111 protein-coding genes, 2 tRNA genes, 1 other RNA gene and 2 pseudogenes (2 of these 116 cut by a window edge) are annotated in these 114,348 nt (G+C 68.2%); 74 read left to right on the top strand and 42 right to left on the bottom strand.

Annotated features, from left to right (window positions below; translation table 11 throughout):
* Both CPY97_RS12230 and CPY97_RS12225 read left to right on the top strand, forming a co-directional pair.
* On the top strand, positions 1–189 hold the end of the coding sequence (locus tag CPY97_RS12230; protein ID WP_096423069.1) for a sodium/glutamate symporter. Its footprint begins 1,032 nt before the window's first position; 189 of the gene's 1,221 nt are visible here — the last part of the coding sequence; its start codon lies beyond the left edge, outside the window; it ends in the stop codon at positions 187–189.
* A gap of 44 nt (positions 190–233) precedes the next feature.
* Entirely contained in the window at positions 234–683 is a 450-nt protein-coding gene (locus CPY97_RS12225) for a hypothetical protein (protein ID WP_096423673.1), read from the top strand.
* Positions 684–787: 104 nt separating this feature from the next.
* Here the strand turns inward: CPY97_RS12225 and CPY97_RS12220 are convergent, their stop codons facing one another.
* Together CPY97_RS12220 and CPY97_RS12215 are read right to left on the bottom strand one after the other, a co-directional pair.
* Positions 788–1,870 carry an AI-2E family transporter gene (locus CPY97_RS12220; RefSeq protein WP_231923952.1) on the bottom strand — a complete coding sequence of 361 codons (1,083 nt, stop codon included), beginning with the start codon at positions 1,868–1,870 and terminating at the stop codon, positions 788–790.
* Positions 1,871–1,911: 41 nt separating this feature from the next.
* Positions 1,912–1,999 (bottom strand) — tRNA-Ser (locus CPY97_RS12215).
* 74 nt (positions 2,000–2,073) lie between these two features.
* Between CPY97_RS12215 and ffs the strand changes: the two genes are divergently transcribed.
* From ffs to CPY97_RS12185, 5 genes are all read left to right on the top strand, one after another.
* An RNA gene (ffs, locus tag CPY97_RS12210) (signal recognition particle sRNA small type) lies at positions 2,074–2,170 on the top strand.
* A gap of 122 nt (positions 2,171–2,292) precedes the next feature.
* Positions 2,293–3,537: an IS701 family transposase gene (locus CPY97_RS12205; RefSeq protein WP_150129172.1), complete on the top strand. Its 1,245-nt coding sequence runs from the start codon at positions 2,293–2,295 to the stop codon at positions 3,535–3,537.
* 138 nt (positions 3,538–3,675) lie between these two features.
* The gene (pta, locus tag CPY97_RS12200) at positions 3,676–5,952 is read left to right on the top strand and encodes a phosphate acetyltransferase (RefSeq protein WP_096423068.1); all 2,277 of its coding nucleotides are present in this window, start codon (positions 3,676–3,678) and stop codon (positions 5,950–5,952) included.
* Positions 5,949–7,076 carry an acetate/propionate family kinase gene (locus CPY97_RS12195; protein ID WP_096423067.1) on the top strand — a complete coding sequence of 376 codons (1,128 nt, stop codon included), beginning with the start codon at positions 5,949–5,951 and terminating at the stop codon, positions 7,074–7,076. The genes pta and CPY97_RS12195 overlap by 4 nt, the downstream gene beginning before the upstream one ends.
* A 727-nt stretch (positions 7,077–7,803) precedes the next feature.
* Entirely contained in the window at positions 7,804–8,538 is a 735-nt protein-coding gene (locus CPY97_RS12185; RefSeq protein WP_096423065.1) for a hypothetical protein, read from the top strand.
* Positions 8,539–8,562: 24 nt separating this feature from the next.
* Here the strand turns inward: CPY97_RS12185 and CPY97_RS12180 are convergent, their stop codons facing one another.
* Both CPY97_RS12180 and CPY97_RS12175 read right to left on the bottom strand, forming a co-directional pair.
* Positions 8,563–9,210, bottom strand: a complete 648-nt coding sequence (locus CPY97_RS12180; protein ID WP_096423064.1) for an NAD(P)H-binding protein — start codon at positions 9,208–9,210, stop codon at positions 8,563–8,565.
* 101 nt (positions 9,211–9,311) lie between these two features.
* Positions 9,312–9,659, bottom strand: a complete 348-nt coding sequence (locus tag CPY97_RS12175) for a histone-like nucleoid-structuring protein Lsr2 (protein WP_096423063.1) — start codon at positions 9,657–9,659, stop codon at positions 9,312–9,314.
* Between the two features lie 66 nt (positions 9,660–9,725).
* Here CPY97_RS12175 and CPY97_RS12170 point away from each other — a divergent pair, with 66 nt between their 5' ends.
* Positions 9,726–10,100 carry an ATP-binding cassette domain-containing protein gene (locus CPY97_RS12170; RefSeq protein ID WP_096423062.1) on the top strand — a complete coding sequence of 125 codons (375 nt, stop codon included), beginning with the start codon at positions 9,726–9,728 and terminating at the stop codon, positions 10,098–10,100.
* Positions 10,101–10,165: 65 nt separating this feature from the next.
* On the opposite strand, the gene CPY97_RS12165 is transcribed toward CPY97_RS12170, so the two are convergent.
* A complete protein-coding gene (locus tag CPY97_RS12165; RefSeq protein WP_331716210.1) occupies positions 10,166–10,894 on the bottom strand; it encodes an SDR family oxidoreductase in 729 nt (242 codons plus the stop codon).
* Positions 10,895–11,039: 145 nt separating this feature from the next.
* On the opposite strand from CPY97_RS12165, the pseudogene CPY97_RS13905 reads away from it, so the two are divergent.
* Together CPY97_RS13905 and CPY97_RS13820 are read left to right on the top strand one after the other, a co-directional pair.
* Positions 11,040–11,420 (top strand): annotated as a pseudogene (locus CPY97_RS13905) (aldo/keto reductase); the annotation flags it as partial.
* 23 nt (positions 11,421–11,443) lie between these two features.
* Positions 11,444–12,004 (top strand): aldo/keto reductase, encoded by a 561-nt coding sequence (locus tag CPY97_RS13820; protein WP_419866126.1) that lies wholly within the window; start codon positions 11,444–11,446, stop codon positions 12,002–12,004.
* Here CPY97_RS13820 and CPY97_RS12150 read toward each other — a convergent pair.
* Positions 11,955–13,178, bottom strand: a complete 1,224-nt coding sequence (locus CPY97_RS12150) for an IS256 family transposase (protein ID WP_096420889.1) — start codon at positions 13,176–13,178, stop codon at positions 11,955–11,957. The two genes, CPY97_RS13820 and CPY97_RS12150, sit on opposite strands and share 50 nt — an antisense overlap.
* A gap of 286 nt (positions 13,179–13,464) precedes the next feature.
* Between CPY97_RS12150 and CPY97_RS12145 the strand changes: the two genes are divergently transcribed.
* From CPY97_RS12145 to CPY97_RS12135, 3 genes are read left to right on the top strand one after another with little or no spacing between them, the layout of a single operon-like run.
* Positions 13,465–15,228 (top strand): aldehyde ferredoxin oxidoreductase C-terminal domain-containing protein, encoded by a 1,764-nt coding sequence (locus tag CPY97_RS12145; RefSeq protein ID WP_161494130.1) that lies wholly within the window; start codon positions 13,465–13,467, stop codon positions 15,226–15,228.
* Positions 15,225–16,139: an NAD(P)-dependent oxidoreductase gene (locus CPY97_RS12140; protein ID WP_197702231.1), complete on the top strand. Its 915-nt coding sequence runs from the start codon at positions 15,225–15,227 to the stop codon at positions 16,137–16,139. Before CPY97_RS12145 ends, CPY97_RS12140 begins: the two co-directional genes overlap by 4 nt.
* 18 nt (positions 16,140–16,157) lie before the next feature.
* Entirely contained in the window at positions 16,158–17,018 is an 861-nt protein-coding gene (locus CPY97_RS12135; protein ID WP_096423057.1) for an amidohydrolase family protein, read from the top strand.
* Between the two features lie 17 nt (positions 17,019–17,035).
* On the opposite strand, the gene CPY97_RS12130 is transcribed toward CPY97_RS12135, so the two are convergent.
* The gene (locus CPY97_RS12130; RefSeq protein ID WP_096423056.1) at positions 17,036–17,881 is read right to left on the bottom strand and encodes a fumarylacetoacetate hydrolase family protein; all 846 of its coding nucleotides are present in this window, start codon (positions 17,879–17,881) and stop codon (positions 17,036–17,038) included.
* 92 nt (positions 17,882–17,973) lie between these two features.
* Here CPY97_RS12130 and CPY97_RS12125 point away from each other — a divergent pair, with 92 nt between their 5' ends.
* On the top strand, positions 17,974–19,701 hold the full coding sequence (locus tag CPY97_RS12125) for an IlvD/Edd family dehydratase (protein ID WP_096423055.1): 1,728 nt from the start codon (positions 17,974–17,976) through the stop codon (positions 19,699–19,701).
* A gap of 62 nt (positions 19,702–19,763) precedes the next feature.
* Here the strand turns inward: CPY97_RS12125 and CPY97_RS12120 are convergent, their stop codons facing one another.
* Complete coding sequence (locus CPY97_RS12120) at positions 19,764–20,828, bottom strand: Ldh family oxidoreductase (RefSeq protein WP_096423054.1); 1,065 nt, start codon at positions 20,826–20,828, stop codon at positions 19,764–19,766.
* A 251-nt stretch (positions 20,829–21,079) separates the two neighbouring features.
* Here CPY97_RS12120 and CPY97_RS12115 point away from each other — a divergent pair, with 251 nt between their 5' ends.
* The 15 genes from CPY97_RS12115 (at position 21,080) to CPY97_RS12050 (ending at position 35,068) form a co-directional block, all read left to right on the top strand.
* Positions 21,080–22,291, top strand: coding sequence for a fumarylacetoacetate hydrolase family protein (locus CPY97_RS12115; RefSeq protein ID WP_231923950.1), 1,212 nt, complete (start codon positions 21,080–21,082; stop codon positions 22,289–22,291).
* A complete protein-coding gene (locus CPY97_RS12110) occupies positions 22,278–23,006 on the top strand; it encodes a GntR family transcriptional regulator (RefSeq protein WP_096423053.1) in 729 nt (242 codons plus the stop codon). The genes CPY97_RS12115 and CPY97_RS12110 overlap by 14 nt, the downstream gene beginning before the upstream one ends.
* A gap of 25 nt (positions 23,007–23,031) precedes the next feature.
* Positions 23,032–24,138, top strand: a complete 1,107-nt coding sequence (locus CPY97_RS12105) for an Ldh family oxidoreductase (RefSeq protein ID WP_231923949.1) — start codon at positions 23,032–23,034, stop codon at positions 24,136–24,138.
* Positions 24,135–25,145: a DctP family TRAP transporter solute-binding subunit gene (locus tag CPY97_RS12100; protein WP_096423052.1), complete on the top strand. Its 1,011-nt coding sequence runs from the start codon at positions 24,135–24,137 to the stop codon at positions 25,143–25,145. The genes CPY97_RS12105 and CPY97_RS12100 overlap by 4 nt, the downstream gene beginning before the upstream one ends.
* A gap of 89 nt (positions 25,146–25,234) precedes the next feature.
* Positions 25,235–25,693 (top strand): TRAP transporter small permease, encoded by a 459-nt coding sequence (locus CPY97_RS12095; protein WP_161494129.1) that lies wholly within the window; start codon positions 25,235–25,237, stop codon positions 25,691–25,693.
* Positions 25,693–26,970 carry a TRAP transporter large permease gene (locus CPY97_RS12090; protein WP_096423050.1) on the top strand — a complete coding sequence of 426 codons (1,278 nt, stop codon included), beginning with the start codon at positions 25,693–25,695 and terminating at the stop codon, positions 26,968–26,970. Before CPY97_RS12095 ends, CPY97_RS12090 begins: the two co-directional genes overlap by 1 nt.
* Before the next feature lie 22 nt (positions 26,971–26,992).
* Positions 26,993–28,336, top strand: coding sequence for an enolase C-terminal domain-like protein (locus CPY97_RS12085; protein ID WP_096423049.1), 1,344 nt, complete (start codon positions 26,993–26,995; stop codon positions 28,334–28,336).
* A 31-nt stretch (positions 28,337–28,367) separates the two neighbouring features.
* Positions 28,368–29,858, top strand: a complete 1,491-nt coding sequence (locus CPY97_RS12080) for an aldehyde dehydrogenase (NADP(+)) (RefSeq protein ID WP_331716209.1) — start codon at positions 28,368–28,370, stop codon at positions 29,856–29,858.
* Positions 29,859–29,928: 70 nt separating this feature from the next.
* Positions 29,929–30,951 (top strand): zinc-dependent alcohol dehydrogenase, encoded by a 1,023-nt coding sequence (locus CPY97_RS12075; RefSeq protein WP_173826890.1) that lies wholly within the window; start codon positions 29,929–29,931, stop codon positions 30,949–30,951.
* A complete protein-coding gene (locus CPY97_RS12070; protein ID WP_096423046.1) occupies positions 30,948–31,703 on the top strand; it encodes an SDR family oxidoreductase in 756 nt (251 codons plus the stop codon). The genes CPY97_RS12075 and CPY97_RS12070 overlap by 4 nt, the downstream gene beginning before the upstream one ends.
* Complete coding sequence (locus CPY97_RS12065) at positions 31,700–32,311, top strand: bifunctional 4-hydroxy-2-oxoglutarate aldolase/2-dehydro-3-deoxy-phosphogluconate aldolase (protein ID WP_096423045.1); 612 nt, start codon at positions 31,700–31,702, stop codon at positions 32,309–32,311. Before CPY97_RS12070 ends, CPY97_RS12065 begins: the two co-directional genes overlap by 4 nt.
* Positions 32,308–33,264, top strand: a complete 957-nt coding sequence (locus tag CPY97_RS12060; protein ID WP_096423044.1) for a sugar kinase — start codon at positions 32,308–32,310, stop codon at positions 33,262–33,264. The genes CPY97_RS12065 and CPY97_RS12060 overlap by 4 nt, the downstream gene beginning before the upstream one ends.
* Before the next feature lie 174 nt (positions 33,265–33,438).
* Positions 33,439–34,182, top strand: a complete 744-nt coding sequence (locus CPY97_RS12055; protein WP_096423043.1) for a GntR family transcriptional regulator — start codon at positions 33,439–33,441, stop codon at positions 34,180–34,182.
* Between the two features lie 18 nt (positions 34,183–34,200).
* Positions 34,201–34,611 carry a hypothetical protein gene (locus CPY97_RS13485; RefSeq protein WP_161494128.1) on the top strand — a complete coding sequence of 137 codons (411 nt, stop codon included), beginning with the start codon at positions 34,201–34,203 and terminating at the stop codon, positions 34,609–34,611.
* Positions 34,589–35,068: a TIM barrel protein gene (locus CPY97_RS12050; RefSeq protein ID WP_231923948.1), complete on the top strand. Its 480-nt coding sequence runs from the start codon at positions 34,589–34,591 to the stop codon at positions 35,066–35,068. Before CPY97_RS13485 ends, CPY97_RS12050 begins: the two co-directional genes overlap by 23 nt.
* A gap of 228 nt (positions 35,069–35,296) precedes the next feature.
* Here CPY97_RS12050 and CPY97_RS12045 read toward each other — a convergent pair.
* The 5 genes and pseudogenes from CPY97_RS12045 to CPY97_RS12025 all read right to left on the bottom strand — a co-directional run.
* Positions 35,297–35,809 (bottom strand): annotated as a pseudogene (locus CPY97_RS12045) (NAD(P)-binding oxidoreductase); the annotation flags it as partial.
* A gap of 39 nt (positions 35,810–35,848) precedes the next feature.
* Complete coding sequence (locus CPY97_RS12040; protein WP_231923925.1) at positions 35,849–37,180, bottom strand: ISL3 family transposase; 1,332 nt, start codon at positions 37,178–37,180, stop codon at positions 35,849–35,851.
* A gap of 79 nt (positions 37,181–37,259) precedes the next feature.
* Complete coding sequence (locus CPY97_RS12035; protein ID WP_197702230.1) at positions 37,260–37,430, bottom strand: hypothetical protein; 171 nt, start codon at positions 37,428–37,430, stop codon at positions 37,260–37,262.
* 101 nt (positions 37,431–37,531) lie between these two features.
* The gene (locus CPY97_RS12030; RefSeq protein WP_096423040.1) at positions 37,532–37,879 is read right to left on the bottom strand and encodes a histone-like nucleoid-structuring protein Lsr2; all 348 of its coding nucleotides are present in this window, start codon (positions 37,877–37,879) and stop codon (positions 37,532–37,534) included.
* 161 nt (positions 37,880–38,040) lie between these two features.
* The gene (locus CPY97_RS12025) at positions 38,041–39,234 is read right to left on the bottom strand and encodes an ATP-binding protein (RefSeq protein WP_096423039.1); all 1,194 of its coding nucleotides are present in this window, start codon (positions 39,232–39,234) and stop codon (positions 38,041–38,043) included.
* Between the two features lie 109 nt (positions 39,235–39,343).
* Here CPY97_RS12025 and galE point away from each other — a divergent pair, with 109 nt between their 5' ends.
* From galE to istB, 11 genes are all read left to right on the top strand, one after another.
* A complete protein-coding gene (gene galE, locus CPY97_RS12020) occupies positions 39,344–40,327 on the top strand; it encodes a UDP-glucose 4-epimerase GalE (protein WP_096423038.1) in 984 nt (327 codons plus the stop codon).
* Positions 40,328–40,412: 85 nt separating this feature from the next.
* Positions 40,413–40,688, top strand: coding sequence for a type II toxin-antitoxin system prevent-host-death family antitoxin (locus CPY97_RS12015; RefSeq protein WP_096423037.1), 276 nt, complete (start codon positions 40,413–40,415; stop codon positions 40,686–40,688).
* Positions 40,675–41,409 carry a hypothetical protein gene (locus tag CPY97_RS12010; RefSeq protein WP_096423036.1) on the top strand — a complete coding sequence of 245 codons (735 nt, stop codon included), beginning with the start codon at positions 40,675–40,677 and terminating at the stop codon, positions 41,407–41,409. The genes CPY97_RS12015 and CPY97_RS12010 overlap by 14 nt, the downstream gene beginning before the upstream one ends.
* A gap of 65 nt (positions 41,410–41,474) precedes the next feature.
* Complete coding sequence (locus CPY97_RS12005; protein WP_096423035.1) at positions 41,475–43,577, top strand: DNA polymerase III subunit gamma and tau; 2,103 nt, start codon at positions 41,475–41,477, stop codon at positions 43,575–43,577.
* Between the two features lie 3 nt (positions 43,578–43,580).
* The gene (gene recR, locus CPY97_RS12000) at positions 43,581–44,180 is read left to right on the top strand and encodes a recombination mediator RecR (protein WP_096423034.1); all 600 of its coding nucleotides are present in this window, start codon (positions 43,581–43,583) and stop codon (positions 44,178–44,180) included.
* Between the two features lie 145 nt (positions 44,181–44,325).
* Positions 44,326–45,591, top strand: a complete 1,266-nt coding sequence (locus tag CPY97_RS11995; protein ID WP_096423033.1) for an aspartate kinase — start codon at positions 44,326–44,328, stop codon at positions 45,589–45,591.
* The gene (locus CPY97_RS11990; RefSeq protein WP_096423032.1) at positions 45,588–46,643 is read left to right on the top strand and encodes an aspartate-semialdehyde dehydrogenase; all 1,056 of its coding nucleotides are present in this window, start codon (positions 45,588–45,590) and stop codon (positions 46,641–46,643) included. The genes CPY97_RS11995 and CPY97_RS11990 overlap by 4 nt, the downstream gene beginning before the upstream one ends.
* Before the next feature lie 79 nt (positions 46,644–46,722).
* Positions 46,723–47,367: an SGNH/GDSL hydrolase family protein gene (locus CPY97_RS11985; RefSeq protein ID WP_231924098.1), complete on the top strand. Its 645-nt coding sequence runs from the start codon at positions 46,723–46,725 to the stop codon at positions 47,365–47,367.
* A gap of 71 nt (positions 47,368–47,438) precedes the next feature.
* Positions 47,439–48,251, top strand: a complete 813-nt coding sequence (locus CPY97_RS11980) for an SGNH/GDSL hydrolase family protein (protein ID WP_096423030.1) — start codon at positions 47,439–47,441, stop codon at positions 48,249–48,251.
* A gap of 330 nt (positions 48,252–48,581) precedes the next feature.
* Positions 48,582–49,910 (top strand): IS21 family transposase, encoded by a 1,329-nt coding sequence (gene istA, locus CPY97_RS11975; RefSeq protein WP_096420762.1) that lies wholly within the window; start codon positions 48,582–48,584, stop codon positions 49,908–49,910.
* Positions 49,907–50,722 carry an IS21-like element helper ATPase IstB gene (gene istB / locus CPY97_RS11970; protein ID WP_096420763.1) on the top strand — a complete coding sequence of 272 codons (816 nt, stop codon included), beginning with the start codon at positions 49,907–49,909 and terminating at the stop codon, positions 50,720–50,722. The genes istA and istB overlap by 4 nt, the downstream gene beginning before the upstream one ends.
* A 503-nt stretch (positions 50,723–51,225) precedes the next feature.
* On the opposite strand, the gene CPY97_RS11965 is transcribed toward istB, so the two are convergent.
* Positions 51,226–52,005, bottom strand: coding sequence for a sulfite exporter TauE/SafE family protein (locus CPY97_RS11965; RefSeq protein WP_096423029.1), 780 nt, complete (start codon positions 52,003–52,005; stop codon positions 51,226–51,228).
* Positions 52,006–52,063: 58 nt separating this feature from the next.
* Between CPY97_RS11965 and CPY97_RS11960 the strand changes: the two genes are divergently transcribed.
* Positions 52,064–53,539 carry a malate:quinone oxidoreductase gene (locus CPY97_RS11960; protein WP_096423028.1) on the top strand — a complete coding sequence of 492 codons (1,476 nt, stop codon included), beginning with the start codon at positions 52,064–52,066 and terminating at the stop codon, positions 53,537–53,539.
* Positions 53,540–53,589: 50 nt separating this feature from the next.
* Positions 53,590–54,129 (top strand): hypothetical protein, encoded by a 540-nt coding sequence (locus tag CPY97_RS11955; RefSeq protein ID WP_096423027.1) that lies wholly within the window; start codon positions 53,590–53,592, stop codon positions 54,127–54,129.
* On the opposite strand, the gene galK is transcribed toward CPY97_RS11955, so the two are convergent.
* Both galK and galT read right to left on the bottom strand, forming a co-directional pair.
* Positions 54,126–55,376 carry a galactokinase gene (gene galK / locus CPY97_RS11950; RefSeq protein ID WP_096423026.1) on the bottom strand — a complete coding sequence of 417 codons (1,251 nt, stop codon included), beginning with the start codon at positions 55,374–55,376 and terminating at the stop codon, positions 54,126–54,128. The genes CPY97_RS11955 and galK overlap by 4 nt on opposite strands.
* Entirely contained in the window at positions 55,373–56,518 is a 1,146-nt protein-coding gene (galT, locus tag CPY97_RS11945) for a galactose-1-phosphate uridylyltransferase (protein ID WP_231923947.1), read from the bottom strand. The genes galK and galT overlap by 4 nt, the downstream gene beginning before the upstream one ends.
* Positions 56,519–56,598: 80 nt before the next feature.
* Between galT and CPY97_RS11940 the strand changes: the two genes are divergently transcribed.
* The 3 genes from CPY97_RS11940 (at position 56,599) to CPY97_RS11930 (ending at position 58,927) form a co-directional block, all read left to right on the top strand.
* Complete coding sequence (locus CPY97_RS11940; protein WP_231923946.1) at positions 56,599–57,417, top strand: DeoR/GlpR family DNA-binding transcription regulator; 819 nt, start codon at positions 56,599–56,601, stop codon at positions 57,415–57,417.
* A 4-nt stretch (positions 57,418–57,421) separates the two neighbouring features.
* Entirely contained in the window at positions 57,422–58,378 is a 957-nt protein-coding gene (locus CPY97_RS11935) for an aldose 1-epimerase family protein (RefSeq protein ID WP_197702229.1), read from the top strand.
* A gap of 153 nt (positions 58,379–58,531) precedes the next feature.
* Positions 58,532–58,927, top strand: a complete 396-nt coding sequence (locus tag CPY97_RS11930) for a hypothetical protein (RefSeq protein ID WP_096423023.1) — start codon at positions 58,532–58,534, stop codon at positions 58,925–58,927.
* 38 nt (positions 58,928–58,965) lie between these two features.
* On the opposite strand, the gene CPY97_RS11925 is transcribed toward CPY97_RS11930, so the two are convergent.
* The 3 genes from CPY97_RS11925 to CPY97_RS11915 are packed head-to-tail and all read right to left on the bottom strand — an operon-like array spanning position 58,966 to position 62,125.
* Positions 58,966–60,507, bottom strand: coding sequence for a tripartite tricarboxylate transporter permease (locus CPY97_RS11925; protein WP_096423022.1), 1,542 nt, complete (start codon positions 60,505–60,507; stop codon positions 58,966–58,968).
* Positions 60,495–61,145, bottom strand: coding sequence for a tripartite tricarboxylate transporter TctB family protein (locus tag CPY97_RS11920; RefSeq protein ID WP_096423021.1), 651 nt, complete (start codon positions 61,143–61,145; stop codon positions 60,495–60,497). The genes CPY97_RS11925 and CPY97_RS11920 overlap by 13 nt, the downstream gene beginning before the upstream one ends.
* The gene (locus tag CPY97_RS11915) at positions 61,142–62,125 is read right to left on the bottom strand and encodes a Bug family tripartite tricarboxylate transporter substrate binding protein (RefSeq protein ID WP_096423020.1); all 984 of its coding nucleotides are present in this window, start codon (positions 62,123–62,125) and stop codon (positions 61,142–61,144) included. Before CPY97_RS11915 ends, CPY97_RS11920 begins: the two co-directional genes overlap by 4 nt.
* 124 nt (positions 62,126–62,249) lie before the next feature.
* On the opposite strand from CPY97_RS11915, the gene CPY97_RS11910 reads away from it, so the two are divergent.
* From CPY97_RS11910 to CPY97_RS11885, 6 genes are all read left to right on the top strand, one after another.
* Positions 62,250–63,518: an ATP-binding protein gene (locus CPY97_RS11910; RefSeq protein ID WP_096423019.1), complete on the top strand. Its 1,269-nt coding sequence runs from the start codon at positions 62,250–62,252 to the stop codon at positions 63,516–63,518.
* Positions 63,515–64,273, top strand: coding sequence for a response regulator (locus tag CPY97_RS11905; RefSeq protein ID WP_096423018.1), 759 nt, complete (start codon positions 63,515–63,517; stop codon positions 64,271–64,273). The genes CPY97_RS11910 and CPY97_RS11905 overlap by 4 nt, the downstream gene beginning before the upstream one ends.
* A gap of 72 nt (positions 64,274–64,345) precedes the next feature.
* Positions 64,346–65,137, top strand: a complete 792-nt coding sequence (locus tag CPY97_RS11900; RefSeq protein WP_096423017.1) for a DeoR/GlpR family DNA-binding transcription regulator — start codon at positions 64,346–64,348, stop codon at positions 65,135–65,137.
* A complete protein-coding gene (locus CPY97_RS11895; protein WP_096423015.1) occupies positions 65,134–66,165 on the top strand; it encodes a 1-phosphofructokinase family hexose kinase in 1,032 nt (343 codons plus the stop codon). Before CPY97_RS11900 ends, CPY97_RS11895 begins: the two co-directional genes overlap by 4 nt.
* A 53-nt stretch (positions 66,166–66,218) precedes the next feature.
* Positions 66,219–68,318 (top strand): PTS fructose transporter subunit IIABC, encoded by a 2,100-nt coding sequence (locus tag CPY97_RS11890; protein WP_096423013.1) that lies wholly within the window; start codon positions 66,219–66,221, stop codon positions 68,316–68,318.
* An 81-nt stretch (positions 68,319–68,399) separates the two neighbouring features.
* Positions 68,400–68,669, top strand: coding sequence for an HPr family phosphocarrier protein (locus CPY97_RS11885; protein ID WP_096423011.1), 270 nt, complete (start codon positions 68,400–68,402; stop codon positions 68,667–68,669).
* 18 nt (positions 68,670–68,687) lie between these two features.
* On the opposite strand, the gene CPY97_RS11880 is transcribed toward CPY97_RS11885, so the two are convergent.
* Positions 68,688–68,763 (bottom strand) — tRNA-Lys (locus CPY97_RS11880).
* Positions 68,764–68,817: 54 nt separating this feature from the next.
* Between CPY97_RS11880 and CPY97_RS11875 the strand changes: the two genes are divergently transcribed.
* The 5 genes from CPY97_RS11875 to CPY97_RS11855 all read left to right on the top strand — a co-directional run bounded on the left by CPY97_RS11875 (position 68,818) and on the right by CPY97_RS11855 (position 73,198).
* Complete coding sequence (locus CPY97_RS11875; protein WP_096423009.1) at positions 68,818–69,468, top strand: DNA-directed RNA polymerase subunit beta; 651 nt, start codon at positions 68,818–68,820, stop codon at positions 69,466–69,468.
* Positions 69,469–70,194: 726 nt separating this feature from the next.
* Positions 70,195–70,728 (top strand): cupredoxin domain-containing protein, encoded by a 534-nt coding sequence (locus tag CPY97_RS11870; protein ID WP_096423007.1) that lies wholly within the window; start codon positions 70,195–70,197, stop codon positions 70,726–70,728.
* A gap of 77 nt (positions 70,729–70,805) precedes the next feature.
* A complete protein-coding gene (locus CPY97_RS11865) occupies positions 70,806–71,495 on the top strand; it encodes a hypothetical protein (protein WP_096423005.1) in 690 nt (229 codons plus the stop codon).
* 258 nt (positions 71,496–71,753) lie between these two features.
* Entirely contained in the window at positions 71,754–72,347 is a 594-nt protein-coding gene (gene sigK / locus CPY97_RS11860) for an ECF RNA polymerase sigma factor SigK (protein ID WP_419866108.1), read from the top strand.
* A complete protein-coding gene (locus tag CPY97_RS11855) occupies positions 72,344–73,198 on the top strand; it encodes an anti-sigma factor domain-containing protein (RefSeq protein ID WP_096423001.1) in 855 nt (284 codons plus the stop codon). The genes sigK and CPY97_RS11855 overlap by 4 nt, the downstream gene beginning before the upstream one ends.
* Before the next feature lie 3 nt (positions 73,199–73,201).
* Here the strand turns inward: CPY97_RS11855 and CPY97_RS11850 are convergent, their stop codons facing one another.
* The 13 genes from CPY97_RS11850 to CPY97_RS11790 all read right to left on the bottom strand — a co-directional run bounded on the left by CPY97_RS11850 (position 73,202) and on the right by CPY97_RS11790 (position 87,239).
* The gene (locus tag CPY97_RS11850) at positions 73,202–73,876 is read right to left on the bottom strand and encodes a winged helix-turn-helix transcriptional regulator (protein WP_096422999.1); all 675 of its coding nucleotides are present in this window, start codon (positions 73,874–73,876) and stop codon (positions 73,202–73,204) included.
* Between the two features lie 56 nt (positions 73,877–73,932).
* Positions 73,933–74,712 (bottom strand): phosphate ABC transporter ATP-binding protein PstB, encoded by a 780-nt coding sequence (gene pstB / locus CPY97_RS11845; RefSeq protein WP_096422997.1) that lies wholly within the window; start codon positions 74,710–74,712, stop codon positions 73,933–73,935.
* A 23-nt stretch (positions 74,713–74,735) separates the two neighbouring features.
* Positions 74,736–75,833, bottom strand: coding sequence for a phosphate ABC transporter permease PstA (pstA, locus tag CPY97_RS11840; protein WP_096422995.1), 1,098 nt, complete (start codon positions 75,831–75,833; stop codon positions 74,736–74,738).
* 1 nt (position 75,834) lies between these two features.
* Positions 75,835–76,791, bottom strand: coding sequence for a phosphate ABC transporter permease subunit PstC (gene pstC / locus CPY97_RS11835; RefSeq protein WP_096422993.1), 957 nt, complete (start codon positions 76,789–76,791; stop codon positions 75,835–75,837).
* A 130-nt stretch (positions 76,792–76,921) separates the two neighbouring features.
* Positions 76,922–78,037 (bottom strand): phosphate ABC transporter substrate-binding protein PstS, encoded by a 1,116-nt coding sequence (locus CPY97_RS11830; RefSeq protein WP_096422991.1) that lies wholly within the window; start codon positions 78,035–78,037, stop codon positions 76,922–76,924.
* Between the two features lie 180 nt (positions 78,038–78,217).
* A complete protein-coding gene (gene pstB, locus CPY97_RS11825; protein WP_096422989.1) occupies positions 78,218–78,997 on the bottom strand; it encodes a phosphate ABC transporter ATP-binding protein PstB in 780 nt (259 codons plus the stop codon).
* A gap of 52 nt (positions 78,998–79,049) precedes the next feature.
* Positions 79,050–80,165 carry a phosphate ABC transporter permease PstA gene (pstA, locus tag CPY97_RS11820; RefSeq protein WP_096422987.1) on the bottom strand — a complete coding sequence of 372 codons (1,116 nt, stop codon included), beginning with the start codon at positions 80,163–80,165 and terminating at the stop codon, positions 79,050–79,052.
* Entirely contained in the window at positions 80,162–81,127 is a 966-nt protein-coding gene (pstC, locus tag CPY97_RS11815) for a phosphate ABC transporter permease subunit PstC (RefSeq protein WP_096422985.1), read from the bottom strand. The genes pstA (CPY97_RS11820) and pstC (CPY97_RS11815) overlap by 4 nt, the downstream gene beginning before the upstream one ends.
* Positions 81,124–82,200 carry a phosphate ABC transporter substrate-binding protein PstS gene (gene pstS, locus CPY97_RS11810; RefSeq protein ID WP_096422983.1) on the bottom strand — a complete coding sequence of 359 codons (1,077 nt, stop codon included), beginning with the start codon at positions 82,198–82,200 and terminating at the stop codon, positions 81,124–81,126. The genes pstC (CPY97_RS11815) and pstS overlap by 4 nt, the downstream gene beginning before the upstream one ends.
* Before the next feature lie 133 nt (positions 82,201–82,333).
* Positions 82,334–83,284, bottom strand: a complete 951-nt coding sequence (locus CPY97_RS11805; RefSeq protein ID WP_096422981.1) for an NUDIX hydrolase — start codon at positions 83,282–83,284, stop codon at positions 82,334–82,336.
* 69 nt (positions 83,285–83,353) lie between these two features.
* On the bottom strand, positions 83,354–85,549 hold the full coding sequence (locus tag CPY97_RS11800; RefSeq protein WP_173826889.1) for an RNA degradosome polyphosphate kinase: 2,196 nt from the start codon (positions 85,547–85,549) through the stop codon (positions 83,354–83,356).
* A gap of 37 nt (positions 85,550–85,586) precedes the next feature.
* Positions 85,587–86,504 carry an MFS transporter gene (locus CPY97_RS11795; RefSeq protein ID WP_231923945.1) on the bottom strand — a complete coding sequence of 306 codons (918 nt, stop codon included), beginning with the start codon at positions 86,502–86,504 and terminating at the stop codon, positions 85,587–85,589.
* A 39-nt stretch (positions 86,505–86,543) separates the two neighbouring features.
* Positions 86,544–87,239 (bottom strand): response regulator transcription factor, encoded by a 696-nt coding sequence (locus CPY97_RS11790; protein WP_096422977.1) that lies wholly within the window; start codon positions 87,237–87,239, stop codon positions 86,544–86,546.
* Between the two features lie 54 nt (positions 87,240–87,293).
* Here CPY97_RS11790 and CPY97_RS11785 point away from each other — a divergent pair, with 54 nt between their 5' ends.
* The 4 genes from CPY97_RS11785 (at position 87,294) to CPY97_RS11770 (ending at position 90,545) form a co-directional block, all read left to right on the top strand.
* On the top strand, positions 87,294–87,560 hold the full coding sequence (locus CPY97_RS11785) for a hypothetical protein (protein ID WP_096422975.1): 267 nt from the start codon (positions 87,294–87,296) through the stop codon (positions 87,558–87,560).
* Positions 87,561–87,692: 132 nt separating this feature from the next.
* A complete protein-coding gene (locus tag CPY97_RS11780; protein WP_096422973.1) occupies positions 87,693–88,289 on the top strand; it encodes an FABP family protein in 597 nt (198 codons plus the stop codon).
* A gap of 5 nt (positions 88,290–88,294) precedes the next feature.
* Positions 88,295–89,425 carry a YgfZ/GcvT domain-containing protein gene (locus CPY97_RS11775; RefSeq protein ID WP_197702228.1) on the top strand — a complete coding sequence of 377 codons (1,131 nt, stop codon included), beginning with the start codon at positions 88,295–88,297 and terminating at the stop codon, positions 89,423–89,425.
* A gap of 13 nt (positions 89,426–89,438) precedes the next feature.
* Positions 89,439–90,545: an FUSC family protein gene (locus tag CPY97_RS11770; RefSeq protein ID WP_096422969.1), complete on the top strand. Its 1,107-nt coding sequence runs from the start codon at positions 89,439–89,441 to the stop codon at positions 90,543–90,545.
* A 649-nt stretch (positions 90,546–91,194) separates the two neighbouring features.
* Here CPY97_RS11770 and CPY97_RS11765 read toward each other — a convergent pair.
* A complete protein-coding gene (locus CPY97_RS11765; RefSeq protein ID WP_096422967.1) occupies positions 91,195–92,055 on the bottom strand; it encodes a class I SAM-dependent methyltransferase in 861 nt (286 codons plus the stop codon).
* Between the two features lie 74 nt (positions 92,056–92,129).
* On the opposite strand from CPY97_RS11765, the gene CPY97_RS11760 reads away from it, so the two are divergent.
* Positions 92,130–92,873, top strand: a complete 744-nt coding sequence (locus CPY97_RS11760; protein WP_096422965.1) for a phosphoglyceromutase — start codon at positions 92,130–92,132, stop codon at positions 92,871–92,873.
* A 28-nt stretch (positions 92,874–92,901) separates the two neighbouring features.
* Entirely contained in the window at positions 92,902–93,366 is a 465-nt protein-coding gene (locus tag CPY97_RS11755) for a hypothetical protein (RefSeq protein WP_096422963.1), read from the top strand.
* Here CPY97_RS11755 and phoU read toward each other — a convergent pair.
* Positions 93,363–94,016: a phosphate signaling complex protein PhoU gene (phoU, locus tag CPY97_RS11750; protein WP_096422961.1), complete on the bottom strand. Its 654-nt coding sequence runs from the start codon at positions 94,014–94,016 to the stop codon at positions 93,363–93,365. The genes CPY97_RS11755 and phoU overlap by 4 nt on opposite strands.
* A 159-nt stretch (positions 94,017–94,175) precedes the next feature.
* Here phoU and CPY97_RS11745 point away from each other — a divergent pair, with 159 nt between their 5' ends.
* Both CPY97_RS11745 and CPY97_RS11740 read left to right on the top strand, forming a co-directional pair.
* Complete coding sequence (locus CPY97_RS11745; RefSeq protein WP_096422959.1) at positions 94,176–95,339, top strand: sensor histidine kinase; 1,164 nt, start codon at positions 94,176–94,178, stop codon at positions 95,337–95,339.
* Positions 95,336–96,016 (top strand): response regulator transcription factor, encoded by a 681-nt coding sequence (locus tag CPY97_RS11740; RefSeq protein ID WP_096422957.1) that lies wholly within the window; start codon positions 95,336–95,338, stop codon positions 96,014–96,016. The genes CPY97_RS11745 and CPY97_RS11740 overlap by 4 nt, the downstream gene beginning before the upstream one ends.
* Here the strand turns inward: CPY97_RS11740 and CPY97_RS11735 are convergent.
* Positions 96,013–96,486: a hypothetical protein gene (locus CPY97_RS11735; protein WP_096422954.1), complete on the bottom strand. Its 474-nt coding sequence runs from the start codon at positions 96,484–96,486 to the stop codon at positions 96,013–96,015. The two genes, CPY97_RS11740 and CPY97_RS11735, sit on opposite strands and share 4 nt — an antisense overlap.
* A gap of 212 nt (positions 96,487–96,698) precedes the next feature.
* Between CPY97_RS11735 and CPY97_RS11730 the strand changes: the two genes are divergently transcribed.
* From CPY97_RS11730 to CPY97_RS11700, 7 genes are all read left to right on the top strand, one after another.
* On the top strand, positions 96,699–97,181 hold the full coding sequence (locus CPY97_RS11730) for a CarD family transcriptional regulator (RefSeq protein WP_096422952.1): 483 nt from the start codon (positions 96,699–96,701) through the stop codon (positions 97,179–97,181).
* 8 nt (positions 97,182–97,189) lie between these two features.
* Positions 97,190–98,431: a 2-C-methyl-D-erythritol 2,4-cyclodiphosphate synthase gene (gene ispF, locus CPY97_RS11725; protein WP_096422950.1), complete on the top strand. Its 1,242-nt coding sequence runs from the start codon at positions 97,190–97,192 to the stop codon at positions 98,429–98,431.
* 9 nt (positions 98,432–98,440) lie between these two features.
* Entirely contained in the window at positions 98,441–99,868 is a 1,428-nt protein-coding gene (gene cysS / locus CPY97_RS11720) for a cysteine--tRNA ligase (RefSeq protein WP_096422948.1), read from the top strand.
* Positions 99,861–100,856 carry a 23S rRNA (guanosine(2251)-2'-O)-methyltransferase RlmB gene (gene rlmB, locus CPY97_RS11715; RefSeq protein WP_096422946.1) on the top strand — a complete coding sequence of 332 codons (996 nt, stop codon included), beginning with the start codon at positions 99,861–99,863 and terminating at the stop codon, positions 100,854–100,856. Before cysS ends, rlmB begins: the two co-directional genes overlap by 8 nt.
* Before the next feature lie 86 nt (positions 100,857–100,942).
* Positions 100,943–101,839, top strand: coding sequence for a cupin domain-containing protein (locus tag CPY97_RS11710; RefSeq protein ID WP_096422944.1), 897 nt, complete (start codon positions 100,943–100,945; stop codon positions 101,837–101,839).
* Positions 101,836–102,540: an SDR family oxidoreductase gene (locus tag CPY97_RS11705; protein ID WP_096422942.1), complete on the top strand. Its 705-nt coding sequence runs from the start codon at positions 101,836–101,838 to the stop codon at positions 102,538–102,540. The genes CPY97_RS11710 and CPY97_RS11705 overlap by 4 nt, the downstream gene beginning before the upstream one ends.
* A gap of 244 nt (positions 102,541–102,784) precedes the next feature.
* Positions 102,785–104,224: an amidohydrolase family protein gene (locus CPY97_RS11700; protein WP_096422940.1), complete on the top strand. Its 1,440-nt coding sequence runs from the start codon at positions 102,785–102,787 to the stop codon at positions 104,222–104,224.
* Positions 104,225–104,764: 540 nt separating this feature from the next.
* Here the strand turns inward: CPY97_RS11700 and CPY97_RS11695 are convergent.
* From CPY97_RS11695 to CPY97_RS11685, 3 genes are read right to left on the bottom strand one after another with little or no spacing between them, the layout of a single operon-like run.
* Positions 104,765–105,826, bottom strand: a complete 1,062-nt coding sequence (locus CPY97_RS11695) for an ABC transporter permease (RefSeq protein ID WP_096422938.1) — start codon at positions 105,824–105,826, stop codon at positions 104,765–104,767.
* A 5-nt stretch (positions 105,827–105,831) separates the two neighbouring features.
* Entirely contained in the window at positions 105,832–107,274 is a 1,443-nt protein-coding gene (locus CPY97_RS11690) for a sugar ABC transporter ATP-binding protein (RefSeq protein ID WP_096422936.1), read from the bottom strand.
* A 3-nt stretch (positions 107,275–107,277) separates the two neighbouring features.
* Positions 107,278–108,333, bottom strand: coding sequence for a sugar ABC transporter substrate-binding protein (locus CPY97_RS11685; RefSeq protein WP_096422934.1), 1,056 nt, complete (start codon positions 108,331–108,333; stop codon positions 107,278–107,280).
* 183 nt (positions 108,334–108,516) lie between these two features.
* Here CPY97_RS11685 and CPY97_RS11680 point away from each other — a divergent pair, with 183 nt between their 5' ends.
* Positions 108,517–109,947, top strand: a complete 1,431-nt coding sequence (locus CPY97_RS11680; RefSeq protein ID WP_231923944.1) for a M24 family metallopeptidase — start codon at positions 108,517–108,519, stop codon at positions 109,945–109,947.
* A 113-nt stretch (positions 109,948–110,060) separates the two neighbouring features.
* Positions 110,061–110,807 (top strand): helix-turn-helix domain-containing protein, encoded by a 747-nt coding sequence (locus CPY97_RS11675; protein ID WP_096422932.1) that lies wholly within the window; start codon positions 110,061–110,063, stop codon positions 110,805–110,807.
* Here the strand turns inward: CPY97_RS11675 and CPY97_RS11670 are convergent.
* From CPY97_RS11670 to CPY97_RS11660, 3 genes are read right to left on the bottom strand one after another with little or no spacing between them, the layout of a single operon-like run.
* Positions 110,804–111,670: an NAD(P)-dependent oxidoreductase gene (locus tag CPY97_RS11670; RefSeq protein ID WP_096422930.1), complete on the bottom strand. Its 867-nt coding sequence runs from the start codon at positions 111,668–111,670 to the stop codon at positions 110,804–110,806. The genes CPY97_RS11675 and CPY97_RS11670 overlap by 4 nt on opposite strands.
* Positions 111,671–111,680: 10 nt before the next feature.
* Entirely contained in the window at positions 111,681–112,403 is a 723-nt protein-coding gene (locus CPY97_RS11665; protein WP_096422928.1) for a GntR family transcriptional regulator, read from the bottom strand.
* Complete coding sequence (locus tag CPY97_RS11660; protein WP_096422926.1) at positions 112,400–112,930, bottom strand: VOC family protein; 531 nt, start codon at positions 112,928–112,930, stop codon at positions 112,400–112,402. The genes CPY97_RS11665 and CPY97_RS11660 overlap by 4 nt, the downstream gene beginning before the upstream one ends.
* A 159-nt stretch (positions 112,931–113,089) precedes the next feature.
* Between CPY97_RS11660 and CPY97_RS11655 the strand changes: the two genes are divergently transcribed.
* On the top strand, positions 113,090–114,348 hold the 5' portion of the coding sequence (locus CPY97_RS11655; RefSeq protein WP_096422924.1) for an alpha-ketoacid dehydrogenase subunit alpha/beta. 931 nt of this gene lie beyond the right edge of the window; the window shows 1,259 of its 2,190 coding nt (coding positions 1–1,259); its start codon is at positions 113,090–113,092; its stop codon lies beyond the right edge, outside the window.

Genomic DNA, 114,348 nt, shown 5'->3' with positions numbered 1-114,348 from the left:
GAGCCGTTCCTCGGCGGCGGTCTCATCACGGCGTTCTCGGTGCCGCTCATCATCGCCTGGGGTTCGCTAACCTTCGGGCTCGTGTCGCTCGGTCTCGCCGTTGGGTTCCTCGCGTGGGGCGTGGGGCGGCGCCGGGCGCTCGACCGGGCGTCGGCACGCGCGAGTGCGACCGACGCGGCCCGCTCCTGAGCGTCGACCCGACCACTCCGTCGCCCACGACCGCCCTGCCGCCCGTGACCCGCCCGTCTCGACTCGAGCGCCTGCAGGTCCTCGTCTACCTGGCGGCGATCGCGGCCGGCCTCGCCCTCGGCGTCCTTGCCCCCGCGGCGGGTGCGGCGGTGGGGGTGGCGGTTCTGCCGGCGCTCGCCGTGTTGTTGTTCGTGACGTTGCTGGTGGTGCCGTGCACCGACTGGCTTCTGACATTCACGCAGCTGGCGGGCGGCGATACGGCGCGGGCGGTGGCGTTCGCCCCGGTGTCGCTGATCGTGCAGTTGGCGCTGCTGCCGGTGTACGTGTGGCTGATCGCGGACGGTGCCGCCGGTGCCGACGTCGGCACGCTCATCGACGTCGAGCAGGTGGTCGTGACGGTGCTCGTCGTGCTCGTGCTGCCGCTCGCGCTTGCGGTGCCCGTGCGCGTTCTGCCCCGGATCTTCGCCGCCCCGCCAGCGACTACTCCGCTGTAGGAACTCCTACACCGGAGCAGTCGCGGCAAAGGTTGCGCACTTCCCGTGGCCGTGTCACGAGGCGCACTCCTCACGAAGCGCCCTCCTCCCGAGCGGCCCCCTTCTCACTGCAGGTTCTGCCGCGGCACGATCACCTTCTTGAGGATCAGGAGGATCGACGCGACGAGTGGCGCCGCGACGAGCGCGCCGAGCAGCCCCAAGAGCGTGGCGCCAATGAAGGCGGCGATCAAGACGAGCGCCGACGGAATACTGATCGCCTTGCCGATGATCCGCGGGGTCAGCACGTATGACTCGACCTGCATGTAGACGATCATCACGACGGCGACGATGAGCGCGGTGACGGGCGACTCAAACAGGGTGACCACCGTCATGATCGTCGTGCTGATCACCGGCCCGATGATCGGGATGAGCGTGATAAACAGCGCGAGGAACGCCAAAACGACCGCGTAGCGCACCCCGAGGATCGTCAAGAGGATGAACGAGAACGTCGCGTTCAGGGCGGCGAGCACGATCTGCCCGATGAGGTACTTGCCGATCGAGTCGAAGATCTCCTCTGCTAACTCGCGGAAGCCGCGGCGCTGCGAGGCCGGCACTAGTTCGTACAGGGCGCCCTTCATCTGGTCGAGCGAGGCCACGAAGTAGAGGGTCATGACGACGACGAAGATGATGCCGAACACCCCGTTGACGATCGACGCCCCGATGGCGAGCGCGCCTCCACCGACGACGAGCCACGTGTTCGGGTCGGCGACCGCGTCGGTCACGAGGGCGAGCAGCGTGGTCAGCGCCCCGCCGAAGTCGGTGTCGAGGTTCACGAACCACGCCTGGTTCTCGATGTCGGTCAGGTACTGCGGCACCGTGGTGATCAGTTCGGTGGCCTGCTCGATCACGATGGGGGTGATGAGCAGCACCATGGCGACGACGATGCCGATGAACCCGGCCAGCACGATGAGGATCGCGCCCGTCTTCGACACCCCACGGTTCTGCAGCCGGGTCACCACCGGGTACAGGCCGAGGCTGATGAAGATCGCCAAGAAGATCAGCATGATGGCGTAGCTGAGCGACACGATTGCCGCGCCGAGCAGCAGCGCGAGCAGCACGCCGAGGGTGGTGACAAACCCGAAGCGGAACGGCCCGCTCGTGAGGATTCCGGTCATCCATTTCGGCCGGGCGTTCTCAGTTTCGCTCACGCGCATCATTCTGTCGTGCGCGATGCCGTTCCACGAGGCTTTGGCGGAGGATAGGGGATTCGAACCCCTGAGGGCTTGCACCCAACACGCTTTCCAAGCGTGCGCCATAGGCCACTAGGCGAATCCTCCAGGTGCCGCGCCCGCACATCACACTCGGAATGAGCGCGCGAACCCGACCCGGCGATACTACCGGTAAAGTGGGGGACGGCTCCTCGCGTGGCGCCATCCAGGCCAACTCCCCCAGGGCGGAAACGCAGCAAGGGTAACCGGGCTCTGGCGGGTGCGCGAGGGGTCCCTTTTTCTTTCTGGCGCGGATGCTCGCGCACCGTCCGCGCGGACGTCCCTGTGCATCCGCCCGCACTCCCCTAGTAGTACTTGGTTAGGTCCTTGTTAATGGTCGTGGTGACTGTTAACCTCGCGGCGTGCGGGTGGATGAGATCGAGCGGGTGCGGGTCGAGTTGGACGAGTTCGTCGGTGAGGTGTTCGCGTCGCTGGCTCGGAAGGATCAGCGGTCCAAGGGTGGCCTGTATCTGCAGGGCCTGATGCTGGAGGGCAGGCGGAAGTCGATGCAGCCGATGGGCGACCGGCTCGGCATCGATTATCAGCAGCTGCAGCAGTTCGTGTCCTCCTCGCCGTGGCCTGTCGAGCCGGTGCGTCGTCGGCTCGCCCGTAAGGCGGCGTCGCTGTTGTCGCCGGAGGCGTGGGTTGTCGATGACACCGGGTTCGTCAAGGACGGCCCAGCCTCACCTGGGGTGGCGCGGCAGTACTCGGGCACGCTCGGAAAGGTCGGGAACGTGCAGATCGGTGTCACCGTGCACGCGGTCACCGATGCGGCGTCTTGCCCGTTGGACTGGCGGCTGTTCCTTCCCGAATCGTGGGACGACACCTGCTCGGACACCAACGAGCACGCCGACCTCGTCGTCGCGCGGCGGGTGAAGGCGCAGATCCCCGACGCGGTGCGGCATCGACCGAAGTGGGAGCTCGCGCTGGAGATGATCGACGAGCTTCGCAGCTGGGGGCTGCTGCCGCCGCTGATCTGCGCCGACGCCGGATACGGCGAGATCGGCTACTTCCGCACCGCGCTCACCGACCGCGGAATCCCTTACGTGGTGCAGGTGAAGTCGGACACCAGCATGCACCCCGAAGCCGCGGTGTTCGAGATGCCGCCCTACCGCGGACGCGGGCGGCCACCCGTGCAGGCCAGCTACCGCAGTGACCCGATCCGCGCGAAGAGCCTCATCGCAGCCCTCGGCGACGACGCGTTCGAGCAGGTGTCGTGGCGGCAAGGATCACGCGGCATGATGACCAGCCGGTTCACCGCCACGCGGGTGCGCCCCGCGAACCGGAACCTGCCCCGCGAGCCCGACGGATCGCTACCCGAGTGCTGGCTACTCGCCGAATGGCCGGACGACGCGGACGAGCCCACCGACTACTGGCTGTCCACCCTCCCCGCCCACACGCCGATCGCGGAGCTGGTTCGGCTCGGGAAGATCCGCTGGCGCATCGAGCACGACTACCGCGAACTCAAGCACGGCCTGGGCCTGGACCACTTCGAAGGACGCACCTGGCCCGGGTGGCACCACCACGTCACGCTCGTGAGCGCCGCGCACCTGTTCATCACGATCCAGCGCCTGAGCGCGGACCCAAAAGCCCGCGGGGCAGCCTGAGCTTCTACGGCATCCTCCGCGACCTTCAGACCGCGGTCATCCGCCTGCTCAGCCACTGCCCCTACTGCCAACGCGCTGGACCAACCTAACCAAGTACTACTAGCCCCCACACAGGCCCCCTCTCTAGGCTGAGAGCCAATGGCACGCAACCTGTACATCACGTCCGCCGAGGGCAACTCGGGTAAGTCGACCGTGGCGCTCGGCGTGCTTGATGCGCTCTCGAGCCGCGTGCAGCGCGTGGGGGTGTTTCGGCCAATCGCCCGCACGACCGCGCACGGTGCGGCCACCAACGCCGGCAACTCCGGCGACCGCGCCAGCAACGCCCCCAACCACGCCGCCGACCGCGACTACGTGCTCGAGACCCTGCTCGCCCACGACGGCGTCGACCTCACCTACGACGAGTGCATCGGCGTCAGCTACGACGAGGTGCACGCCGACCCCGAGCAGGCGCTCGCGACGATCGTCGAGCGGTACCGGGCGGTCGAACGGCAGTGCGACGCCGTGGTGATCGTCGGCTCCGACTACACCGACGTCTCGACTCCGACCGAGTTCACCGTCAACGCCCGCATCGCCGCGAACCTGGGCGCCCCGGTCGTCTTGGTGATCGGCGGCCGGGCGTCGGGCGCGGCGGGCGGCCGCGGCCTCGCCGAGTCGGGCCCGCGCACCCCCGACGAGGTGCGCCGCGCGGCCGAGGCGGCCGTCGCCGAGCTCGCCCACGAGCACGCGACCCTGCTGGCGCTGGTGGCAAACAGGGCAGACGCCGACCGGCTCGACGACATCTGCGCCGAGCTGGCCACGCTCGCCCCCGACGCGGTGGTGGGCGCGATTCCCGAAGACCGCTACCTGATCGCCCCGACGGTGGCCGCCGTCATGGCCTCCTGCGACGGCGAACTCGAGCGCGGCGAGGAGGCTCTCCTCCAACGCGAGGTGTTGGGCGCCGTCGTCGCCGGCATGAGCATGGAGAACGTGCTGCCCCGCCTCACCGAGGGCGCCGTGGTGCTCGTTCCGGGCGACCGCAGTGAGGTGCTGCTGGCGGTGCTGATGGCGCACGCGAGTGAGACGTTCCCGAGTATCGCCGCGATCATCCTGTACGGCGGTTTTGAGACGCCCGACAGCGTGCAGTCGCTGATCGACGGGCTCGACCCGACGCTGCCGATCATCCGCACGCCGTACGGCACGTACGACACGGTGCTGCGCATCACCGAGAGCCGCGGGCGCCTGGCCGCCGACTCGCAGCGCAAGTACGACACGGCGCTCGCGCTGTTCGAGAAGCACTTCGACGCCGAGACGCTGCTCGACCGGGCCGACGTGAGCCGCAGCGACGTGGTGACTCCGCTGATGTTCGAGTACGACCTGCTCGAGCGGGCCCGCAGCGAGCGCAAGCGCATCGTCTTGCCCGAGGGCAGCGACGACCGCGTGCTGCGCGCGGCCGCCACGCTGCTGAAGCGGTCGGTGTGCGACATCACGATTCTGGGCGACGAGGTGGATGTTCGTGCGCGCGCCGCCGAGCTCGGCCTCGATCTCGAGGCGGCCGAGATTCTGAGCCCGTTCGACACGGAGCTGCGCGAACAGTTCGCGGTGGAGTACGCGCGGCTGCGCGCCCACAAGGGTGTGACGGTCGAGTTCGCCCGCGACGTGGTGACCGACGTCAGCTACTTCGGCACGATGATGGTGCACATGGGGCTCGCCGACGGCATGGTGAGCGGGGCCGCGCACACGACGGCGCACACGATTCGCCCGAGCTTCGAGATCATCAAGACCGACCCGGGCGTCAGCGTCGTGTCGAGCGTGTTCCTGATGTGCCTGGCCGACCGCGTGCTCGTCTACGGCGACTGCGCGGTGGTGCCCGACCCGACGGCCGAGCAGCTGGCCGACATTGCAATATCGTCGGCGGCGACGGCGCAGCAGTTCGCGATCGAGCCGCGCGTGGCGATGCTGTCATATTCGACGGGGGAGTCGGGCTCGGGCGATGACGTTGAGAAGGTGCGGGCCGCGACGGCGTTCGTGCGTGAGCGTCAGCCCGAGCTGCTCGTCGAGGGACCGATTCAGTACGACGCGGCGGCCGAGCCGAGCGTCGCCGCGACGAAGATGCCCGATTCGCCGGTCGCCGGGCGCGCGACGGTGTTCGTCTTCCCCGACCTGAACACCGGCAACAACACGTACAAGGCGGTGCAGCGCTCGGCGGGCGCTGTGGCGATCGGGCCGGTGCTGCAGGGCCTGCGCAAGCCGGTCAACGACCTGTCGCGCGGGGCGCTCGTGCAAGACATCGTGAACACGGTCGCGATCACGGCGATTCAGGCGCAGCGCACGCCGCCGCCGGCGACGACGGCGATTCCGGTGATTTCGCGCGACGACGCGGCCGCGGCGGCCGAGTCGGGTGTGACGAGCGCGGCGGCTGACGGGGGCGAGGCCTGATGCGTGTCTTCGTCGTCAATTCGGGGTCGAGCTCGATCAAGTACCAACTCATCGACACGGCATCGGGCGAGCGCGTGCTCGCCGGCACTCTCGAGCGCATCGGCGAGGAGGGCGGCGACGCCCCCGACCACACGACCGGCATGCGTCAGGTGCTGGATGCTCTCGGCGCGGATGCCCGCATCGCCGCCGTCGGTCACCGCGTCGTTCACGGCGGGGCCCGGTTTACGGCCCCGACGCTGATCGATGCCGCGGTCGGGCGGGCCATCGACGAGCTGAGCGCGCTGGCGCCGTTGCATAACCCGGCGAATCTGGCGGGCATCCGGGCGGCGATGACGGTGCTGCCTGACGTGCCGCACGTCGCGATCTTCGACACGGCCTTCCACCAGTCGATGCCGCCCGAGGCGTTCACGTACGCGATCGACCGCGAGCTCGCCGCCGAGCACGGGGTGCGCAAGTACGGCTTCCACGGCACGAGTCACCAGTTTGTGGCCGGGCAGGCCGCGGCGGTGCTGGGCCGCCCGCTGGAGGAGCTGAAGCTGATCGTCTTGCACCTCGGCAACGGCGCGAGTGTGACGGCGGTCGACGGCGGGCGTTCGATCGATACGTCGATGGGGCTGACCCCGTTGCAGGGCCTCGTGATGGGCACGCGGTCGGGTGACCTCGACCCGGCGGTGCTTGTACACCTGCACCGCGTGGCGGGCTTGAGCGTCGACGAGATCGACGCGCTGCTGAACAAGCGCAGCGGACTGTTGGGCTTGACCGGCCGCAGCGACATGCGCGACGTCACGGATGCGGCGGCCGCCGGCGACGAGCTCGCCGAGGCGGCGCTCGCCGTGTGGGCGTACCGCATCCGCCACTACATCGGCGCGTACCTGGCGCACCTCGGCGGCCTCGACGCGGTCGTGTTCACGGCCGGCGTCGGCGAGAACAACGCTGCCCTGCGCGCCCGCGTCATGGAGGGTCTCGAGCACCTCGGCCTGCGCGTCGACCGCTTCTTGAACGGCCGCGCGGTGCGAGGCGCCCGCATCATCTCGCCGGCGCTTGAGGGCCCGAAGGTACTCGTCGTGCCGACCAATGAAGAGTTGGCGATCGCCCGCCAGGCGGCCGAGCTCGTCGCGGGCTGAGCGAAGGGTCTTCCGTTAGCGGAACAGTCCCACTCTGAAAGAGCATTGACAGTTTTATTTCGCAAACGCAATAATACTGTCATGAATCAGATTAGTGTCGAGGAGGCTGCTGCGACACTCGGCGTTTCCCCGCAACGCGTGCGAGCAATGCTGCGCAACGATCAACTCGCGGGCCGCCGGATCGCGGGCCGATGGCTTGTTGATCCCGCCAGCATGCCCGCGCGTTCTCGTCGCGCAGGGCAGCCACTCAGTCCGCGCATCGCGTGGTCGCTCGCTGAGGTTGCCGCGGGTCGCCGTCCGACTGAGCTCTCTTCATCTGAGGCCTCGCGCCTGAGAGCGCGGTGGCGCGACATTTCCCATGCGTCTGATCCTGTCTCCGTACTCGGCGCCGTGATGGCGCGCCGAGCGAGGGCTTCGCGCTGGTCAGCGCCGGATCCTGTCGCTCTTCTCAACGACCCGCGGGTCGTCGCCGGAGGGAAGAGCGACCCTCGGGCGGGTATGCGATCGCCCAACTCCGTTGACGTGTACGTCCCATCGTCGGAGATTGATGGTGTCGTAGCAGACCACCTGCTCGTTCCCGCTGCAGAGTCGGCGAATGCTGTACTGCGCATCGCGGACCGGCCCCTTGTCACGCCATTGCCGTGGCTCATCATCGCTGCAGACCTGGCCGATGGTGACGCACGAGAGATGCAGCAAGCCGAGCGACTGATTCGTGAAATGGGTTCGCGTGAGTGATGTCGTGATCATGCCCGCAATGTCTGCCGCGCAAAGCGCCGGCTGGCAGACGTTGATGGATCTTGCGGAGCGCCGGCCGGAGGGGTGGGCTCTTGTGGGTGGGCAGATGGTGCACCTGTGGTGCGCCCAGCGAGGCTCCGATCTCGCTCGACCCACAGATGACATCGACACCGTTCTCGATGTTCGAGCACGGCCGCACATCTACCCAGAAGTGACGGCGGCGTTGAAGGACATGGGGCTTGTGGCGCAAACAACGCCAGAAGGTATTGACCATCGGTGGGTGAAGGGCGCCGCCGAGATCGATGTCCTGGTCCCACGGCACCTCGGAGCGCGGGCGGCCAATAGACGCAGCGCGTTCGGCGGTCGAGCGCTCGAAACCCCGGGAGCTCAGAAGGTTCTCAATCGGACCGAGACGGTCCTGGTCGACGTCGAAGGCAGGGTGGGGAGTATCCCGCGACCTACGCTCCTCGGTTCCTTGGTCGCGAAGGCTGCTGCGTACACGGTTGTCTTGGACCGCAACAGAAACAGGCACCTGGGTGACTTGGTGGTGCTCGGCAGTTTGCTGGTCCCCAATGACGTGCGGGACCACCCCGCCCTTGACCGGCGAGAAAGGCGACTCTTGTCGAATGCGATCGGCGCTGCCCGTGCAGATCCCGCCAGCTGGGGCTACGTGCCGTCTGGGGCGCAGACTCTGGACAGGATGAGCATCCTGGTCACGCGCACGTAGGCGCTCGCCAAGCAGCTAGACCCCCTACAACCCCGCGACGGCCTCCGCAATCGGAGTGTCGCCGCTCACCAGTTCGAACTGCGCACCCACGCCGCGGCCGGTCACGAGCAGCGCATACAGCACCGCAGCGACGTCGGCCCGCGGGATCGTTCCGGACACGTCGTCGCCGACCTGCACCCGCCCGGTGCCCTCGTCGTTGGTGAGCCCGCCCGGGCGCATGATCGTCCAGTCGAGGTCGTCGTGGGCACGCACGGCGGCGTCGGCTTCGCTCTTGGCCCGCAGGTACACCTGAAACACGTCGTCCGAGTCGGGGTCGAACGTGTCGGCACGCCGCGCTGACACCATCACGTAGCGGCGCACGCCCGCCTGCACGGCCGCGTCGGCGAGCAGGATCGCCCCGTCGCGGTCGAGGGTGAGCTTGCGCTCGGCGCCGCTGCCCTCTCCGGCCCCGGCGGCGAACACGACGGCGTCGGCCCCGGTGATCGCTTCGGCGACCGCGTCATCCCCGTCGCGCTCGAGGTCGACGATGACGGCGCGCGCCCCGTCGTTTTCGACGTCGGCGGTGTGGTCGGCGTTGCGTATGAGCGCCCACGGCTCGTGGCCGCCCGCGCTCAGCAGGCGCGACAGCTGCCGCGCGATTTTTCCGTGTCCTCCGGCGATGGCAATTTTCATGCGCCCAGACAAACAGTCGGGGCTGGGTGCCGCCTCCACGAGACGGGCCCAGCCCCGATCATCCGATTATTGATTAATGCGAGCGGATGCTCGCGGTGCCACTACTTTCCGGTGGCCGCTTCGTACGCTTCGACAATATGCGCAGGAATTCGGCCGCGGTCTCCGACGGGGTGGCCGTTGGCGTTCGCCCATTCGCGAATTGCGGAGGTGTTTGACTTGGCGGCTGCGCCTCGCCTTTTCGGAGCGGCTGCCCGCCCCGATGCCCCGCCAGCGCTGGCGCGCCGACCGGCAGCGACGAACGGAGCGAGCGCGTCGGCGAGCTTCTGCTGGTTCGACTCATTCAAATCGATTTCGTAGTGAGCGCCATTCAAAGAAAAGCGCGTGGTGACGGCGTTATCGCCGAGTTCGGTACCGTCGAGGTCGTCGACGAGAACAATCTTGTGTGCCATGGCGCACACACTAGCGAATAAGAACTATGCGCTGCGCGAAAAGTTTCCTGGCTCAGCGAGAAGTACATCGATCAGTTGGGAATCCGCGTTTCGTCGGTGAGCCAGGTGGCTGGCAACCTGTCGGGCGGAAACCAGCAGAAGGTCAGCGTCGCGAAGTGGTTGGCGGCGGACACCGAGATCATCATCATCGATGAGCCCACGGTCGGCATCGACGTGCGCACGAAGGCAGCCCTGCACAACCTGATCATGGATCTCGCCGACGAGGGCATGTCGGTGATCCTGATCTCGAGCGACCTGGTCGAAATGATTCAGATCGCCGACCGAGTCATGGTCATGCGCGACTACCAATTCGTGGGTGAGCTCGAGAACTCGAAGAGCTACCACGACATGTCCACCCAGGTGATGGACGCCATTCAGAAGGGCGCCAGCGCGGTTGCGTAGAGGTGTCACCCCGCCGGCGCGTTACGTGAACGGAGCGCCGGCGGGGGACGCGTGAGCGCGCTGCCTCAGCTGGGCAGTCGCAGGCTCGCCATGCCGCCATCGACGGCGAGGATCGTTCCCGTGGTCGACGACGACCGCGGGTCTGCCAGGTAGAGGATCGCGTGGGCGACCTCGTCGGCACTTACCAGCCGGCCGATCGGCTGGCGGGCTTCGAGGCGTGTGCGCTCGGCCTCGGGCTCAGCAGTCTGGCCAAGAAGTCGCTGCACCCACGGTGTGTCAGCGGTGCCGGGGTTGACGCCGTTGACCCTGATGCCGTCGGCGATGAGGTCTGCCGCGCACGCCCGCGTGAACGACTCGAGTGCACCCTTCGAGGCCGTGTAGACAGCGCGTCGAGGAAGACCGGTTGTTGAGGCGACCGAGCAGACATTGACGATGCTGGCGCGCGAGCTTGCCGCGAGCAGGGGATGCAGCAGGCGGGTCACGCGCGCCGTGCCGAACACGTTCACCGAGAAGACCTTCTCCCACTCCTCGGTCGTTGCGTCGACGACCGTGCCGACGGCGCCGATGCCCGCATTGTTGACGAGAACGTCGACGTGGTCGGTCTGCCGAGTCACCTCGGCAACGGCGCTGGCGACGGAATCTTCTTGCGACACATCGCAGTGAATGTATGGGGCGAGCCCGCTGAGGCCGCCCTCGGCGAGGTCGAGCCCGAAGACGTGAGCTCCCTCAGCGACGAGTCGTGTGGCCACGCTGAGCCCGATGCCGGAACCCGCACCCGTGACGACGACGGTCACGCCAGAAAATGGAGAAGAGGTTTGCGTCATGGTCTGTATCTCCAAACATCGATATCGGGAATCGCGACACTGCGAACTAGCCACCCTTGCCGGAAAGACTATAGGATTCTAAGGAAATCCATATTCACCGCGATGAAGGGGTGGCATGTCAGCTCACGAAACCCAGGTAGACCTCGGGCGTGGTGGCCTGACCGTCTCGCAATTGGGATTGGGAACAGCGCCCTTCGGGGGCATGTACGAGGGAATCGATGAGAACGTCATCGATTCGATTGTCGACACCGCCCGGCGGCACGGCATCACCTTCTTCGACACGGCCCCCTTCTACGGGCACGGGAGCTCTGAGCGTCGATTGGGCAGGAACCTTTCGCCGCTCGATCGCCGCTCATTCACCATCTCGACGAAGGTGGGTCGGGTTCTGCACCCCGGTCAGTTCGAGGGCGAGACGATCTTCCACGACCTCGAGCCGTTCGTCCCCGTCTACGACTACAGCCCCGATGGCATCCGCACGAGCCTCGAGCACTCGCTCGAGCGAACGGGTCTCCCGTCTGTCTGTTCATCCATGACCCCGACGACCACATGGATCAGGCCATCGCCGAGGCGTACCCGACGCTCGACGCCATGCGCGCCGAGGGTCTCATCTCATCGATCGGAGTCGGCACCAACACCACTGAGGTCGCCCTGCGCTTCGTGCGCGAGACCGACATTGACGTCGTTCTGCTCGCCGGCCGCTACACGGTCATCGACCAGGACGCCGCGGGGGAGTTCCTTCCCGAGGCCGTGCGGCGCAATGTGTCCATCGTCGCCGGCGGCGTGTTTAACTCGGGCGTTCTCGTCAACCCGCAGCCGGGCGCGACCTTCAATTACGCTCCCGCCTCCGCCGAGATCTTGGAGAGGGTTCGCGCCGTCCACGAGACGATCGCGGCGCACGGGGTGTCGGTCGAGTCAGTGGGGCTGCAATTCCCCCTTCGGCACCCTGCCGTCAAGACGGTGGTGACGGGCGTGGGTGACGTCCCTTTGAGTGGTGGAGTTTCTCAACAACGTGCGGGATCAGCTTCTGTGATTATGCCGCAGCGAGTTCGGGGATCGCGACCTCCTCTTTTTCGACGTTGAGGAGCTTCATGGAGTGCTCGCTGAAGTAACGGCGGTCGGCCCCGTCCCATTCGTCGTGTTGCTCGATGAGGACGTGTCCGGCGAGGCGCAGCAGCGCCGCCGGGTTCGGGAACGTGCCGACGACATCGGTGCGGCGCTTGATCTCCTTGTTCACCCGCTCGAGCGGGTTCGTGGACCAGATCTGCCGCCAGTGCTGCTGCGGGAATCCGCAGAACGCGAGGATGTCGTTCTTCGCCTCTTCGAGCATGTCCGCGATCTTCGGGTGCGAGCGGGTGAGCATCCGGGTGACTTCGTGGAACTGCGCGAAGACGTGCTCTGTGTCGGGTTGGGCGAAGATGGTGCGGATGATCGACGCGACCATCGGGCCGGCGGTCTTCGGGACCTGGGAGAGCACGTTCCGCATGAAATGCACCCTGCATCTCTGCCAGCCGGAGCCTTGGAACACCGTCTCAATCGCAGCGATCAGTCCGGTATGGGCGTCGCTGATGACCAGCTTGACCCCGTCGAGGCCGCGGGCCTTGAGGGAGCGGAGAAACGTCGTCCAGAACGGCTGCGACTCGGTGTCGCCGACCTCGAAGCCCAGCACTTCCCTGCGCCCGTCCGCGGCGACGCCGATGGCGACGACGACGGCTTGAGAGACGACACGCCGGCCGACCCTCGCTTTGCAGTAGGTCGCGTCGAGGAACACGTACGGGTACGTGGTGTCGGCGAGCGGGCGGTCTCGGAACGCGGCGACATCCTCGTCCAGGTTGGCGCAGATCCGCGACACCTCGGACTTGGAGATCCCGGTGTCGGCGCCGAGCGCTTTGACGAGGTCGTCGACCTTGCGAGTCGAGACACCGTGGACGTACGCCTCCATCACGACCGCAAACAGGGCTTGGTCGACCCGGCGGCGGCGTTCCAGCAGCGACGGGAAGAACGACCCCGCGCGCAGCTTCGGGATCCGCAGATCGAGATCCCCGGCCGTGGTCGAAAGGGTGCGGGGTCGGGTCCCGTTGCGGACCGCGACCCGACCCTCCGAACGTTCGTAGGGGGCAGCGCCGATGAACGCGGCAGCCTCGGCGTCGATCAGCTCCTGGTAGAGCGTCTCGGTCGCGACCCGGATCCGGTCGGTGACATCGGTGAGTTTCAGTTCCCCGAGGAGCTCGAGGAGGGCAGACTGGTTAAGAGCCATCGTGCGTTTGTGTCTTCCTGTGAGTGACTTTGATCGGTACTCACTGACCATCGCACGATGGCTCACCACGTTCTCAACGTGACACTCGAGCCGGGAAACTACACCACCACAGGGGACGCCACCCGGGCGTGCGCACGCCGGCCGAGCTGGAGGCGAATATCGTCGCGTTCGACGCCACGGTGCCGCAAGACGTCTGGGCTGATCTGGAATCGGCTGAGCTGATCACGCCGCTCGAGGCGTAATGGCGCGAATTCTCCTGCTTCGTCACGACGCAGGATCATCGCGCGTGATTTCGGTTCCGTGGCCCGTGCGGCGCGGCCCCGTGCACCTCGCGATCGCGCACGCCCTGGTCGTGGCCGACCGGCGAGACTGGTTGATCATCGCCAAGGGCCCGCTCTCGGGTCGGCGGCTGGTGGGTTCTGCGGTGGCGACGGTCACGGCGGTATCGCGTAGCGGCCCCGGCATCGCTGAGGCTCAGCTCGAGGGCCCTCTCGCACACGGCCTCGCCCGTCTCGGCCTCGACGCGATCGTGGTGGTGGGAGCCGCGCAGGCGCGAACCGGGCTGATCATCGACGGCTTCGGCGACACTGTTCGGTGCCACCGCGAGAGACTCGACCACAAAGACCACAAAGACCCCGACGACCCCGACGACTCAGACGACCTAGACGCCCCCGACACCGTGTGGCACACAGACGCACACGTGCGCGAGTCAGCCGACGACGTGGTGATCACGACCGGCGCGTTCGGTATAGGCGGTGACACGGCCGCTTCGATTGTCATCAACTGCGGGTTCCCCACCACGCAGGGGGGCCTCGGCGCCGTGCTGGGTGACCTTCGCCTTGACTACCTCGTTCTGCGTGGCGATGGCACGGTGCCTGCGGCGACGCCCGTCGATGTCGACGTCACGCAGAACTATGCCGCGCGCATCGCCGACAACCCATTGACCTTGAGTGAGAAGACCTACCCCGGCTTCGCCACCTGGCCGGGCCCCGGCTTGGAAGGCTACGCGGCCTCTGCCGACTTCTCGGGTCGTGCCGGCGCCGGCGTTCGTGACTTCGACCCCCAGTCGCTCATGGCTTTCGCTGTCGACGACGGCTCGTCGGCCTGTGCCGAGTGCCCGCAGTGGTGCCTGAAGTCGTTCTCGGCTGACCCGGCCGCGCCCGTTGACGGGGGCAGGGCCCACCAACTCGGCATCAGCGCTGCCGTGTTGCTGCTCGACGTGTCCGACCCGGCGACGCTGGTCGCCGTCAATAGCCTGTGCCACGAACTGGGCATCGAGCACCTCCGTGCGGCCGAGGCGCTGCGCGGTCAGCCCCTGCACCCCGACACGCTGCGGCAGACCCTGATGGATGCGATTCGTGCGGGAGGCGACGCGACGCGCCCGGTCTTTCGCGTCAAGGGCATGCCGATCCCTCCCTTCGATCCTCGAGGCAATCAGGGGCTCGCTGTCGGGTACGCCCTGAACCCGACCGGCCCCCGCTACGACGTTCTCGAGCACGACATCGATTTCGAGGCGGGGCAGCCGTGGCTCGATCAAGACCGGCTCGACATCGACTTCGGAATGCCGTCGACGGGCCTGCTGATGGGCACACTGCCGGCCGAGCGGCGTGCCGGGCTCGGTCAGTTGTGGCTCGCCTGGAGCGCCGTCGACGCGCTCGGCCTGTGTGAATTTGCCGCGCCTCCGACGCGAGAGCTCACCGTTGACGCCATCTGTTCCGTTGTGGCCGCGGTCGAGGGCGCACCGTTTGGCCGCGACGATCTCTTTCAGCTGGGCCGCCTGCGACTCGGCTTTCTGCGGCAACTGAACGCGTCGTTGGGGCTCGGCTCTGACGAGGATGCGCTTCCCGAGCACTTCTTTACGCAGCCGGTTCGCGAGGGGCGGCTTGAGGGAGCCGTCATCGATGCAGGGGAGTTTGAGGACGCCTGCCGGCAGGTGCGCGCGGTTCTCGGCTGGAACGACGACGGCGGTGTCGACGACGACCGCCTTACTCGCGCGATCACTCGGGCGAGTGAATTGGTGTGGACTGAGCTAGAAGGAGGCTCGTGGTGACTCACGTGGCATGGACTCAATGGGACGACCTCGAGGTGCCGGCGGGCGTTGAACTGCTGAATCCGAGCTCGGCTCCGCTCGATAGCGCCGACCTGGGGTCGGTCACGTTCTACGTGCCCCCGTACATGACGGGCCTGGCCGGGCTGGAACCGGTGACCAGAATGCCGAAGCTTGCGCACCTGCAGTTGCCCAACGCCGGCTCTGACGACGCGGTTCCGTTCGCGCGTGAGGGGCTGACGATTCACAACGCCCGCGGCGTTCACGACATCTCGACCGCAGAGCTCGCTCTCGCGCTGACCCTCGCGAGCAATCGGGGCTTCGATGACTTTCACCGCGCACAGGCGCAGGGTGCCTGGCGGCCGAAGCGGTACCAGTCGCTGTGGCGGGCCCGCGTCGGAATCATCGGCTTCGGCTCGATCGGTCGCACCATCGCGCGGCTGATGGAGCCGTTCGAGGCCGAGATCGTGCCGTTCACCGCTCGAGGTCGCGACGGCACGCGCACGCTCGCCGAACTTCCCGAGCTGCTGCCCACCCTCGATGTGGTGATTCTGATTCTTCCGGCCAAGCCGTCGACGATTGGCTTGGTCGACGCGACCTTCCTGTCGGCGATGAAAGACGGCGCGCTGTTGGTGAACGTGGCGCGCGGGCCCATCGTCGTGACGCAGGATCTGATCGACGAACTCGCCACGGGTCGAATCCGCGCTGCCGTTGACGTCACTGATCCGGAACCGCTGCCCGACGGCCACCGGCTGTGGGCGGCCCCGAACCTCATCATCTCTCCGCACGTCGGCGGCAACAGCTCTGCATTCGAGCCGCGCATGCGCCGGCTGATCTACGACCAACTGAAAAAGCTCGTCGACGGCGAACCGCTCGACCACGCGGTCATCGTTGGCCGCGAGATTCTCGACTAACCGAAGAAAGGGAGCACGATGAAGATTGACTCACACCACCACGTATGGGATCTGTCTGTTCGCGAACAAGACTGGATGGTCGGCGACGCTCTAGCGCCGATCTCGCGCACGTTCCAGATGGACGAGTTCGAACCTCACTTAGAGGCACACGGCATCGACCACACCATTCTGGTTCAGACTGTCGCCGTCGTCGACGAGACTCCGGAGTTTCTTGACCTCGCCCAGTCGCACCCCAAGGTCGCGGGGGTGGTGGGCTGGCTCGATATGGAGTCAGACGATATTTCGGCCCAGCTGGCCGCGTACCGCGAGCATCCTGCTGGCGAATTTTTGGTGGGAATTCGAGATCTCGCTCAATACCAATCCGACCCGCGCTGGCTCATGCGAGAGCCGGTGGTCAAGAATCTGCAGCGGCTGGGCGCAGCAGGAATCACATACGACATCTTGACGCTGGCCCACCAGCTGCCGGCGGCGGTGGAGGCGGTTCGTCACGCTCCGGAGACGCGTTTCGTTGTCGATCACATCTCGAAGCCGCGCATCGCCGACGGCGAGATTGATGACTGGGCGGCAAGCATTCGCGCCATCGCGGAATTCGAGAACGTGACGATCAAGGTGTCGGGAATGGTGACGGAGGCGAACTGGCACGACTGGACCACCGACACGTTCCGACCCTACGTCGACGTCGTGCTCGACGCCTTTGGGCCATCACGCATGATGTTCGGGTCGGACTGGCCGGTGTGTCTGCTCGCGGGGTCGTACACCGACGTCACCGAGCTGGCCGAGGCCCTCGTCTCACAGCTGTCGGCCGATGAGCAGGCAGAATTCTTCGCCGGAACCGCGATGCGCAGTTACGTAATGCCGCAGCTCACGACGTCACCGTAGGCCACGCCGCGCTGCCCTCACCCGGCGACGCAGGTACTGCGAATGGTGCCGAGGTTCTCGATGGTGGTTTCGACGACGTCGCCCGCGGCGAGGTAACGGGTCGGGGTCATGCCCATGGCGACCCCGGCCGGGGTGCCCGTATTGATGATGTCGCCGGGAAACAGTTCCATGCACTGCGAGACGTAGTGCACGACCTCGGCGATGGTGAAGATCATGTCGCTCGTCGTCGACGCTTGGCGCATCTCGCCGTTGACCGAGCACGACAGGTCGAGGTTCTGCGGCGAGCCGTCGGGGTCGGTGTCGATCCACGGGCCCATGGGGTTGAAGGTCGGGAACGACTTTCCCTTGTCCCAGGTGCCGCCGCGCTCCAACTGCCACTTGCGCTCCGAGACGTCTTGGCTGATCGAGTAGCCCATGACGGCCGCCATCGCCTCGTCGGTGCTGGCCGCGTAGCGCAGGGTCGAGCCGATCACGATGGCGAGCTCGACCTCGTAGTCGGTGTGCTCAGAGCCCGGGGGAATCTCGATGTCGTCGAACGGCCCCACGAGGCAGTCGGCCGACTTCATGAAGATCACGGGCTCGGTCGGAACGGTCGCTCCGGTCTCTTTCGCGTGCTGTCGGTAGTTCAGCCCGATGCACACGATTTTGCCGGGCCGGGCGAGGGGTGCGGCGATGCGGTGGTCAGAGACCTGCAGGTCGGGAAGCTGCGACAGGTCTGCCGCGCCCACCTGGGCGAGCGCGCCGCTGGCCAGCGACTCTCGCGACCAGTCGGGGATGATCGATGAGACGTCGACCGCACGGTCACTGCTCGTGAAAACTACGGGAATCTCAGTGCCGGCACTTCCCAATCGTCCGATTCGCATTCCGGGTCTCTCCTATGGGCATGTGCGTCACCAGGTATCTCCTGCGCTAGCCAAGATCATATAGGATTGTGGGAAATCGTAGGGAGTTTTGCATGAGTTCCGATCCCGGACGGCGACGCAGCCAAGATTGGTTTGGCGGAACAGGTCGCAACGGCTTCATTCACCGGTCGTGGATGCGCAACCAGGGTTTTGCGCCAGACCTTTTCGATGGCCGACCCGTCATCGGTATCGCGAGCACGTGGTCAGAGCTGACCCCGTGCAACGCGCATCTTCGCCAGGTCGCAGAGTCGGTCAAGCGCGGGGTGTGGGAGAGCGGCGGGTGGCCACTCGAATTCCCGGTGATGAGCCTCGGTGAGCCGCTCATGCGCCCCACGACCTCCCTCTACCGCAACCTCTTGGCGATGGAGGCCGAAGAGCTGATCCGCTCGAACCCCCTCGATGGGGTCGTGCTGCTCGGCGGGTGCGACAAGACCACCCCGGGGCTGGCGATGGGTGCGGCGAGTGTGAACCTGCCCACGCTGCTGATCACTGGCGGGCCCATGCTGAACGGCAAGTTTCGGGGGCGCGATATCGGCTCGGGCACCGACGTCTGGAGGCTGACCGAGGAGCACCGCGCGGGCCGCCTCAGCACGGAAGAGCTGTTCGAGGCCGAGGGCTGCATGGCGCGCAGCGCCGGGCACTGCATGACGATGGGAACCGCCTCGACCATGGCCTCCATCATGGAGGCGGTCGGCCTGCAATTGCCGGGCATGGCGGCCATCCCCGCGGTTGACTCTCGCCGCTTCGCGCAGTCGCAGCTGGCCGGGCGCCGCATCGTCGACATGGTGCACGACGGCCTGCGCATGAGCGATGTGCTGACCCGAGACGCCTTCCTGAACGGAATCCGGGTCAACGCGGCGCTCGGCGGCTCCACCAACGCCATCGTTCACCTGCTGGCGCTCGCCGGCCGCGTGGGCATCGATCTGAACCTCGAAGACTTCCACCGCGGGGGCTTTTCGGTGCCGCTGCTCGTTGACCTCATGCCGTCGGGTAGCTATCTGATGGAGGAGTTCTACTACGCCGGGGGTGTTCCGGCCCTGATGGCGTCGATGGCGCCCCTGCTCAACCTCGATGCGATGACCGTGAGCGGCCAGACCGTCGGCGAGAACATTGCGGGTGCGCGCAACGACAACCCCGACATCATTCGGCCCCTCGATAACCCCGTTCAGGCGGCCGGCAACAGCACCGTGGTGTTGTACGGCAACCTCGCGCCGAAGGGCGCCGTGCTCAAGGTCTCGGCAGCGAGCCCTGAGTTGTTGCATCACCGGGGCCCCGCGCTGGTCTTCGACTCGAACGAGGAATATATGGCGGTCGCCGACAACGACGATCTCGATGTCACCCCCGACACCGTCCTGGTGGTGCGCGGCGGGGGGCCCAAGGGCTACCCCGGCTTCCCCGAGATCGGCAACATGCCCCTGCCGAAGAAGCTTCTGCAGCAGGGCGTGACCGACATGGTGCGCATCTCTGATGCCCGCATGAGCGGAACCGGCTTCGGAACCTGCGTTTTGCACGTCGCCCCCGAGTCCGCCGTTGGCGGGCCCATTGGCGTGGTGCAGACGGGCGACATGATCGAGCTCGACGTCGCCGCGCGACGCGTGCGCGTCGACATCAGTGACGAAGAGCTGCAGGCTCGGCTCGCCGCCTACGTTCCGCAGGTCGCACCGACGACTCGCGGCTGGTCACGGCTCTACGTCGAGCACGTCACGGGCGCTGACCAGGGTGCCGATCTCGACTTCCTGATCGGGTCGAGCGGGGACGCGACGCCGCGGCACTCGCACTAGCGCCGGCACCGCATCCGATCGCGCCGGTATCGCCGGTGGCGCCAGAATCGGAATCGACGCGCCTACGGCGTGCTGGCTGCTGCGGCCGCCACGCCCCCGGGCCACGGCACGCCGAGTGCGTCGCTGAGCGTGGCGAGCTCCTCAACGACTCCGTCGCTGAGGGGCACGCCAGCCTCAAGGCGCGCCCGTGACGTCAACTGTTCTGGCTCACCCGGCACGAGCACCGGGCGCGAGGGGTCGACCGGCTCGGTGCCGTGCGCCAGGGTGATGAGCGTCTGGGCACGCCGTTCAAAATCGGCGCGCGACATGAAGTTCTCGACAGAGATGGCGAGAAAGAAGTGCCCGACGTTCTGGGTCTTGCTGAAGTCTTTATACATGTCACCGACGTCGTGGGTGATGGCCGCACCCGACAGCACGGCCGACAGCATCTCGACGAAGAAGCCGAGCGCGTATCCCTTCGGGCCGCCCGCCGGCAATAGTGCGGTTACCGCGTGCGGATCGGTGGTCGGGCGCCCGGTGCTATCGACGCCCCAGTCGGCGGGAATCGGCGTGTTGGACAGGCGCGCGCCGTACACCTTGCCCATCGCCGCCTGGCTGGTTGCCATGTCGACGGCGACGACGCCGTCTTCGGTGGGCGCCGCGAGGGCGAGGGGGTTCGTGCCGAGCAGTGAGGTGCGACCGCCAAAGGGCACGACGATCGGCTCGGAATTCGACATCACCATGCTGAACAGGCCGTTCTCGGCGAGTTCGCGCGCGTAGAAGCCGGCGGCCCCGAAGTGCGAACTCCCCGACACGGTCACCGCGGCGACCCCGAGTTCGTTCGCGATGGTCGTTGCCGTGCGCACCGCCTCTCGAGCCGCCAGCTGGCCCGCTACCCGGTCTGCGTTGACCTGTGCGGTGGCCCCGCGAATCGTGGTTACCGCGGTTGCTGCGGGCTCCGTCAGGCCGTGCCGAACGCGCTCGTAGTACGCCGGAAGCCGCATGATTCCATGCGAGTCGACGCCACGTAGGTTCGCATCCACGAGAGTCTCGGCGATGTAGCGCGCGTCGTCGTGGCGGTAGCCCCACCGGGCCACAATGTCCGTGGCCCATTCGAGAAGAGTGGTGGCGGGAACTGTCTGAGTCATCGTTTGCCGTTTCTCGAGGGGGACTCCCGACGCTGGGAACCACTACGAGCCCAACTATACAACTTGATTTGGCCGAATCATATATTTATTCCCGCCCGTCCCAGTGGGGCCTGATCGCAGGCCACGCCGGGATGCGGGCGCTTCGGGAACGCGCAAGGGTCCTTGCGCGGGACGACGTCTTGTGGTTGAGTGAGCGAACGCAAAACCTATAGGCTTTTTATAATTCATGTAGGAAATGAGATTGGACAACGATGTCCGGTACTGGACAGACCGACGTGCGAGACACCCAGATGGCGGCGCACGCTGTAGCCGATGCGCTCCCCACCGGAAGCGGCACGTTCATCGGTCGAGTGTGGGATCCGCAACGCCGCGCGCCGATTCCCGTCCTCTTCGCTGACGGTGCGGTGTACGACCTCCTTGCCGAAGCGACGACAGTGTCAGCACTTCTCGAGCGGGCAGACCTCGCAGCTGCCATCGCACGAGCGCGCGCTGCGGAGCCGCTCTGGAGTGTGAACGATCTGCGCTGGGAAGGCGACGACACCGGCCCCAATCTGCTCGCGCCCATCGACCTGCACGTGATCAAGGCGTGCGGCGTCACCTTCGTGGCGTCGATGCTGGAACGAGTCATCGAAGAGCGGTGCATGGGTGACGCGGCGCGTGCAGCCTCGGTGCGCGCCGAGCTCGACGCGGCCCTCGGCATTGACATCGCGACGATCGAGCCCGGAAGCGCGGAAGCTGCCACCTTGAAGGAGGAGCTACTCGAGCGCGGATGGTGGTCGCAGTATCTCGAGGTCGGCATCGGCCCTCACCCGGAAGTCTTCACGAAGGGGCCGCTGCTCTCTGCAGTCGGCTGCGGGGCCGCGATCGGCGTGCCCTCCTTCTCGTCGTGGAACAATCCCGAGCCCGAGCTGGTGCTCATCGTCACCTCGGCGGGCGACATCATCGGCGTGACGCTCGGGAATGACGTGAACCTGCGCGACGTCGAAGGCCGCAGCGCCCTACTGCTGGGCATGGCAAAAGACAACAATCGTTCGACGGCCGTGGGGCCGGTGATCCGTCTGTTTGATGAGACGTTCACCATCGACGATGCTCGGCGCCTCGAGATCCGACTCGTCGTGAGCGGGTCCGACGGCTACCTCCTCGAGGGGGTCAACCGCGTCACGGCCCTCAGCCGATCATTCGAAGCATTGGTCGAGGCGACAGCGGGCACTCACCACCAGTATCCGGACGGCTTCGCCCTGTTCACCGGCACGCTCTTCGCACCGACGCAAGACCGCGGAGCACCTGGCCACGGCTTCACCCACCATCTGGGGGATCTCGTGGAGATCAGCGCCGACCAGCTCGGCTGCCTCCGAAACATCGTCGGGCGCACGGAGGAACTCGCACCGTGGACGTACGGTGTGCGCAGTCTGTGGGCTGACCTCTCCCGACTAGAACGCGAGGCGAGCGATGCGACAGCCTGAGCAGACCGGCCACCTCTCGACGTCGGTCGCCGTGTACGAACGCATTCGCCACATGATCCTGACCAACCTGATCGCGCCCGACATCAAGCTCAACATCGACGCCCTCGCACGCGAGCTCGGCGTCTCCCACACGCCCGTGCGCGAGGCGCTTCAGCGCCTCGAAGGCGACCGGCTTGTTGTGGTGAAGCAGAAGCGCGGCTACTGGACGACTCCGCTGCTTGACGAAAACGATCTCGACCATCTCTTTGAGGTGCGGCTCCTGCTTGAGCCCTGGGCGGCAGGTGCGGCGTCAGTCGATCGAGCGTCCAACCCAGGCCCGCGGTTGCAAGCCGAGGTGGAGCGCTTCGTCGCAGAACATGGCACTCAAACCGGCGGGGCCGCGCTCCTCTCGCACGACACCGTGTTCCACAGTGCTGTATTTCGGGCCGTCGGCAACCCATTCCTTGAAGAGGCCTTCAATCGCACGCACGCGCATCTGCACCTCTTCCGTCTGTACACCGAAGACATGGATGCATCGGTCACGATCGAAGAACACCAGCAGATTGCTGACGCCATCGCCCGCGGCGACGCAACCGCAGCCACGTCCGCGATGCGCTCGCACCTGTTCTCAGCGCGACGTCGCTTCGGTCGCGGGCTCGGCGGCCCACTCGCCGAATCACGGCTAGCAGACGTTCGTGCCACTGTCCTTGGCCACGAGCGGGAGGTTTCGTCATGAGCGCGATTCAGAGGCTGACGATCACATGAGCGACACCACGACACCCATGATTGAGCTGGCTCATGCGAAGGTGATCGCCGAGCAGATCCTCCGCGCCGTCGGGGCACACACCGACCATGCCCGTGCGACCGTCGACAATCTCTTGTTCGCTGATCGCAGTGGGATCGCCTCGCACGGCCTCCTGCGACTGCCGCTGTATGCAGCCGCCGTGTCAGCGGGCGGCATCAACCGGGACCCACAGATGCGCTGGGTGACCGAAAACACCGGCGCCGGACTGCTCGACGCTGACGGCGCCTTCGGGCAAGTCGCCATGGAAGAGGCTCTGCGGTGGATCGAGTCGCAGCGCGGCACGTCAGCCTCGGTGACCGTCGCCGTGCAGTCGAGCTCACATTTCGGCGCGGGCGGCTACTGGACGCAGCGGCTTGCCGAGTCGGGCTGGCTGGCCATCGGTGTGTCGTCGACGGGCCCGACGGTCGCACCTTTCGGCGCGACACGGAAGGTGCTCGGAACCAATCCACTGTCCATCAGCCTGCCGGCAGGCACCCAAACCCCGCTCACGGCCGATCTCGCGACCAGCACCGGCGCCTACGGCAAAGTGATCGGAGCGCGAAACGCAGGCACCAGCATCCCCGAAGGCTGGGCGGTCGACGAAGCGGGCCACCCGACGACCGACCCGGCCGCAGCAATGGCCGGAGCGTTGACTGCGTTTGGCGGGCACAAGGGTTCGGCCGTGGCGGTACTGATCGAAGGGTTGTCGGTCGTGCTCGGCGGGTCACGCTTCGCCTTCGAGACCGAGGACATTTGGTCGAATCCGGGCTCACGCATGAACGTCGGCCACCTGGTGATCGCGGTCGACCCCGCGGCCTTCGCAGGTGCCGAACAGACCGCAGCGCGTGTGCAGCAGTTGCGCGACACGGTCCGGGCGGCTGGTCCCGACGTTCGCGCGCCGGGCGATCCCGAAGAGCAATCACGCACGGATCGTCTTGTACACATCCCGCTGGCCCACAGCACCATCGAGGCGATCAACCAGCTCGCTGAACAACTCGGAGCGCCGCCGCTCGAACCGGCGTCGCCCACGCAGACGTTTTCCCCTCCCAACCGCCCAACCAAGAAGAAGGAGTTTCAACGATGAAGCATCAGCGTGTTGGCACGGCTCTCGCCGCTGCCACGATCATGACCCTCGGACTCAGCGCCTGCGTAGGCAACGAGGCCCCCGAACAGACCACTACGTCCGCGCCCGAGGACGCAGTCGAACTGCGTCTATCGCACGTCTACGACCCGAGCCACCCCGTCCAGACGTGCGGCGTTCCTTCATTGAACGGTGCCCTCGAAGGGTCGGGCGTGTTCATCAACGCGTTCCCCGCGGCTCAGCTCGGTAGTGAGGCCGAAAGCCTCGAGCAGGTTGTCACCGGCAGCCTCGAACTTGCGGTCGCAGGTCCGTCGTTCCTCGGAGTGTGGGAGCCGAACGTGGCAATGTTCGACGCCCCGTACCTGTTCCGCGACATCGACCACTTCGTAGAGACCCTCGACGGCCCCGTTGCCGATGAAATCTTCGCGTCGCTCAAGGAGGAATCGGGCCTGGATGTGCTGAGCACCTGGTACTACGGCACACGCCACGTGACCTCGAAGGAGCCGGTCTCGACGTCTGCCGACCTGGCAGGCAAGAAGTTCCGCACGCCAGACGCGCCCCTGTACCTCGCCATGGCAGACATCATGGGTGGCGCGGCCACGCCGATGGCTCTCTCCGAGGCCTACCTCGGCCTGCAGCAGGGCACGATCGACGCTCAGGAGAACCCGATTCCGACGATCGCGAGCCAGCGCTTCTACGAGGTGCAGGATTACCTGAACCTGACGGGCCACATGATTCAGGGCGTGATGATCGTCGGCAGCGATGCCTCGCTCTCGGCACTGAGTGACGAGCAGCGCGCGGCACTGCAAGAGGCGATGGTCGATGCCTCTGCAGCGGTTCGGGAGTGCATCGAGGACGAGGAAGCGTCGTTCGTCGAGGAGTGGCGTGAGGCCGGAACGATTCAGATCAATGACGACGTCGATGTCGAGCACTTCCGTCAGCGCGCGCTTGAGATGATTCCCAACAGCTTCGAGTGGGGCGACTTGTACCTCGAAATCCGAGAAGGCTAATGTCACGGCTCGAACCCGGCGACGAGCGATACCTCGAGTCTCGCTCGTTCGCCTACCGACTGCTTGTCCGAGCAGAATTCGCTTTCGGCATGGTGCTCCTGGTGGGCTTGCTCACCCTGGTGGTGCTGCAGGTCGTGTCGCGCTACGTGTTCTCGTCGCCTTTCAGCTGGAGCGAAGAAGCAGCACGCTTCACCTTCATCTGGCTGGTGTTCGTGGCCGCGGCGTTCGTCACGGCCAGACGCCGTAACATCACGGTTCAGCTCTACGGCGGTGGCAAGACCGGCAAGGTCGTTGCCATCATCGAAGCGCTCGCGGCCGTGATCGTGAGCGTGGTGTCGATCGCGATGGTATTCGGCTCATTCGGACTTATGGCAACAACGATGGGACTCACGTCGCCCGGAACGGGTATTCCGTTGCCGGTCGTCTATGTATCCTCCGTCGTCGGGTTCGGGCTTCTCGCCTTTCACTCGCTCTGCAACCTCTGGCTCGCAGTGCGCTATCCCAGCCAGTTCGCTGGCACTATCGACGCAGAAAAGGGTGGCGTCTGATGACCATCGTGTGGATGCTCCTGGGCTTGCTCGTGATGCTGGCACTTCGCGTGCCCGTGGCGATTGCCCTGCTCGTGCCCTGTCTGATCTACGTCACGGCAGACCCGAGCGCGACCTACGAGGTCGCTGCGCAGCAGACGCTGTCGGGGCTGAACTCGTTCCCCCTGTTGGCGGTGCCGCTGTTCATCATGCTCGGCAACATCGCGAACGTGAGTGGAATCTCCGACCGCCTCTTCAACGCGGCGACTGCTCTCATCGGACACGTGCGCGGCAGCCTCGGTTACGTCAACGTGGCGACGAGCTTCGGCTTCGCGTGGATGAGTGGTGCTGCCATCAGCGACGCCGCGGCCCTCGGCCGCGTGCAGGTGCCGGCGATGGTCAAGCGCGGGTACAGCCAACAATTCTCCGTGGGAATCACGGGTGCGTCGTCGCTTATCGCGCCGATCCTGCCGCCGTCGATCCCCGCCATCATCTACGCGGTGACCGCGGGACTCTCCGTCGGTGCACTGTTCATGGCCGGCATCATCCCGGCACTGCTCATCGTGTTGGCGCTCTGCATCATGGTGTGGGTGATGACGCGAAAGCGTGACGATCTGCGCCTGCAGCGCGTTCGGGGCAAGCAACGCTGGATGCCGATGCTCGGTGCACTGCCCGGCCTCGGTGCCGGCGTCGTGGTTCTCGGGGGCATTCTAGGAGGCATCTTCACCCCAACAGAGGCGGCCGGCATCGGCGTCGTCTATATGTTTTTGTTAGCGGCCGCCTACCAGAGGATGAACGGCGCGAACCTCAAATACGTGCTGCGCACGACGTTAGAGACGAGCGGTTCGGTGTTGATCATCGTGGCGGCCGCGTCGCTGTTTGGCTGGGTGCTCGCCCGGGAACAAGCGCCGCAACGGGCTGCAGAGCTGATCCTGGGAATCACGACGAACCCGATCGTCTTCCTCCTCTTGCTCAACATCCTGCTTCTCATCGTGGGCGCCATCATCGAACCAACGGCGGCGATCTTGATACTCGTGCCTGTGCTCGCGCCTGTTGCGACCCAGTACGGACTTGACCCGCTGCACGTAGGGGCCATCGTCATCTTCAACTTGATGATTGGCTTACTCACACCACCCGTCGGACTCGTACTGTTTGTGCTCTCGAGCGTGACAGACATACCCGTATCGAAAGTGATCAAGGGTGTCATGCCCTTCTTCATCCCGATGGTCCTGGTGCTTCTGCTCATCACCTTCTTCCCCTTCTTCACCACCTGGCTGCCCGGCCTCCTTGGGCCGTAGCCGACAATTCGAGAGGACTCCTGTGACCAAAATCACGGCAATTGAAACGAGCGACGTGCGGTTCCCGACCTCGCTGTCCCTCGACGGCTCGGACGCCGTCAACGTCGACCCTGACTACTCGGCCGCATACGTGCGCATCGTCGCTGACAACGACGAGTCGGGTTACGGCATGGTCTTCACGGCCGGACGCGGCAACGAGATCGTCGTCACGGCAATCGAGTCGTACGGCCGCCTGCTGGTGGGGCGCGACCTCGACGAGTTGGTCGATGACCTCGGGGCAGCTGCCCGGCTGCTGGTGCACGATTCGCAGCTGCGCTGGCTCGGTCCAGAAAAGGGCGTCACGCAGATGGCGGCCGGGGCACTCATCACGGCGCTGTGGGATATCGCGGCGCGTCGGGCGGGCAAGCCGTTGTGGCGCTTCATGGCTGAGCTCTCTCCCGAGGCGCTCGTCGCAGCCATCGACTTCACCCACATCTCTGATGCCCTCTCTCCCGACGAGGCACTCGAGATTCTGCGAGCCGGCCAGGTGGGCAAGAGCGAGCGCATCGCCGAGCTCGAGCGAGACGGCTTCCCCGCCTACACGACATCCCCGGGCTGGCTGGGCTACTCAGACGAGAAGCTGCTGCGTCTGAGCACGCAGGCCGTCGCCGACGGATTCGGCATGATCAAGTTGAAGGTCGGCGGCGACGTCGCAGACGACCGGCGCCGCCTCGGCATCGTGCGTGAAGCTCTGGGTGCCGAGTACCCCGTGGCGATCGATGCGAACCAGCGCTGGGATGTGCCGGACGCTGTGGCATGGCTCAAGCAGCTTTCCGAATTCAACCCGTACTGGATCGAGGAGGCCACGAGCACGGATGACGTACTCGGCCACGCCGCGATCCGAAAAGAGATCGCACCCATGCGGGTCGCGACGGGCGAAGCGGTGCAGAGCCGCATCATCTTCAAGCAGTTGCTGCAGGCCGGCGGCATCGACGTGCTCCAGATCGACTCGACCCGCGTGGCTGGCGTGAGCGAGAACCTCGCGATCCTGCTGCTGGCGAAGAAGTTCGGAGTACCCGTATGCCCGCACGCGGGTGGAGTGGGGCTGTGTGAGCTCGTCCAGCACTTCTCCTTCTTCGACTACGCCGTCGTCGCGACTACACAGGATCACCGCATGATCGAGTATGTCGACCACCTGCACGAGCACTTCGCGGAGCCCGTCCGCATTGAGCGTGGCCGGTATCTCGCACCACAGCGGCCGGGTACGGGTGCCGAGATGCTTCCCGCGTCGGTCGAGCGGTGGACGTTCCCCGACGGTGACGGATGGCAGGAAATCGGTGACCGCGCAGCGGTGACCGGTTCGACCCTCACCTTCGATCGCGAGTGAACCGGCTTACTGAGCCGAATAGGAGAGCATGATGACCGAAGTAGAGACAGACGTCGGCGCAATCGCCCAGCGCGCCGCCGACGCGGCCGCACCGTTCGCCGCGACCACCCCCACTGCACGTGCGAGGGCGCTCCTCGCCGTGGCTGACGCACTCGATGCCGAGGCGGACGAACTGATCCGCGTCGCGCAACACGAAACCGGGCTTGCGCCGGCGCGACTGCAGGGTGAAGTTCGACGCACGTCAGCGCAGCTGCGACTGTTCGCCGAGGTTGTCATCGGCGGCGCCCACCTGGGCGTCACGATCGACGACGCCGACCCCAGCTACGCACCAGGGCCGCGGCCCGAGCTGCGTCGCATGCTCGAGCCCGTTGGGCCCGTGCTGAATTTCGCGGCCAGCAACTTTCCTTTCGCGTTTTCGGTCGCGGGCGGCGACAGTGCTGCCGCCCTCGCCGCGGGATGCCCGGTCATCGTGAAGGCGCACTCGGGTCACCCCGAGCTTTCGATCGCGACGGCGGGCGTCGTCGAGACGGCGCTTCGAGACGCAGGGATGCCGGAGGGCACCTTCCAACTTGTCTCAGGCCAGGAGAACGGCACCGCGCTCCTGAAGGACGATCGCATCCGTGCCGCCGCGTTCACCGGCTCCGGCCGGGTGGGACGCATGCTCGCGGACATTGCCGCCGCGAGGCCTCGGCCGATCCCGTTCTTCGGTGAACTCGGAAGCGTGAACCCCGCCTATGTCACGGCCGGGGCCCTCGCCGCTGACGACTCGCTCCTGGCGACCTTCGTCGGGAGCGTGTGCGGATCAGCGGGGCAGCTGTGCACGAAGCCCGGATTCTTGTTTGTGCCCGAGACGGCAGACCTCGCAGCGGTCGCCACAGCTGCGAGCGCGGTGGCCGAGCACCGACTGTTGAACCCGGGCATTGGCGGAGCCTACGAGGCGCGCCGGGAGGCAGTTCTCGGCACTGCGGGTGTCGAGGTGCTCGCCGCCGGCGACGTGCGCACCGACGACGCGGGGCAGCGCTGGGCGACGCCCACGCTGGTCGCTATCGGTGTTGACGACCTTGTCTCAGCGGGTGATGCGATGGTCGAGGAGTCGTTTGGCCCGCTGAGCGTTCTGGTGCGCTATCGCTCGATCGATGAGTTGCCCGCGCTGCACGCGTCGCTATTCCCCGGCAACCTGACGTCGACGGTTCACGCTGTGGAGAGCGAGTCTGAGGATCTCGCTGCGCTGGTGCGAACCCTTGCTGCGACGAGCGGCCGGGTGCTCTACGGCGGATGGCCGACGGGTGTTGCCGTGACGGCCTCGATGCAGCACGGGGGCCCTTACCCCGCAACAACAACCGACGACACGAGTGTGGGCACCGCTGCCATCGGCAGGTTCTTGCGCGGTGTTGCCTACCAAAACATGCCGGAGGCGCTGTTGCCGCCGGCACTGCGCGATGCAAATCCGTGGAATGTGCCGCAGCGACGAAGCGCCGCAGGGCTCTCGCAAGACTGGGGAACGCTTAACGGTCAGTACTAGCGCAGGCACGATCTCACGACGGTGGAGCAGTGCTCCGCTGAGGGAACTCAGAGTGACGCGAGGAGACAGCGTGAAAGCAGCACAGTACGACGGCCAAGGACGGATCGGCGTCGTCGACGTTGAACCGACCGAGCCGAAAGCGGGCGAGGTGGAAATCGCGGTCGCCTACACGGGCATCTGCGGCACCGATCTGCACATCCTGCACGGTGAGATGGACCATCGTGTAGCACCACCGCAGTCGATTGGTCACGAGATGGCCGGCACGATCGCTCGCATCGGCGAGGGTGTCAGCGGCCTGGCGGTCGGGCAGCCCGTCACGGTCATGCCGTTGCGCTGGTGCGGCACATGCCCCGCGTGCCGCGCCGGAAACCAGCACGTCTGCCAGAAGCTCGTGTTTGTCGGCATCGACAGCGTTGGCTCGATGAGAGAGCGCTGGACGGTGCCCGCGTCCATCGTCGTCCCCCTGCCTGATGGGCTCTCACTCGCCACCGGCGCGCTGGTCGAACCCGTGGCTGTGGCGTGCCACGACGTGGCACGCTCGCGCTTGGTTCAGGGCGAGACCGCCGTCGTTATCGGCGGCGGGCCGATCGGCCAGCTCATCGCTAGCGTCGCGCAGGCGACCGGTGCCCGCGTGATCCTGATCGAGCCCAACCAGGCCCGTCGCCAGATCGCAGCGAACCGCGGGATCGAGACCATCGATCCCGCAACAGAGGATGCTGTTGCCTTCGTCGAGCAGACAACCGGCGGCACGGGGGCGGACGTCGTCTTCGAGGTTGCCGGCGCTGCCTCGACCGCGCTCGGATGTGTCGACTATGCGAAGGTGCGAGGCCGCGTCGTCGTGGTCGCCATTCACAGCAAGCCTGTACCGCTGAACTTGTTCGCGATGTTCTGGCGCGAGCTCGAAATCATCGGCGCGCGCGTTTACGAGCGAGTCGACTATGAGCGCGCAATTGACCTGCTCTCGAGCGGCGCGATCCCGGCCGAGGAGATCATTACGAGCATCGTGCCGCTCGAGCGGGCACGCGACGCGTTCGCGGAGCTCGAGCGTGGCGCCGGCATGAAGGTGCTCGTCGACTCGCGGAGCGAACGATGAGCGCGCCGTTTGACCTCACCGGCCGCACGGCAATCGTCACCGGCGCACGACGCGGCATCGGCTATGCAATCGCCGAGGCCCTCGCCGCCGCTGGCGCCGACCTGATCGTTGCGTCGGCGCAGCAGGAGGCGGACGGGGGAGCGATTGGCCGCCGAGCCGCTGAACTGGGCCGAAGCTGTGAGGCGTACGCGGTCGACTTCAGTAACCGTGCCGCCGTCGTTGCCTTCGCTGACGTCGTCGCCGATCGCGCTGACATCCTTGTCAACAACGCCGGACTCATCCGGCGATCGCCCGCCGCCGAGCATCCGCTCGATTGGTGGGATGAGGTCATCGAGGTCGACCTCTCCAGCCAGTTCGTCCTGTCGCAGCGTGTTGGCGAGAGCATGCTCTCGCGTGGCCGCGGCCGCATCATCTTCACGGCAAGCCTGCTCAGCTTCCAAGGCGGCATCAACGTGCCTGGGTATGCCGCGGCGAAGTCGGGCCTCACCGGGCTCGTCCACGCGCTGAGCAACGAGTGGGTCGGCAGGGGGGTAACGGTCAACGCGATCGCCCCCGGATACATTGCGACCGACAACACCGAAGATCTGCGCAACGACCCAGAGCGCTCTGCTGCGATCCTCGACCGCATACCGGCGGGTCGCTGGGGCGATGCGTCGGATCTGGGTGGTGCTGCGGTGTTCCTCGCGGGCGATGCCGCTGCCTATGTGAGCGGCATTGTTCTGCCGGTCGATGGAGGGTGGCTGGCACGATGACTGCGCTCGGCGGGCAGCGGATCATACCGCTCGCGACGCCAGCAGACTCGGCACAGGCTGATGCGCTCGCTGACGGACTCATGCTTGGGGGTCTGCCGATCGTCGAGGTGGCGCTGCGAAGCGACTACGCGCTGGCGGCGTTGCAGCGCATTGCCGCTCGGCGCGACATTCGAGTCGGTGCAGGCACGGTGCTCGACGTCGACCAGGCTCGAGCAGCTATAGACGCCGGAGCGCAGTTCATCGTCACGCCCGGTCTTGACGCGACCGTTGTGCAGTGCGCGCTCGATGCGGGCATTGAGATCGTGCCTGGCGTGATGACCCCGAGCGAAGTGCAGGCGGCACGCGCCCTCGGTCTTCGTCGAGTGAAGCTCTTCCCGGCGGGGCTCCTCGGCGGTATTGAGGCACTGGATGCGCTCGGTGCGGTCTTCCGTGACGTCCAGTTCATGCCCAGTGCCGGGGTGAACCAGGCAAACCTCGCCGAACAGCTGAGGCATCCGTCTGTTTTCGCCGTGAGCGGTAGTTGGATGACCACCACGGCAATGCTCGAACGTGGCGCCGACGCTGTCGCGACCGCAGCGGCCGCAGCGCGATCGGTCGCTGAAGCATGAGCACGATCGTCACACTGGGCGAAAGCCTCGGGCTCGTGGTCGGCACACGTCCAGGGGGATTCGACCGACAGTCGCTCGCTGAAATCTCCTTCGGCGGCGCGGAATCGAATGTGGCAATTGGCGTCGCACGACTGGGCGGTCGTGCGAGCTGGATTGGCCGCCTCGGCGACGACGCGATGGGGCGCCGCATCACCCGAGCGCTTCGTGCGGAGGGAGTCGAACCGTACGTCACACTCGATGCCGAGGCGCCGACCGCGATCATGCTCAAGGACAGCCCCCGCCCCAACGCGACTCGAGTTACCTACTATCGCGCGGGCAGCGCTGCCAGCCGAATCGAGCCCTCCCACCTTCCCACCGACGTGATCCGCGAGGCGTCGGTGCTGCATGTCTCGGGCATCAACCTCGCCATCTCGGCATCGTCTGCGCGCACGACACGATTCGCGGCCGAGACCGCACGCGATGCGGGCACACTCGTGTCATGTGACGTGAATCACCGCTCTCGTCTGTGGGCCGGTGACGCAGGCCCCGCGGATGCCGCTGCGGCATACCGCGAATTGATCGCACGTGCTGACATCGTCTTCGCCAGCGAGGACGAAGCAGAACTCATTACCGGTGAGACTGACCACGGTGCACAAGCCGATGCGCTGGCGGCGCTCGGGCCAACGCAGGTCGTCATCACGCTCGGCGAGCGCGGCGCGTTTGCGATGGTCGCGGGCCAGCGATACGACAAACCCGCCATCCCCGTTACCGCTGTCGATACAGTCGGAGCGGGTGATGCGTTCGTCGCGGGCTACCTCACAGAGTTAGTCCTCGGCAGCCCAGTCGACGATCGACTTCACGTGGGTGTAGCCGCCGGAGCCTTCGCGTGCTGCATGCCCGGCGACTGGGAGGGCGCGGCAACGCGGGCAGACATCGCCTTCACAGCGACGAGCGGCGACCCTGTCGACCGCTGAATACGCGAATGACGACGAAGTGCACGTACGCTCATCCCAGATAACGAAAGTCTGTCGCGGCACATCGGCAGCGTCGGGCAAATACAATCGTGGCGAAAGAAATTTCAGCGGCCCCGTGAGCGCACGAGCATCCCGAGCGCGTCCCCTGGCGTTGTTGACCGAGAGTGAGCACAGTTGACCACCACGAAGGCGAAGAAGCCACTGCCAGAGCCAGCGGCTTCACCGGCGTCGCGGGCATCGACCCACGACGTGTATGCGCTGCTCCGCCGAAAGATCCTGGAACACGAGATCCCCCCTGCAACGCGCATCAACATTCACCACATCTCGGAAGAGTTGGGCGTTTCACCGACGCCGGTGCGTGAGGCCTTGCGCCTTCTGCAGGGCGACAACCTTCTGGTCGCCACGTCGAATAAGGGGTACGCGACCACCGCTCTGCTGAACCTCGATCAGGTGCGCAACCTGTTCGAACTGCGCCTGCTTCTTGAGCCGTGGGCCGCCCGCATGGCCGCGGTGAATTCTCTGCGCAACCCGGCGCGCTTATTGAAGCAGGAGATCGACGACTTTCACGCCATCGAGCGCCCCACGAGGCACTCCGTTGTGGCGCACGACAATCGCCTGCATCACACCATCATGCGCGCAACGGGCAACGAGAATGTGGTGGTCGCCTTCGAACAGTCGCACTGCCACCTTCACCTGTTTCGCCTGTGTCGCTACGACATGGACTGGAGCTCGACCCTCGCCGAGCACGAGCAAATTCATGATGCGATTGCGGCACACGACCCCGACGCTGCTGAGGATGCGATGCGTCGCCATCTGCACTCCGCCTACATTCGCTTCGTGCCCAACCTGACGAACGGTGAGCCCGGAGCGGTTCCGCTCGACCCGATTGAGCTGAAGAAGATCACCCCCACAAGCTGACGGACGCCCGCGGCGTCGGTGGCTGATTCGGCCAGCTTGTTGACAACGATGCGCGGAAAGGGCCCGATAGCCATGGTCTACCGATTCGATGTGGTGAATCCGTCGATTCTGTTGGGCGGGCTGAGTCTCGACGACCAGTTGCAGCTGGTGGTGCAGCACGGCTTCGATGCCGTCGAGCTGTGGTGGCCGTTCCCCGACGCCGCACCGTCGCTCGCCGAACAGGATGCGGTGCTGACGTCGCTGTCGACGTGGGGCGTCAGCCTGGTGTCGATGAACTTGTATGAGGGCGGCATGGCCGACGGGCACCGGGGTCTGGTCTGCCGGTCAGACACGCAGCGCGTGCTGGAGAAGAGCATGGCTGTCAGCGAAGCGATTGATCGCCGAGACGGGGTGCTCAACCCTCAATGTGCCGCACGGCAACCTGACTGATGCAGAACCCGAGCAGGTGCAGCGTGACCGCGCGCACCGCCGTATGGCGCAGATCGCCGATGAACTCGCCGAGTGGGGCGCGACGCTGCTTGTCGAGCAGCTGTCGAACATCGACACCTACGGTGTGCGCACCGTCGAGCAGTTGCTCGAGACCGTGCGCGAGGCCCGCGCGCTGTGCGACCGCGGCTCGATCGCGATCCAGTTCGACACCTGGCACCTGGCGCGGGCCGGCGTTGACCTCGAAGCGTTCTTCCTCGAGCACGGTGACGACGCCGGTCATATTCAGATCGGCGACATGCCTGACCGCGGCGGCCCTGGTATGGGCTCGCTGCCGATTGCCGCCCTCATCGACAGCGCCCTCGCCCGCGGTTACCGCGGCCGCATCGCCCTCGAATACTCCCACTTCGACACCGACCCGTTCCAGTGGATGCCCGCCTGGTACGCCGCCGCTGACTAGGTGAAGTTCCCAGGCGGGTCATCCTCGCGACCGACCCCAACCGCGAGGAAGAGAGCGACGGCGCTACGGGCGTGCACGTCCAGACCGACGCTCATACGCTGGATTCTCAACTGGGGCCTCCATTCGCCTGGTGGATAGGCCAGCCCTCGACAGCTGGCAACCCACGAATACGCGAATCGAGGTCCCAGCCTCAAGAACCAGACCGAAGACCCATATCGTCTAGACCCCCTACAACCCCGCGACGGCCTCCGCAATCGGAGTGTCGCCGCTCACCAGTTCGAACTGCGCACCCACGCCGCGGCCGGTCACGAGCAGCGCATACAGCACCGCAGCGACGTCGGCCCGCGGGATCGTTCCGAACACATCGTCGCCGACCTGCACCCGCCCGGTGCCCTCGTCGTTGGTGAGCCCGCCCGGGCGCACGATCGTCCAGTCGAGGTCGTCGTGGGCACGCACGGCGGCGTCGGCTTCGCTCTTGGCCCGCAGGTACACCTGAAACACGTCGTCCGAGTCGGGGTCGAACGTGTCGGCACGCCGCGCTGACACCATCACGTAGCGGCGCACGCCCGCCTGCACGGCCGCGTCGGCGAGCAGGATCGCCCCGTCGCGGTCGAGGGTGAGCTTGCGCTCGGCGCCGCTGCCCTCTCCGGCCCCGGCGGCGAACACGACGGCGTCGGCCCCGGTGATCGCTTCGGCGACCGCGTCATCCCCGTCGCGCTCGAGGTCGACGATGACGGCGCGCGCCCCGTCGTTTTCGGGCTCTTCGCCGTTGAGTGTGGGTCATGCGAATAGCCCGCCGCCGATGAGGAGCATCCGGAGGCGGTAGTTGTCTCGGTTGCGGAAGCCGCGGGCGATGCGTCGGTGGAGCTCGATCAGGCCGTTCATCGCTTCGGTGCCCCCGTTGTTCGCGCCGCCGGTGTCGAAGTAGCCGAGAAACTCGTCTCGCCAGGTTCGCAGCGTCCGGCCCAGGCGTGCGACCTCCGGGATCGGGCAGGTGAAGAACGACCTCAACACCTGTTCGGCGATCACGCGACCTTCGCGGTGACCGGCTTGGTGGTAGCAGGATCGCAGTTGTTGCGCGCAGTGCCAGGCGACCTCGACTTCAACATGCTGTTCGTCGGCGGCCCAAGCGCGGGCGAGTCTTGTGCGTTGCCGTTCGGTGAGGTGTTCCTCGCCTGCCCGCAGGAGGTTCCGGATCCCATAGAGCGGGTCACCCTTGCGCCCTCGGTGGCCGTGGAGCTGCTGCTGCACGCGGCGGCGGACATCGTCGACGACCTTGGTTCCGAGCTTGACGACGTGGAATGCGTCGAGCACGGCGCGCGCGTCGTCGAGTTGATCATCGATGGCGTTCTTGTAACCGCGAAACGGATCCAAGGTTGCGATCTTCACCCGGTCACGAAAATCGGGGCCGCGCCCCTGTAGCCATGCCCGGTAAGCCTCACCCGAGCGGCCCGGGACGAGATCCAGCAGCCTGGCGCGGGTGCGGCCCGCCGCATCACGGGTCAGGTCGACCATGCCGGTGAGCTCCTTTGGCCCCCGCCCGCCGACGTTGATCGGCTTGGTCGACACGTGATGCCAGACGTGCTCATCAACACCCAACACGGTCACGCCATCGAAGCGAGCCGGATCCGCCTCGGCGATCTGCAGCAGTGGCTTGATCGTCTCCCAAACTGTTCGCCAGCTGGTGCCCAACTGCCGGCGGATACCGTTCACCGAGGCGTGTTCGCGGCGCATCTGCTCGATCGCCCACCACGCCGCCCGAGTGGTCAGCTTTGCGCGCGGCAACGCGACGGTGTGGTCCTGCTCGAGGAACGTGACGACCTCGCATGCACCTTCCGCGCAGCGCCACCGACGCTTTCGCCAGAGCAGTTGGACCGGACGGCCCATCGCGGGTGCGTCCACCAGAGGCACCGGCGCGCGCCCGTGACCGGTCGCGAGGACACCGCAGCCTGGGCAGCCGGCCGGACCAGGTGGGGACTCGACCGTCACGGTCAGCGATCCCAGGCCGCGGCGCTCAACCGCAATCACCCGCAACCCCTCCAGGCCCAGGAGAAGATCGCAGCGGTTGCAATAGTTGCCGTCGGCTCGGCAGCACGTCGTAGGCTCGGTCATAGTCGGGGTCCTCGCGATCAGAAGAGGTAAGAGTCCTCTGATCCTCGAGGACCTCGACCCATCGCCCCAGCAGCCCCGGCTACCGGCGCGTCACCCGCCACCCACACTCAACGGCGAAGAGCCCGTTTTCGACGTCGGCGGTGTGGTCGGCGTTGCGTATGAGCGCCCACGGCTCGTGGCCGCCCGCGCTCAGCAGGCGCGACAGCTGCCGCGCGATTTTTCCGTGTCCTCCGGCGATGGCAATTTTCATGCGCCCAGACAAACAGTCGGGGCTGGGTGCCGCCTCCACGAGACGGGCCCAGCCCCGATCATCCGATTATTGATTAATGCGAGCGGATGCTCGCGGTGCCACTACTTTCCGGTGGCCGCTTCGTACGCTTCGACAATATGCGCAGGAATTCGGCCGCGGTCTCCGACGGGGTGGCCGTTGGCGTTCGCCCATTCGCGAATTGCGGAGGTATTGCTTTTCGTGCCGCCCCCGCGCTTCTTCGCGGTTGCCGCGCGCCCGGATGCCCCGCCAGCGCTGGCGCGCCGACCGGCAGCGACGAACGGAGCGAGCGCGTCGGCGAGCTTCTGCTGGTTCGACTCATTCAAATCGATTTCGTAGTGAGCGCCATTCAAAGAAAAGCGCGTGGTGACGGCGTTATCGCCGAGTTCGGTACCGTCGAGGTCGTCGACGAGAACAATCTTGTGTGCCATGGCGCACACACTAGCGAATAAGAACTATGCGCTGCGCGAAAAGTTTCCTCGTGTGAATAATCTCGGCAAGGTTTAAGCAATTCACATACCCGCCAGGGTTTCACTCACTGAGATCGTCGATGTGCCACTTTCTCAGAACGTCTAGCCTGCACGAGGCGGCGCTATAGCTCCGGCGGCGGATAGTCATTCCAGGTGTCGCCAGACGCCGGCTGAACGTCATCGTCGGTCGCGTCTCCTTGCCCGAGCGATGAGATGTACTGGTCAAGGTAGGGGAGTGAGAACGCAACGTAACCTCGGCCGTCTGGTTGGACGTAGCCGCTGTCGACCAGCCGCTGCTTGTAGATGTTGACGTATTGGGAGGACCTGCCCATGCGGTCTGCAATCTCCGCCATCTTGCGTCGTCCCCCGCCTCCCGCAAGGGCGCGCAGGAAGGTCTGGTCTTGTTCGGAGAGGTCGTCCCACACCCGACTGATGACGCGAGACGTGACGGCCTTGATGGCACGCTGGTGCGCATCCTTCGCGTCGGCCAGCGAAATCTGCGGGGCGGTGACGTTGTGGCGCCACGCGTAGTCGCCCGCGAGCTGAATGAGGTAGGGGTAGCCCTGCGCGACCCGCACGAGCAGATCGAGAGCGTCGTCGTCGATGGCGCGCCCGCCCAGTCCAACCGTTTGTGCGAAGACATCGCGGGTTTCTGATGGCGCCAAGAGCCGAAAGTCAACTTCGCGTGATCGTCGTAGGAAGGTGAGATGCTGCTGCTTCACGAGCTCATCAAGGTCAATCTTGACCCCGGCGAACGCGACCATGATGTTCAGTCCCTCCTCGAGAGCGTGTTGCAGTTCGAGGGCGAAGCGGCCGAGTTCTCTTAGCCTGGTCTTGCCGGATGACACTTCATCGACGGTGATCAGAATTCCGCCGTTGTCGCGAGCGGCGGCCAGTGCCGCAAGCTGGTGACGGAGGAGCGGTTTCGGTTCCGGCCCGGTGCGCTCAGTCGTCCACTGCAATCCCAACTGTGCGAGCTGCAAGCCGGTGAGGCGTGTGCGCTCTGATCCGGTGAGAGACTCGAGCAGTTGGGGCATTGTTGACCGTGAGACGCGGTCGACAAGCCCGGCGCCTGCGTTGTCGGAGACGACAAACCATCCGTGCGATTTTGCTGCGTCGCGCAGTACCCCGAGCATCGAGGTCTTGCCGGCGCCCCGCAGACCCGAGATCAGGATGGAATGATTCTCGCCGAAGTCGTACGTCTCGAAGACGCTGGTGAGTTCGGCGACCACCTCGTGGTGACCGCCGAAGACGAGCGGCTGCTTGCCGTACCCTGGCGTGAACGGGCTGCCGCTGCCGACGGAGATCTCTGCCATCGTTACAGCGTAACGGTATTTATTCTTTATATTCTTTATATTTCACGGCCTTGCTCATGTGCGGGAGCCATGGTCTCCTTGGCGGCGAGCTATCCGGCAGGATTGACCCATGCGTGTTCTGGTGACGGGCGGCTCGGGGTATATCGGCGCGCATGTATGTCGGCTGTTGCGCGACCGGGGCGACACGGTGGTCGTGGTCGACGACTTCGTGACAGGCATCCGCGAGCGGGTCGCTGAGTTTGCGCAGCTCGAGCTGTCGCTTGCCGCGCCCGGGGCGGCTGAGGCGGTCGCCGATTTCGCCCGCGAGCACGGAGCCGAGGCGATGATTCACTTCGCGGGCCGCAAGCAGGTGCCCGAGTCGGTGGCGCAACCCCTGATGTACTGGAATGACAACGTGGCCGGTCTCGCCGCCGTTCTGCAGGCGTGCGGCTCGGCCGGCGTCGAGCGTTTCCTGTTCTCGAGTTCGGCGGCCGTGTATGGGGATGCGTCGGGTCACGTCACGGAGGACGCCCCCTGTCACCCGGTGAACCCGTACGGCGCGTCGAAGCTCGCGGGGGAGTGGCTGACGGCTGACGTTGCGCGCGCGACCGGGCTCAGGGCGACGAGTTTGCGCTACTTCAACGTGGCGGGTGCCGGCTGGCCCGAGCTTGTCGACACGGCGGTGCTGAACCTCGTGCCCATGGTGATGGAGCGGCTCGCCGCGGGTAACGCCCCCCGCATCTTCGGTGACGACTACGCGACGGTCGACGGCACGTGCGTGCGCGACTTCATTCACGTGCTGGATCTCGCCGAGGCGCACCTGGCGGCGCTGGACGCGCTTGCCGGCGCTCCCGCTTCCACCCACCAGGTCTTCAATGTGGGCACGGGCACGGGCATCAGCGTGCGCCAGGTGGTCGAGGGTGTGCGCGCTCGCTGGCCGCATTCGGCCCTCGACTCGCCGCCCGTTCCGGCTGCGGTGGTCGAGCCGCGCCGCCCGGGCGACCCGGCTGAGGTGGTCGCCGACCCCTCCCGCATTGCCGAGACGCTCGGCTGGCGGGCGACCCGAACCCTCGACGACATCCTCGACTCGGTGATCGCCGCCCGCGGTCAGTAGGCGCACCGGCGACGGCTGCGCGAGCGACGCAGTCCTCGATGACACGAATCTATGCATTACTGTGTATTTTTGCTAGTCTTGTGTCATGACCTCCATCCAGCCCCTGACGGTCTCGTCGACCGTCGCCGCCCGGCGCGGCGTGGGTTTCATCACGACTCAGGCCCAAGAGCGACCGGTCACGTTGACGAGCCACGGCAAGCCCGTTGCCGTCGTGATCTCTGCGGCTGAACGTGACGAACAGCGCCGTCTGCTGCGCGAGCTCGAACTGACGGTGCTGAGCGCGGCGGCGAACCTCGTTGCCGATCGGTCAACGATGGTCTCGGTCGAGGAGGCGAAGGGCCGGCTTCGTGCCGCCCGCTGATGAGTTGCCCGATGATCAAGCCGAGGTCGTCTTCACCGAACAGAGCATCGACTGGTTGATCGACAACGTCACCGAGCATCAGCGGGAAGACGTCGTTGACACCATCGTGGGACTCTTTCGTGCCCCACGGGGTAAACACCCGCTCTCGAACCAGAACGCCACGAACCTTGTCGGCTTCAACACGGTGGAGGCGGCGCAGCGCGAGTTCAGGATCATCTATCGGGTGACGGTGAAGAACGGCGTGGGTCTCATTGAGATCATCACGATTGGCCAGCGCCGAGACGGCGAGGTGTACTCGGCGGCCGACGCGCTGGTGCGTTCGGAAAAGCTCAGTGACGAGGAACAGACGCAGATTTGGGATGCGCTGACCCTCATCGACGAGACGAAGTCGCGCCTCGGTCTTGAAGAGTGGGACTACGTCGAGCCGCCGGCCCCCGAAGGCCTCGTGAAGGCGGCAGTTGCGGCGGGCTTCGATGACGAGTTTGTGCGGCTGCTGTCGAAAGACGAACTGGTTGTCGCGATGGAGTCGGCGTGGGAGGGCGGCGCATTCGACCCCGCTGCCGGGGTCGCGGCAGCCGTACAGCGGATCTCCACGAGCACGACCCCGGATCGCATCCTGGCCCTGCGGCGCGAAGACCGCTGCGGCGCGATCATGCCCAAACTCGGTAAGCCGTGCATTCGAGTGAAGGGTCACGCCGGCGCTCACCGGGGCAGCCGCTGACTGCCACCATCACCCTCGACTACATCCTCGACTCGGTGGTCGGTGCTCGCGACTACGCTTGAGCCGTGTCCACCGCCCTGTATCGCCGCTACCGACCCGAGTCGTTCGCCGAGCTGATCGGGCAGGCCCACGTCACTGATCCGCTGATGGCGGCGCTGCGCGGCGACCGGGTCAACCACGCCTACCTCTTTAGCGGCCCGCGCGGCTGCGGCAAGACGACGAGCGCCCGCATTTTGGCGCGCTGCCTGAACTGCGCCGAGGGCCCCACCGACACCCCGTGCGGCGTGTGCCCGAGCTGCGTTGAGTTGAGCCGGCAGGGCGGCGGCTCGCTCGACGTGGTCGAGATCGACGCGGCGAGCCACAACGGCGTCGACGACGCCCGCGACCTGCGCGAGCGCGCCGTGTTCGCCCCGGCCCGCGACCGCTTCAAGATTTTCATCCTCGATGAGGCGCACATGGTGACGCCGCAGGGCTTCAACGCGCTGCTGAAGATCGTCGAAGAGCCGCCGCCGCACGTGAAGTTCATCTTCGCCACGACCGAGCCCGAGAAGGTCATCGGCACGATCCGCTCGCGCACCCACCACTACCCGTTCCGCCTGGTGCCGCCCGCGCAGCTGCTTGAGTACGTCGAGCAGTTGGCGGCGAGCGAGAACGTCACGGTCGAGCCGGGCGTCATGCCGCTCGTGGTGCGCGCCGGCGGCGGGTCGGTGCGCGACACCCTGTCGCTGCTCGACCAGCTGATCGCGGGCAGCGACGCCGACGTGGTCACCTACGAGCGGGCGGTCGCGCTGCTCGGCTACACCCACGGAGCCCTGCTCGACGACGTGGTCACGGCTCTCGCGATGCAGGATGCGGCGGCTGCGTTCCAGGCGGTCGATCGCGTCATTCAGACGGGTCAAGACCCGCGACGGTTTGTCGACGACCTGCTCGAGCGGCTGCGCGACCTGATCGTGGTACAGGCGACAAACGACGGCGCCTCGGCGGTGCTGCGCGGTATCCCGCAAGACGATCTCGAGCGCATGCACACCCAGGCCGCCCACTTCGGCCCGGCGCAGCTGAGCCGCGCGGCCGACATCGTGAACCGGGCGCTGACCGAGATGACGGGGGCGACGTCGCCTCGCCTGCACCTCGAGCTCATGACCGCGCGTCTGTTGGTACCCGCCGCCGACGAGCCCGCCCGCGGAGCCCTCGCCCGCGTCGAGGTGCTCGAGCGCCGCGTCGGCGTTGACGGCCCGGCCCCCGCCGCCGGCGCCCTCTCTGCGGCAACCGCTCCTGCCCCGGCCCGAGCGGCAGCGCCCGCGCCTGCGCCCGCGGCTGCCCCGACGCCCGCCCCCGCGACAGCGGCGACAGCGTCCTCCGAACCCGCGGCGGCGCCGGCTGAAGCCTCCGCATCCGCGCCCGTGGCAGAGCCCGCCCCCGAACCAGTCGCCGCAGCCCCCGTCGACATCGACCGCATGCGCCAATCGTGGCCAGCGATCCTCGACCGCATTCAGCAGCAGAAGATGTCGTCGTGGACGGTCGTCTACACGGCACTTCCCGCCGAGCTGAACGACGACGTGCTCACGCTCGTGTTCACGAACGAGTCCGACGCGACGGCCTTCAAGCAGCGCGGCAACCCCGCCGAGACGGTCAGCGAGCACGTGCGGCAGGCGATTCTCTCCGAGCTGGGGCTGCGTGTGAAGTTCCTCGTGCGGGTTGACTCCGCCCGGGCTCCCCGTCCCGACGCGGCGGCACCTGCCGAGCAGCCCGCCGACGCGGAGCCTTCCCCAGCGGCGGTGTCGCGCGACGACGCAACGCCGACCGCCCAGCCCGTCGCCTCATCGGCCCCCGTCCCGTCCACCACGGCCCCATCGGCGTCCACTGCTCCGGTTACCGAGTGGGCAGTAGCCGCAATCCCCGGCGCTGCGGCCCCGGCATCCGTCGACGCCCCACCGGTCGACGACGAACCTCCCCCGGTCGACGAGGAACCCGAGCCAGAATTCGAGCCCGAGCCGCAGCCCGAGCGAGCCCCGCCACCATCCGTGCCACACCCCGCCGAAATGGCGGGCCGTCAGCGCTACGGGGAGGCGGTTGTTCGCGAGATACTCGGCGCCCGTTTCGTTGCGGAAGAGCAGCTCACCCCCACGGTCGTGCCCGAGGCGACACCACCCGATCCTGAGGGGCAATAAGAGATGTACGACGGCGTCATTCAAGACCTCATCGACGAATTCGGCCGCCTGCCGGGCATCGGCCCGAAGTCGGCACAGCGCATTGCCTTCCACATCTTGCAGACCGAGTCGTTCGACGTGACGAAGCTCGCGACCCTGCTCATGGATATCCGCGAGAAGGTGCGCTTCTGCGAGGTCTGCGGCAACGTGGCCGAAGAGGCGCAGTGCTCGATTTGCCGTGACCCGCGCCGCAGCCCCACCACGATCTGCGTGGTCGAGGAGGCGAAAGACGTCGTTGCGATCGAGCGCACCCGCGAGTTCCGCGGGCTGTACCACGTGCTCGGTGGTGCGATCAGCCCGATCGACGGCATCGGCCCTGACGACCTCCGCATCAGCCAGCTGCTGACCCGCCTCGCCGACGGCACGGTCACCGAGGTCATCATCGCGACCGACCCCAACCTCGAGGGCGAGGCCACCGCCACCTACCTGACCCGCCTGCTGGTGCAGCCGGGCCTCACGGTTTCACGCCTGGCGAGCGGCCTCCCCGTCGGCGGAGACCTCGAGTACGCCGACGAGGTCACCCTGGGCCGGGCCTTCGAGGGCCGCCGCCAGATCCAGCACTAACCCGTCGCCAGCGCGCACATTGCCGAGCGTGACGCCTCACATGTATGCGCGTGCATACGTGCCCAGTAGACTTGCGCCTCAGGCCGTCACCGTCGCCGTGCCCCCGCAGCACCCGCCCCTCCCGCACAGCCACCCCAGGAGCACCGTGAGCCTCATCGTGCAGAAGTTCGGGGGATCGTCGGTCGCCGACGCCGAAAGCATCAAGCGCGTCGCGAAGCGCATCGTCGAAACCCGCAAAGCCGGCCATGACGTCGTCGTGGCCGTCAGCGCCATGGGCGACACCACCGACGAGCTCATCGACCTCGCCCACGAGGTCACCCCCATGCCTGACCCGCGTGAGATGGACATGCTGCTCACCACCGGCGAGCGCATCTCGATGGCGCTGCTCGCCATGGCCATCAAGTCGATGGGCTTCGAGGCGCGCTCCTACACCGGCAGCCAAGCCGGCATGATCACGGATGCTCGCCACGGCTCCGCCCGCATCGTCGACGTCACCCCGGTGCGCGTCCGCGAGGCGCTCGACGACGGAGCGATCGCCATCGTCGCCGGGTTCCAGGGCTTCAACCGCGACAGCAAAGACATCACCACGCTCGGCCGCGGCGGCAGCGACACGACCGCCGTCGCGCTGGCCGCCGCCCTCGAAGCCGACGTGTGCGAGATCTACACCGATGTCGACGGTGTGTTCAGTGCCGACCCCCGGGTCGTGAAGCGCGCCCGCAAGCTCGACCGCGTCTCGACCGAAGAGATGCTCGAGCTGGCCGCCGCGGGCGCCAAGGTGTTGCACATTCGCGCCGTCGAGTTCGCGCGTCGCCACAACGTGACCCTGCACGTGCGCTCGTCGTTCACCCCGCTTCCCGGCACCCTTGTCGTGCCTCCCAGTGAGAAGGACACCATGGAAGAACCGATCATCACCGGAGTCGCCGGCGACCTCAGCGAGGCGAAGATCACCGTCGTGGGCGTGCCCGACACCCCCGGTATGGCCGCCGACATCTTCACGATCGTCGCCAAGACCGGCGCCAACATCGACATGATCGTGCAGAACGTGTCCCTCGCCGCCACCGGCCGCACCGACATCTCGTTCACCCTGCCGAAGGCCGACGGCGAGAAGGTGCTCACCGCGCTGCGAGCCGAGCAGCAGGACGTCGGCTTCGAGTCGCTGCAGTACGACGACCAGATCGGCAAGCTCTCCGTCGTCGGCGGCGGCATGCGCACAAGCGCCGGCGTCAGCGCGCAGCTCTTCACGGCGCTGAAGGAGGCGGGCATCAACATGGAGATGATCTCCACGTCGGAAATCCGCATTTCCGTCGTGACCCGCGCGGACATCCTCAACCACGCCGTGCAGGTCGTGCACACCGCCTTCGGCCTCGACGCCGATGACGAAGCCGTGGTCTACGCGGGGACAGGCCGATGAGCGCCGGCGTGCGCCTCGGTGTCGTCGGTGCGACCGGGCAGGTCGGCGCCGTCGTGCGGCAGCTGCTGCTCGACCGCACCTTCCCCCTCGCGGAGGTGCGGTTCTTTGCGAGCGCGCGCAGCGCGGGCACGAGCATCCCGTTCGGCGACCGCGAGATCGTCGTCGAAGACGCGTCGACCGCCGACCCGACGGGGCTCGATATCGCGATCTTCAGCGCGGGTGCGACCCTCAGCAAGGCGCAGGCTCCGCGGTTCGCGGCCGCCGGCGTGACCGTCATCGACAACTCGTCGGGCTGGCGCATGGACCCGGAGGTGCCGCTCGTCGTCGCCGAGGTGAACCCGCACGCCATCGGCGAGGCGCAGAAGGGCATCATCGCGAACCCCAACTGCACAACCATGGCCGCGATGCCGGTGCTGAAGGTGCTCGACCGCGAGGCCGGCCTCGAACGGCTCATCGTCAGCACCTACCAGGCGGTCTCGGGCGCGGGGCTCGCCGGCGGCGAAGAGCTGCTCGAGCAGGCGGCCGCCGTCGTCGCGCAAGACGCGATGGGGCTCGTGCACTCGGGTTCGGCCGTCGAGTTCCCGGCGGGCCACAAGTTTCCGAAGACCATCGCGTTCAACGTCATCCCGCAGGCAGGCAACTTCGTCGACGACGGCCTCGGCGAGACCGACGAAGAGAAGAAGCTGCGCAACGAGTCGCGCAAGATTCTCGAGCTGCCCGAGCTGCGGGTCAGCGGGCTGTGCGTGCGCGTGCCCGTCTTCACCGGCCACTCGCTGGCCATCAATGCCGAGTTCGCGCGGGCTATCTCGCCCGAGCGTGCCCGCGAGCTGCTCGCCGACGCCCCCGGAGTTCAGCTGATGGACGTGCCGACCCCGCTCGACGCCGCCGGCGCCGACCCGTCGCTCGTGGGCCGCATCCGCGCCGACGAGGGAGTGCCCGGCGGCCGCGGCCTCGCCCTGTTCATCTCGAACGACAACCTGCGCAAGGGCGCCGCGCTCAACGCGGTGCAGCTGGCCGAGCTCGTCGCGTCGACGAAGGCGGCCGCGGCGTAGCGCCAACCGCACACGCTGGCCGCGCCGAATACTCGATATGGATGCACGGAGAAGCCTTTCGACGCTCGCTGCGGTGGCGATGACACTCGGCGTGGCCGCCTGCGCGGCGATTCCTCCGGAGCCGACGGCCACGAGCATCCCGCCCGACGGGGATCGCCCCGTCGTCGCGTTCTACGGCGACTCGTACACGCTCGGCACCGGGGCCACATCCGACGCCGCCCGCTGGTCGACGATCATCAGCGCCGACCGCGGCTGGCGCGAGGTGAACCCGAGCGTCAACGGGCTCGGCTTCATCAACAACCGCACCGTCTTCGGCGAGGGAGACCTGCCGTCGATCATCATCGCGGCCGAGCCCGAGTTGGTCATCGTGACGATGGGTCTCAACGACAACTTCGCCTACGAACGCCGCCCCGACGAGCGCGACCGCATCCGAGAGCAGATCGGCATCGACCTTCAGCGGCTTCGCGACGGGCTGCCGGAGGCGCGTATTGTCGTCGTCGAGCCGTTCTGGTACACCGACGAGCGGCCCGAGAGTGTTGAGGTCATCATCGGCTGGGTGCGCGAGGGCGCTGAGGCGATCGACGCCGACTTCATCGCCGGGGCCTCCCGCTGGATCGAGGGCCGCCCCGAACTGATGGCCGCCGATGGCCTGCACCCCAACGACGACGGCTACGCGGTGATGGCCGAGCGCATGGACGCGGAGCTCGCAGCTCTGGGCTTGTAGTGCGGGTGGTCCGACCGTGGGCGGGACAGTGGAGGCGGGTATCCGCTCCGCCTCGCTAGGCTCGTCCCGTTATGGCGCTCGAGTCTCTGCCCCGCACGTACGCCGCGATTGGCGATAGTTTCACCGAGGGCATGGGTGACGAGCTTCCCGACGGAACGCCGCGTGGCTGGGCAGACCTGGTGGCCATCGGCCTTGCGCACGCCGCCGGCGAGCCGGTCGGCTACGCGAACTTCGCGATCCGCGGCCGCCTGCTCGGCCCAATCCTGGTCGAGCAGTTGCAGCCGGCGATCGAGCTGGGCCCGCAGTTGCTGACGATGAACGGCGGCGGCAACGACATCATGCGCCCGCGCGTGAGTGTGGCAGCGACGGCCGACCGCCTCGTGTCGGCGGCGGAGCGCGCGAGCGATGCGGGCATCCGTGTGGTGGTGGTGAGCGGAGGGAACCCAACCGATCACATCCCGTTGGGCCCGGTTTTTCAGCGCCGCGGCGACGAGTTGGCGGATGCGGTGCGCGCTCGCCTCGACCGCTCGCCGCACACGATCGGCTACGTCGACAATTGGAGCGACCCCGAGCTGCGCGCGCTGCGCTACTGGTCGATCGATCGCCTGCACCTGAACTCACTGGGGCACGCCCGCGCTGCCGCCAACGTGCTCGCCGCGCTCGAGGTGCCGGCGCCAGCGCCTGCTGAGGGCGCACCCGGCGGGTCTGGCGCGCCCCGCGTGCCCGGCTCGCTCGACGCCCCCAACGAACTGCAGCGCCCCCGAACCGCGGAGTATTGGCGCGAATACGTGTTGCCCTGGATCGGCCGCCGACTCACCGGCCGCTCGTCGGGCGACGGTCGCACCGCCAAGCGCCCCACTCTGGAGCCGATCGCCCCCGCATAGCGCGCCCGTTGTGGGCCCGCGGTCGCGCCGCGGAGCGCGCCCGTCCTGGGCCCGCGGTCGCGCCGCGGAGCGCGGTCGAGGCGATGGCGTGGACCCCCTTCGGCGCCTCGGTCACACCCTCGCGGCGACTTCCAAAGACGCGGAAAGGGCAACAGCCGTTCACCTTCGCTACCGTCGTGGCCGTGTGCCACTTTGACGGCGCTCACTGAAATTCCTCACTTCTGCTCATCGAAATTCCCCACCCTGGGTCGCTCCGCCACATGAGGCGGGCCTCCCTCGATGCTGGTGGTCTCTAACCACACACCAGCTTCCGGGGGAGGCCCTCTTCTCATGCTTTCAGAGAGGAGCAGCGTGGACATCCACGCTCTGAAACGGCAGGGGATGACGATCAGTGAGATCGCCCGCCGCACTAACCATGACCGCAAGACGATCCGTTCCTACCTGAACGGAGACCGCGCCCCGGGAGTCCGTCAGCGCGCGGCCCCAGACGAGTTCGACGGGTTCGTGGACTACGTCACCGCGAGGCTGACCGAGGACCCGCACCTCTGGGCCGCGACGCTGCTCGACGAGCTACGACCACTCGGCTTCGAGGGTTCGTATCCGACGTTGACGCGGCAGATCCGCGCCCGTGGCCTGCGTCCCGCGTGCACGGCCTGCGCGCATGTCACGAAGCGTCCGAACGCGGTCATCGAGCACCCGCCCGGGGAGGAGACCCAGTTCGACTGGCTCGAGCTACCCGACCCGCCCGCGCACTGGGGGTTCCCGACCAAGCGCGCGTACCTCCTCGTCGGATCTCTGGCGCACTCAGGGGTCTGGCGAGGCGTGATCTCCCCGTCGATGGATATCCCGCACCTGCTTGCCGCGATGACGACCCTGCTCGCCCTGCTGGGCGGGCTGACCCGGGTCTGGCGGTTCGATCGGATGGCGACCGTGCTGCACCCTGTCACTGGAGACCTCACCCCGATGTTCGCGGGGTTCGCGAAGCACCACGGCGTCCAGCCGGTGGTCTGCCGGCCGCGGTCGGGGAATCGGAAGGGCGTGGTCGAGAAGAACAACCACACCGCCGCGCAACGGTGGTGGCGGAACCTCCCCGACGAGCTCACCCTCGAACAAGCACAGGCGTCCGTGGAGACGTTCGCCGCCGGGCAGGACGCCCGCAAGCGGGAGGGCGAGCACGGAACCACGACAGCAGCCGCCATGTTCGCCGACGAGCGGCTGCGGCCGTTGCCGCCGGTGGTGTTCCCTGTGATCGTGACCGAGGAGCGGACTGCGACCCGGCAGGCGCTGATCGACTGGCGCGGGAACCGCTACTCCGTCCCGCCCGAGCTCGCCGCCGCGAAAGTCGTCGTCCAGCAGCGGCTCGGCGCCGCGACCATCGACATCGCCACCGTCTCCGGGACGGTCGTCGCCCGACACGCCGTCGCGCAGCCCGGGCTCGGGGTCACGATCCGCGACGGCGGGCACGTCACCGCGCTCGAAGCGATCGCTCTCGCGTCAGCGCCACCGGGGCGCCCGCACCGCCGCAAGGAACGCATCCCACCCGGCGCGGCCGCGCTGCGGGCGGCGCAGGTGCTGACCGGCACCGCCGCACCCACCACGACCGTGATCAGCCTGGCCGCTTACGAGCAGGCCGCGAAGAACAGGAACACCCTCCGATGACCACCACCACGACCACCTCGAAGACCGCAGCGTCCGTCTATCAGCAGCTCCGCAACCATCTCACCGACCTGAAACTCGCCGACGCCGCCGACGCCCTCCCGAAGGTCCTCGACCAGGCGCAGGCCGAGGGTTGGACCCTCACCCACGCCCTGGAACAGCTCCTGCAGATCGAGGTCACCGCGACCGACGCCCGCCGCCTCGCCGGCAGGTTCCGGTTCGCGAACCTCCCCACCGGCACCACCCTCGACGACTTCGACCTAGATTCCGCCAGCGGCATCGACCGCTCGCTGCTGGCCGAACTGGCCACCTGCCGGTTCCTCGACACCGCGACCAACGTGCTGCTGATCGGCCCACCCGGAGTCGGGAAGACACACATCGCAACCGGACTCGGGCATGCCGCGGTGAACGCCGGCTACCGGGTCTACTTCACCTCCGCCGCCGACCTCGCCGCCCGCTGCCACCGCGCCGCGATCGAAGGGAAATGGGCGACGATGATGCGGTTCTTCACCGGCCCCACCCTGCTCATCATCGACGAGCTCGGCTACCTCCCCCTGCCCGGCGAAGCCGCGTCCGCACTGTTCCAGGTCATCAACCAGCGCTACCTGAAGACCTCGATCGTGATCACCACGAACCGGCCCGTCGGCGCCTGGGGCGAGATCCTCGGCGACACCACCGTCGCCGCCGCCATGCTCGACCGGCTGCTACACCGCTCCGTCGTCGTCACCCTCGACGGCGCCTCCTACCGGCTCCGCAACCACCACGCCGCAGCCGACGAACTCCGCCGCGCCACCACCGGCACAAACCTGCGCTAACCTACCCACGCGACCTGGGGAATATCGACGAGCAACTCTGGGGAAATTCGCTGAGCGCCGTCAACTTCTCAGGAGTGCAGCCCCGCCACATCCGCAAACAAGCGGGTCGCGCTGCGCTTGGGCTGGTCTTCTCCTGAGAAACGTCACAGCCCGATGAGCGCACGGCTCCAGTGACCCCGTCACAGGGAGCCCCGCATCGTCACCTTGCATCGTCACCTCGCATCGACAACCCGAATCGACATCCCGCATGTGCGTTTCCCAGTGATGATGAACTCACCTCACCCGTTCCGCGTCTTTGGAAGGCGCGGGGGAGGGTGTACGCCCTCGCGGGAACTGGATCTCGCTCTTCTCGGGCGCGCGACCCCGCCGTCGTTCACCGTGCGCCCATACCGGAGTGACGGGCGCGGCGCGCGCACCCGGCCCGGCTAGCTCCGCGCGCCCACCCGGGCCCCACCAACCCCACGAGCCCGCGCCTGTCCGCGCAGGCCGATCCGGCGCGCGCTCTAGCCCTCGCGTTCGCGTTTCTCTCGGGCCTGGAGGCGGACCGCGCGTACGGAGAGTTGCGCGACGACCGCGACCAAGAGCATCCCGAACAGGATGCTCGACAGCGATGGCGAAATCAGGAACGCCAGCGAGACTCCCGCGCCCGACGCTGCGACCGCGGCCACCCCGACGACGAGGCCGTCGCGCAGGCGCACCAGCCTCGCCCGCAGGTTCGGGACCGTGCCAGACACAGCCGCCGGAATCATGGCGAGCAGCGACGTTCCCTTCGCCAGCAGATCGCCCATGTCGAACAGCGCGATGAACACCGGCACGGCAATGATGCCGCCCCCAATGCCGAACATGCCGGCCGCCAGCCCCATCACGAGTCCGAGGCCGACGAGCCCCAGCATGACGAGCGGCTGCAGCTCCAGCGAGCCCCCGCGCTCGGGCGTCACCAGAATCAGGTACACGGCCGCCGCCAGAAGCCCCACGATGAACAACCAGCGCAGCCACGCCAACGGCAAAGAGCGCAGCAGCCACGCGCCGATCGGAGCACCGACGATCGTGCCCGCGCCCACGAACATGGCCGCGACCCAGTCGACCTGCCCGCCGATCCCGTAGAAGATCGACCCCGCGATCGCGGTCGGCACGATGGCAACGAGGGAGGTGGCTGCGGCCTGGCGCTGGTCCATGCGGGCCCACCACAGCAGCAGCGGCACCATGATGATGCCGCCGCCCACCCCAAACAGGCCGGCAAGAAGTCCGCCGATCGCGCCGACGGCAAGAAGGGCAAGAATCACCCACCCACCCTAGGTGCCTCGGGCCGGAGGCCCAGAATTGAGCGGCTAAACTCGCTGCGTGAGTGACACCATCGACGTCGCCCTCATCGGCGGCGGAATCATGAGCGCGACCCTCGGCACCATGCTCAAGCAGCTGGAGCCCGAATGGGACATCCGCATCTACGAGCGCCTCGGCGAAGTCGCCCAAGAGTCGTCCAACCCGTGGAACAACGCCGGCACCGGCCACGCCGCCCTCTGCGAGCTCAACTACACGCCCGAGAAGCCCGACGGCACGATCGACATCACGAACGCGGTGAAAGTCAACGAACAGTTCCAGGTGTCGAGGCAATTCTGGTCGTACCTCGTGAACGAGGGCCTCCTGCCCGACCCGTCCGCGTTCGTCAGCGCCACCCCGCACATGAGCTTCGTGTGGGGCGAAAAAAACGTCGAATACCTGCGCAAGCGCTACGAGGCGCTGAAAGATCACCCCCTCTTCGTGGGCATGAAGTACTCGGAAGACCCGGCCGAAATCCACGAGTGGGCCCCACTACTCATGCCGGGCCGCGCGAAGAGCCAGCCCGTGGCGGCCACCTTCATCGCGTCGGGAACCGACGTCGACTTCGGTGCCCTCACGCGGATGCTCGTGGCGGCCCTCGAAGATCAGGGCGCGCAGGTGCGCACCGAGCACACCGTCACCGGGCTTAAGCAGAACAAGTCAGACGGCACGTGGCTGCTCAAGATGCGCCACGAAGTCGGCCACTCGCCCCTCGAGGTGCGGGCCAAGTTCGTGTTCGTGGGCGCCGGCGGCTACGCCCTTCCCCTGCTGCAGAAGTCGGGCATCCCCGAGATTCGCGGCTACGGCGGGTTCCCCGTCAGCGGCGAATGGCTGCGCACCGACAACCAGGCGATCGTCGCCCAACACTCGGCGAAGGTCTATGGCAAGGCGTCGGTCGGAGCCCCGCCGATGAGCGTGCCGCACCTCGACACCCGCGTCGTCGACGGCGAACGCTCGCTGCTGTTCGGCCCGTACGCGGGCTTCAGCCCCAAATTCTTGAAATCGGGCTCGCTGTTCGACCTGTTCTCGACCATCCGCTGGCACAACCTCGTGCCCATGATCCAGGTGGCGCTGCGCAACTTCGACCTGCTGAAGTACCTCATCGGCGAGCTGCTCGCGAGCCGCAGTGACCGCGACAACACCCTGCGCGAGTTCTTCCCGAACGCGAAGGGCGACGACTGGTACGAGATGGTCGCCGGCCAGCGCGTGCAGATCATCAAGAACGTTCCCGGCACGGGCGGCACCCTGCAGTTCGGTACCGAGGTCGTCGCCTCCGCCGACGGTTCGATCGCCGGCCTGCTCGGGGCTTCGCCGGGCGCGAGCACGGCCGCGCCCATCATGCTCGACCTGATCGAGAAGTGCTTCCCGTCGAAGCTCGACGAGTGGACTCCCCGCCTCAAGCGCATGATCCCGTCATACGGCGGCACCGTGTCGGCCGACCCGAAGCTCGCCGACAAGCTGCTCACCGAGACGGCGGAGGCCCTCGCCATCGCACGCTGAGCGTCGGGACGACTCGCACGAGGCGGGCGCGTGCTCGCTAGCCTCGACGCATGACCGAACTCGACGACCGATCGGATGCTCGCTTCGCGTCGATCGCGCGCCTCGCCTTCTGGACGACGGTCGCCCTCTTCGCCGCCCTCGCCGCGTGGTTGCTCGTCGCTGGCCCGCCCGAGGTGATCGGACACTTCGGCGCCGACAACGGCAGCCCGCGCTTCGACCCGACTCCCGTGTTCGTCGGCTACATGACGCTGATCGTCGCGTTCCTCATCGGGATCTTCGTGTCGGTGCCGGCGTTCGTGCGGCGTATCCCGATCGAGTTCGTCAACGTGCCGAACCGTCAGCTCTGGGACACGCCTGAGCGGCGCGCGATTCTCGCCCGGCGCATGGGCGCCGACATGTACCTGATGGGCGCGGTGACCATGTTAGTGCTGGTCGCTACGGTGGTGCTGAGCACGCTCGGCGGCCTCGGGCTGACGGCGCCCGATTGGGTGTTTCTCGTGATGATGACCGTCTACATGGTCACTCTCGGCGTGCTCGTGCTGGCCATGTTCCGCGGCGACCGCTACAACCCGCGGGCGCTGCCCGTCTAGTTGCGGGCCGCCCCATCGCTCGCCCGCACGACGAACGTGTCGGGCGCGGCGAAGCCGTGCTCACTGAACGCGTTGTCGACGGCGACCTGCACGCGCGACAGGTCGTCGAGCTTCACGAGCGCGATCGCCGCGCCGCCGAAGCCGCCGCCCGTCATGCGCGCGCCGATTGCGCCGGCCCCGACCGCGGTCTCGACGGCGAGGTCGAGCTCGGGCACCGAGATCTCGAAGTCGTCGCGCATGCTGCGGTGCGAGGCATCCAGCAGCTCGCCGATCGCGAGCGGGCCGCCGGGGCCGACGGCGACGGCGGACGAGCCGGAGCCGTCCTCGTCGGCTTCGCCGAGCATCCCGCTTTCGCCGCGCAGCGTGTCGACGGTGTCGAGCACGCGCTGGTTCTCGGTGACGACGTGGGCGACGCGGCGGTAGGTGACGTCGTCGAGCAGCTCGCGGGCGCGCGGCAGGTCGGCGACCGTCACGTCGCGCAGCGACTCGACGCCCATGGCGGCGGCGCCCCGTTCGCAGGCGGAGCGGCGCTCGCCGTAGCCCCCGGTCGCGTGCGAGTGCTTGACGCCCGTGTCGATGACGAGCACCACGAGCCCCGCCTCATCGAGGCCGAGCGGCACCACCTGCGCCTCGAGCGAGCGGCAGTCGAGAAAGACGGCGTGGTCGCGCACGCCGAGCAGCGACGCCGACTGGTCCATGATTCCGGTGGGCGCGCCGACGGCGATGTTCTCGGCCCGCTGACCCACGCGCGCGAGCGTGGGGCGGTCGAGCTCGAGTCGCCAGACGTCGTTGAGGGCCAAGGCCACCGCGCTCTCGATCGCGGCCGACGACGACAGGCCGGCGCCGACGGGTACGTCCGAGTCGATGAACAGGTCGAGGCCCGGCACCGCGCGCAGGTCGCCGCCGAACTCGTCGAGGCCGAGAGCCCAGGCGACGCCGAGCACGTAGGCCGACCAGCCGGACAGTTCGCGGCCCGCATCGTCGTTCGAGAGGCCGGCGAGAGCATCCAGTGAGATTTCGACCAGCTCGTCGGCGAACGTCGACGCAACCCGCATCATGCGGTCGTCGCGCAGCCCGACGCCGACGACCGTGCGCCGGTCGATGGCGAACGGCAGCACGAAGCCCAGGTTGTAGTCGGTGTGCTCGCCGATCAGGTTGACGCGGCCGGGCGCCGACCAGAGGCCCTCGGGCTCGCGGCCGAAGACCGCCTGGAAGCCGTCGCGGGTGTCGTCGCGGATGTCGGTCACCGCTGGTCTCCTTCTGTCGAAAAGGGGGATGCGCTGTCGGCGCTCGCGAGGCCGGTGCGGATGAATTCTGCTTGGCGCTCGGGCGTCACGTCGCCGATGAAAGCGCCCATGGCCGCCTCCGAGCCAGCGAGATACTTGAGTCTGTCAGCCGCGCGGCGCGGGCTCGTGATCTGCAGCATGAGGCGCACGCTGTCGCGGTGCGTGTGGACGGGGGCCTGGTGCCACGCGGAGATGTACGGCGTTGGGGAGCCGTAGAGCGCATCCAGCCCGCGCAGCAGGTGACGGTACAGCGGCGCCAGCTCGTCCTTTTCCTCGGTCGTGAGCCCCGCGAGGTCAGCGACGTGCCGGTGCGGCAGGAGGTGGATCTCGAGCGGCCACCGCGCGGCGAAGGGCACGAAGGCGGTGAAGTACTCGCCGCGGGCGACGACGCGCTCGCTCGCCTGCTCCGATTCCAGGATGCGCGCGAACAGGTCATCGCCGACCGCCGCGATCGAGCGCAGCACGCCCTGCGTGCGCGGCGTCACGAACGGGTAGGCGTAGATCTGCCCGTGCGGGTGGGGGAGGGTGACGCCGATTTCCTGCCCGCGATTCTCGAACACGAACACCTGCTCGATGCCCGGCATCGCGCTGAGCGCTTCGGTGCGCTGCGCCCACGCTTCGAAGACGGTGCGTGCGCGGCTGACGCTGAGCGAGCCGAACGAGCCCTCGTGCTCGGGCGAGAAGCACACGACCTCACACCGGCCGACGCTCGTGCGGGAGCGTTCGATGCCGATCTCGCTGAGGTCGTCGAGCCCGGTCGGCGCATTCGCGTCTTCGAGTAGCGGCCCGAAGCTGGGGGAGCGGTTCTCGAACACCGCGACATCGTAGATGTCGGGAATCTCGCTCGGGTTGGCGGGAGTCTGCGGCGCGAGGGGGTCCTGGTCGGCGGGCGGCAGGAAAGCACGGTTCTGGCGCGCGGCGGCGTGCGAGACCCACTCGCCGGTCAGCACGTCCTGCCGCATGATCGCGGTCGCGGGCCGCGGGTCGAGCGCGCGCTCGTCGCGCCGACGCTCGGCCGCCGGCGGCAGTGTCGTGTCGGCGTCGTCGACGTAGATCAGTTCGCGGCCATCGGCCAGCGTCGTGTGATGGAAGGCAATGGGCACTCCCCGATGGTACGGCGTGCCCGTTTCGACTTCATAAGCCGTATGCTTTCGATTTCGACAAGAATCGAAAGGGGATGCGCGTGGCCGCTGACACCGCAACGTCCCGACGCGACGCGCTCGCCGCATCCATCGCCCGCCGCGGGTTCGCGCGGGTGGTCGACCTCGCCCGCGAGGTCGAGGTCAGCGAGGTCACCGTGCGGACCGACCTCGCTGCGCTCGAAGCCGATGGTCGCATCGCGCGCGTGCACGGTGGCGCGATCCCGCGCACGGTCGAGTCGGAGCGCGAGTCGAGCCTCGAGAAGTCCCGCACGCGCCTCGCCCGCGCGAAGCAGGCGATTGCGGTCGAAGCCGCCGCCCGCGTGCGGCCCGGCCAGAGCGTGCTGCTCGACGTCGGGTCGACGACGCTCGCCGTCGCGCACGCGCTCGTCGCCCGACGCGACCTCGACGACATCGTCGTGGTGACCAACGGGCTAGCCGTCGCGCTGGCGCTCGAGTCGGCGATTCCGCGCTTCACGGTCGTCGTCACGGGCGGCACGCTCCGCTCGCTGCAACACTCTCTCGTGAACCCGCTGGCGACCACGCTGCTCGACGACCTGCGCGCGGACATCGCGATCATCGGCGCGACGGGGGTGCACGCCGAGCACGGGGTCACCAACGTCAACCTGCCGGAGGCCGAGGTCAAGCAGCGCATGGTCGCGGCGGCCGCGCACCGCGTGCTCGTCGCCGACTCGAGCAAGCTCGGCGTCGCGCACCTCGGCAGGGTCGCCGCGCTTGCGGACATCGACGAGCTCATCACCGACCAGGTGCCGAGTGTCACGACCGCCGTCTCGCCGCGCGCGGCGCTCGTCGATGCCGGGCTCTCCGTCACTGCCGTGCGCGTCGGGGCGGGTTTAGGCTGAGCCGGTGACCACCACCGACGCCACATCCTCCTTCGAGCCTGTTCCCGCCACGGGCGAGCAGTACCACCTGCACCACGACGGCTCCCACGGCCCGGTCGAGGCGATCATCACCGAGGTCGCCGCCTCGCTGCGGTCACTCACGGTCGACGGCCACGCCCTCGTGCCGGGCTACGACGAGAACCGCCTGCCGCCCTTCGGCCACGGCATCATCCTCGCCCCCTGGCCGAACCGCGTGCGCGACGGTCGCTGGATGCACGAGGGCTCCGCCCAGCAGCTCGACATCACCGAGGTCGACAAGAACAACGCCATTCACGGCCTCCTGCGTAACACCTCCTACCGACTGGTCGAGCGCACGGAGGACTCGGTGACACTCGGCGCCGCGGTCGTCCCGCAGCACGGCTGGCCGTTCCGCCTCTGGACGACCGTCACCTACCGCCTCACGGGCAACGGAGTGCGCGTGACGCACGAGGTGACCAACCAGGGAGGGCAGGCGGCGCCGTATGCGACGGGCGCGCATCCCTTCATTGCGGTCGGAGACCACGATGTTGAGACCCTCACGATCACGGCGCGCACCGTCGACCACGTCATGGTGGATGAACGGCTCAATCCGGTCGGAATGGAACCCTCCGCAGGCACTCGCTTCGACCTCGCGGTGGGGCCGAAGGTCAGTGACCTCGAGCTCGACGATGCGTGGCGTGTGGGCCGCGATGACGACGGCATCATCCGCACCGTGCTCTCGGCACTGGACGGCACCGAGACGGAGGTGTGGCAGGAGGGCGACTGGGAGTGGCTGCAGGTCTTCATTACGCGCATCTTCCCCGGGCCCGACGGCCCGATGACCGCGATCGCGGTCGAGCCCATGACGGCGCCTGCCGACGCGCTGAACTCGGGTCTCGGACTGCGGTGGATCGAGCCCGGCGCATCGTGGTCGGGGCACTGGGGCATTTGCCGGCCGGCGTAGACATTCGGCAAACGAACGCTCCTGCGGCACTCCGGGAACGGGGGGGTGATCGCCGATCGTCAACGGTGGTTGGATGGCCGAGGGGGCGGGGATGGCTCCCCGTGCGCATCTCGCGCACTTGTGAGGTTGGAGCCGCTCGTGAGTATCGCCCCCATGACCATTGCCCTCATCGCCGGCGGAGTTCTCGTCCTCGGGGGCGCCTTCGTCGCAGCACCGGCGCTCGGTGACATGCTCGCCCCCTCGCTGGCGAGCGACCAGCGCGTGATCCTCGGCGACGATGTCGAATACGGCGTCAACGCGGCGGGCGAGACGTACGGGAGCCCCATCGACGGCACAGTTCCGAAGCTCATTCCGGCGAGAGCCGACGAGGGAGTCATCGGGTACGTGCGTGTGAGCGAGCTCGACCAGCAGCGCAACCTCGCGAAGTCCGCGATCAGCGCCGACCAGACATTCCAGGTGGACGTCTACGAGTCGGACGGCGTCACCGTCGTCGGCACGCTCGCCGTGACGGCGGAGACACCCGGCGCGCGGGACGCCTTCAACAAGTAGAGCCCGCGCGACACGCGCTCGCGCGACAGGTTCCCGCGCTACACGCGCTCGCGCGCAAGCTCTCGCACCGCTGACCGGCGACGGCGCGAGTGCCGTGAGTGCTGGATCACGCTCAGCACCACCGTGGCGGTCAGCACCGAGTACAGCGCGATCGTGAGAGGCGAGGAGACGAGGATCCCCACGTCACCCTCCGAGACCGCGAGTGCCCGCCGCAGCTGCGTCTCCGCCATTGGTCCGAGGATGGCCGCGATGAGCACGGGGGCCAGCGGGATCGAGTAGTGCCGCATCGCGAAGCCGACGACACCGATACCGAGCGCCATCCACAAGTCGACGGGCCGGGACGCGATCGCGTAGACACCGAGCATGGCGATGACCGTGATGCCCGCGTAAAGGTAGTGCCGCGGGATCACGAGCAGCTTGGCCCAGATCGCCGCGAACGGCAGGTTGATGATGAGCAAGATGACGAGGCCGAGGAAGAAGCTCGCCATGAGCGGCCACACGAGGTCGCCGCTGCGCTCGAACAGCAGCGGCCCCGGCTGCATGCCGTACTGCTGGAACGCGGCAATCATCATGGCCGCGGTCGCCGAGGTGGGCAGGCCGAGGGCGAGGAGCGCTCCCATCGCGGTGCCGGCCGTGGCGTTACCCGCAGCCTCGGGAGCGGCGACGCCCTGGATGGCGCCCCGCGTGCCAAAGTCGGGGTCGTTACGCCGGCGGGCGAGACGCTTCTCGGTGCCGTAGGCGAGGAAGGTGGGCACTTCGGATCCGCCGACCGGGATCGCGCCGAACGGCACTCCGTAGGCCGTGCCGCGCAGGAAGGCGGGGAGCACCTGTCGCCACTCGCGGCGCGAGGGGAAGGGTGAGCCTTCGGGGTTGAGCGCCATCCGGGGAGCCGGGGTGCGTCGGATGTGCGAGGCCACGTGAATGACCTCTCCGATCGCGAGGAGACCCACCGTGATGACGATGATCGAGATGCCGTCGAACAGGATGGGTGAGCCCATCGTGAAGCGTTCGGCTCCGCTCATCCCGTCGATGCCAACGAGGGCGAGTGCGAAGCCGATGCCGAGCGCCACGAGGCCGCGCACGATCGAGTCGGCGACGACGGCGGAGATTGCGACGAAGGCAAAGACCGCGAGGGCGAAGTACTCGGCGGGCCCGAAGACTCTCGCGAGTTCCACGATGTACGGCGAGAAGAAGACGACGAGGGTGCACGCGATCATGCCGCCGATGAAGGCGCCGATCGCAGACGTGCCGAGCGCTTTCGCTGCCCGCCCGGACTTCGCCATGCGGTGGCCCTCGAACGTGGTGGCGATCGCTGAGGAGTTTCCTGGCGTGTTGAGCAGGATGCCCGAGGTGGAGTCGCCGAACAGACCACCGAAGTAGATGCTCGCGAACATGATGAACGCGCCCGTGGGGTCGAGGCTGAAGGTGACCGGCAGCAGGAGGGCGACGGCCATGGCGGACCCAAGGCCGGGGAGCACGCCTACGGCGGTGCCGAGGATCGCCCCGACGACGAGGAACATGAGGTTCGCCGGCGTGAAGGCGACGGCGAACCCTTCAAGCAGGCTGGCTAGTTGATCCACGAGAAGACTCCTTCGAGAATGCCAGGGGGCAGCGAGAGCCCCAGACCGGCGGAGAACGCGAGCTGAATGAGGGCGGCCATGAGCGCCGCGACTCCCACGTCGAAGACGGGGCGGGTGCTGCCGAAGGCCCACGAGATGACCCAGAACAGCAGCGTCGAGGCCAGGAGCCAGCCCAGCAGGGGCATGATCAGGATGAACGCGCTGAGGGACCCCACGACGATGCCGACGGTGCGCCAGTCGATGCCCGAGGCTGAACTCGATGGCGTACCGGAGGTGATCTCCTCGGGCGTCAGGACGCGGATCTCTGAGGTCAGGTCGATCGAACCGAGGTCGAGCAGCATCTCGTTCGACACCTCGGTCGGGTCCTCGGCGACGTGCGCTCGACGCTGGCGGCGCAACACGTCGATGCCGAGGGCAATGCCGATGACGTAGAGGAACACCGCGACGATCGTGGGGAAGAACTGCGGCCCGGGTGGCGCGACGCCGTCGGGCACCTCCATGGTCACAATGCCGACGGTGAGGCCGACGGCGAGCAGGAGGACCCCGGCGACGATGATCATCTCGCTGACTCCCGTGTACCAGCGGGGGAGGCGCTGCACCCGCAATGATCCCGTCGTGTGCGGCTCGATCTGAGTCACAGTCCCAACCCCCTCACGATCGCTTCGGTGCGATCACTCTCGTCTCGAATGAAGTCGGCGAATTCGTCACCGACCATGAAGCTGTCGACCCAGTTGTTGCGCTCGAGCGTGTCGGTCCACTCTTCGGTGGCGCGCAACTCGGTGACCATGGCGACGAGCTCGTCGTAGACCTCGTCGGTTATGCCGGGTGGGGCGACGTAACCGCGCCAGTTCGACATCGACACCTCGACGCCCTGCTCGCGGAAGGTTGGTACGTCGATCCCCTCCACGGGTTCGTGCGCGGAGATCGCGAGGGCTCGAAGGTTGCCGGAGTCGATTTGGTCGCGGAACTCGTTGTAACCAGACAGGCCGGCGGCCGCCGTGCTCGACAGCAGAGAGGTCACGACTTCGCCGCCGCCGGGGTAGGCGATGTAGTTCACGGTCTGCGGGTCGATCCCCGACTCGGCGGCGAGCATCCCGGCGAGCAAGTGGTCGATACCGCCGAGCGACCCGCCCGCGATCGCCGTTCCCCCAGCGTCATTCTGCAGTGCCGCGACGAAGTCCTCGAGTGTCTCGAAGGGCGAGTCCCCCGGCACGACGAGCACGTTGAAGTCGTCAGCGAGGCGCGCGATGGGCACCGTGTCGTCGAGCGACACGGCTGAGTCGTTGAGAATGATGCCGCCGAGCATGACCCCGCCGGTGACGAGCAGCAGATCGTGCCGGTCGCCCATCCCGACGACCTGACCGAGCCCGATGGTGCCGGATGCGCCGGGCACATTGACCACCTGGACGCCGCCCGCGATGCCGTTGATGCGCATCGCCTGCTGCCCTTCGCGAGCGAACGCGTCCCACCCGCCTCCCGGCGCAGCCGGCGCGACGAGGGTGATCTTCGTGCGCGGACTCGCTGCTCCCCCCGACCCGCTCGCGTTGATCGCCGCCAACACGAAGGCAAGGCTGGCGACAAGGGCAAAGGCGGTGGTGACGAGTGTTCGTCGGTTCATGAGCTCCTCCTGGGCTGACGTCGTTGTGGCCGCGGATGTGGGAAGTAGGATGACAGCGCGTCGCCCGGGGTGGTTCGGCGCGGCGCTTATTGCTCTTTAGTGCTCACGACTTGCTGAGGTGTCCATGCCCGCGCCGACGATCGCCGCACCCCGCCGGCGGGTGCGTCGCGCGGGGATTCTGCTCATGCAGTGCCTCGTCGTCTTGATCGTCGTGGCCGTCACGAGCGCGACCGCCATCGCCCTGCAGGAGCGCAGCATCCGCCTGGCGACGGAGGAGCGCGTCCTCGATGTCGCCCGGAGCCTGGCCGCGCTCGATCAGGTGACGGCGGCGCTGCTGCTGCCGCGCGAGGCGGCGACCGCGGAGCTGCAGCCGCTCGCCGACCTCATTGAGGAGGCCGCGGGCGTCGACTACGTCGTGATCACGGATGAGATCGGAGTGCGCATCACGCATCCGATCCCGGATGCCCGCGGCGAGGTCGTCTCGACCGATGCCTCGGCGATCTTGGCGGGCGAGACCTTCGTGGGCACCGAGACGGGCACGCTCGGGCCGACCCTGCGCGCCAAGGTGCCCATCCGCTCCGGCGACGCGATCGTCGGCATCGCCTCGGTGGGCATTCTGGAGCGGGAGATCGCTCGCGACTTCGAGACGGCCATCGCGGGCCTGCTCCCGTTCGTGCTCGGCTCGGTGCTGCTCGGCTGCATCGCGAGCGCTCTGCTGACGAGCGTGCTCAACCGTCGGCTGCGGCGCCTCGAGACCCAGGTGACCGAGCTCGCGGTGCAGGAGCGTATCGCGGGCGCTCTGCGCGAGCAGACCCACGAGTTCCGTACCCAGCTTCACGTCGTGCGCGGGCTCGTCGCGCAGGGTGAGTCGCAGCCAGCGCTTGAGTACCTCGGCCGCATCGTGCCGATCGTCGGGGAGGGCGGGGCGGGCGCTGACATCGCTGACCCGACCCTGCGCGCCCTGCTGACCGCGCTCGAGGCAGAGCTTGCCGAGCTGGGGGCAGAGTTGACCGTCGACCCGCTCACGGCCGTCGACGCGACGACGATCGACGATGACGAGCTCGTGGTGATCGCCAACCTCTGCCGCAACGCGGGGGAGTCGGGCGCTCGCCGCGTGCTCATGGTCATGCGCGCCGACCACGAGGGCGTGCACCTGGTCGTCGACGACGACGGGCCGGGGGTGGATGCTGCGGTCGCGTCTCGCATCTTCGATCGCGGCGTCACGACCAAGCCCGATGTCACGGGCGCGGGCCGGGGCGTCGGGCTCGACCTGGTGCGCCGCATCGTGAGCAGTCGTGGAGGCACGGTCGAGGTCGGGCGCTCGACGCTGGGCGGCGCGCGGTTCACGGTCGAGCTGCCCCCTTTGCTCAGCCGCGCGGGGGCTTCGCGATGAGCGCGAGCGGCCCGATCAAGACCCTCATCGTCGACGACGACGCGGATGTGCGCCGCCTTCACGCTGGCTACATCGCAGATATCGACGGCTTTCACCTCGTGGGGGCGGTTGGGCACGGCGAGGCCGCCGCGGAGTTCGCCGCGCGCGGCGATGTCGACCTCGTGCTGCTCGACATGAACCTGCCCGACTTCAGCGGCATCGAGGTGCTACACCGCCTGCGCTCGGGCGCCGGGGCAGAGGTCGACGTGCTCGTCATCAGCTCCGCCCGTGATCGGCTCACGGTGCGCCAGGCTCTGTCCGCCCGCGTCATCGGGTATCTCGCCAAGCCGTTCACGGCGGAAGCCCTCGCCCAGAGGCTCGTCGCCTACCGCGACGGACGCGCGGCTGAAGCCTCGGAGGAGAGGCAGATTCCTTTGGGGCAGGGAGAGATCGACCGGATGCTCCGCCTCGGCGGCACGTCGACCGTCGGCGTCGCGACGCAGCCGGCCCCTCGATCGTCTCCCGCGGGCGCGACGACGCCGGACCTGCCGAAGGGCATATCGCGCACGACGCTGGAGGCGGTGCAGACGGCGCTTCACCCCGTGCATCCGCACACCGCGGTCGAGATCGCGCAAGCCTGCGGCATGTCCCGCGCGACCGCGCGGCGCTACCTGGACCTCCTCGTCTCGACCGCACAGGTGGACGTGTCGCATCGATACGGGCGCCGCGGGCGGCCCGAGGTGCTCTATCGGCTCGCGCCGACCTCACCTGGCTAGCACTCGTCACAAACTATTGTTTTGTGTGGGAATGTGTTGTAACGTGTGGGAAATCCATCGGAGGGTTACCGCATGTACGCAACGGAGCGCCAGCAGATCATCACCACGCTGCTGACAGACGAGGGCCGCGTCGCCGTCGTCGAACTTGCTCGCCGCTTCGACGTCACAACGGAGACCATCCGACGGGATCTCGCCGCGCTGGACGGTGCGGGAATCCTGCGGCGCGTGCACGGGGGTGCCGTTCCGCGGGATCGTGCGAGCACGCTCGAGCCCTCGCTCACCGAGCGGCAAGACCACCAGGCGTCCGCAAAGTCCGCGATCGCCCGTCGTGCTCTCGACGTGCTCGGCGAAGATTTCCGGGGCTCGGTCTACCTGGATGCCGGGACCACGACGGCGGCCGTGGCGACGCAGTTGGTGCGCCGCGCATCCGAGACGCCGGTCGATGTCGTGACGCACGCGCTCACGCTCGCCCACGACCTCGCGGCTGACCTCGTCGCCAGTCCGGTGGGGTCGCTCACCGTCATCGGCGGCCGCGTGCGCGGCCTGACCGCGGCCGCCGTGGGGGCGGAGACCGTGCGGGCCATCGAGGGGTTGCGGCCGGACGTCGCGTTCGTGGGCACGAACGGCGTCTCGAGCGAGTTCGGGCTCAGCACGCCCGACCCCGACGAGGCGGCCGTCAAGCGCGCGATCGTGCATGCTGCTCGCCGAGTCGTCGTCGTCGCCGACGCCGAGAAGCTCGGTCGCGAGTTGCTTGTTGGCTTTGCTGACCTCGCCGACATCGACGTGCTCGTGACCGATGGGGTCCCCGACGCCACACTCGCCGCAGCGCTCGCCGACGCCGGGGTGGAGGTGTGGCAGGCATGATCGTCACCCTCACGGCGAACCCGTCGCTCGATCGCACGATCGCGCTCGACGCCCCGCTGCAGCCCGGCGAGGTGCAGGCGGCACAGTCGGCCCGTGAGGATGCCGGCGGCAAAGGCATCAACGTCTCGCGGGCGGTCGCCGCGGCCGGTCACGCGACCCTCGCAGTGCTGCCGCTGTCGGAGGCCGACCCCTACCGCGTGCCCTTGCAGGCGACCCGGCTCGAGACCCGGCCGGTCTCCGTACGCGGGACCGCGCGCGCCAACCTCACCATCACCGACCCGGCCGGCGAAACCACGAAGCTCAACCTGCCCGGCTCGACGCTCGCCCCGACCGAGGCCGAGGCGCTCATCGCCGCCGTCGTCGACGCGACGGTCGGCGCGCGCTGGCTCGTGCTCGCGGGGTCGGTTCCTCCCGGAGCGGGAGACGACTTCTACGTGCGCGTGATCGATGCTGTGCGCCGCGCGCACGGTGACGCCGCCCCGCGCATCGCCGTCGACACCTCGGGCGATGCTCTGCGGGCGGTCGTCGAGCACGGCCACCCCGACCTCATCAAGCCGAACGACGAGGAGCTCGCCGAGCTGGCCGGGGTCGACCTCGCCGGTGTCGACCTCGCGGGCGCCGGCACTGCGGGCACGGAGACTGCCAGCACCGACGCCGCCGGCACGGACGCCGCGAGCGCCGACACGACGGCCCTGCACTCCGCCGTCCTCGGCGTAGCCCGCCGCCTCGTCCCGTCGCGCGTCGCGGCGGCCCTTGTCACGCTCGGCTCCCGCGGTGCGCTCCTCGTGACCGCCGACAGCGCGTGGGCGGCCCCGGCCCCGCGCATCCGCGTCGCCAGCACCGTCGGCGCGGGCGACAGTTCGCTCGCCGGCTACCTGCTGGCCGAATCGGCGGATGCGCCCCCCGCCGACCGCCTGACGCATGCGATCCGCTATGGCGCGGCCGCCGCATCCCTTCCCGGAACTCAGCTCCCCGCACCCCACGATCTGCCCACCGACGACCTTCCGGTCGTCACCCTCACCGAGTAGCTGCGCTACCGCCACCACCACCATCCCGATCACCCCGACCAATGGAGGTCACCATGTCACCGACCATCACCCCGCAGCTCGTCAGCCTCGACGCTGACCTCGGGCCCGATAAGGCCGCCGTCATCCGCGCCCTCGCCGCGCGCGTCGTGGCCGAGGGCCGCGCGACCGACGCCGACGCCCTCTTCGCCGACGCCTGGGCACGTGAGGAACAGGACGAGACCGGCCTGCCCGGCGGTATCGCCATCCCACACGCCAAGTCGTCTGCCGTCACGGAGCCCGCTCTCGCCTTCGCCCGACTCGCTCCCGGCGTCGACTTTGGGGCTCCCGATGGGCCCGCCGACCTCGTCTTCCTCATCGCGGCACCGGCAGACGCACCCGAGGCCCACCTCGCCGTGCTCTCGAAGCTCGCGCGCCACCTCATGCAGGAGGAATTCACCTCCGGGCTCCGTGCCGCCACCACCGAGGCAGACGTCGTCCAGCTCGTCCTCGAGGCGATCGGCGAGGCCGAGCCCGCCGCGACGCCCGAGAGCGGCACGGGAAAGCACGCAGCCCCGTCCGCTGCACCGGATGCGCACAGCGCGACCGCCGCATCCGCTCAGGCTGGGTCCGCGCACGATATCGACGGCCGGCCCGCCCGCATCGTTGCAGTGACCGCGTGCGCGACCGGCATCGCCCACACCTTCATGGCCGCCGACGCGCTCACCGCCGCCGGTAAAGCCAACGGTGTCGATCTCGTCGTCGAGCCGCAGGGCTCGAGCGGCTACCAAGCACTGCCGCAGGACGTCATCAGCGCCGCAGACGCCGTCATCTTCGCGACCGACGTGGACGTGCGCGAGCCGCAGCGCTTCGCCGGCAAGCCCGTCATCCGCGCCGGCGTCAAGCGTGGCATCGAGCAGCCACGTCAGCTCATCGAAGCCGCCATCGCTGCTGCCGGTGATCCGGCCGCCGAGCGCGTGAGCGGTTCGGCCGAGGCGGCCGCCAGCGCAACCACAGCGCGCACGGAGTCGGCGGGGCGACGCATTCAGCGCATCCTGCTGACGGGCGTCAGCTACATGATTCCGTTCGTCGCGGGCGGTGGCCTCCTCATCGCCCTCGGCTTCCTGCTCGCGGGGTACGAAGTCACCGAGAACGCGGCGACGATCATCATCGACAACTCGCTGTGGAACCTGCCCGCGGGTGGCGAGGACCTCCTCCTCGGCTCGCTCGGTCTCTACCTCGGGTCGGTTGCCTTCATGATCGGCGCGACCTCGATGGGCTTCCTCGTCTCGGCCCTCGCCGGGTACATTGCCTTCGCGATCGCCGACCGGCCCGGTATCGCCCCCGGATTCGTCGCGGGAGCCGTCGCCGTCATCATGAACGCCGGCTTCATCGGCGGCATCATTGGGGGACTGCTCGCCGGTTTCGTCGCCCTGTGGCTCACGCGCCTGCCCGCGCCGCGCTGGCTTCGCGGCCTCATGCCGGTCGTGATCATCCCGCTCATCGCGTCGATCGTCGCCTCCGGTCTCATGGTGCTCGTTCTCGGTCGCCCGATCGCCGCGCTCATGGAGGGCCTCACAAACTGGCTCAACGGTCTCGCCGGCACCTCAGGCATCGTGCTCGTCGGCGTCATTCTCGGCCTCATGATGTGCTTCGACCTCGGTGGCCCGGTCAACAAGGTTGCCTACGCCTTCGCCACCGCGGGCCTTGCCTCGGCCTCGCTCGACAACTCGACCCCGTACCTCATCATGGGTGCCGTCATGGCGGCGGGCATGGTGCCGCCGCTCGCGATGGCGCTCGCCTCGACCGTACTGTCGAAGGGCTCCTTCACGGCCGTCGAGCGCGAGAACGGCAAGGCCGCCTGGCTGCTCGGAGCCGCGTTCATCAGTGAGGGCGCCATCCCGTTCGCCGCGGCCGACCCGCTGCGCGTCATCCCCGCCTCGATGATCGGCGGCGCCGTCACCGGCGCCCTGTCGATGGCCTTCGCGGTCGAATCACTCGCCCCGCACGGCGGCATCTTCGTCCTCTTCGCCATCAGCCCGGTCTGGGGCTTCCTCGCCGCACTGGTCGCGGGAACGATCGTGACGGCGCTCGCCGTGATCGCCCTCAAGAAGTGGGTGGGCCGCCGCGTCGACGATTCCGTCGCCACCAGCCAGCCGGCGACCGTCGCCGCGTAGCGGGCGCCGCCCGGCCGGTGAGATCCGCGCCGGGCGCGCACCGCGCATCCCCCGAACGATCGATACAGAAGGAGAACGACCATGGCAGAACGCCAGGCCACCATCGCCAGCAGCTCCGGGCTACACGCCCGCCCCGCCAAGCTCTTCGTGAAAGCCGTGCAGGAAAAGCCCGTAGCCGTGACCATCTCGGTGGGCGACGGCCCCGAACTGAACGCCGGGAGCATCCTGTCGCTCATGGGGCTCGGTGCCACACAGGGCACCGTCGTGACGCTGCGGGCCGAGGGTGACGGCGCCGAGCAGGCGCTCGACGAGCTCGTCGCGCTGCTCGAGACCGACCTCGACGCCGAGTAGAAGCGAACGGTCGGGTAGTGGTGGGCCCCGTCGGGCTCGAACCGACGACCCGCGGATTAAAAGTCCGCTGCTCTGCCAACTGAGCTAGAGGCCCGCCCCCCAGCGTACCGGCCCGCGACGCCCAGCGCTCGGGGGTAGCGTGGCGGCCATGGCCGAGCGTCCCCACCGACCCACACGTGTGCCCTCCGAGTTCTTCGAGGCCTACGAGGGCGGACTCGACCCCGCCGTGCAGCTGCGCATCGCCCACGACAGCGCCCGCGCGCTCGTGCACCGCGTGCGCACGGCCGCGGCCGACGGAGCCGACGGGGCCGACGTGGTCGAGCGCATGGTCGCCTACACCGACGAGCACGGCCTCGACACGCTCGCCGAACTCTGGGCGCAGGCCGGGCCCCGCACCCTGCCCGGCGCGCTGTGGCGCCTGTCGCTCCTGCGCGCCATGATTCGTCAGGATGCTCGGGGCACCGCCCTCATTTATCAGCGCGGATCCGAGGTGCTCGCCTCGTCGGCCCACGTGGTCGTCGCCGGGGCCGAGGCGCCCACCGGCCCGGACGAGATTCTCCGGCTCGCCGACCAGGTGTTGCGCGGCGCCTACTCAGGAGATTTCGCTGTTGCGCTCGACCGCGCTGCGGCGTTCTGTCGGGTGTCGGCCGCGGGCGCGGCCGACCTCGCCGACGACGCGGATGCGGGTCTCGACGACGAACGCGCCGCCGTGATGACGGGGCGAGCATCCCGCCTCGCCGAGAGCGCGGACGATTTCACCGCCTGCGCCGCCCTCGAGCGCCGCTCCGCCCTTGACTAGTCCGGGGCTGCGCGCGTCGCGCCGCCGCGCTGCCGCGCCCGCCTGCCGACCCACCACTCGCCCGCGAAGTGTGTCGCACTGCCTTCGCCGAAACACGGGTTTGCGCCGAGACAACCCTCGGGTCAGCCGTGTTTCGGCGCAAATCCTTGTGTCGACGCGCGCGCATCCCGAACTGGAGCCGTATCGGTGGTTCAGGGCCGACGTGATCAGGCTCCCGCGCGCCACAGCGGCCCCAAACCGCCGGAGCGATGGCACACCGTGCGGGTTTGCGCAGTTCGTGCAGTCGTGAACCCGCTCGGAATGCGCAAACCCGCACGCTTCAGACGCGTCTGACCGCTGCGCGCGCGACCCTTCGCCCGCCCGTCCGCTCTCGCACCCCCGACACGCCCGGGCTCGGCCCGCACCTGAGTATCCGCGGAATAACCCAGCGCGTACCGCCGTTAGTCTTGAGCAGCCGGTCCGCAGTAACCCCGGGCTCCAAATTTCGCCGCTACGAGCGGCCTCGCGCCGAGAGGCGTTCTGCGGGCCGGCTTTTTCGTGCCCGCGCCCGCCGCCCCGGCACGCTGTGCCCGCGTGCTGCCCCGCAAACCCCGCACGCTGCCCCGCAAACCCCGCCCGCTGCCCCGCAAACCACCACCCACCCCGACCCGCACCCCCGAACCTGAGAGTCACCTCTACGGCCCCATCCGCGCCAAACCACATGCCCGTCTCCCCCGAACACTGGGCATGACATCGACCACGTTCGGCTCCCGCACTGCGCGGCGCACCTTCCCGGTGCGTGCGGCGCTCGCCGCGGCGACGCTGGCCGCACTCCTCGGGGCGACGGGATGCGCATCCGCGACATCCCCGACCGCCGAGCCGAGCGCATCCATCGCCCCCGACGCGCAGAGCGACGAGACGAACGCCACCGACGACGCCGAGCCGGCTGTTCCGGCCGAGCCCGGCCCCGACGAGGTCATCGCGATCGGCCTGCGGTTCACCCCGCAGACGATCACGGTGCCGGTCGGAACGACGGTGACCTGGCGCAACGCCGAAGGGATCGGTCACACGATCACCTCCGGCGCCTGGGGGGACGTCAACGAGACCACCGGTCTCCGCGGCAGCCAGGAGGCCGATGGCATGTTCCGTCACGCGCTCGCGCGGGCGGGGGAAGAGGGGGACACCTTCTCCTTCACATTCACCGAACCGGGGGAGTACCCGTACTTCTGCGAGCCCCACCTCACGATGAACGGTTCCGTCATCGTCGAGGCGGCCGGCTAGCGGGATGCACGGATCACCTCCCGGCTCACCACACAGTTCCACCACACAGTTCCACCACACACAAGGAGATACGCACCATGCGCAAGGTAACTGCATTCGCTGGCCTCGGCCTCGCCGCCGCCCTCGTTTTGACCGGCTGCGCCGCCGAGGCGGAGGCTCCGGCCGATGAGCCCACGATGGAGCAGCCGGCCCCCGAGGCCGACGCTCCCATGATCGACACGGTCAACAGCGACGGGGCGAACCTCCGCGCCGCGCTGACCGCCCTGCTCGCCGACCACGTGTACCTCGCCGGTGCCGCGATCAACCAGGCGCTTGCCGACGGCGGCGACCTCGAGACCCCGGCCGTTCAGGCGGCCGTCACGGCGCTCGACGAGAACTCGGTCGAGGTTGCCGCGCTGGTCGGCTCGGCCTACCCCGACGCCGAGCAGCCGTTCCTCGACTCGTGGCGCTCGCACATCCCGTTCTTCGTGAACTACACGCTCGGCCAGGCCACCGGTGACCAGGAACTCGCCGACCAGGCGGTCGCGGACCTGGGTGCCTACGCCGTGTCGTTCGGTGAGCTGATCAACTCGGTCGTTCCCGAGCTGCCGGCCGAGGCCGTTCAGGCTGAGCTTGAGATGCACGCCACGACGCTGCTTGCGGCGATCGACGCGAACATCGCGGGCGACCCGGCCTACTTCGACCTCCTCAAGGAGGCCGCCAGCCACATGCCGATGACCGCCAACGCTCTCGCCGGCGGCATCGCGGCGAACCTCGGCCTGCAGTAAGGGCCGACTCCTCACCAGGGTTGTTCCTCCACCTAGGTGAACCCGGAGCCGCCGGGCGGGACTGCATTCCCGCCCGGCGTTTCCGTGTGCCCTGGGCGCACGCCGCGTGAACTCGAGCCGGTTTGCGCACACTGTGCGCCGTCACGCCGGCACGAAGTGCGCGAACCGGCTCGAGTTCAGCCCGCCCCAGGGCCGAGCATCCGCCGCGTTCTCAGCGATTACGCACCCGAAGCGGCGTCGACCTGGAATGCTGGAGCCGTGCATCCAGAACCAGAGGTGGCGACCGACGACGCGACGCCGCCCGCAGCCGACGAGGCGACCGCCCTGCTGACGCGCACAGCTTCCGGCGACCAGCGCGCGTTCAGCGACCTCTACGACCTCATCGCCCCGCGCATGCTGGGTCTCGTGCGGCACGTGCTCAAAGACCACGCGCAGTCGGAGGAGGTCGTGCAGGAGGTTCTCCTCGAGGTGTGGCAAACCGCTTCGCGCTTCGATCCGAATAAGGGGAAAGCGGTGACGTGGATGCTCACGATGGCTCACCGACGCGCGATCGACCGGGTGCGCAGCGCCCAGGCGAGCCGCGATCGGGACACCAAGATCGGCATCCGCGATCTCGGCCGAGACGTCGACACGGTGTCGGAGACGGTCGAGATCAGCATCGAACACAAGCGAGTGGAGAAGGCGATGGCGAGGTTGAGCGACCTGCAACGGCAGGCGGTCGAGCTCGCCTACTACGGCGGCTACACGCAGAGCGAGGTGGCCGAGATGCTGAACATTCCGCTCGGAACAGTCAAGACACGATTGCGCGATGGGCTGATACGCCTGCGCACAGAATTGGGGGTGGCGTCATGAGTTCGTTGTCGAACGAGCAGCTCGAGACCGCTGCCGCCTACGCGCTGGGCGCGCTCGACGCCGACGAGGCAGCCGAGTTCGAGTTGGTGCTGGCGCTCTCACCCGAGCTGCAGCGCGAGGTCGAGTCGCTGCGCGAGGCAACGGGGATGCTCGGAGCGGCCACCGCTCCCGTCGCCCCGTCACCGGGTCTGAAGCTGTCGGTTATGGCGCAGCTGGCGGCGACGCCGCAGCTGCCGAGGGAAGACGCAGGCGCGCAGCTCGCGGCCCACGCCGCCCCGGTCGACCCGGCCCAGCTGGCGCCCGCTCACACTCTGGCCGGTGCGGAGCCGGCAACGGAGATTCCTGCGCCGATCCCGATGAGCGGTCTCGCCGCCGACAAGGCCCGTATGCGGTGGTTCGCCCGCCCGGCGACGATTGTCGCGGCTGCCGCGGCCGCCGTCGCCCTGTTCTTCGCCGGAGTCTTCGCCGCCGATCTGGTGCGCCCGAGTTCGGTCAACCAGCAGGTGCTGGCGCAGGTGGTCGCCGCTCCCGATGCGACGGTCGCTTCGAGCGAGGTCGCCGGTGGTGCGACGGCGAGTCTCGTGAGCTCCGAGTCGCTCGGACTGTCGGTGATGGTGTTCGACGGTCTTGAGGCGCTCTCCGACGACGAGGCGTACGCGCTCTGGTACATCACGGGCGACCAGATCTCGCCGGCCGGCCTGTTCACGGTCGACGCCGACGGGCAGACCGTGCAGGTGCTTGAGGGCGAGTTCGTCGCCGGAACGATCGTCGGCGTGACGGTCGAGCCCGCGTCGGGTAGCCCGCAGCCGACGAGCGACCCGATCGTCGCGATCGTCACCGAGTCTGCGTAAGGCTTAGTCGACCCGCACCCGGTAGCCGACGCCACGGACGGTTTCGATGGGCGACAGCCCCCGCTCGGATGCTGCGCCCAGCTTCGCGCGGATCGACCCGATCATGACGCGCACCGCGCGCGCCCCCGCCTCGGAGTCGACGTCGGGGGAGAACTGGCGCGCGAGGTCCTGCGGAGACACGAGGCGCGGGGCGCGGGCGGCGATCGTGTGCAGCATCGAGAACTCGCGGTGGGTGAGGCGCACGTCGACTCCGGCGTAGCTGACCATGTGGGCGGCGGTGTCGATGTGCAGGTCGCCGACGATGACGGCGGGCGTGTGGGGTGAGCTCGGCAGCCCGAGACCCATGAGGCAGCGACGCAATTCCTCGGCCGTGAAGGGCGTTGGCAAGAGAGCGTTGGCGCCTGCGTCGAGCGCGCGAGCAGCGTCAGTGTTGCCGGTCGCTGCCGCGTCGATCGCCACAACGACGGGCACGTTCGCCCACTGGTGCACGGTATTGATGAGTGCGTCGAGCTCCACTCCGGTCGGCTCGGCGGGTGTCAGCACCACGTCGGGAGCGTCGCTCGCGAGCGCGACGAGCAACTCTGCGGCGTCGCGATGCTCCACATAGTCGACTCCGGCGGCGATCAACTGCCGGTCGGTGTCGCGGCACAGCTCCCGGAGGGCGGTCGTGCCGGCCACGCGACGAAACGCGCGCGGTCCATGGGCGGCGCGGGGAGCATCCTGAGTCTGCGGGCTCACCCGAACTTGCCCGAGACGTAGTCTTCCGTCGCCTTGACGGACGGGTTCGAGAAGATCACCGAGGTGTCGTCATACTCGATGAGCGTGCCGGGCATGCCCGTGCCGGCGATGGTGAAGAACGCGGTCTTGTCACTCACCCGTGAGGCCTGCTGCATGTTGTGCGTGACGATGACGATCGTGTAGTCGCGCTTGAGCTCCTCGATGAGGTCCTCGATGGCGAGGGTCGAGATGGGGTCGAGGGCCGAGCAGGGCTCGTCCATGAGAATCACCTCGGGCTCGACGGCGATCGCCCGGGCGATGCAGAGGCGCTGCTGTTGACCGCCCGAGAGAGACGAGCCGGGGCGGTCGAGGCGATCCTTGACCTCGTTCCAGAGATTCGCGCCCTGGAGGGACTTTTCGACGAGGTCGTCGGCGTCCGACTTCGAGATGCGACGGTTGTTGAGCTTGACGCCGGCGAGCACGTTGTCGGCAATCGACATCGTTGGGAACGGGTTGGGGCGCTGGAACACCATGCCCACCTGGCGACGAACGAGCACGGGGTCGATGCCCGCGCCGTACAGGTTGTCGCCGTCCACGAGCACCTCACCTTCGACGTAGGCGCCGGGAATCACCTCGTGCATGCGGTTCAGCGTGCGGATGAACGTCGACTTTCCGCATCCTGACGGCCCGATGAAGGCTGTCACGCTGCGGGGCTCAATGGTGAGGCTGACATCCTCTACGGCCTTGAACTTGCCGTAGTAGACGTTGAGGTCGCGGACTTCGATGCGCTTAGACACGGGTGAACTTTCTTCTCGGGGGGTCAGCGGCCGAGCTTCGGCGCGAAGAGGCGGGCGATGAGTCGGGCAGTCAGGTTGAGCACCATGACGATGAGAATCAGGGTGAGCGCGCCGGCCCAGGCGCGGTCGAGGAAGGCCTGGCTGTCGACACCCTGGTTGGCGTAGGAGGTGAAGACGAACACGGGCAGCGACTGCATGCGGTCGTTGAACATGTCGTAGTTCATGCTCGCGGTGAAGCCCGCAACAATCAGCAGCGGGGCCGTCTCGCCGATGACTCGGGCAATGGCGATCATGATGCCCGTCGTGATGCCGGCGATGGAGGTCGGCAAGACGACCTTCAGCACCGTGAGCCACTTGGGTACCCCGAGGGCGTACGACGCCTCGCGCAATTCGTTGGGCACGATGCGCAGCATCTCCTCGCAGGAGCGCACGACGACAGGAATCATCAGCACGCTGAGCGCGATCGAGCCGGCGAAGCCCATGCGAACACCCGGTCCGAAGACGAGGGCGAACAGTGCGAAGGCGAACAGGCCGGCGACGATGGAGGGGATGCCCGTCATGACGTCGACGAAGAACGTGATCGCCCGGGCGAGCGGGCCGCGCCCGTATTCCACGAGGTAGATCGCGGTCATCAGGCCGATCGGGATGGAGATGATCGCCGCAGTGCCGGTCATGAGCAGCGTGCCGACGATGGCGTGAGCGGCGCCGCCGCCTTCGCCGACAACGTTGCGCATCGACTCGGAGAAGAACTGAATGTCGAATCGGGCAGCGCCGCGGGTGACGACGGTGAAGAGCAGGGAAATGAGCGGGATGATCGCGACCGTGAATGCGATCGTCACCATCGCCGTAACGAAGCGGTCCGTGGCCTGCCGCGTTCCTTCGATCTGTCGGCTGATCAGGGTGATCATGACGACGTACAGCACGGTGCCGAGGGCAAGAGCGAGGGTCAGGCTGAGGCCGTCCGTCGCGCCGACGGAGCCGAGGAACGCCGCAACGCCGAACCCAGCCGCGAGGCTCAGCCCGAGGATCGTCCACGGCGTGCGGCGATTGAGGCGTCCGTGGTCGTGAATGTTCGCCGGCGTCGAGGTGCGCAGGAGCGCGGGAGTGCTGTCGATGGCCATGTCAGTTCGCTCCCGAGAAGTCTTTGCGACGGTTGACCACCCAGCGGGCAATCGAGTTCACGATGAGGGTGATCACGAAGAGGACGAGGCCCGTCGCGATCAGGAGGTTTACGTTGACCCCGTACGACTCGGGGAAGCTGAGCGCGATGTTCGCGGCGATCGTCGAGGGGTTACGCGACTGCAGAACCGCGAACGACACGACCGCGGCCGGTGACAGAACCATGGCCACGGCCATCGTTTCGCCGAGCGCACGTCCGAGGCCGAGCATCGCTCCGGAGACGATGCCGGGGCGGCCGAAGGGCAACACCGCCATGCGAATCATTTCCCAGCGCGTTGCGCCGAGCGCCAGCGCGGCCTCCTCGTGCAGAACGGGGGTTTGCAGGAAGACCTCGCGACAGATGGCCGTCATGACCGGCAGGATCATGACACCGAGCACGATCGCGGCGGTGAGAATCGTCCGACCCGTGCCCGACGCGGGCGGGGCAAAGAGCGGAATCCAGCCGAGGTTCTCCGTCAACCACGTGTACAGGGGCTGCACGGCCGGGGCAAGAACGCCGATGCCCCACAGGCCGTAGACGACGCTCGGCACAGCGGCGAGAAGGTCGATGATGTAGCCGAGCGCTTGCGCGAGTCGGCGGGGGGCGTAGTGCGAGATGAAGAGCGCGATGCCGATCGCGAGCGGCAAAGCCATGAGCAGGGCAAGCGACGCCGACCAGAGGGTTCCGAAGACAAGCGGCCACACGTAGGCCCAGAAGCTGTCGGGTCGGCCGATGAAGTCATTCGGGTCGGCAACGAGAGCGGGAAGGCTCTGGGCGACAAGGAAGATGGCGACGGCAGCGAGGATGACGAGAATCAGCGAGCCGGCGATGAGTGCCGACTTCGAGAAGACGCGGTCGCCCAGGCGTTGATACGCGCGGGGGCTCTCAGCGGCGGTGGGGGGCGTAGCCGTGGCTGTCATGCGCTCGCTTCCGGGTGGGTGATGCAGGGCGGGTAGTGCAGTGTGTCGTTACGACGGTGGTTCCGTGGAGATGTGGTGCCGGGGTGGACGCTGCCGTGAGGCAGTGCCCACCCCGGCTCAGGGCTATCGACTAGGAGATGACGTCGATCGCCGCGTTGACCTGGCCCGAGAGCGTGGCCGAGATCGGGGCCGAGCCCGCGTTCTCAGCCGCGTTCGCCTGACCGGCGTCGCTGGCGACGTAGCGCAGGAAGGCCTGCGTCAGCTCGGCCTGCGCCGAGTCCGCGAAGGTCTCGCAGGTGATCAGGTAGGCAACGAGCACGATCGGGTAGGCGCCCGAGTCAGCCGTGTTGCGGTTCAGGTCGAAGGTGAGGTCGAAGTCGGCGCGACCCTCCTGCAGCTCCGAGTCGTCGACGACGGCCGCGGCGGCCTCGGGCGAGAACGGAACGTAGGTGTCACCGACGAGCACCGACACCTGGCCGAGGCCTCCGGCGCGCGAGGCGTCGGCGTAACCGATGGTGCCCGTACCGTTGGTGACGGCGTCGACAACGCCCGAGGTGCCCTGGGCGGCCTCGCCAGCGGCGAGCTCGGTCGGCCAGTCGCCGCTGACGTCGAAGGTCCAGACGCTCGGCGCTGCCTGGGCGAGGTAGTCGACGAAGTTCTCAGTGGTGCCCGACGAGTCGGAGCGGTTGACCGGGGTGATGCGCAGGTCGGGCAGGTCGACGCCCTCGTTCTGCGACGCGATGGCCTCGTCGTTCCAGTTGGTGATCTCGCCCGCGAAGATACCGGCGATGGTGTCGGCGTCCATGTTGAGCGACTCGATGCCGTCAACGTTGAAGATCACGGCGATCGGCGAGATGTAGACGGGCAGCTGCACGATGCCGCTGTCGGGGGCGCAGGCCTCGAAGGTGATCTCCTCGAGCTCGGTGGTGCGGAACGCGCGGTCCGAGCCCGCGAAGGCCGAGCCGCCGCCGGCAAAGGTCTCGCGACCCGCGCCCGACCCGCTCGGGTCGTAGTTGACGGTCACGTCGGGGTTGGCGGTCTGGAACTCGGCGATCCAGCCCTCCATGGCGGCGCCGATCGACGACGCGCCCGCGCCGACGAGGGTGCCCGAGAGGCCCGCGGGGGCCTCGGCGCCCGGCTCGGCCGGAGTGGTCGGCTCGTCACTTTCGTTGGTTGCGCAGCCGGTGAGCACGAGAGCTCCGGCGGCGAGAAGGGCGGTAAAGCTGCCCGCACGCTTGATGTTCACTGTGGTCCCTTCGGGGATGTGATCAGGGGGTTCGGATCCCCCGGGTGGGTGATCCAGCCCCCGACGCTAAGAGCGCCGTGTGACCACAGTGACCAGTTCCGATGAACGGCGAGTGAACGACAGGGAAACCCTGCCCCCGAGCCTGCCGCGACCGCGCCCCGCCGCGGTTCCGACCGCCGACTACCCGAACTTGCCGGAGACGTAGTCTTCGGTCGCCTTGACCGACGGGTTCGAGAAGATCGTCGCCGTCTCGTCGTACTCGATGAGCTTGCCGGGCTTACCCGTTCCCGCGATGTTGAAGAACGCCGTCTTGTCGCTCACGCGCGACGCCTGCTGCATGTTGTGGGTGACGATGACGATCGTGTACTCGGTCTTCAGCTCTTCGATGAGGTCCTCGATTGCGAGCGTCGAGATGGGGTCGAGCGCCGAGCACGGCTCGTCCATCAGAATCACCTCGGGTTCGACCGCGATTGCCCGCGCGATGCACAGCCGCTGCTGCTGACCGCCCGACAGCGACGAGCCGGGGCGGTCGAGGCGGTCCTTCACCTCGTTCCAGAGGTTCGCGCCGCGCAGTGACGTCTCGACGAGAGCCTCGGCATCTGACTTCGCGATGCGCCGGTTGTTGAGCTTGACGCCCGCGAGCACGTTGTCGGCGATCGACATCGTCGGGAACGGGTTCGGCCGCTGGAACACCATGCCCACCTGGCGTCGCACGAGCACCGGGCCGACGCCCTTGCCGTACAGGTTGTTGCCGTCGACAAGCACCTCACCCTCGACGCGTGCCCCGGGAATGACCTCGTGCATCCGGTTCAGCGTGCGCAGGAAGGTCGACTTGCCGCAGCCCGACGGCCCGATGAAGGCGGTGACGCTGCGGGGCTCGATGGTGAGGGTGACGTCCTCGACGGCCTTGAACGAGCCGTAGTAGACATTCAGGTCGCGAACTTCGATGCGCTTCGACACGGGGTTCCTTTTGCGGTCAGATCGGCGAGATTGTGGGGATGTTCGGCGCGCGTCAGCGCCCGGCCTTCGGCCTGAAGAGGCGGGTGATCAGGCGGGCGATGAGGTTCAGCGCCATGACGATGATGATGAGGGTGAGCGCGCCGGCCCAGGCCCGTTCGAGGTAGAACTCGACGTCGCTTCCGGGGTTGGCGTACTGCGTGTACACGAACACCGGCAGCGACTGCATGCGCTCGCTGAACACGGTGTAGTTCATGCTCGAGGTGAAGCCGGCGACGATGAGCAACGGCGCCGTCTCGCCGATGACGCGGGCGATGGCCAACGTGATGCCGGTGATGATGCCGGCGGCCGCCGTCGGCAGGACGACCTTGGCGATCGTGAGCCACTTCGGCACGCCGAGCGCGTACGCCGCCTCGCGCAACTCGTCGGGCACGAGCTTCAGCATCTCTTCGCTCGAGCGCACGACGACCGGGATCATCAGCACGCTCAGCGCGACCGAGCCCGCGAAGCCCATGCGCACACCCTCACCGAAGATGAGCACGAACAGCGCGTAGGCGAACAGTCCGGCCACGATCGACGGGATGCCCGTCATGACGTCGACGAAGAACGTGATCGCTCGGGCGAGGGGCCCGCGGCCGTATTCGACGAGGTAGATCGCGGCGAACAGGCCGATGGGCACCGAGATGAGGGTGGCCCACGCGGTGATCTGCAGGGTGCCGACGATGGCGTGCAGCGCGCCTCCACCCTCGCCGATGACGGACCGCATCGACCAGGTGAAGAATTCGAGGTCGAAGCGCGCAGAGCCGTTGACGAGCACCGTCGACAGAACCGAGACGAGCGGCAGCAGCGCCAGCACGAACGCCGAGATGACGAGCGCGATCATGAACCGGTTGGTGGCGGCGCGGCGACCTTCGGCCATGAGCGAGATGGCGGTGACGAGCACGATCGACGCGATGGTTCCGATCGCGATGGCGAGCACGAGTGAGAACTCGGCGATCGCGCCCGCCGCGGCGAGGAGAGCCATGACGGTGATCGCGCCGCCGAGGCACGCGGCGGTCAGCCCAGGAGCGGCCCACCGGGGCAGGCGGCCCGACACGTAGGCGTTGGCCGCGTCGATGGGGGCGCCGGCCGAGCGGCTGGGCACCGTGGGGCGGGGGGCGGTCTGGGTCATCGCGACTCCAGCGATCGCTCGTGGCGGCTCACGATCCAGCGGGCCACCGAGTTGACGACGAGGGTGATGACGAACAGCACGAGGCCGGTCGCGATCAGGGCGTTCACCTGAATGCCGGCCGACTCGGGGAAGTTCAGCGCGATGTTTGCGGCGATGGTCGAGGGGTTTTCGCTCTGAATCACCGCGAAGCTGATGATGGCCGACGGCGACAGCACCATGGCGACCGCCATGGTCTCGCCGAGCGCGCGCCCGAGGCCGAGCATCGACGCCGAAATGATGCCCGAGCGCGCGTATGGGAAGACGGTCATCCGCACCATCTCCCACCACGTGGCGCCGAGGGCGTAGGCGGCCTCCTGGTGGAGGGTGGGCGTCTGCACGAACACTTCGCGGCACAGAGCCGTGATGATGGGCAGCACCATGACGGCCAGCACGATCGCGACCGTCAAGACGGTGCGCCCGGTTCCGGATGCGGGCCCCGCGAACAGTGGGAACCATCCGGCATTCTCGGCGAGCCACTCGTACAGCGGCACGGTGGCCGGCGCGAGCACCGTGATGCCCCACAGGCCGTAGACGACGCTCGGCACGGCGGCGAGCAGGTCGATGATGTAGCCGAGCGGCTGCGCGAGGCGGCGGGGCGCGTAGTGCGAGATGAACAGCGCGATTCCGACGGCGAGCGGCACGGCCATGAGGAGGGCGAGTGCGGCGGCCCAGACCGTTCCGAACGCGAGGGGGGCGACGTAGTCCCAGAAGTTTCCGTCGGTGCCGCGGAATGAGCCTTCCGGGGCCCAGAGCGCGGGCAGCGACTGGGCGATGAGAAAGACGGCGACGGCGGCGAGCGCGACGAGGATCGCGGTGCCGGCTCCGACCGCGACGCGGCTGAACACCCGGTCTCCGCGGCGCTCAACGGCGTCGATCTGACCGGTCGGCGCGGCTGGCGCCTGCTCGGGGGTGGGTGCGGTCATCGGATCCCCTCAATGGCGTCGAGCACGCGGTCGGTGAAGCCCTCCGACAGTGGCGCGGAGCCGGCGAACTCAGCGGCGAGTTCCTGCGCCTCGGGGCTCGCCACCCAGCTGAGGTAGCCGCGCACGAGCTCGGCGTCCGCCGGGTTCGGGTATTCGCGGCAGGCGATGAGGTAGCTCACGAGGACGAGCGGGTAGGCCCCGGGCTCGGTCGTGGTGCGGTCGATGGCGATGGCGAGGTCGTCGTCGGCACGTCCCTCCTCGAGGGGGGATGCTTCCACCACGCGTGCCGCGGCCTCCCTCGTGTAGGCCACGAACTCGTCACCCACCTTGAGGGCGGCGATGGTGAGATCACCCGCGCGGGACGCATCGACGTAGCCAATCGTGTTGCGGCCGTTCGTGACGGCGTTCACGACACCCGAGTTGCCCTGCGCCGACTCGCCGCCGTATGGGAACGAGTCAGCCGCATCGGCCTGCCACTCGTCCGGCGCCGCCTGGGCCAGGTAGTCGGTGAAGTTCTTGGTGGTGCCCGACGCGTCCGACCGGTGCACGGCCGTGATGGTGGCGCTCGGCAGCGCGGCGTTCGGGTTCAGCTCTTGGATGCGCGGGTCGTCCCACTGCCGAATCTCACCGCGGAAGATCAACGCGGCCGTCGCGGCATCCAGGTTCAGTGCATCCACGCCCTCGATGTTCACGATGATGACGAGGGGCGAGATGTAGAGCGGTAGGTTGATCGCGCCCGTGCCGGGAACGCACGCGCCGAGCCCGTTCTCTGCCTCGGCCGCGGTGAGGGCCGAGTCGCTGCCGGCGAAGTCGAGGCCGCCGGCGAGGAACGCTTCGCGCCCGGCGCCCGACCCGGAGGGCTCGTAGTTCACGGTGAGGCGGCCGTTGGCGTTCTGGATTTCGGCGATCCAGACGGCTTGGGCGGATGCCTGCGCCGACGACCCGGCGCCGTCGAGGGTGCCGTCGAGGGTCCCGCTGCTGTCGCCACGGTTCAGCTCATTGACCGCGCACCCGCTGGTGGCGAGGACGGCGGTGATGGCCAGCGCGCTGATGAGTCGGCGCGGAGTATCCACCCGGGTCCTTTCGTGGGGAGCGCACAGAAAAGCGGGAGACGCTGCGTCGGCGTCGTCCCGCAGTCAAGCACAATCGCAACCAAAGGTAAACGGAAGGTTAACGGGATGCTCGGAGGGCATCCACGAATCGCGGTCAGTCGACGGCGGGGCGGTGCGATTCGACGGCGACGAGCCACGGGCGCTCCGTCTCGCGCGAGAAGTGCAGCACCGTGAAGTCGCCCGTCGAGAGGGCCGCGCTGCGCCGCAGCTCGGGCGTGAGGTGGGCTCCGCCGAACTCGGCCGCCGCCTCGATGATCTGCGGAATCACGGGCCCGTGGCTGCACAGCACCGTGCCGAGCCGACGTTGGAGGCGCTTCACCACCTGGGCGCGTACGCGCCCGCCGTCGGCGCGGTAGGCGTCCTGGCTGATGCTGCGCACCTCCTTGACGGGGGCGCCCGTCGCGGCGGCGGTCGGCGCGATCGTGGCGACGCAGCGCGCGGCGACCGACGTCACGAGCACTTCGGGACCGTAGGCGGCGATTCCGCCGGCGACGGACGCCGACTGTTCGAGGCCGCGGTGCAGCAGCGGGCGCGTGGCGTCGGGGCCGTCCCACTGCTCGGGCGGCATTGCCTTGCCGTGCCGCAGCACGACGAGTGGGAAGGTGCGGGCGCGCCCGGCTTCGGCCTGGGCGGCGAAGCGCTCGAGCACATCCACGTCGTGCTCGTAGCTGAGCTTCTTCTCGGCCTTCGCGAGCGGCACCCACTCGAGGGCGAGGATCTCACCGTTCGCCCCATAGGTGTGCCGTTCAGCGGCGCCCGGGTCGACCTCGGCCGACCAGTAGTGGACGGTCTTCGGCCGCCCGCCGGGCAGTCGATACTCAACGGTGCCGAGCGGGGCGCCGAGGACGACGTCGAATCCGGTCTCCTCCGCGATTTCCCGCACCGCCGTATGGGGCAGGGTCTCCCCGGGGTCAACCTTGCCCTTCGGCAGCGAGACGTCCTTGTGCTGGGTGCGGTGCACGACGAGGACGCGCACCTTGCCGTCCACGATCTTCCACAGCACGGCGCCGGCCGCCCGCACGGGGGCCTGAGGGGTGGAGGTCATGCGGTCGTCTTCCCGTCTGAGGGGCGGCGGATTCCGTCAGGCTACCGAGAAACGGGCACCATTTCGCGACTACCGGGCCGTGACGGCCCGTCGGCGGCTGCTGATGCGGGTCATCATCGTGTCTTGCAGGTCGGCGAGCGGACGACCGTCGCTGCGCGAGGCGACGCGCTGCCACTCGCCATCGGGCGTCAAGTGCCACGACGCTGTGCGGTCCGACAGGGTCGCCGCGAACAGCTGGTCGATCTGCTCGAGGTGGGCGGGGTCCGTCAGGCGGATTAGCGCCTCGACACGGCGGTCGAGGTTGCGGTGCATTATGTCGGCGCTGCCGATGAAGATCTGCGGGTCGCCGCCGTGGTGGAAGGCGAAGATGCGCGAGTGCTCGAGATAGCGGCCGAGCACGCTGCGCACGCGAATGTTCTCGCTGAGCCCCTCTTGCCCCGGCACGAGCGCACAGATGCCGCGCACGACAATGTCGACCGGCACGCCCGCCTGGCTCGCGCGATACAGCGCGTCGATGATGGCCTCGTCGACGAGCGAGTTCACCTTGATGCGAATGCCCGCGGGCAAGCCCGCCTTGGCGTTCTTCGTCTCCGTGGCGATCAATTTCAGGAGGCCGCGCCGGAGGTAGCGGGGCGCCACGAGCATCCGCTTGTACTTCTTCTCGATCGCGTAGCCCGAGAGCTCGTTGAACAGGCGCGTGAGGTCTTTGCCGACCTGGTCGTCGGCGGTGAACAGTCCCAGGTCTTCGTAGAGCCGACTGGTCTTGGGGTTGTAGTTGCCCGTGCCGACGTGCGAGTAGTAGCGCAGCTCGCCGTTCTTCTCCTGCCGCACGACGAGGGCGAGCTTGCAGTGGGTCTTCAACCCGACGAGGCCGTACACGACGTGCACGCCGGCCTTTTCGAGCTTGCGCGCCCACTCGATGTTGTTCTGCTCGTCGAAGCGCGCCTTGATCTCGACGAGAGCGAGCACCGCCTTGCCCGCCTCGGCGGCGTCGATGAGCGCCTCGACGATGGGGCTGTCTCCGCTCGTGCGGTAGAGCGTCTGCTTGATGGCGAGCACGTTCGGGTCGGCGGCGGCTTGCTCGAGAAAGGCTTGCACGCTCGTCGCGAACGACTCGTACGGGTGGTGCACGAGGATGTCGCCGGCGGCGATGGCGCTGAACACGTCGGGCTTCGCGTTCGGTTCGGCTGGCTGCAACTGCAGCGCCGTCACGGGCACGTGCTTGGGGTACTTCAGGTGCGGGCGGTCGAGCTTCGCGATCTGAAAGAGTCCGCCCAGGTCGAGCGGGGCGGGCAGGCGGTACACCTCGTTCTCGGTGATGCCGAGTTCGCGCACGAGCAGTCCGAGGGTGACGTCATCCATGTCGTCGGTGATCTCGAGCCGAATGGGCGGGCCGAAGCGGCGACGCAGCAGCTCGCGCTCGAGCGCCTGGATGAGGTTTTCGGCCTCGTCTTCTTCGATCTCGACGTCTTCGTTGCGGGTGAGTCGGAACTCGTGGTGCTCGAGCACCTCCATGCCGGGGAACAGCTCGTCGAGATGGTTCGAGATGAGGTCTTCGATGGTCAAGAAGCGCACGCGACCCGTGCCGTCGTCGGGCAGCTGCACGAAGCGGGGCAGCACGGTCGGCACCTTCAGGCGCGCGAACTCGGTCTTGTCGGTCTTCGGGTTGCGCACCCGCACGCTGAGGTTGAGCGACAGTCCCGAGATGTAGGGGAAGGGGTGCGCCGGGTCAACAGCGAGCGGCATGAGCACCGGAAAGATCTTGGTCGAGAAGATCTCGTCGACCCGCTCGCGGTCGTCGTCGTTCAGGTCGGCCCACGACTCAATGTGAATGTTCTCGTCGTCGAGCTCGGGCTTCACGAGCTCGTGCAGGCACCGCACGTGGCGGTGCTGCAACTCGAGGGCGAGACGGTTGATGTCGGCGAGCACGTCGCCGGGTGCCCGACCCGTGTTCGTCGGCACCGCGAGGCCCGTGACGATGCGGCGCTTGAGGCCCGCGACGCGCACCATGAAGAACTCGTCGAGGTTGGTCGCGAAGATGGCCAAGAAATTGACCCGCTCGAGCAGCGGGGTGGTGGGGTCCTCGGCGAGCTCCAGCACGCGCTGGTTGAAGCGCAGCCAGCTCAACTCACGGTCGAGGTAGCGCTCGATCGGCAGCGTTCCGTCATCGACGCTCGTCGTCTCGTCGTAGTCGTCCATGAAGTCGCCGTCGACGCCGCCGTCGACCTGCGCTCCGTCGCTTGTGGCCCCACCCTCGTCGTGCATCCGCACATTCTGGCACCCGTGGGTGTCGAGAAGGTTGCTACTCGGTGGCGACGAGCGTCGTGGCCTCGTCGGCCGGGTCGCGCTGTGCTCGGCTGAGGGCGAGGAAGGGCAGTGCGCAGGCCGAAATGACGCCGCCGAGCAGCGAGTGGAACGACAGCACGGTTGCGCGTTGCGCTGACGGGATCATGTCGTTCAGGTACGAGCGCTGCGCGGGCTGGGCGACCGACGTCGTGAGCCCCCAGGCGGCGAGCAGCACGATGGCAAGCCACAGCTGGTTGACGAAGGAGAAGGCCACGAGAACGGCCGACGACACGGCGACTGAGGCGATCAGCACGGTGGTGCGACGCCGCACGGCCCGTCGCACCACCGGCGCGAGCGCGCCCCCGATGATCGACGACCCGGCGAAGATCGCGGCGGCGATACCCGCGAGCGCGTAGGCCGTGCTGTCGCCCGCCACCTCGAGCAGGTAGGGCTGCAGGGCGTAGAAGGCGTAGATGCCGACCCCCGCCGTGAACGGCGTCGCGACCATCACCCACCGGATCGCGGGGCGCCGAAAACCGTGATCGATGGATGCCCGCATCACCGTGCGTACGGCCGTCACCGGCCCGGCGCCCCGCACGGGCGTGAACCCGAGGTCGCGCATCAGGGAGCCTGCGACGACGACCATGGCGAGGAGGACACCCACCCGCACGAGGAACGGCACGCCGAGGGTGATCGTGCCGAGCAGGTACGACGCGCGTCGACCCCACGTGTCGGCGACAACACCGGTCGGAATCTCGAAGATCACCATGCCGAGCGTGAAGAACGCGTTCGCCGCGAACGCCTCCAGGTTGCTGAGGCCCGCGTCGAGCAGGAAGAGGGTGTTGATGCCCCAGATGAACGACGCCGCGATCGTGTTGCCGAAGGTCAGCACGTCGAAGGTGCCCTGCACCCGCCGCGCGCTCATGACGCTCATGGCGGCATTGTGTCACCGCGAGGCGGCGGAAAAAGGATCTTAGGCGTCGACGTTTTGAGCGCTCGGCAGAGCGCCGTCCTCGTGGAGGGTGAAGCGGTAGCCGACATTCCGCACGGTGCCGATGAGAGCATCCATGTCGCCGAGCTTTGCGCGAAGGCGCCGCACGTGAACGTCCACCGTGCGGGTTCCGCCGAAGTAGTCGTAACCCCACACCTCGCTCAACAGCTGTTCGCGGGTGAAGACCCGGCTCGGGTGCGTGGCGAGGAAGCGCAACAGTTCGAACTCCTTGAAGGTGAGATCGAGCGTGCGGCCGTTGACTTTCGCCGAGTAGCTCGCCTCGTCGATCACGACGCCCGAGGCCTTGATCAACTGCGACTCGCCATCGCCCTGCGACTGGCGGCCGATCGCGAGCCGCAGCCGCGCGTCGATCTCAGCGGGGCCCGCTGACTCGAGCAGAACGTCGTCGACGCCCCACTCGGCGTTCACCGCGGTCAGGCCGCCCTCGGTGAGTACGACCAGCACGGGGCAGCCGGCGCCGGTCGTCTGCAAGATCTTGCACAGCGTTTTCGCCGCCGCCAGGTCGGTGCGCGCATCGACCAGAATCGCGTCGGCGTTCGGGGCCCCCACGAGGGCTGCGGGCTGGGCGGGCACACGGCGCACGCGATGGCTCAGCAGCCCCAGCGACGGAAGAACATCGGCGTCCACCCGCGAGGTCAGGATGAGCAGATCCGCCATGCGTCCTCCGTGGTGTCAGTGCCCAGTCTATGCGGGCCGCCTAGCATGGAGGACATGTCCCGCACGCTTGCGACCGCGATACCCGTCTGGGGGGCCACCATCACGGCGCTCGTGATCGTCATCGTCGCGCTTCCGAGCGAGAACTGGATCGGGGCTACCGGCGTCGTCGCCGCGTCGGCGGTGCTGCTCGCTTTCATCGTGCAGGTGGCGTTCCAGCGCACCGACGGGGTGGTGCGACGGTTGCTCGCGAGTGTTGTCGGAATCGTGATTGTCGCCGCCCTCGCCTCGGGGCTGATGCTCATCCTCGCCGGTCTACAATGAGCGCATGCTGCTCGCGCTAGAGATCTTCTTCCTCGGCCTGTTGGGCCTGGCGTCGCTCGCCATCGGGTTCGTCTCGGTCGTCGTGCTCGTCAACCTGTATCGCGGCCAGCGCTGACGCGCGGCGGCAGGGCAGTGTTCACCCTCGACGCGAACGTCCCCGCCGAGCTGGCGCCGCTGTCGTGGCTGCTCGGCGTGTGGGAGGGCTCCGGCGCCGTGCACTACGTCGACGGCGAGACCGTGCGCGAACACGAGTTTGGCCAGCGCGTCAGCTTCAGCCACGACGGGCTGCACTACCTGAACTACTCATCGTCGACGTGGCTGCTCGACGGCGAGCAGACCCCCCTCAACGCCGAAGCGGGCTACTGGCGCCTGCACCGCCCCTCGCAGGCCGGTGACCCCGGCCCCGGCATGCTCCCCGGTGTGGGCGACCGTCCCTTCCCGACCGCAGAGTCGGTCGAGCAGTTGCGCACGAGTCGCGACGACTTCGAGATCGAGGTGGCGCTCATTCACCCGAGCGGCATCAGCGAGCTGTACCTCGGCCGCGTGAAGGGCCCGCGCATCGACCTGCAGACCGACGCCGTGATGCGGTCGGCCTCGTCGAAGGAGTACTCGGCCGCCACCCGCATGTACGGCCTCGTTGAGGGCAAGCTGCTGTGGGCGTGGGACATCGCCGCCCTCGGCAACGACTTGCGCACGCACGCCTCGGGCACCCTGAGTCGGGCGGAGTGAGCGCCGTGTCGTCTGCCGACTCTGCCGCATCGCCGCTTGCCGCGCTTCCCGGCGCTGTCGGTGCGCCGACCGCCGAGCACTACGGCGACCCCGTCGCCGAGCAACGCGCCCTCGTCGCCGGTCGCGCCGTCGTCGACCTGAGCGACCGCGGGGTCGTGACGGTCACCGGCCCCGACCGGCTGCGCTGGCTCGACTCGCTCACCTCGCAGGCGCTCGCCGGCCTCACGCCCGGCGGCTCGGCCGAGACGCTGCTGCTCGACCCGAACGGCCGCATCGAGCACGCCATGCACGTCATCGACGACGGCGTGACGACCTGGTTGATCGTCGAGGGCGATGAGGCCGAGGCGCTCGCCGCCTGGCTCGACCGCATGCGCTTCATGATGCAGGTCGAGGTCGCCGACGCGAGCGGCGAGTGGGCCGTGATCGGCGCGATGAGTCCTGCGGGGGCCGAGCCGAGCATCCCGGCCGCGTCGCCGCACGGCGCGCCGCTCGTCTGGAGCGACCCGTGGAGCGCCGTGCAGGCCGGCGGTTGGCAGTACGCGCCCGAGGCCGAGCACCCCGGTTGCGACTACCCGGCACGCGAGCTGATCGTCGAGCGTGCGTTCCTCGCCGAGCTGGCGGGGCTCGCCCGCGCCGGGGGCGTGCGGTTCGCCGGGTCGCTCGCCTGGGAGGCCTTGCGGGTCGCCGCCTGGCGCCCGCGCTTCGCGGCCGAGGTCGACGAGAAGTCGATCCCGCACGAGGTCGACTGGCTGCGCTCTGCCGTGCACCTCGCGAAGGGCTGCTATCGCGGCCAAGAGACGGTCGCGAAGGTGCACAACCTGGGCCGGCCGCCGCGGCGCATCGTCATGCTGCACCTCGACGGGTCCGACGCCTTGCTGCCGGCCCCCGGGTCGCCCGTGCACGCGGCCGACGCCGACCGCGCGGACGTCGGGCGCATCACCTCGGTGGCCCGCCACCACGAACTCGGGCCGATCGCGCTGGCCGTCGTGAAGCGCTCGCTCGACGTCGCCGCACCGCTCGTCGTGCCCGTCGACGGGGTCGACGTGGCCGCCGCGCAAGAGGTGATCGTGCCGCCGGAGGCCGGCCAGGCCGCCGCCGTTCCCCGCCTGCCGCGCCTCGGCGCCCAGCGCCGGTAGGGCAGGGCCCGTCGTGCGCGGCGCCGATCCGCTTCGCCGGCTCGAACGCCGCATCAGTCTCCGGCTGGATGCTCGACGCGCTCTGCGCAGGCTCGCCCGGTCGCTGCCCGCGATTGCCCAGATCGTCGCCGGCGTGGTCATGGCCTACGCGTTTGCCCGCTACGTGCTCGACCACGAGCTGCCGATCGTTGCCGTCACGGTGACGATCAGCGCGCTCGGGTTCGCGCGCGACGCGCGACCGCGACGGGTGCTCGAAACGGTCGTGGGCATCCTGGTGGGAATCGTCGTCGCGGCGCTCATCGTGCTCGCCGTTGGGCGCGGGGTGTGGCAGCTGGCGCTCATTTTGGCGGTGGCGTTGATCGTGGCCCGGCTCGTGTCGGCGTCGACCGGCTTCGCCGTGGCGGCGGCGGTGCAGTCGATGCTGGTCGCCGTGCTGCCCGACCCCGAGGGGGGAGTGTTCGAGCGCGCCGTCGACGGGCTCGTCGGGGGAGTCGTCGCGCTGCTCGTTACCGCGCTCATCCCGCGCCTTGACGTGCTGCGCACCCGCGGCGAGTCGCGCGCGCTGTTCTCGCTGCTCGTCGAGTCGCTGAAGGGCGTCGCCGAGGCGCTCCGGCGTGGCGACACGGCCGCCGCCGAGCTCGCCCTGTCGCGCAGTCGTCGCACGCAGCCACTGATCGACGAGTGGGCGACGTCCCTCGAGTCGGCGCGCGCCGTCGCCGCCTACTCTCCGTGGTTGCGCCGCGGGCGTGCGCGGCTCGCGGCGGAGGCCGAGCTGCTCGGCTCGGCCGACCTGGTGACGCGGCACGTGCGGTCGATCGCGCGCCGGGTCGAGATCCTCGTGCGCGACGGACTCGAGCGGCCGGGACTCGCCCACCTGCTCGACGAGGCGGCGGTGATCGTCGAAGCCCTGGGGCGGTCCGTGGACGATGCCAGCGAGCGCGACCGCGCCCGGGTGCTGGGTCTCGCCATGAGCGGGGAGCTCTCGCCCGACACGGTTCCGGGAGCCGTGCGGGTACCCGACCAGGTGGTCGTGGTGCTGCTGCGCTCGCTGGTCTTCGACACCCTGATCGTCTGCGGCCTCACCCGCGCCGAGGCGCGACAGTCGCTCCCGCCCCTGTAGGCGCGCCAGGCGCGCCCGCCGCGGCCGCCGCTCTAGGCGCGCCCGCCGCGCCCGCCGCTCCAGGTGCGCCCGCCGCCAGGCGCTCCCGCCCTTGTAGGCGCGCGCTCGCCGCCAGGCGCTCCCGCCCCTGTGGGTGCGACCGCCGCGCCCACCCCTGAGTTCGCGGTGCCGTTCCGCCCGGCGTCGTTCCGCGTGGTGCCGTTCCGCCCGGCGCCCACGTTCGCCGCCGAAACAAGGGTTTGCGCCGAACCAATGGCCGCTCGGGGCTTGTTTCGGCGCAAACCCGTGTCTCGCGTACTGACTCCGTGCCGGTTTGCGCACTCCGTGCGGGTTTTCCTCCGCACGATCTGCGCAACCCCGCACGAGCAGAGAGCGCACCCACCCCCCCTCTCTCTCGCTCTCTCTCTCCCACCGCACACACAACGGCGGAGTTGTGAGGCCGCGTCACCCTTCCGCTGTTGTGGAAGTCGCGGGAGGGGGTGAGTGTGCACCCCGCGGTGCCCGGCGTCTGGTGCCCGGCTTCCGGTGCCCGTGTCCCGCCCCGGCGCGCTCCGCGCCCTCCGCTCGCTCCGTGCACCCCCGGCGCGCTCCGCGACCCCGGCGCCCGTCGTCTCGGGCCCTCGCGCTCGGTGACTCTCGTCGCCCCGGGTCAGCGTGGGGCGACGGCGCTCCAGTCGACGGTGAGCTCGCCGAGCCTCCAGCGGGAGACCCCGTCGCGAACCGGCCATCCCGCGTCGCGCAGGCCCTGCACCGCGGCGATCCACCGCTGACGGGCCGAGAACGCCCCGAGCGGTGCGGCCCGCATCCACTGGTCGTCGAGCGCCCGCAGCAGCTCGTGCACGCCCTCGCCCGAGACGTTGCGGTGGATCAGCACCTTCGGCAAGCGCTCCGCGACGACACTCGGCAGCGCCTCGGCGGTCGCCACGCCGCCGCGTCCGGTCACGTCGCCTGTGCGCAGCGCGTCGAGGTGCAGGGCGATCGTGAACGTCTCCGGCCCCACCTCGGGGCGCAGCGACACCCAGCTCGCCACGCGCCCCACCTCGTTCGAGGTACCCTCCACCAGCAGGCCCCCCGGGGCGAGGCGTTTCAGCATCAACTCCCAGGCGGCAGCGACCTCACCCTCGTCGTATTGCCGCAGCACGTTCGCCGCCCGGATCACCGCAGGGCGCTCCCCGCCCGGGAGGGGCACCTCGAATCCTCCGACGACGAACCGCAGCCCGTCGAGCCCCGACTCGCCGGCCGCCCGCGCGGCCTCGGCCTGCTCGTGCGCGTGGCGCACCCGAGCCGGGTCGATCTCGATGCCGGTGACCCGAGCATCCGGCCGAACGGAGCGCAGCCGAAGAAGCAGTTCGCGGGCCGTCCACCACGAGGCCCCGTAGCCGAGGTCGACGGCGAGCGGCACGGCCGCCGCCCTCCACGCGGGATGCGCGGCAATATAGCGGTCCATTCGGCGCAGGCGGTTCACGCCGGTCGTGCCGCGCGTCACCCGACCCTCAACCATGCGCACCATTCTCGCGCCCAGCGCCCAGCGCCCAGCGACTACCACCCAGCGACCACCGCCCGGCCCTCGCTAGGCTTGACCCCATGACGCACACGCTGATCCTGCTTCGCCATGGCCACTCCGTCTGGAACGAGAAGAACATCTTCACCGGGTGGGTCGACGTCGAACTGACCGAGCAGGGCCGCGAAGAGGGCCGCCGCGCCGGTCAGCTGATCAAGGACTCGGGTCTCGAACCCCGCGTGCTCTACACGAGCCTGCTGAAGCGCGCCATCCACACGGCGAACATCGCCCTCGAGGTCGCCGACCTCGACTGGCTTCCCGTCAAGCGCAGCTGGCGCCTCAACGAGCGCCACTACGGCGCCCTGCAGGGCCTCAACAAGGCCGAGACGCTCGAGCAGCACGGCGAAGAGCTCTTCATGACGTGGCGCCGCAGCTTCGACACGCCCCCGCCGCCGCTCGACGACGACGCCGAGTACAGCCAGGTGCACGACCCGCGCTACGTCGACATCGACGGCGAGGTGCCCCGCACCGAGAGCCTCAAGCTCGTCATCGACCGCATGCTGCCCTACTGGCAGAGCGACATCACGAAAGACCTGGCCGCGGGCAACACGGTGCTCATCACCGCTCACGGCAACTCGCTGCGCGCGCTCGTGAAGCACCTCGACGGCATCAGCGACGACGACATCGCGGGCCTCAACATCCCGACGGGCATCCCGCTCGTCTACGAGCTGGGCGACGACTTCATGCCCGTGAAGCCGGCCGAGTACCTCGACCCCGAGGCCGCCGCCGCCGGAGCCGCCGCCGTCGCCAGTCAGGGCAAGAAGTAGCGGTCGGCCAAGGCGCCCTCCCACTGCCGTGCTGCACTTCGCGGTCGTCGCCTTCCTCGACGAGGTCGCCCTCGGCGACGAGCTGCCGCTCGACGACCTGCCCCCGCACGTCGTGCTACTCGACCGCGCCGCCACCGAGGCCGACCTCGGCCAGGTGACCGCCGCGGTGGAGCTCGCGTACGCCAGCCACGGCCCCTTCGTGGCCGTGGGCGGCGACGACGACGAGCTCGGTCAGGATGCTCGCCCCACCACGCTGCTCGACGACGACGGCTCGCTGACGGTCGCGCACCGCACCCTGGTGCTGGGCTTGCGCGAGCTGGGCGTGCGAGTCGCCGACCCGACGCTTGCGGGTGGCGGATACCAGCCGCACGTGCCCGTGCCGGAGACTTATGACCGCGTCGACCGCGGTGAGCGCCTCGAACTGCGCAGTGTCGCCGTGCTCGAGCTTGCCGGTGAGACCGCTACCGTCGCCGAGCAGTTTCCCCTGATCTAGTCGTCGGCCGGAACCCAGTCGCCGGTCGCGAGGTACTGCACCTTCTTGGCGATCGACACCGCGTGGTCGGCGAAGCGCTCGTGGTAGCGCGAGGCGAGGGTTGCGTCGACCGTGTCGATGGCCTCGCCCTTCCACGTCTCGCCGAGAACCTTGTCGAACACGCTGAGGTGCAGGGCGTCGACCTTGTCGTCGTCGTTGCGAATCTCTTCGGCGATCGCCGTGTCTTCGGTGCGCAGCAGCTCGACGAGCTTGCGGGCGATCGACACGTCGACGGCGCCCATCTCGACGAAGGTGGGGCGCAGGCTCTTCGGCACGACCTTGTCGGGGAAGCGGTAGCGCGACAGCTGGGCGATGTGCTCGGCCATGTCACCCATGCGCTCGAGTGACGCGCTGATGCGCAGGGCGCTGACGACGATGCGCAGGTCGCGGGCGACCGGCTGCTGCCGGGCGAGGATGTTGATGGCGAGTTCGTCGAGTTCGGCGGCGGCGGCATCGATGCGGTCGTCATCTTCGATGACCTGCTCGGCGAGTGCGACGTTGACCTCGTTGAACGCGCGGGTGGCGTTGTCGATCGACTCGGCGACCAGCGTGGCGATCTCGACGAGGCGTTCCTGCACCTCGGCCAACTCTTGCTGGAAAACTTCGCGCATGGGGGTTCGTCCTCGTCTCGTCGGGCCCTCTTCAGACGTGCCTACCGTGTCTTGCTCCGGTAAACGTCAGGTGTCTGAGCGATGAACTCTACTCCCAGTGGCGGCGTCCAGCCGGGCTCGGGCGCGGGTGTCGCTTCGACGGTCAGTACGCTGATCACCATGGAGTCGGCACTGCTGGTTCCCCTCGCGCTCCTGCTCGGAGCGTTCCTGGGGGGCGGCGCCGTTGCGATCATCATCGCGGCGGCCAGGCGTGGGCATCGTGCCGCGCAGGTCGCGACGGCCACCGTTCCCGACGGCGTCGACCAGGTCATCGACGCGCTCGAGTCGGCGGCGGTCGTGCTGGATGCGTCGAACACCGTCATCAAGACATCTCCCGGCGCGCACGCCCTCGGCCTCGTCTGGCATCGCACCCTCGTCCACGCGCGCCTGACCGAGCTCGTCGACCGCGTTCGCCGCTACGGCGAGCCGGTCACGGAGGACCTCGAGCTCACCCGTGGACCGCTCGGCGACGCGCAGTTGCGGCTGAGCGTGCGGGTCGCGCCGCTCGGCACCCGCTACATGCTGCTCATCGCCGACGACCGCACCGAGGCGCACCGACTCGAGGCGGTGCGCCGCGACTTCGTGGCGAACATCAGCCACGAACTGAAGACCCCGATCGGGGCGGTGGGGCTCCTCGCCGAGGCCCTCGAGCACGCCTCCGACGACCCCGACCAGGTGCGCCGCTTCGCCGACCGCATGAAGACCGAGTCGGCGAGGCTCGCGGCGATGACGCAGGAGATCATCGAGCTGTCGCGCCTGCAGGCCGCAGACGCGCTCTCCGACCCGACGGAGGTCGACGTCGACGCCGTCATTTCGGCCGCGATCGACAAGAACCGGGTCGCGGCGGAGGCAGCGGGCATCCAGATTGTCAGCGGCGGCGCGAAGAAGGCGCGCGTCATGGGTGACGAGGGGATGCTCGTGACCGCGGTCCACAATCTGGTCGCGAACGCGATCCAATACTCCGCGAAGCCCTCCCGGGTCGGAATCGGGGTGTCGATGACCGACGACATCGTCGAGATCGCCGTCACCGACCAGGGCGTCGGAATCCCCGAGGAAGAACTCGACCGCGTGTTCGAGCGCTTCTTCCGCATCGACCAGGCCCGTTCCCGCGCGACGGGCGGCACCGGCCTCGGCCTCAGCATCGTCAAGCACGTCGTGCAGAACCACGGCGGCGACGTGCGCGTCTGGTCGCAGGCCGGCTACGGCTCGACCTTCACCATCCGCCTTCCGCGCGCCGTCGGCTCGGCGCGAGCATCCACCCCGAAGCAGAAAGTGCGTTCATGACCCGCATCCTCATCGTCGAAGACGAAGCGTCGCTCTCCGAGCCTCTGTCGTACCTGCTGACTCGCGAGGGCTACGAAACGCAGGTCGCCGCCGATGGCGTCGAGGCGCTCATCGAGTTCGACCGCGCCGGTGCCGACCTCGTGCTGCTCGACCTCATGCTGCCCGGCATTCCCGGCACCGAGGTGTGCCGCGAACTTCGTCAGCGCTCCAGCGTGCCGATCATCATGCTGACGGCGAAGGACAGTGAGGTCGACATCGTCGTGGGGCTTGAGTTGGGGGCCGACGACTACGTCACGAAGCCGTATTCGACGCGCGAACTGTTGGCGCGCATCCGTGCCGTTCTGCGTCGCCGGGTCGACGAAGACGACCTCGACGACAGCGTGCTGGAGGCCGGCAGCGTGCGCATGGACGTCGACCGGCACCAGGTCATGGTCGACGGCCGCGAGGTGGCCATGCCGCTCAAGGAATTCGAGCTGCTCGAGCTGCTGCTGCGCAACGCCGGGCGCGTGCTCACGCGCGGTCAGTTGATCGACCGGGTGTGGGGTGCCGACTATTTCGGTGACACGAAGACGCTCGACGTGCACGTCAAGCGAATCCGGTCGAAGATCGAACCCGACCCGTCAAACCCGCGGATGCTCGTGACCGTTCGCGGCCTCGGCTATCGCTTCGAGGCTTAGCGCTCGATCGCGGAGGGAACGAAGAGCTCGTACTCGGGCAGCGTGCCGTCGAGCACCGGCACGAGGATCTCGCTGCCCTCGGCGTCGCCGTAGGTGAAGAAGATCGGGTACAGGCCGCCCATCGTCGCACCGGTGCCGGTCACGATGATCGACTGCTCGTCGTCGGGGCCGCCGACGCGCGTCAGGCCGAGCGGCTCGAGGGTGACCGTCTCGGTCTCGCGGGTGCCGCCGGCCTCCCACTGCACCGAGAGCGTCTGCTGCTCGTCGGAGTTGTTCGCAACCGTCATGACGAGGTTGAGCTCGTCGTTCGACTCGCCGATCAGCATCACGTTGCGCACGGAGACCCGTTCGATGGTGGTGCCGACACCGTCTGACGGGTCATACTCCTTCTGCGTGGCGATGTTCGCCGAGAAGGTGCAACCGCTCACACCGACCATGACCGCGGCGGCGAGCGCGAGGGTTGCCGCCATGCGAGTTTTCACGAAATGCCTCCAGTGCCCGTCGTCTATTCGGCGGTCGCTGGCCGGGCATAGCCCGCCTGCGTGGGCGCGACCTCGACCAGTCTAGCGGGCGTGGCGACGCTTCGCGGGCGCGCGCTGCCCCGGCGAACGCCCGACAGACGGGGCGGCTTGCTGAGAAATTCCTGTGGTAGAATAGGAGTTCTGCGGAAGGACCACCACCCATGCAATTCGTTGTCGGAGAAACGGTCGTTTACCCGCACCACGGTGCGGCGACCATCACCGAAGTCAAGACCCGAGTCATCAAGGGCGAAGAGAAGACCTACCTCAAGCTCAACGTCACGCAGGGCGACCTCACCATTGAGGTTCCCGCGGACAACGTCGATCTCGTGGGCGTTCGTGACGTGATCGGCCAGGAGGGGCTCGACAAGGTGTTCGAGGTGCTCCGCGCACCGTTCACCGAAGAGCCGACCAACTGGTCGCGTCGCTACAAGGCGAACCTGGAGAAGCTCGCCTCGGGTGACGTCATCAAGGTGTCGGAGGTCGTGCGCGACCTCTGGCGTCGCGACCAAGATCGCGGCCTGAGCGCCGGCGAGAAGCGCATGCTTGCCAAGGCTCGTCAGATTCTGATCTCCGAGCTCGCGCTCGCCGAGAAGACCGACGAAGAGAAGGCGTCGAGCGTGCTCGACGAGGTTCTCGCCTCCTGAACGCAACCGTGCGGCTCGGCATCGTCGTCGTTGCCGCAGGTAGCGGCACCCGGCTCGGGGCTTTCGAGCCCAAAGCGTTCGTCTCCTTGCGCGGCGTGACGCTGCTCGAGCACGCGTTGACCGCGATCGCGCGCCTCGAGGAGGAGGCGCGCGTCGTGGTCGTGGCCCCGAGCATCCGGCTGGATGCGGCCCGCGACATCGTCGACCGCGTTCTCGCACCGGGTTACGGCTCCGTCGTGCCCGGCGGTACCGAGCGCCAAGACTCGGTCGCGGCCGGCATCGCCGCGCTCGCTGAGTCGGGCGAGCCGATCGACACCGTGCTGATTCACGACGCCGCGCGCGCCCTGACCCCGACCGCGGTGTTCGCGCGCGTGGCGGCGACGGTGCGCGAGACGTCGGCCGGGGTGATTCCCGCGCTGCCGATGGTCGACACGGTCGCCACGACCGACGGGGGTGACGCGGTCACCGGCGTCGCCGACCGGTCGCGGCTTGCCGTGCTGCAAACGCCGCAGGGCTTCCCGTTCGCGGCCTACCGTGAGGCGATCGCCGCGGCTGAGGCGGGGAACACCGACGACACCTCGGTGTTCGCCGCCGCCGGGCATCCGGTGGTGACGGTTGCCGGCGACGAGGCGGCGCTGAAGATCACGACGCCGTGGGATCTGCGGCGCGCGGAGCTCATCGCGGACGGGCGCGCGCTCGGGCCCGCGCCCGACGCGGGTGGCCGCGACGCGTCAGTAACCGCCGGCCCTGCCCTGCGCACCGGCGTCGGCGTCGACGTTCACGCGTACGATGAGACAGCGGAGTGCTGGCTCGGCGGACTTTTCTGGCCGAACGAGCCAGGGCTTGCGGGCCACAGCGACGGCGACGCCGTGAGTCACGCGATCTGCGACGCGCTCCTGTCGGCCGCCGGCCTCGGTGACATCGGCTCGCGCTTCGGGGTCGACGACCCGCGCTTCACCGACGCGCGCGGCGAGGTGTTCCTCACCGCCACCCTCGCGTTGCTCGCCGATGCGGGCTACCGGGTCGAGAACGTCGCCGTGCAGCTCGTCGCCGCCCGCCCCCGCTTCGCCCCGCGCCGCATCGAGGTCGAGCAGCACCTCACCGGGATTCTCGGCGCCCCCGTCAGCGTCGCCGCGACGACGAGCGACGGCCTCGGCTTCACGGGCCGCGCCGAAGGGGTCACCGCGATCGCGACGGCGCTCGTCTCGCGCACCGCAGCTGACCCTTCGGCCGACAACCCCCGCCGGTAGGCTGGCGCGGTGAGTATCCGCCTCTACGACAGCCTCCAGCAGGCCGTCGTCGACTTCACGCCGCGCGAGCCCGGCCGCGTCGGCATGTACGTCTGCGGACCCACCGTGCAGTCCGCCCCGCACATCGGGCACCTGCGCAGCGCCCTCGTCTACGACCTCTGGCGCCGCTGGTTCGTGGCCCGCGGGCTCACCGTCACGTTCATCCGCAATGTGACCGACATTGACGACAAGATCCTCGCGAACGCGAACGACGCCGAGAGCTGGTGGGCTCTGGCCTACCGGGTCGAACTCGAGTTCACCGCCGCGTACCGAGCGCTCGGAATTCTCGCGCCGACGTACGAGCCACGCGCCACCGCATCCATCGACCGGATGCACGCCCTCATCGAGGCGCTCATCGCGCGTGGGCACGCGTACCCCGCTCACGACGGCTCGGGCGACGTGTACTTCGACGTGCGCAGCTGGCCCACCTACGGGGCTTTGACCCGACAGTCGCCCGACGACATGGAGGACGCGACGGACGCCCCGGCGCGCGCGAAGCGCGACCCGCGGGACTTCGCCCTGTGGAAGGGCGCCAAGCCCGACGAGCCTGCGAGTGCCCACTGGGAGTCACCGTGGGGCCGGGGTCGCCCCGGCTGGCACATCGAGTGCTCGGCGATGGCCGCCCGGTACCTCGGCGAGGCCTTCGACATTCACGGCGGCGGGCTCGACCTGCGCTTCCCCCACCACGAGAACGAGCTCGCCCAGTCGAGCGCGGCGGGTCACCCGTTCGCGCAACACTGGGTGCACAACGGGCTCGTGAGCGTCGGCGGACAGAAGATGTCGAAGTCGCTCGGCAACTCGGTGTTCGCCGCGGAACTGCTCTCCGAGCACGACCCCGCCGACGTGCGGTACTGGCTGGGTTCCGCGCACTACCGCTCGACCATCGACTACACGCCGACCTCGCTCGACGAGGCGAAGGCCGCCCGCGAGCGCATCACCTCATTTCTCTCGCGTGCCGATGCCGCGCTCGGCGACACGGTCACCGACGCCGCGGCCGCCGCCCCTCTCGCCGACCGCGTGCCGGGGCGCTTCGCCGCCGCCCTCGACGACGACCTCGGCGTCCCTCAGGCGCTCGCCGTTCTGCACGACACCGTCCGCGCCGGTAACACGGCCCTCGACGCGGGCGAACTCGACACCGCGCGCGGCCACCGCGACGCGACCCGCGCGATGGTCACGGTGCTGGGATTCGAGGAGGCGGGTGAGCATCCCGGGTCTCGTGCGGGCGGCGCCGCGGAGCGCGCGCTCGACGCCCTCGTGGCGGCGCGCATCGCGGAGCGCCGCGCTGCTCGTGAGAGACGCGACTTCGCCGAATCCGACCGCATTCGCGATGAACTTTCCGCCGCCGGCATCCAGCTCGACGACACGGCGACCTCAACCGAGTGGAGACTCGATGGCTAAGCACGGACACCCCAACGCCCGCAAGAGTAAGAAGGGCGCCACCGTCGGCTCGGGCGGTCAGGGTCGCCAGAAGCTCGAGGGTCGCGGCCCCACGCCGAAGGCCGAAGATCGCAGCTGGCACCCGGCCGGCAAGCGCAAGGCCGCCAAGGAGCGGCTCGAGGCGGCGAAGTCGCGCACGGGCGGCCGCAAGCCGAACGCCGCGACCAGCACGAGCGGCGGTCCCCGCTCGGCGAAGAAGAGCGGCGACACCGAGGTGGTGTCGGGGCGCAATTCCGTCCTCGAGGCGCTGCGGGCGCGCATCCCGGCGACCGCGCTCACGATCGCGGTGCGCATCGACATGGATGACCGGGTCAAGGAGGCGCTCTCGCTCGCCACCAAGCGTGGCGTGCCGATTCTCGAGGTCACCCGGCCCGAGATCGACCGCATGACCGGCGACTCGGTGCACCAGGGCATCGCGTTGAGCGTGCCGCCGTACGAGTACGCACACCCCGACGATCTGCTTGAGCGCGCTGCCGACCGCGACGAGCCGGCACTGATCATCGCGCTCGACGGCATCACCGACCCGCGCAACCTCGGTGCGATCATCCGCTCGACGGCGGCATTCGGCGGGCACGGCGTGATCGTGCCGCAGCGTCGCAGCGTCGGCGTGACCGCATCGGCGTGGAAGACCTCGGCCGGCGCCGCGGCCCGCACCCCGGTGGCGATGGCGGCGAACCTGACGCAGACGCTGAAGGCGCTGAAGCAGCAGGGCGTGTTCGTCTTGGGCCTCGACGGCGACGGCGATGTGTCGCTTCCAGGGCTTGAGCTTGCCGATCAGCCGCTCGTGATCGTGGTGGGCAGCGAGGGGAAGGGATTGTCGCGACTGGTCGCGGAGACGTGCGACGCGATTGTCTCGATCCCGATCTCAGAGGCGACCGAGTCGCTGAACGCGGGCATCGCGGCGAGCGTGACGCTTTACGAGGTGGCGAGGCGGCGCGCCACGGCTTGACAAGTGGCCGCTCCGGCTGTTCACTGTGTTCAGCAAGGCTGAACAATGGCGGCGGTCCTGCGTCGCCCATCGAGTGAGGAAGCTCCATGAGCGCACGCTACGTCGTTCGTCGGGCCGCTGACGCGGACTACCGCGACCCCGGCCCCATCGCCCCCGGCTCGACCGGCTACACCCGGTGGCTCGGTGTCGGCTACGCCGACGGCGCCGTACACAGCGACTTCGGCGTCTCGAAGCTCGCACCCGGCGGCGAGATTCCCACCCACGTGCACTCGTTCGAAGAGCAGTTCCACGTTCTTGAGGGCGAGGTCATCATCGCGACCCCCGAGGCGACCGTGCACCTCGTCGCCGGCGACTATGGCGTCGTGCCGATCGGCGTGCCCCACGCGTGGCGCTCAGTCGGCGACACCGACGCCGTGTGGGCCGACCTCTTCACGCCGCCAGCGCGCGAGAAGTACGGCTTCGACACCTACCGCGTCGCCGACCTACCCGTCGTCGACCCCATCACGGTCGACGCCCGCGACCCGCGCACCCGCTCGTTCGGCAACATCCAGGAAGAGCACATGAACCCGGGCAAGCAGTCGCAAGAGCTGCTCGCGGTGTCGGCCAGCATGCGCACCGCCCTGCTCGTCTACAGCGGCATCACCCTCAAGATGATGGTCGACTCCGACCTCGGGGCCACGAGCGGGTCGATGTTCATGGTGCAGTACGAGCCGACCGGCAAGGCCGGCCCGCACGACCACCCGCTGGAGGAGGTCTACCTGATCCTCGACGGCGAAGTCGACGCCACCTTTGACGGCGACCACTACCGCCTGGTGCCCGGCGACATCGCCTGGGCCGGCGTCGGCTGCGTGCACTCGTTCGAGGCCGTCGGTGCCGAAGTGCGCTGGCTCGAAACGCAGGCGCCGCAGATGCCCGCCCGCCACGCCTACCGGTTCTCTCGCGACTGGGAGTACCTCGCCGACAAGCTCAAGGAGGAGCAATGACCCGCACGATCGCCGTCATCGGAGGCACCTCCGGCATCGGCCTCGAGATCGCCAAGACCGTCGTCGCCCGCGGTGACAATGTGTTGCTTACGGGCCGTGACGTTGAGCGCACGACCGAGATCGCCGCATCCATCGGCCCGAACGCGACGGGCCTTGCCCTCGACATCTCCGAGCCCGAGACGATCGTCGAGGCGCTGAAGCCCTGCGGTCAGATCCACGGACTCGTCCTCGCGGCCATCGAGCGCGACGCGAACAGCGTGCGCGAGTACAACATCGCCCGCGCCCGGCGCCTCGTCACCCTGAAGCTCGTGGGCTACACCGAGGTCGTGCACACGCTTCTCGACCGGCTCGAGCCGACCGTCGACACCGGCATCGTTCTCTTCGGCGGTCGCGCGAAAGACGCGCCGTACCCCGGCTCGACGACCGTCGCCACCATCAATGGCGGCGTCGAAGGCCTCGTGCACTCGATGGCCCTCGAACTCGCCCCGATGCGCGTCAACGCCCTGCACCCCGGCATCATCGGCGACACCCCGTTCTGGGCAGACAAGCCCGCCGGCGTCATCGAGGCCTACGAGTCGCGCACGCCCGGCGGCAAGCTCGCCACCACGGCCGACATCGTCGACGCGACCATGTTCCTGTTGAACAATCGCGGCGTCTCGGGCACCAGCCTCTACGTCGACCGCGGCTGGCGCCTCACCTAGCCGTTCGCGCTCCCCGCAACCGTTCGGCTGGGACGCGAGCCCAGCATCCCTCGTCTGTGAGCCACCACGGCGAGGGATGCGGCCGTTAAGGCGGCGACCGGAGCGCGCGCCGCCGCATTCTGGGCATCCTCTCGGCGGAGAAAAGTCGATACGACTGGATATATCGGTCGCGACGGCGTTAGTATTTCACTCTGGCTGTACACAGTCGTACACCTTTATTGAATTGCTCAACGAGGAGGAACTCATGACCGATGCCGTCGCACCCCGCGCCGACGACTTCGCGCCCGGACGACCCGTCGTCTTCCGCAACGCCACGGTGATTACGGTCGACTCGGCAGGCGTACTCGAAAACGCCGACGTACTCATCACCGACGACACGATCGCTGGCGTTGGACACAACCTCGAGGTACCGGCGGGCACGCTGGAGATCGACGCCAAGGGCGGAATCCTGATGCCCGGCATGATCGACACCCACCGCCACATGTGGCAGACCGCATTGCGCGGCTACGGCGGCGACTGGGCGCTCAGCCAGTACTTCGTCTTCTACTACCTGACCTGGGGCCACGTATTCCGCGCCGAAGACATTGCGGCCGGCAACCAGCTCAGCGCCCTCGAGTCGGTCGACCAGGGTGTCACCACCACGGTCGACTGGTCGCACGCGCTGCGCACCCCCGACTACGCCGACGCCGCCGTCGAGGCGCTGCAGAGCATCCCCGGGCGCTTCGTGCTCGCCTACGGCAACTATCTCGGTGCGCCGTGGGAGTGGATGAACGACCCCGGCTTCCAGAACTGGGTCAAGAACTTCACGACCTCCGACATGATGGGCCTGCAGGTGGCCTTCGACGTCAACTCGGGCCCCGACTTCCACGAGAAGGGAGCCTTCGAGGCGGCGCGCGACCTCGGTCTGCGCGTCACCACGCACGCCGGTGTGTGGGGCGTCAACGGCGACCCGAACATCGAGTACATGTACGACCACGGGTTCATGACGGACCAGATCACGTACGTACACGCGTCGTCGCTCGGCCCAGACAGCTATCACAAGATCGCCGCCACGGGCGGAACGATCTCGGTCGCCACCGAGAGCGAGCAGAGCGCCGGGCAGGGTTACCCCTCGGCGTGGGTCGCCAAGAAGTACGGCATCACCGCGTCGCTGTCGATGGACACCAGCGTCTGGTGGAGCGCCGACTTCTTCTCGGCCATGCGCTCGACGCTGTCGTCGTTCCGCTCGCGTGACCACCTCGAGGCGCACAATGCCGGCGAGACGGTCAACGTCAACCGCATGAAAGCGGAAGACGCCGTCTGGCAGGCCACCATGGGCGGCGCGCACACCCTCGGCATGGCCGACAAGCTCGGCTCGATCACCGTGGGCAAGAAAGCCGACCTCGTGCTGCTGAAGAACGACGAGTCGCCCGCGATGACGCCGATCCTCAACCCGTACGCCCACGTCGTGTACCAGGCGGGAACCGCCGACGTGCACACCGTGGTCGTTGACGGCAAGGTCGTCAAGTTCGACGGTGAGCGCATCGGACTGCCGCTCAAGCCGGTCGCCGACCGCGTCGCCGCCTCGGTCGAGCACGTGCGCGGCGAGCTGGGCGAAGAGGCCTGGGCCGAGTGGATGAACCCTGCCCTGCCCGAAGACGAGCCGATCGCGAACCCATACATGTACCTCGACGAGGAGAAGTAGGGCTCGCCAGCTTCAACCGCTGCTGACGGCGGGTGGTCCCCTGGGGGCCACCCGCCGTTTCGCGTGTCCCGGCGCCGTGCGCGGCGTGGGCGGCTGGCGTGGCGCGCGCCCGACGCGCCTTGGCGGCAGGGCCGTGAATCCCTGGAGCTGGCCTGCGCATCCCGCGCATCCCTGGAGCTGGTCTGCGCATCCCGCGCATTCGACGCCACCGGATGTCCGCGAGGTTGGCGCAGCGAGGCGGCGCGCCGGGTGCTGCGCCCTCCGACCCGCGTGTCGCGAAGTCCCGCTGACGCGGCGGACACGCCGTTCGCGCTGCGGCGTGGCGGTCGGTGAACCGGGGCGACGCGACACGACGTGCCTCGGCGGCAGGCTGGCGCGCCCGACGCGCCTCGGCAGCAGGGCCGCGCATCCCTGACGGGCCTCGGCGGCGGGGCCGCGCATCCGGCACTCCCCGCGCACACGCAGAAACGGGGTCGGCGCACCACCCGCGCCGACCCCGTAACTCGGTCCGGCCCCGCACCACCCGCGGGGCCGGGGTCTTTACCTCCTGCGGGTCCTCGACCAGGCGTCGAAGCCGACAGCCACGAGGATGATGACCCCGAGCGCGATGCCCTGGAACAGCGGGTCAATACGCAGCAGGGTGAACCCGTTGTAGAGCATGGCGATGAACAGGATGCCGAGCACGGTGCGCCAGACGGCGCCCGCGCCGCCGAGGATCGAGGTGCCACCGACGACGATGCCGGCGAGCACCGTGAAGGTCAGCGTTGTCGCGATCGCATCGTTCTCGGGCACCGAGGGGGTCCGCGCCAGGTCGATGACTCCGGCGAGGCCCGCGGCAGTCCCCGCCAGCGCGAACGTCGCGATGCGCACCACGTTGATGCGAATACCCGCCAGCCTGGCCGCCTCGGCGTTACCGCCAGCGGCGTAGACGTACCGCCCGAAGGTGGTGCGCCACAGCACGACGCCGAGCACGATGAGCACGACGGCGGCGATCCAGGTGGGCAGGCTCACCCCGAGGGGGCGAAGCAGCGCGAGCCACCGGAACTCGGGCACGTCGACACGGATCTGGCCGACGCCCTCCTTGCCGAACTGCGACACGAGCTTCGTCGCGCCCAGGATGATGAAGCTCATCGCGAGGGTGGCGATCAGGGGGTTGATCCTCAGATACGTACTGATGATCCCGTTGATGAGCCCGATGGCGAGGCCGGCGAGGATGCCCACGGCGATTCCCAGCGCCGCTCCCGTTTCGCCGCCCACCCGGACGATGATCGTGCCGCAGACCACCGCGGTGAACATGTAGGTGGCGCCGACCGAGAGGTCGATACCTCCCGCGATGAGGACGAGGGTGGCGGCCGCGGCAATGATCAGGATTCCGGCCTGCCGGTCCAACACGTTGCCGATGTTCTGCGCCGACAGGAAGGCCGGGCTCCCGATCGACAGTGCGATGAACACGAGGAGGAACGGCACGACGATCGCGACCGAGCGCCACGGGACGTTCCTCAGGAACCGCTGCACAGCATCCGCGTTGTCGCCGAACGATCCGCCGCGCGAAGCGGGCGGGGGTGCGGCGGGTGCCGTCTTCTCGGGGGCGTCGATGCTCATGGTGGTCAGCTCCCAACGGGGGTCGGATCGGCGAACGCCGCCGTGATGATGTTTTCCTCGGTCATCTCGTCGCCGGTGAGTTCAGCAACGACGCGTCCGGCCCGCACGACGAGCACGCGGTGCGCGAGGCCGAGCACCTCCTCGACGTCGACGCCGCGCGTCGGCTCGTCGGCGATGAGCAGGCGACGGGCCTTCTGCAACGCCCGGCCGAACAACACCTTCTGCTGATTGCCGCCCGAGAGCGCCGAGACGGCGCGCCGGTCGTCGCCGGCGACGGTCACGCGCTCGAGCAGGCCGCGCGACGCTCGTCGCTCGTCGCCGGTGCGCACCCAGCCGCCGGGCGCCACCTGCGCCATGTTCGACAGGGTGACGTTGTCACGAATGGGTCGGCCGAGCACGAGGCCCTGCTCTTTGCGCGACTCCCCGATCAGGAAGATGCCCCTCTTCAGCGCGCGCGGAATGTCGGCGGGGCAGGTAATACCGTCGATTTCGACCACGCCGGATGCGCGGGGCGCCGACCCATAGATCGCGTGCGCAATCTCGCTGCGCCCGGCCCCGACGAGGCCGGCCAGGCCGACGATCTCGCCGGCGCGCACGCTGAGTGAGACGCCGTTGACGCCGGGGGCGACGAGGTCGGTGACGCGCAGCACCTCGGGGGCCTCGGGGTCGACGGGGGGCTTGTCGGGGAAGACGGAGCCTAGACTGCGGCCGAGCATCCCCTCGATGAGGCTCGATTCCGTCTCGTCCGCTGCCTTGGAAGTTTGGATGTGCCGTCCGTCACGCAGGATCGTGACGGTGTCGGCCAGCTCGAGCACCTCGGTGAGGAAGTGCGAGATCAGCAGCACGGTGTGCCCGGAGTTCGCGAGCTGGCGAACGACGCCGTGCAACAGTTCAGCGTCGTGGTTCGACAGCGCGGCGGTGGGCTCGTCCATGATGATGAGCGAGGCACCCCGGGCGAGAGCGCGAAGGATCTCGACCTTCTGCTGGTCGGCCGTGCGCATGCCGCCCACGACGGCGTCGGGGTCGAGGTCGAAGCCTGTACGCTCCGCGACGGCCACGAACTCGGCGCGCAGCTTCTTGCGGTCGATCCAGCCTGCGGTGCGCGGCTCGCGTCCGAGGAAGACGTTCTCTGCGACGGTGAGCTCGGGCACGAGTGCCAGCTCTTGGGCAATCGTTGCGATGCCGCGGTCGAGGGCCTCGCGCGGGGAGGTGAAGTGCGCGGGGTTTCCGTCGACGAATAGTTGCCCGGCGTCGGCGGTGTAGATGCCCGAGATGATCTTCGACAGGGTCGACTTTCCCGCGCCGTTCTCGCCGACGAGGGCGTGCACGCTCCCGGGCGTGAGGGTCAGGTCGATGTCACGCAGCACCGGGGTGCCGCCGAAGGACTTGCCGACACCCCGCAGCTCGACGAGGAGCTGCGGGGTGCCAGCGGTTGCCGTGTCAGGCATGGACTATCCGGCCCACTCGCCCGCGAACTGGTCGGCGTTGTCGCGCGTCATCACGCCGTTGTTCGGGAAGTCCGCGAACGGGTCGATGTCTCCCTGGTTGACGCCGTTGCGCAGCGCGTCGACCATGGCCTCCATCGCGAGGCGGCCTTCGGTGGCCGGCGCCTGCACGACGTTCGAGAACACGACGCCCTCGGACACCCGCTCCTTGCCCCAGGCGGAGCCGCCGTAGCCGATCATCAGGAACTCGCTGAGGGAGCGCCCCGCGGCCTCGATGGCCAGCACCGCGCCCTGCAGACCCTGGTCAGAGGTGGCGATGAGGTCGATGTCGGGGTTCGCCGAGAGGATGTCCGCAACGGCTCCCTGCGCGGCAGCGGGGTTGTAGAAGGTCTCACCCTCGGCAACGATCTGCACCGGGGTGCCCTCGATGACGGAGTTGAAGCCGTCATAGAGTGCGACACCGATGGCCGAGGCCTTGACGTCGTGCAGGAACGCGACGTTGCACGGGTCGAGGTTCGCCGAGGCGCACGCCGCGACGGCTTGCTCGCCGAACTTGATGCCGATCTCTGAGGGGACGAACACGACGTTCGCGGCGAGACCGTCGACCTGCGTTGCTCCCGTCGTGAAGTCGTCACCCAGAATCTGGTCGACGTTGACGACCGTGAGTCCCGCGTCGAGCGCCTGCTGCACGACGTCGACGAGTGCGGGGCCGAACACCGGCTGTGTGATGAGCCCGTCGTACTGTCCCGACGCGATGACGTCTTGGATCAGCGTGACCTGGAGGTTCGGGTCGAGGTTGCCGTCGAAGACGGTGATCTCGATGTTATTCTCGGCGGCGACGCGCTGAATCTCGGCGAGCATCGGCTCGTCGTAGGTGTTCGCGACGGCGAAGGAGATGAAGGCGACCTGCAGGGTCTCTTCCGTGAGGGCGGCGGTGGTGTCGTCGCCCGGAGTCGGGGTCTCGCCAGCATCGCTGGCACAGGCACCGAGGGTGAGGGCCGCCGCGGCGGCCAGTGCCACGAACGACAAGCGCCCGCGGCGTGCGATGGGTGAACGCCTCATCTGATTTCTCCCTTGAAATCGTGGGTACCGGAGATCTACGGTGACCGTCCGGGTGGTGCTATTCAGCGTGCCTATACATCTGCGTGCGCTGAGAGTGAAGTCCTGGCCCAAAAAATGTTCGGCGGAGCGAATGCTGTGGGGAGATTGACAGTCCTGGCTGGACGGTGTTTATCTGTGGTAAACATGACGCACATGCGTCACCGCGTCACGCGCACCGATCTGGAGGACTCGATGAAGAGCACCGGCACTACAGGCATGAACGCCGTCGATTGGGAGGCACGCGTCGACTTCGACCGTCTGCGCACCGAGCGGCTCATGCGACTGAAAGCGCAGCTCGACCAGTCCGACGTCGGTGCCGTCCTCGCCTTCGACTTCTCGAACATCCGCTACATGTCGGCAACCCACATCGGCACGTGGGCGATGGACAAGCTCATTCGGTTCGCACTGCTGACGAGAAAGACCGACCCCATCGTGTGGGATTTCGGTTCGGCCGCCAAGCACCACTCGCTCTATAACCCGTGGCTCGACCACACGCACTCGGAGGCCGACGCCGACCCGCACGCGCCGCACCATGGCGCAACCCGTCCTCGCCTCGAGTCGGGGTCACGGGCCGGCATCTCCACCCTGCGCGGCGCGTTCCCGCCGGACGCCGGCATCGCTCAGGAAGTTGCACGGAAGGTCAAGCGTGAGCTCGAAAAGTTCGGGCTGGCGAACGAGCCGCTCGGCGTCGATGTCATCGAGTTGCCGATTCTGTTCGCGCTTCAAGCCGAGGGCATCCAGGTCGTCGATGGCCAGCAGATCTTCCTCGAGGCCCGCCGCATCAAGACGCACGACGAGATCCGCCTGCTCACTCAGGCCGCTTCGATGGTCGACGCGGCCTACGAGAACCTCTACGAGTTTTTGCGCCCCGGCGTCCGCGAGAACGAGACCGTCGGGCTCGTGGCGAAGACGCTGTACGACCTCGGCTCCGAGTACGTCGAGGGTGTCAACGCGATTTCGGGTGAGCGCTGCTCGCCGCACCCGCACGTCTTCAGCGACCGCCTGATTCGCCCCGGCGACCCGGCGTTCTTCGACATCCTGCACAGCTACAACGGCTACCGCACCTGCTACTACCGCACGTTTGCGGTTGGCTCGGCGAGCCAGGCGCAGAAGGATGCTTACACCCGGGCGCGCGAGTACATGGACCGCGCCATCGCTCTCGTGAAGCCCGGCGCCACGACGGCCGACGTCGTCGCCGTGTGGCCGAAGGCCGAAGAGTTCGGCTTCCCGAACGAGGAGGCCGCCTTCGCGCTGCAGTATGGGCACGGCGTGGGGCTCTCGATTTGGGAGAAGCCGATCTTCTCGCGCCTGACCTCCTTCGACCACCCTGAGGTGCTCGAGGAGGGCATGGTGTTCGCCCTCGAGACCTACTGGCCGGCGGCCGACGGGTGGGGCGCGGCGCGCATTGAGGAAGAGGTCGTCGTCACGAAGGACGGCTGCGAGGTCATCACGAAGTTCCCGGCCGAGGAGCTACTGGTTGCGGGCAAGCGCTACTACTCGGTGGGCGGCGAGCTCTCGACGCTGCGTGACAGCCAGTCGCACCTCAACACGGTCGACGGCCGCGGCGGACGCTGATAGATCCGTGGATGCACGGAACGACGGTTAGCATGGACGCACGATGAGCGTTCACTTGGACTGCTCACCACAGAGACGCCGGTAGTTGCGGCGAAGCGGGGAGAGGTGCAACGGTGCAGTTCGACCTGGGATCAGAACTACGTAAGGTTCGAGAAGCCCGCAAGCTCAGTTTGCGAGCGGTGGCGAGCGCCGTAGGTGTATCGGCCAGCCTGCTGTCGCAGGTGGAGACCGGCAAGACGCAACCGTCGGTGTCGACGTTATATGCGCTCGTGAACTTCTTGGGCATTTCGCTCGACAGTCTGATGGGCCATGGCCCCGCGACGAGTGCGCCGTTCGGCTTGGGCTCTGCCGACGATGACCAGCCCCGCGATCCGTCACGACGTAGTGATCATGTCGTCCAGCGGCGCGAAGACAACCCCGTCATCGAGATGGAGAACGGGGTGACCTGGGAGCGGTTGTCCGTGGGAGAGTCGGCCATCGCCGACCCCCTTATCGTGACGTACCAGCCGCAGGGCTCCTCGTCGGTCGAGGGCAAGATGATGCGCCACGCTGCGACCGAGTACGGCGTGCTGCTCGAGGGCAAGCTCACCTTGCGCATCGAGTTCGACCGCTACGAGCTCGAACCCGGCGACTCGTTCTGCTTCGACGCGATCAAGCCCCACATGTACGTGAACGAGGGGGACGTCCCGGCGCGAGGAATCTGGTTCGTGATCGCCCGCAAAGACGTCACGATCGAATCCCTCGACGAGCTCGACCACGATCACGACCATGCCGGCGACGCCGCGGAGCAGATGAAGGCCCCGGCGTCGGCCGTCGACGTGCTCCAGGTCATGCGCGGCCTGCGCGGCGACCGCTCCTAGCGCCGACGGGTCACTTCGGCGACCGCCGACCAGTCGAGCTCGGCGAGCTCCGCGTCGGCGAGCGCGCGCTCGAATCGGTCACGCAGGATCGGGGCGGTCGGCAACTCGACGGCCTTCTCCGACGCGAGGTCTTCGGCGAGGCCCAGGTCTTTGAGCCCGAGGGGCATGCGGAAGCCGGCAGGGCTGTAGCGCCGCTCGGCGATCATCGACCCGTAGCCGGCGTACACGGGGCCGGCGAACAGGCTGTTCGACATCAGTTCGATGAAGTCGCTCGCGTCGACGCCGTGCGCCTCGACGAGGGTGATCGACTCCGCCATCGCCTGCAGCGCGTGCAGAATCGTGAAGTTCATCGCCACCTTGACGGCGTTCGCCTGGCGGGGGGTGTCGCCGAAACGCCACTGCTTCACGCCGCAGTGCTCGAGGTAGGGGGCGACCGCGTCGCACAGCTCGGGGGCGCCGGCGACAAGCAGGTTGAGCTTGCCTTCCGCGGCGACGTTCGGGCGTCCGAGCACGGGGCACGACACGTAGCCGACGCCTACGGCCTCGGCGACCGCCTGGATGCGGTCGGCCGCCGCCGCGCTGATCGACGCCATGTTCACGTGGATGCGCCCCTCACCGTCGCTGGCAAGGTTCTGTTCCGACAGCACGGCTTCCGCCGCTGCGTCGTCGGCCAGCATCGAGAACGAGACGGGCGCGGCGAGCGCCTCGCGAGCATCCGTGGCGAGCCGCGCGCCGGCGGCGACGAGCTCGTCAGCCGCGCCGGGACTACGGTTCCACACGATGACGTTGTAGCCGGCGGCGACAAGCCGACCGGCGATGGCCTGGCCCATGTTGCCGAGCCCCAAGAACCCCAGCGTGGTCATACTGTGCCTTTCATTCGTCGACGCGCGCGGGCGCCGGATGGTCGGTGGTCTCGCTGGGCGAGAACACTTCGGGGTGCTGCGCGAGCAGCCGACGGGTGCGTCGGATGTGACCCTCGATGACCCGCTCGGCGGTGTCCAAGTCTCCGTCGCGCAACGCCGTGACGATCATGTGGTGTTCATCGTGCACGATGCGCTGGCTGTGGGCGTCGATGAGCAGCGTGTACGCCCGGCGGTAGGGCTGCGTGGTGTTCCAGAGACGACGCACCAGGTCACCGAGCACCAGCGTGTCAGCGCCGGCGTAGGTGGCGGCATGGAAGTCTCGGTCGAGTCGCAAGAACTCTTCGACGTCGCTCGTCTGAGCCATGCGCTCGGCGAATTGCTCGAGTCGATCAATGTCGACCGGGGTGAGGCCCGGGGCCGAGAGGCGAAGCAGGAGGGGTTCCACTCGCTCACGCGTCTGGTACACCTCTTCGCATTCCGCCAGGGTGAGGCGCGACACCCAGGCGCCCGTGTTGGCCACGAGCGTGACGAGACCGTCCGACTCCAGAATCTTGAGCGCTTCGCGAACGGGCACGCGGCTCGCGCCAAAGCGTGCGGCGATCTCTTCCTGGCGCAACCGTGACCCCGGAGGATAGGTGCCGGCGCTGATGGCGTCGCGCAGAGCGTCCGCGACTCGCGCGCTCGCGTTGCCGTCGCGGGACGGGCCTCGCGCGGGCTGATCAAGCGCGCTCATGCGCTCGGGTTCCGCGGGTCCCAGAGCCGCACGTCACTCGTTGCTTCGTACGCTTTACCGTTCGGGAAGCTCACAAGTTCGAGCTGCATGCCCCACGGCGCGAGGAAGTACACCCAGCGTTGCCCCTCCGAGGCGGCTGTGCTCGCCGTCGGCTCACCGAGCACGCGCACTCCATTGCTCCGCAAGTAAGCGACCGCTACATCCATGTCATCCACGTAGAAGGCCAGGTGGTGGCCGCCGATGTCGCTGTTACGCGGTTGCGGGTTCTGTCCATCGGCCGACTCGTACTCGAAGATCTCGAAGTTCGGCCCGTGCTTGCACCGGAAGAACCGCAGCTCGCGGATCACGGTGCGCGGGTGCACGTTGAGGTGCTCGCTCATCCAGTCGTCATCGCGCACGTATGGGCCGAGCGAATATATGCGCTCGCAGCCGATCACGGTGACGAAGAAGTCTTCGGCCGCATCGAGGTCGGGCACGGTGAAGCCGATGTGCTCGGTACCGCGGAGGCCCGGAATGCCGTGCGTCATCGTCTCTCCTTCGATCGACCGCGTGGATGCAATATAGCGCGAAATCGAGCGTATGGGTGAGGATCAGGGGCTATACCGGTGACATTGGATGCAATCGCTGCTACAGTTGCGCGCATCGGGCCGCGACGTCGCGAGCCCCGCACGAGGAGGACCGCAACGATGCCGAAGCGCCGACGTCTGGAAACCGGGGTTGACTGGGTCGAGCTGTCAACGACCGCCGCCGACTGGAAGAAGGCCGACCCGGGGCTTCTGCAGACGATGCTCGGGCAGCTGTACCTCATCCGCGCCTTCGAAGAGCGGGTGCTTGAGCTCGCCGGTGAAGGCCTGGTGCACGGCCCCGCGCACTCCTCGATTGGCCAGGAGGGTGGCGCGGTCGGCTCCATCGTCGGCCTACGCTCGACCGATGCCGTCAACGGTTCGCACCGAGGCCACCACCAATTCCTCGCCAAGGCGCTCACCCACGTCACGCCCGACGGGCTGAACCCGTCCGAATTGGTGACCCCGCGCATCCAGGAGGTTCTGCAAAAGACTCTGGCCGAGATTCTCGGGCTCGCCCAGGGTTACTGTCGCGGTCGCGGCGGCTCGATGCACCTGCAGTGGTTCGAAGCCGGCGCCCTCGGCACGAACGCCATCGTCGGCGGCGGCGCGCCCATGGCGACCGGTAACGCGTGGGCGCAGAAGCGCTCGGGCACCGACGACCTCACGATCAACTACTTCGGCGACGGCGCGGCCCAGATCGGCTCGGTACTCGAGTCGATGAACCTCGCCGCGGCGTGGAAGCTGCCCGTCGCGTTCTTCGTCGAGAACAACCTCTACGCGGTCGCCACGCACATCGAGGAGTCGGTCGCCGACACCCGACTGTCGGTGCGCGGCCAGGGCTTCGGCATCCCCTCGTGGCGCGTCGACGGCATGGACCCGCTCGCCGTGCACCTCGCGATGGAGGAGGCCGCCGCCCACATGCGGGCCGGCAACGGCCCCGTCGTCATCGAGGCCGAGGTCTATCGCTTCTTCCACCAGAACGGGCCGTACCCGGGCAGCGCCTTCGGCTACCGCACGAAAGAGGAAGAGGAGGAGTGGAAGAAGCGCGACCCGCTGATCAAGGTCGCCGACGAGATGCAGAAGCTCGGCCTCATCGACGAGGCCGGCGTCGAGCAGGTGCGCCAGCAGGCCATCGCGGCGATGGATGCGGCCACCGCCGAACTGCTGGAGGCCGACGCCGAGAAGGAGGGTCGCCGCCGCATCCGCCCCGAGCTCTGGCCCGACCCCGCGTTCGTCAACGTCGGCGTGCGCGGCGACGGCAGCGAGCTCGACGCGCTCACCGCGCTCGAACCGACCAGTGACTCGCGGCCGCGCAAGGACGTCAAATTCGTCGATGCCGTCGCCGGCGTCATGGAGCACCGCATGGGTGCCGACGAGCG

The sequence above is a fragment of the Microcella alkaliphila genome (assembly GCF_002355395.1).
GTDB classification, from domain to species: Bacteria; Actinomycetota; Actinomycetes; order Actinomycetales; family Microbacteriaceae; genus Microcella; species Microcella alkaliphila_A.
This window is presented reverse-complemented; position numbering and strand designations above follow the sequence as displayed.

Coding starts and splice junctions, on each gene's coding strand:
- pta (WP_096423068.1), top strand. CDS start 3,676: ATGGCACGCAACCTGTACATCACGTCCGCCGAGGGCAACTCGGGTAAG.
- CPY97_RS12180 (WP_096423064.1), bottom strand. CDS start 9,210: ATGAAAATTGCCATCGCCGGAGGACACGGAAAAATCGCGCGGCAGCTG.
- CPY97_RS12175 (WP_096423063.1), bottom strand. CDS start 9,659: ATGGCACACAAGATTGTTCTCGTCGACGACCTCGACGGTACCGAACTC.
- CPY97_RS12150 (WP_096420889.1), bottom strand. CDS start 13,178: ATGGCTCTTAACCAGTCTGCCCTCCTCGAGCTCCTCGGGGAACTGAAA.
- CPY97_RS12135 (WP_096423057.1), top strand. CDS start 16,158: ATGAAGATTGACTCACACCACCACGTATGGGATCTGTCTGTTCGCGAA.
- CPY97_RS12130 (WP_096423056.1), bottom strand. CDS start 17,881: ATGCGAATCGGACGATTGGGAAGTGCCGGCACTGAGATTCCCGTAGTT.
- CPY97_RS12125 (WP_096423055.1), top strand. CDS start 17,974: ATGAGTTCCGATCCCGGACGGCGACGCAGCCAAGATTGGTTTGGCGGA.
- CPY97_RS12120 (WP_096423054.1), bottom strand. CDS start 20,828: ATGACTCAGACAGTTCCCGCCACCACTCTTCTCGAATGGGCCACGGAC.
- CPY97_RS12115 (WP_231923950.1), top strand. CDS start 21,080: ATGTCCGGTACTGGACAGACCGACGTGCGAGACACCCAGATGGCGGCG.
- CPY97_RS12110 (WP_096423053.1), top strand. CDS start 22,278: ATGCGACAGCCTGAGCAGACCGGCCACCTCTCGACGTCGGTCGCCGTG.
- CPY97_RS12105 (WP_231923949.1), top strand. CDS start 23,032: ATGAGCGACACCACGACACCCATGATTGAGCTGGCTCATGCGAAGGTG.
- CPY97_RS12100 (WP_096423052.1), top strand. CDS start 24,135: ATGAAGCATCAGCGTGTTGGCACGGCTCTCGCCGCTGCCACGATCATG.
- CPY97_RS12095 (WP_161494129.1), top strand. CDS start 25,235: ATGGTGCTCCTGGTGGGCTTGCTCACCCTGGTGGTGCTGCAGGTCGTG.
- CPY97_RS12090 (WP_096423050.1), top strand. CDS start 25,693: ATGACCATCGTGTGGATGCTCCTGGGCTTGCTCGTGATGCTGGCACTT.
- CPY97_RS12080 (WP_331716209.1), top strand. CDS start 28,368: ATGACCGAAGTAGAGACAGACGTCGGCGCAATCGCCCAGCGCGCCGCC.
- CPY97_RS12070 (WP_096423046.1), top strand. CDS start 30,948: ATGAGCGCGCCGTTTGACCTCACCGGCCGCACGGCAATCGTCACCGGC.
- CPY97_RS12065 (WP_096423045.1), top strand. CDS start 31,700: ATGACTGCGCTCGGCGGGCAGCGGATCATACCGCTCGCGACGCCAGCA.
- CPY97_RS12060 (WP_096423044.1), top strand. CDS start 32,308: ATGAGCACGATCGTCACACTGGGCGAAAGCCTCGGGCTCGTGGTCGGC.
- CPY97_RS12040 (WP_231923925.1), bottom strand. CDS start 37,180: ATGACCGAGCCTACGACGTGCTGCCGAGCCGACGGCAACTATTGCAAC.
- CPY97_RS12035 (WP_197702230.1), bottom strand. CDS start 37,430: ATGAAAATTGCCATCGCCGGAGGACACGGAAAAATCGCGCGGCAGCTG.
- CPY97_RS12030 (WP_096423040.1), bottom strand. CDS start 37,879: ATGGCACACAAGATTGTTCTCGTCGACGACCTCGACGGTACCGAACTC.
- CPY97_RS12025 (WP_096423039.1), bottom strand. CDS start 39,234: ATGGCAGAGATCTCCGTCGGCAGCGGCAGCCCGTTCACGCCAGGGTAC.
- galE (WP_096423038.1), top strand. CDS start 39,344: ATGCGTGTTCTGGTGACGGGCGGCTCGGGGTATATCGGCGCGCATGTA.
- CPY97_RS12015 (WP_096423037.1), top strand. CDS start 40,413: ATGACCTCCATCCAGCCCCTGACGGTCTCGTCGACCGTCGCCGCCCGG.
- recR (WP_096423034.1), top strand. CDS start 43,581: ATGTACGACGGCGTCATTCAAGACCTCATCGACGAATTCGGCCGCCTG.
- CPY97_RS11990 (WP_096423032.1), top strand. CDS start 45,588: ATGAGCGCCGGCGTGCGCCTCGGTGTCGTCGGTGCGACCGGGCAGGTC.
- CPY97_RS11985 (WP_231924098.1), top strand. CDS start 46,723: ATGACACTCGGCGTGGCCGCCTGCGCGGCGATTCCTCCGGAGCCGACG.
- CPY97_RS11980 (WP_096423030.1), top strand. CDS start 47,439: ATGGCGCTCGAGTCTCTGCCCCGCACGTACGCCGCGATTGGCGATAGT.
- istA (WP_096420762.1), top strand. CDS start 48,582: ATGCTTTCAGAGAGGAGCAGCGTGGACATCCACGCTCTGAAACGGCAG.
- istB (WP_096420763.1), top strand. CDS start 49,907: ATGACCACCACCACGACCACCTCGAAGACCGCAGCGTCCGTCTATCAG.
- CPY97_RS11955 (WP_096423027.1), top strand. CDS start 53,590: ATGACCGAACTCGACGACCGATCGGATGCTCGCTTCGCGTCGATCGCG.
- CPY97_RS11930 (WP_096423023.1), top strand. CDS start 58,532: ATGACCATTGCCCTCATCGCCGGCGGAGTTCTCGTCCTCGGGGGCGCC.
- CPY97_RS11915 (WP_096423020.1), bottom strand. CDS start 62,125: ATGAACCGACGAACACTCGTCACCACCGCCTTTGCCCTTGTCGCCAGC.
- CPY97_RS11910 (WP_096423019.1), top strand. CDS start 62,250: ATGCCCGCGCCGACGATCGCCGCACCCCGCCGGCGGGTGCGTCGCGCG.
- CPY97_RS11905 (WP_096423018.1), top strand. CDS start 63,515: ATGAGCGCGAGCGGCCCGATCAAGACCCTCATCGTCGACGACGACGCG.
- CPY97_RS11900 (WP_096423017.1), top strand. CDS start 64,346: ATGTACGCAACGGAGCGCCAGCAGATCATCACCACGCTGCTGACAGAC.
- CPY97_RS11895 (WP_096423015.1), top strand. CDS start 65,134: ATGATCGTCACCCTCACGGCGAACCCGTCGCTCGATCGCACGATCGCG.
- CPY97_RS11890 (WP_096423013.1), top strand. CDS start 66,219: ATGTCACCGACCATCACCCCGCAGCTCGTCAGCCTCGACGCTGACCTC.
- CPY97_RS11885 (WP_096423011.1), top strand. CDS start 68,400: ATGGCAGAACGCCAGGCCACCATCGCCAGCAGCTCCGGGCTACACGCC.
- CPY97_RS11875 (WP_096423009.1), top strand. CDS start 68,818: ATGGCCGAGCGTCCCCACCGACCCACACGTGTGCCCTCCGAGTTCTTC.
- CPY97_RS11870 (WP_096423007.1), top strand. CDS start 70,195: ATGACATCGACCACGTTCGGCTCCCGCACTGCGCGGCGCACCTTCCCG.
- CPY97_RS11865 (WP_096423005.1), top strand. CDS start 70,806: ATGCGCAAGGTAACTGCATTCGCTGGCCTCGGCCTCGCCGCCGCCCTC.
- CPY97_RS11855 (WP_096423001.1), top strand. CDS start 72,344: ATGAGTTCGTTGTCGAACGAGCAGCTCGAGACCGCTGCCGCCTACGCG.
- pstA (WP_096422995.1), bottom strand. CDS start 75,833: ATGGCCATCGACAGCACTCCCGCGCTCCTGCGCACCTCGACGCCGGCG.
- pstC (WP_096422993.1), bottom strand. CDS start 76,791: ATGACAGCCACGGCTACGCCCCCCACCGCCGCTGAGAGCCCCCGCGCG.
- pstA (WP_096422987.1), bottom strand. CDS start 80,165: ATGACCCAGACCGCCCCCCGCCCCACGGTGCCCAGCCGCTCGGCCGGC.
- pstC (WP_096422985.1), bottom strand. CDS start 81,127: ATGACCGCACCCACCCCCGAGCAGGCGCCAGCCGCGCCGACCGGTCAG.
- CPY97_RS11805 (WP_096422981.1), bottom strand. CDS start 83,284: ATGACCTCCACCCCTCAGGCCCCCGTGCGGGCGGCCGGCGCCGTGCTG.
- CPY97_RS11800 (WP_173826889.1), bottom strand. CDS start 85,549: ATGCACGACGAGGGTGGGGCCACAAGCGACGGAGCGCAGGTCGACGGC.
- CPY97_RS11795 (WP_231923945.1), bottom strand. CDS start 86,504: ATGAGCGTCATGAGCGCGCGGCGGGTGCAGGGCACCTTCGACGTGCTG.
- CPY97_RS11790 (WP_096422977.1), bottom strand. CDS start 87,239: ATGGCGGATCTGCTCATCCTGACCTCGCGGGTGGACGCCGATGTTCTT.
- CPY97_RS11785 (WP_096422975.1), top strand. CDS start 87,294: ATGTCCCGCACGCTTGCGACCGCGATACCCGTCTGGGGGGCCACCATC.
- CPY97_RS11765 (WP_096422967.1), bottom strand. CDS start 92,055: ATGGTGCGCATGGTTGAGGGTCGGGTGACGCGCGGCACGACCGGCGTG.
- CPY97_RS11760 (WP_096422965.1), top strand. CDS start 92,130: ATGACGCACACGCTGATCCTGCTTCGCCATGGCCACTCCGTCTGGAAC.
- phoU (WP_096422961.1), bottom strand. CDS start 94,016: ATGCGCGAAGTTTTCCAGCAAGAGTTGGCCGAGGTGCAGGAACGCCTC.
- CPY97_RS11745 (WP_096422959.1), top strand. CDS start 94,176: ATGGAGTCGGCACTGCTGGTTCCCCTCGCGCTCCTGCTCGGAGCGTTC.
- CPY97_RS11740 (WP_096422957.1), top strand. CDS start 95,336: ATGACCCGCATCCTCATCGTCGAAGACGAAGCGTCGCTCTCCGAGCCT.
- CPY97_RS11735 (WP_096422954.1), bottom strand. CDS start 96,486: ATGGCGGCAACCCTCGCGCTCGCCGCCGCGGTCATGGTCGGTGTGAGC.
- CPY97_RS11730 (WP_096422952.1), top strand. CDS start 96,699: ATGCAATTCGTTGTCGGAGAAACGGTCGTTTACCCGCACCACGGTGCG.
- rlmB (WP_096422946.1), top strand. CDS start 99,861: ATGGCTAAGCACGGACACCCCAACGCCCGCAAGAGTAAGAAGGGCGCC.
- CPY97_RS11710 (WP_096422944.1), top strand. CDS start 100,943: ATGAGCGCACGCTACGTCGTTCGTCGGGCCGCTGACGCGGACTACCGC.
- CPY97_RS11705 (WP_096422942.1), top strand. CDS start 101,836: ATGACCCGCACGATCGCCGTCATCGGAGGCACCTCCGGCATCGGCCTC.
- CPY97_RS11700 (WP_096422940.1), top strand. CDS start 102,785: ATGACCGATGCCGTCGCACCCCGCGCCGACGACTTCGCGCCCGGACGA.
- CPY97_RS11695 (WP_096422938.1), bottom strand. CDS start 105,826: ATGAGCATCGACGCCCCCGAGAAGACGGCACCCGCCGCACCCCCGCCC.
- CPY97_RS11690 (WP_096422936.1), bottom strand. CDS start 107,274: ATGCCTGACACGGCAACCGCTGGCACCCCGCAGCTCCTCGTCGAGCTG.
- CPY97_RS11685 (WP_096422934.1), bottom strand. CDS start 108,333: ATGAGGCGTTCACCCATCGCACGCCGCGGGCGCTTGTCGTTCGTGGCA.
- CPY97_RS11680 (WP_231923944.1), top strand. CDS start 108,517: ATGACGCACATGCGTCACCGCGTCACGCGCACCGATCTGGAGGACTCG.
- CPY97_RS11670 (WP_096422930.1), bottom strand. CDS start 111,670: ATGACCACGCTGGGGTTCTTGGGGCTCGGCAACATGGGCCAGGCCATC.
- CPY97_RS11665 (WP_096422928.1), bottom strand. CDS start 112,403: ATGAGCGCGCTTGATCAGCCCGCGCGAGGCCCGTCCCGCGACGGCAAC.
- CPY97_RS11660 (WP_096422926.1), bottom strand. CDS start 112,930: ATGACGCACGGCATTCCGGGCCTCCGCGGTACCGAGCACATCGGCTTC.